General features: G+C 68.9%; 98 protein-coding genes (1 of these 98 running past the window's edge). 37 read left to right on the top strand and 61 right to left on the bottom strand.

The window, feature by feature from the left end:
• The 11 genes from M8859_RS14650 to M8859_RS14600 all read right to left on the bottom strand — a co-directional run.
• On the bottom strand, positions 1–72 hold the start of the coding sequence (locus M8859_RS14650; RefSeq protein WP_159928131.1) for a DegV family protein. Its footprint begins 771 nt before the window's first position; only the first 72 of its 843 coding nucleotides appear in the window; the start codon lies at positions 70–72; the stop codon falls past the left edge of the window.
• Between the two features lie 3 nt (positions 73–75).
• Positions 76–768, bottom strand: coding sequence for a diglucosylglycerate octanoyltransferase (octT, locus tag M8859_RS14645; protein WP_159928197.1), 693 nt, complete (start codon positions 766–768; stop codon positions 76–78).
• A 760-nt stretch (positions 769–1,528) separates the two neighbouring features.
• Complete coding sequence (locus M8859_RS14640; RefSeq protein ID WP_159928196.1) at positions 1,529–2,191, bottom strand: histidine phosphatase family protein; 663 nt, start codon at positions 2,189–2,191, stop codon at positions 1,529–1,531.
• The gene (gene rsfS, locus M8859_RS14635) at positions 2,185–2,598 is read right to left on the bottom strand and encodes a ribosome silencing factor (RefSeq protein ID WP_159928129.1); all 414 of its coding nucleotides are present in this window, start codon (positions 2,596–2,598) and stop codon (positions 2,185–2,187) included. Before rsfS ends, M8859_RS14640 begins: the two co-directional genes overlap by 7 nt.
• 28 nt (positions 2,599–2,626) lie before the next feature.
• Complete coding sequence (gene nadD, locus M8859_RS14630; protein WP_159928127.1) at positions 2,627–3,268, bottom strand: nicotinate-nucleotide adenylyltransferase; 642 nt, start codon at positions 3,266–3,268, stop codon at positions 2,627–2,629.
• A 111-nt stretch (positions 3,269–3,379) separates the two neighbouring features.
• Complete coding sequence (locus M8859_RS14625; RefSeq protein WP_195070034.1) at positions 3,380–5,341, bottom strand: tetratricopeptide repeat protein; 1,962 nt, start codon at positions 5,339–5,341, stop codon at positions 3,380–3,382.
• A gap of 2 nt (positions 5,342–5,343) precedes the next feature.
• Positions 5,344–7,194: an HSP90 family protein gene (locus tag M8859_RS14620; protein WP_159928123.1), complete on the bottom strand. Its 1,851-nt coding sequence runs from the start codon at positions 7,192–7,194 to the stop codon at positions 5,344–5,346.
• Positions 7,195–7,230: 36 nt separating this feature from the next.
• Positions 7,231–7,590, bottom strand: a complete 360-nt coding sequence (locus M8859_RS14615) for an MmcQ/YjbR family DNA-binding protein (protein WP_159928121.1) — start codon at positions 7,588–7,590, stop codon at positions 7,231–7,233.
• A gap of 9 nt (positions 7,591–7,599) precedes the next feature.
• Entirely contained in the window at positions 7,600–9,027 is a 1,428-nt protein-coding gene (locus M8859_RS14610; RefSeq protein ID WP_159928119.1) for a vWA domain-containing protein, read from the bottom strand.
• Positions 9,028–9,030: 3 nt separating this feature from the next.
• Entirely contained in the window at positions 9,031–9,912 is an 882-nt protein-coding gene (locus tag M8859_RS14605; RefSeq protein WP_159928117.1) for an AAA family ATPase, read from the bottom strand.
• A gap of 85 nt (positions 9,913–9,997) precedes the next feature.
• The gene (locus tag M8859_RS14600; protein ID WP_249644352.1) at positions 9,998–11,263 is read right to left on the bottom strand and encodes a glutamate-5-semialdehyde dehydrogenase; all 1,266 of its coding nucleotides are present in this window, start codon (positions 11,261–11,263) and stop codon (positions 9,998–10,000) included.
• Positions 11,264–11,374: 111 nt separating this feature from the next.
• On the opposite strand from M8859_RS14600, the gene M8859_RS14595 reads away from it, so the two are divergent.
• The 6 genes from M8859_RS14595 to M8859_RS14570 all read left to right on the top strand — a co-directional run bounded on the left by M8859_RS14595 (position 11,375) and on the right by M8859_RS14570 (position 19,558).
• On the top strand, positions 11,375–12,253 hold the full coding sequence (locus tag M8859_RS14595; RefSeq protein WP_195140994.1) for a ribokinase: 879 nt from the start codon (positions 11,375–11,377) through the stop codon (positions 12,251–12,253).
• A gap of 52 nt (positions 12,254–12,305) precedes the next feature.
• Positions 12,306–13,676, top strand: a complete 1,371-nt coding sequence (locus M8859_RS14590; protein WP_249644351.1) for a type I glutamate--ammonia ligase — start codon at positions 12,306–12,308, stop codon at positions 13,674–13,676.
• 1 nt (position 13,677) lies between these two features.
• Positions 13,678–14,757 (top strand): amidohydrolase family protein, encoded by a 1,080-nt coding sequence (locus M8859_RS14585; RefSeq protein WP_249644350.1) that lies wholly within the window; start codon positions 13,678–13,680, stop codon positions 14,755–14,757.
• Between the two features lie 92 nt (positions 14,758–14,849).
• The gene (locus tag M8859_RS14580) at positions 14,850–16,073 is read left to right on the top strand and encodes an RtcB family protein (RefSeq protein ID WP_195140992.1); all 1,224 of its coding nucleotides are present in this window, start codon (positions 14,850–14,852) and stop codon (positions 16,071–16,073) included.
• 235 nt (positions 16,074–16,308) lie between these two features.
• Positions 16,309–17,238 carry an alpha/beta fold hydrolase gene (locus tag M8859_RS14575; protein WP_249644349.1) on the top strand — a complete coding sequence of 310 codons (930 nt, stop codon included), beginning with the start codon at positions 16,309–16,311 and terminating at the stop codon, positions 17,236–17,238.
• A gap of 196 nt (positions 17,239–17,434) precedes the next feature.
• Entirely contained in the window at positions 17,435–19,558 is a 2,124-nt protein-coding gene (locus tag M8859_RS14570; protein WP_321210227.1) for a RecQ family ATP-dependent DNA helicase, read from the top strand.
• A gap of 42 nt (positions 19,559–19,600) precedes the next feature.
• On the opposite strand, the gene M8859_RS14565 is transcribed toward M8859_RS14570, so the two are convergent.
• Together M8859_RS14565 and M8859_RS14560 are read right to left on the bottom strand one after the other, a co-directional pair.
• Positions 19,601–19,909, bottom strand: coding sequence for a hypothetical protein (locus tag M8859_RS14565; protein WP_223517727.1), 309 nt, complete (start codon positions 19,907–19,909; stop codon positions 19,601–19,603).
• Complete coding sequence (locus tag M8859_RS14560) at positions 19,906–20,145, bottom strand: DUF6364 family protein (RefSeq protein ID WP_249644348.1); 240 nt, start codon at positions 20,143–20,145, stop codon at positions 19,906–19,908. The genes M8859_RS14565 and M8859_RS14560 overlap by 4 nt, the downstream gene beginning before the upstream one ends.
• 124 nt (positions 20,146–20,269) lie before the next feature.
• Between M8859_RS14560 and ligD the strand changes: the two genes are divergently transcribed.
• Both ligD and M8859_RS14550 read left to right on the top strand, forming a co-directional pair.
• Complete coding sequence (ligD, locus tag M8859_RS14555; protein ID WP_159928099.1) at positions 20,270–21,238, top strand: non-homologous end-joining DNA ligase; 969 nt, start codon at positions 20,270–20,272, stop codon at positions 21,236–21,238.
• Positions 21,239–21,350: 112 nt separating this feature from the next.
• Positions 21,351–22,301 (top strand): D-isomer specific 2-hydroxyacid dehydrogenase family protein, encoded by a 951-nt coding sequence (locus M8859_RS14550; RefSeq protein WP_195070028.1) that lies wholly within the window; start codon positions 21,351–21,353, stop codon positions 22,299–22,301.
• Positions 22,302–22,348: 47 nt separating this feature from the next.
• On the opposite strand, the gene M8859_RS14545 is transcribed toward M8859_RS14550, so the two are convergent.
• On the bottom strand, positions 22,349–22,921 hold the full coding sequence (locus M8859_RS14545) for a GrpB family protein (protein WP_249644450.1): 573 nt from the start codon (positions 22,919–22,921) through the stop codon (positions 22,349–22,351).
• Between the two features lie 99 nt (positions 22,922–23,020).
• On the opposite strand from M8859_RS14545, the gene M8859_RS14540 reads away from it, so the two are divergent.
• From M8859_RS14540 to M8859_RS14500, 9 genes are all read left to right on the top strand, one after another.
• Positions 23,021–24,007 carry an alpha/beta hydrolase gene (locus M8859_RS14540; protein WP_249644347.1) on the top strand — a complete coding sequence of 329 codons (987 nt, stop codon included), beginning with the start codon at positions 23,021–23,023 and terminating at the stop codon, positions 24,005–24,007.
• A 1-nt stretch (position 24,008) separates the two neighbouring features.
• Entirely contained in the window at positions 24,009–24,911 is a 903-nt protein-coding gene (locus tag M8859_RS14535; RefSeq protein ID WP_249644346.1) for an SDR family NAD(P)-dependent oxidoreductase, read from the top strand.
• 7 nt (positions 24,912–24,918) lie between these two features.
• Positions 24,919–25,839: a ferritin-like domain-containing protein gene (locus tag M8859_RS14530; RefSeq protein ID WP_159928193.1), complete on the top strand. Its 921-nt coding sequence runs from the start codon at positions 24,919–24,921 to the stop codon at positions 25,837–25,839.
• 11 nt (positions 25,840–25,850) lie between these two features.
• Positions 25,851–27,356 carry a flavin-containing monooxygenase gene (locus M8859_RS14525; RefSeq protein WP_159928091.1) on the top strand — a complete coding sequence of 502 codons (1,506 nt, stop codon included), beginning with the start codon at positions 25,851–25,853 and terminating at the stop codon, positions 27,354–27,356.
• Positions 27,357–27,449: 93 nt separating this feature from the next.
• Positions 27,450–28,232, top strand: coding sequence for a MerR family transcriptional regulator (locus tag M8859_RS14520; protein ID WP_159928089.1), 783 nt, complete (start codon positions 27,450–27,452; stop codon positions 28,230–28,232).
• 42 nt (positions 28,233–28,274) lie between these two features.
• Positions 28,275–29,369 (top strand): methyltransferase, encoded by a 1,095-nt coding sequence (locus M8859_RS14515; RefSeq protein WP_195070025.1) that lies wholly within the window; start codon positions 28,275–28,277, stop codon positions 29,367–29,369.
• A 99-nt stretch (positions 29,370–29,468) separates the two neighbouring features.
• Complete coding sequence (locus tag M8859_RS14510) at positions 29,469–30,173, top strand: ESX secretion-associated protein EspG (protein ID WP_249644345.1); 705 nt, start codon at positions 29,469–29,471, stop codon at positions 30,171–30,173.
• 93 nt (positions 30,174–30,266) lie between these two features.
• Positions 30,267–30,641, top strand: a complete 375-nt coding sequence (locus M8859_RS14505) for a hypothetical protein (protein ID WP_159928083.1) — start codon at positions 30,267–30,269, stop codon at positions 30,639–30,641.
• Positions 30,638–31,834, top strand: a complete 1,197-nt coding sequence (locus M8859_RS14500; RefSeq protein ID WP_249644344.1) for a hypothetical protein — start codon at positions 30,638–30,640, stop codon at positions 31,832–31,834. Before M8859_RS14505 ends, M8859_RS14500 begins: the two co-directional genes overlap by 4 nt.
• Before the next feature lie 449 nt (positions 31,835–32,283).
• On the opposite strand, the gene proB is transcribed toward M8859_RS14500, so the two are convergent.
• The 10 genes from proB to M8859_RS14450 form a co-directional block, all read right to left on the bottom strand.
• Complete coding sequence (proB, locus tag M8859_RS14495) at positions 32,284–33,426, bottom strand: glutamate 5-kinase (RefSeq protein ID WP_195141003.1); 1,143 nt, start codon at positions 33,424–33,426, stop codon at positions 32,284–32,286.
• A gap of 54 nt (positions 33,427–33,480) precedes the next feature.
• Entirely contained in the window at positions 33,481–34,935 is a 1,455-nt protein-coding gene (gene obgE / locus M8859_RS14490; protein ID WP_159928077.1) for a GTPase ObgE, read from the bottom strand.
• A gap of 121 nt (positions 34,936–35,056) precedes the next feature.
• A complete protein-coding gene (gene rpmA / locus M8859_RS14485; protein ID WP_159928075.1) occupies positions 35,057–35,323 on the bottom strand; it encodes a 50S ribosomal protein L27 in 267 nt (88 codons plus the stop codon).
• Between the two features lie 22 nt (positions 35,324–35,345).
• A complete protein-coding gene (gene rplU, locus M8859_RS14480; RefSeq protein WP_159928073.1) occupies positions 35,346–35,657 on the bottom strand; it encodes a 50S ribosomal protein L21 in 312 nt (103 codons plus the stop codon).
• A gap of 329 nt (positions 35,658–35,986) precedes the next feature.
• The gene (locus M8859_RS14475; protein ID WP_249644343.1) at positions 35,987–39,202 is read right to left on the bottom strand and encodes a translation initiation factor IF-2 N-terminal domain-containing protein; all 3,216 of its coding nucleotides are present in this window, start codon (positions 39,200–39,202) and stop codon (positions 35,987–35,989) included.
• A gap of 469 nt (positions 39,203–39,671) precedes the next feature.
• Entirely contained in the window at positions 39,672–40,088 is a 417-nt protein-coding gene (gene ndk, locus M8859_RS14470; RefSeq protein ID WP_043688631.1) for a nucleoside-diphosphate kinase, read from the bottom strand.
• Positions 40,089–40,221: 133 nt separating this feature from the next.
• Positions 40,222–40,638, bottom strand: coding sequence for a DUF4233 domain-containing protein (locus M8859_RS14465; RefSeq protein ID WP_159928071.1), 417 nt, complete (start codon positions 40,636–40,638; stop codon positions 40,222–40,224).
• A 117-nt stretch (positions 40,639–40,755) separates the two neighbouring features.
• The gene (folC, locus tag M8859_RS14460) at positions 40,756–42,141 is read right to left on the bottom strand and encodes a bifunctional tetrahydrofolate synthase/dihydrofolate synthase (RefSeq protein ID WP_439651538.1); all 1,386 of its coding nucleotides are present in this window, start codon (positions 42,139–42,141) and stop codon (positions 40,756–40,758) included.
• A gap of 77 nt (positions 42,142–42,218) precedes the next feature.
• Positions 42,219–44,897, bottom strand: a complete 2,679-nt coding sequence (locus M8859_RS14455; RefSeq protein WP_195070023.1) for a valine--tRNA ligase — start codon at positions 44,895–44,897, stop codon at positions 42,219–42,221.
• A gap of 337 nt (positions 44,898–45,234) precedes the next feature.
• A complete protein-coding gene (locus tag M8859_RS14450; protein ID WP_159928058.1) occupies positions 45,235–46,161 on the bottom strand; it encodes an NAD(P)/FAD-dependent oxidoreductase in 927 nt (308 codons plus the stop codon).
• 91 nt (positions 46,162–46,252) lie between these two features.
• Here M8859_RS14450 and M8859_RS14445 point away from each other — a divergent pair, with 91 nt between their 5' ends.
• Together M8859_RS14445 and M8859_RS14440 are read left to right on the top strand one after the other, a co-directional pair.
• Positions 46,253–46,846 (top strand): helix-turn-helix domain-containing protein, encoded by a 594-nt coding sequence (locus tag M8859_RS14445; protein ID WP_195070022.1) that lies wholly within the window; start codon positions 46,253–46,255, stop codon positions 46,844–46,846.
• Between the two features lie 156 nt (positions 46,847–47,002).
• Complete coding sequence (locus M8859_RS14440; RefSeq protein WP_236565621.1) at positions 47,003–47,671, top strand: AAA family ATPase; 669 nt, start codon at positions 47,003–47,005, stop codon at positions 47,669–47,671.
• 21 nt (positions 47,672–47,692) lie between these two features.
• On the opposite strand, the gene M8859_RS14435 is transcribed toward M8859_RS14440, so the two are convergent.
• Complete coding sequence (locus M8859_RS14435) at positions 47,693–48,643, bottom strand: YegS/Rv2252/BmrU family lipid kinase (protein ID WP_283779685.1); 951 nt, start codon at positions 48,641–48,643, stop codon at positions 47,693–47,695.
• Positions 48,640–50,217, bottom strand: coding sequence for an FAD-binding oxidoreductase (locus tag M8859_RS14430; RefSeq protein ID WP_195070199.1), 1,578 nt, complete (start codon positions 50,215–50,217; stop codon positions 48,640–48,642). Before M8859_RS14430 ends, M8859_RS14435 begins: the two co-directional genes overlap by 4 nt.
• A 175-nt stretch (positions 50,218–50,392) precedes the next feature.
• On the opposite strand from M8859_RS14430, the gene M8859_RS14425 reads away from it, so the two are divergent.
• Both M8859_RS14425 and M8859_RS14420 read left to right on the top strand, forming a co-directional pair.
• A complete protein-coding gene (locus M8859_RS14425) occupies positions 50,393–51,031 on the top strand; it encodes a TetR/AcrR family transcriptional regulator (RefSeq protein ID WP_195070021.1) in 639 nt (212 codons plus the stop codon).
• A 43-nt stretch (positions 51,032–51,074) separates the two neighbouring features.
• Entirely contained in the window at positions 51,075–52,616 is a 1,542-nt protein-coding gene (locus tag M8859_RS14420; RefSeq protein WP_195070020.1) for a glycerol-3-phosphate dehydrogenase/oxidase, read from the top strand.
• Here M8859_RS14420 and M8859_RS14415 read toward each other — a convergent pair.
• Both M8859_RS14415 and M8859_RS14410 read right to left on the bottom strand, forming a co-directional pair.
• Positions 52,609–53,157 carry a GNAT family N-acetyltransferase gene (locus M8859_RS14415; RefSeq protein ID WP_249644342.1) on the bottom strand — a complete coding sequence of 183 codons (549 nt, stop codon included), beginning with the start codon at positions 53,155–53,157 and terminating at the stop codon, positions 52,609–52,611. The genes M8859_RS14420 and M8859_RS14415 overlap by 8 nt on opposite strands.
• 43 nt (positions 53,158–53,200) lie before the next feature.
• Positions 53,201–53,872, bottom strand: a complete 672-nt coding sequence (locus M8859_RS14410) for a TetR/AcrR family transcriptional regulator (protein ID WP_159928048.1) — start codon at positions 53,870–53,872, stop codon at positions 53,201–53,203.
• A 446-nt stretch (positions 53,873–54,318) separates the two neighbouring features.
• Here M8859_RS14410 and M8859_RS37250 point away from each other — a divergent pair, with 446 nt between their 5' ends.
• The 4 genes from M8859_RS37250 (at position 54,319) to M8859_RS14390 (ending at position 59,571) form a co-directional block, all read left to right on the top strand.
• Positions 54,319–55,479, top strand: a complete 1,161-nt coding sequence (locus M8859_RS37250; RefSeq protein ID WP_159928046.1) for an FHA domain-containing protein — start codon at positions 54,319–54,321, stop codon at positions 55,477–55,479.
• Positions 55,480–55,541: 62 nt separating this feature from the next.
• Positions 55,542–57,893 carry an FdhF/YdeP family oxidoreductase gene (locus tag M8859_RS14400; protein WP_195141253.1) on the top strand — a complete coding sequence of 784 codons (2,352 nt, stop codon included), beginning with the start codon at positions 55,542–55,544 and terminating at the stop codon, positions 57,891–57,893.
• A 218-nt stretch (positions 57,894–58,111) separates the two neighbouring features.
• A complete protein-coding gene (fdhD, locus tag M8859_RS14395) occupies positions 58,112–58,951 on the top strand; it encodes a formate dehydrogenase accessory sulfurtransferase FdhD (protein WP_249644341.1) in 840 nt (279 codons plus the stop codon).
• Between the two features lie 80 nt (positions 58,952–59,031).
• Entirely contained in the window at positions 59,032–59,571 is a 540-nt protein-coding gene (locus M8859_RS14390; protein ID WP_159928040.1) for a hypothetical protein, read from the top strand.
• A 90-nt stretch (positions 59,572–59,661) separates the two neighbouring features.
• On the opposite strand, the gene mihF is transcribed toward M8859_RS14390, so the two are convergent.
• On the bottom strand, positions 59,662–59,976 hold the full coding sequence (gene mihF / locus M8859_RS14385) for an integration host factor, actinobacterial type (protein ID WP_040865486.1): 315 nt from the start codon (positions 59,974–59,976) through the stop codon (positions 59,662–59,664).
• Between the two features lie 195 nt (positions 59,977–60,171).
• On the opposite strand from mihF, the gene M8859_RS14380 reads away from it, so the two are divergent.
• From M8859_RS14380 to M8859_RS14360, 5 genes are all read left to right on the top strand, one after another.
• A complete protein-coding gene (locus tag M8859_RS14380; protein WP_159928038.1) occupies positions 60,172–60,801 on the top strand; it encodes a dihydrofolate reductase family protein in 630 nt (209 codons plus the stop codon).
• A gap of 200 nt (positions 60,802–61,001) precedes the next feature.
• A complete protein-coding gene (locus M8859_RS14375) occupies positions 61,002–61,796 on the top strand; it encodes an AraC family transcriptional regulator (protein WP_249644340.1) in 795 nt (264 codons plus the stop codon).
• A gap of 41 nt (positions 61,797–61,837) precedes the next feature.
• Positions 61,838–62,215 (top strand): nuclear transport factor 2 family protein, encoded by a 378-nt coding sequence (locus M8859_RS14370; RefSeq protein ID WP_195070016.1) that lies wholly within the window; start codon positions 61,838–61,840, stop codon positions 62,213–62,215.
• 106 nt (positions 62,216–62,321) lie between these two features.
• Positions 62,322–62,891, top strand: coding sequence for a carboxymuconolactone decarboxylase family protein (locus M8859_RS14365; RefSeq protein WP_159928034.1), 570 nt, complete (start codon positions 62,322–62,324; stop codon positions 62,889–62,891).
• A 224-nt stretch (positions 62,892–63,115) separates the two neighbouring features.
• Positions 63,116–63,994 carry a hypothetical protein gene (locus tag M8859_RS14360; protein ID WP_236565619.1) on the top strand — a complete coding sequence of 293 codons (879 nt, stop codon included), beginning with the start codon at positions 63,116–63,118 and terminating at the stop codon, positions 63,992–63,994.
• Positions 63,995–64,114: 120 nt separating this feature from the next.
• Here M8859_RS14360 and M8859_RS14355 read toward each other — a convergent pair whose 3' ends face one another.
• The 7 genes from M8859_RS14355 to M8859_RS14325 all read right to left on the bottom strand — a co-directional run bounded on the left by M8859_RS14355 (position 64,115) and on the right by M8859_RS14325 (position 70,494).
• Positions 64,115–64,375, bottom strand: coding sequence for a ribosomal protein bL12 (locus M8859_RS14355; RefSeq protein ID WP_159928032.1), 261 nt, complete (start codon positions 64,373–64,375; stop codon positions 64,115–64,117).
• Between the two features lie 28 nt (positions 64,376–64,403).
• Positions 64,404–64,814, bottom strand: coding sequence for an STAS domain-containing protein (locus tag M8859_RS14350; protein ID WP_159928030.1), 411 nt, complete (start codon positions 64,812–64,814; stop codon positions 64,404–64,406).
• 151 nt (positions 64,815–64,965) lie between these two features.
• Positions 64,966–66,246, bottom strand: a complete 1,281-nt coding sequence (gene clpX / locus M8859_RS14345; RefSeq protein ID WP_043721547.1) for an ATP-dependent Clp protease ATP-binding subunit ClpX — start codon at positions 66,244–66,246, stop codon at positions 64,966–64,968.
• Positions 66,247–66,711: 465 nt separating this feature from the next.
• Positions 66,712–67,380, bottom strand: coding sequence for an ATP-dependent Clp protease proteolytic subunit (locus M8859_RS14340; protein WP_159928028.1), 669 nt, complete (start codon positions 67,378–67,380; stop codon positions 66,712–66,714).
• Positions 67,381–67,450: 70 nt separating this feature from the next.
• Positions 67,451–68,038, bottom strand: a complete 588-nt coding sequence (locus M8859_RS14335) for an ATP-dependent Clp protease proteolytic subunit (RefSeq protein ID WP_159928019.1) — start codon at positions 68,036–68,038, stop codon at positions 67,451–67,453.
• 236 nt (positions 68,039–68,274) lie between these two features.
• Entirely contained in the window at positions 68,275–69,651 is a 1,377-nt protein-coding gene (gene tig / locus M8859_RS14330) for a trigger factor (RefSeq protein ID WP_159928008.1), read from the bottom strand.
• A 264-nt stretch (positions 69,652–69,915) separates the two neighbouring features.
• Positions 69,916–70,494 carry an FKBP-type peptidyl-prolyl cis-trans isomerase gene (locus tag M8859_RS14325; RefSeq protein ID WP_249644339.1) on the bottom strand — a complete coding sequence of 193 codons (579 nt, stop codon included), beginning with the start codon at positions 70,492–70,494 and terminating at the stop codon, positions 69,916–69,918.
• A 212-nt stretch (positions 70,495–70,706) separates the two neighbouring features.
• On the opposite strand from M8859_RS14325, the gene M8859_RS14320 reads away from it, so the two are divergent.
• From M8859_RS14320 to M8859_RS14300, 5 genes are all read left to right on the top strand, one after another.
• Entirely contained in the window at positions 70,707–73,178 is a 2,472-nt protein-coding gene (locus M8859_RS14320; RefSeq protein WP_195070014.1) for a phosphoketolase family protein, read from the top strand.
• Between the two features lie 136 nt (positions 73,179–73,314).
• On the top strand, positions 73,315–73,959 hold the full coding sequence (locus M8859_RS14315) for a TetR/AcrR family transcriptional regulator (RefSeq protein ID WP_159928004.1): 645 nt from the start codon (positions 73,315–73,317) through the stop codon (positions 73,957–73,959).
• 182 nt (positions 73,960–74,141) lie between these two features.
• On the top strand, positions 74,142–74,891 hold the full coding sequence (locus tag M8859_RS14310; RefSeq protein WP_201295314.1) for a DUF6008 family protein: 750 nt from the start codon (positions 74,142–74,144) through the stop codon (positions 74,889–74,891).
• An 808-nt stretch (positions 74,892–75,699) separates the two neighbouring features.
• The gene (locus tag M8859_RS14305; RefSeq protein ID WP_159928002.1) at positions 75,700–76,080 is read left to right on the top strand and encodes a hypothetical protein; all 381 of its coding nucleotides are present in this window, start codon (positions 75,700–75,702) and stop codon (positions 76,078–76,080) included.
• A 147-nt stretch (positions 76,081–76,227) separates the two neighbouring features.
• Positions 76,228–76,767, top strand: a complete 540-nt coding sequence (locus M8859_RS14300) for a hypothetical protein (protein WP_159928000.1) — start codon at positions 76,228–76,230, stop codon at positions 76,765–76,767.
• 41 nt (positions 76,768–76,808) lie between these two features.
• On the opposite strand, the gene M8859_RS14295 is transcribed toward M8859_RS14300, so the two are convergent.
• The 4 genes from M8859_RS14295 to M8859_RS14280 all read right to left on the bottom strand — a co-directional run bounded on the left by M8859_RS14295 (position 76,809) and on the right by M8859_RS14280 (position 83,679).
• Positions 76,809–79,358 carry an ATP-binding protein gene (locus M8859_RS14295; protein WP_159927998.1) on the bottom strand — a complete coding sequence of 850 codons (2,550 nt, stop codon included), beginning with the start codon at positions 79,356–79,358 and terminating at the stop codon, positions 76,809–76,811.
• Positions 79,359–79,469: 111 nt separating this feature from the next.
• The gene (locus tag M8859_RS14290) at positions 79,470–81,998 is read right to left on the bottom strand and encodes an ATP-binding protein (RefSeq protein ID WP_159927996.1); all 2,529 of its coding nucleotides are present in this window, start codon (positions 81,996–81,998) and stop codon (positions 79,470–79,472) included.
• Positions 81,999–82,115: 117 nt separating this feature from the next.
• A complete protein-coding gene (locus M8859_RS14285) occupies positions 82,116–82,691 on the bottom strand; it encodes a dihydrofolate reductase family protein (protein WP_236565618.1) in 576 nt (191 codons plus the stop codon).
• Between the two features lie 253 nt (positions 82,692–82,944).
• Positions 82,945–83,679, bottom strand: a complete 735-nt coding sequence (locus M8859_RS14280) for a MerR family transcriptional regulator (protein WP_159927994.1) — start codon at positions 83,677–83,679, stop codon at positions 82,945–82,947.
• 203 nt (positions 83,680–83,882) lie between these two features.
• Here M8859_RS14280 and M8859_RS14275 point away from each other — a divergent pair, with 203 nt between their 5' ends.
• Positions 83,883–84,239, top strand: a complete 357-nt coding sequence (locus tag M8859_RS14275) for a DUF1707 SHOCT-like domain-containing protein (protein ID WP_159927992.1) — start codon at positions 83,883–83,885, stop codon at positions 84,237–84,239.
• A gap of 6 nt (positions 84,240–84,245) precedes the next feature.
• Here the strand turns inward: M8859_RS14275 and M8859_RS14270 are convergent, their stop codons facing one another.
• The 12 genes from M8859_RS14270 to M8859_RS14215 form a co-directional block, all read right to left on the bottom strand.
• Positions 84,246–86,684, bottom strand: a complete 2,439-nt coding sequence (locus M8859_RS14270) for a serine/threonine-protein kinase (protein ID WP_159927990.1) — start codon at positions 86,682–86,684, stop codon at positions 84,246–84,248.
• Positions 86,685–86,813: 129 nt separating this feature from the next.
• Entirely contained in the window at positions 86,814–88,352 is a 1,539-nt protein-coding gene (locus tag M8859_RS14265; RefSeq protein WP_159927988.1) for an amino acid permease, read from the bottom strand.
• A gap of 179 nt (positions 88,353–88,531) precedes the next feature.
• Positions 88,532–88,867, bottom strand: coding sequence for a hypothetical protein (locus tag M8859_RS14260; protein ID WP_249644338.1), 336 nt, complete (start codon positions 88,865–88,867; stop codon positions 88,532–88,534).
• 33 nt (positions 88,868–88,900) lie between these two features.
• Positions 88,901–90,238 (bottom strand): PPE domain-containing protein, encoded by a 1,338-nt coding sequence (locus M8859_RS14255; protein WP_195069999.1) that lies wholly within the window; start codon positions 90,236–90,238, stop codon positions 88,901–88,903.
• A gap of 30 nt (positions 90,239–90,268) precedes the next feature.
• A complete protein-coding gene (locus tag M8859_RS14250) occupies positions 90,269–90,580 on the bottom strand; it encodes a PE domain-containing protein (RefSeq protein ID WP_195069998.1) in 312 nt (103 codons plus the stop codon).
• Between the two features lie 427 nt (positions 90,581–91,007).
• A complete protein-coding gene (locus M8859_RS14245; protein WP_249644337.1) occupies positions 91,008–91,304 on the bottom strand; it encodes a hypothetical protein in 297 nt (98 codons plus the stop codon).
• 43 nt (positions 91,305–91,347) lie between these two features.
• The gene (locus M8859_RS14240) at positions 91,348–91,656 is read right to left on the bottom strand and encodes a hypothetical protein (RefSeq protein WP_249644336.1); all 309 of its coding nucleotides are present in this window, start codon (positions 91,654–91,656) and stop codon (positions 91,348–91,350) included.
• A gap of 402 nt (positions 91,657–92,058) precedes the next feature.
• Positions 92,059–96,066, bottom strand: coding sequence for a type VII secretion protein EccCa (eccCa, locus tag M8859_RS14235; RefSeq protein WP_195069995.1), 4,008 nt, complete (start codon positions 96,064–96,066; stop codon positions 92,059–92,061).
• Positions 96,066–97,598, bottom strand: a complete 1,533-nt coding sequence (gene eccB / locus M8859_RS14230; RefSeq protein WP_249644335.1) for a type VII secretion protein EccB — start codon at positions 97,596–97,598, stop codon at positions 96,066–96,068. Before eccB ends, eccCa begins: the two co-directional genes overlap by 1 nt.
• Before the next feature lie 106 nt (positions 97,599–97,704).
• Positions 97,705–99,465: a type VII secretion AAA-ATPase EccA gene (gene eccA, locus M8859_RS14225; RefSeq protein ID WP_195141268.1), complete on the bottom strand. Its 1,761-nt coding sequence runs from the start codon at positions 99,463–99,465 to the stop codon at positions 97,705–97,707.
• Between the two features lie 538 nt (positions 99,466–100,003).
• Entirely contained in the window at positions 100,004–101,671 is a 1,668-nt protein-coding gene (locus M8859_RS14220) for a WXG100-like domain-containing protein (RefSeq protein ID WP_249644334.1), read from the bottom strand.
• A gap of 27 nt (positions 101,672–101,698) precedes the next feature.
• Positions 101,699–102,652: a C40 family peptidase gene (locus tag M8859_RS14215; RefSeq protein ID WP_195069991.1), complete on the bottom strand. Its 954-nt coding sequence runs from the start codon at positions 102,650–102,652 to the stop codon at positions 101,699–101,701.
• Positions 102,653–102,828: 176 nt separating this feature from the next.
• On the opposite strand from M8859_RS14215, the gene M8859_RS14210 reads away from it, so the two are divergent.
• A complete protein-coding gene (locus M8859_RS14210) occupies positions 102,829–103,929 on the top strand; it encodes a hypothetical protein (RefSeq protein ID WP_195069990.1) in 1,101 nt (366 codons plus the stop codon).
• Between the two features lie 488 nt (positions 103,930–104,417).
• Here M8859_RS14210 and M8859_RS14205 read toward each other — a convergent pair whose 3' ends face one another.
• From M8859_RS14205 to M8859_RS14165, 9 genes are all read right to left on the bottom strand, one after another.
• Positions 104,418–106,331, bottom strand: a complete 1,914-nt coding sequence (locus M8859_RS14205; RefSeq protein WP_195069989.1) for a type VII secretion target — start codon at positions 106,329–106,331, stop codon at positions 104,418–104,420.
• 148 nt (positions 106,332–106,479) lie between these two features.
• Positions 106,480–109,008, bottom strand: coding sequence for a hypothetical protein (locus tag M8859_RS14200; protein ID WP_249644333.1), 2,529 nt, complete (start codon positions 109,006–109,008; stop codon positions 106,480–106,482).
• Between the two features lie 7 nt (positions 109,009–109,015).
• Positions 109,016–109,336 carry a hypothetical protein gene (locus M8859_RS14195; protein WP_195069987.1) on the bottom strand — a complete coding sequence of 107 codons (321 nt, stop codon included), beginning with the start codon at positions 109,334–109,336 and terminating at the stop codon, positions 109,016–109,018.
• 37 nt (positions 109,337–109,373) lie between these two features.
• Positions 109,374–109,748: a hypothetical protein gene (locus M8859_RS14190; protein WP_249644332.1), complete on the bottom strand. Its 375-nt coding sequence runs from the start codon at positions 109,746–109,748 to the stop codon at positions 109,374–109,376.
• A complete protein-coding gene (locus tag M8859_RS14185) occupies positions 109,745–110,470 on the bottom strand; it encodes a hypothetical protein (protein ID WP_195141265.1) in 726 nt (241 codons plus the stop codon). The genes M8859_RS14190 and M8859_RS14185 overlap by 4 nt, the downstream gene beginning before the upstream one ends.
• On the bottom strand, positions 110,467–110,805 hold the full coding sequence (locus tag M8859_RS14180; protein WP_195069985.1) for a YbaB/EbfC family nucleoid-associated protein: 339 nt from the start codon (positions 110,803–110,805) through the stop codon (positions 110,467–110,469). Before M8859_RS14180 ends, M8859_RS14185 begins: the two co-directional genes overlap by 4 nt.
• A gap of 22 nt (positions 110,806–110,827) precedes the next feature.
• Entirely contained in the window at positions 110,828–112,303 is a 1,476-nt protein-coding gene (locus tag M8859_RS14175) for a PPE domain-containing protein (RefSeq protein ID WP_249644331.1), read from the bottom strand.
• Between the two features lie 46 nt (positions 112,304–112,349).
• Positions 112,350–113,960: a hypothetical protein gene (locus tag M8859_RS14170; protein ID WP_195069983.1), complete on the bottom strand. Its 1,611-nt coding sequence runs from the start codon at positions 113,958–113,960 to the stop codon at positions 112,350–112,352.
• 11 nt (positions 113,961–113,971) lie between these two features.
• The gene (locus M8859_RS14165) at positions 113,972–114,517 is read right to left on the bottom strand and encodes a hypothetical protein (RefSeq protein WP_195069982.1); all 546 of its coding nucleotides are present in this window, start codon (positions 114,515–114,517) and stop codon (positions 113,972–113,974) included.
• Positions 114,518–115,343: the final 826 nt, after the last annotated feature.

Below are 115,343 nucleotides of genomic sequence, written 5' to 3'. Positions count from 1 at the left end.
AGCGATATCCAGCTCGTCGAGATGTTCGGCAGGGAGGCTGGCGGACGAATCGGTGACGATCACGACTGCCACGGACTACCGAACCTCCTGCAAGGTCTTGACCATCGCGTTGGCCACCGCCGCGTGACCATCCCAGCCCCAGTGGATGCCGTCCGGGTTCGCCTCGCCGGAGAAGATGTTGTCGCGCACCGCTTCACCCAGGTCGACCAGCGGCACCGAGGTCCGCCCCGACCAGGCGCGCAGCGCCTCGACCGCACGCGGCCTGCCGGAGTGCACGCGACCGTAGGCCGCGCAGTCGTGCACCGACGGCAGCACCGCGACGACGGGCAGGTCGGGGCGCAGCTGGGCCAGTGCGGTGCGGGACTGCTCCAGGTAGTCGACGCTGACCTTCGGCGGAAGCGCCACGGGCCTGCCGAGTTTCGACAGCTTCGGTTGCAACCAGTTGTAGGTGGCGCGGACGACACGGCGCAGGGCGGGCGGGCGCACATACCGGATCAGTTCGCGCAGCGCGGTGGGCAGCGGCGAGGGCAGCGTGTCCATGCCGCCGACGGCGAAGACCACCGCGCCCGCGCGCGGCACCGCGGCCCACACGCGGGGATCGCCGATCAGCGCCCAGTAGGCGTCACGGCAGGTCCAGCCGATCCGGCCGACCAATTCGACGTCCCAATCCAGCTCGGCGGCAACCAGGTTGGGCCAGATGCGCGGATGGTCGGCGGGCAGTCCGCCCTTGGGTCCGAAGTAGGAGAGGGAGTCGGCGATCACCAGCAGTACCGGGCGTGCGGCTTCCCGGGCCTCGGCGGGCCCTTCGGCGGATTTCGCCGGCTCGGCGACCCGCTCGGAGGCGTCCTCCTGAGCGACAGCGTCCTCGATGGCGGTGTGCGCTCGCGGCCGCGACTCGATGGCGACTTCCGCGGCGGGAGAGACGGACTCGGCGGTTATGACCACAGCGGGGTGGAGTTCGGCTGCGCCGGAGTCGGCGGGTGCGTTTGTGACGGCGGGACCGCCGACCGCTCCGGTGGACACCGCCGATTCGGCGACTATGGCCGCGTTGGCGGTCTCGGCGGCTTCGGCCGCACCGGCGGCATCGACGGCATCGGCGGCATCGGCCGCACCGGCGGCATCGGCCGCACCGGCGGCATCGGCCGCACCGGCGGCATCGGCCGCACCGGCCGCACCGGCGGCATCGACCGCAGTGACCGATTCATCGAGCCCACCCACGAATTCGGCGGTCGGCTCCGAAGCGGAATCCTGACCGACGGCTGGCGCGATAACGCTGCCGGAGTGTGCTTGCGGCTCCGATTCGGTGACGAGATCGCCTACTGCGGCGACCGATCCGTCATCCTCCGCGTCGGATCCCTCGGCGGGCTCGGACGCGCCGCCCGATTCCGCGCCCGACGGCCGCTCGGACGTTGCCTCGGGTTCGCGAGACGCCGGTGGCGGGCCGCCGAACAAGGCGTCCGGCAACTGCCGCTCAGGTCTCGCCGACACCTTACGGAACAGTTCGTCCGGGACCGATCTGATCGGATCTTCAGAGGACATCCGGTGCTACCTTCGCCGCCGCGTTCCACACATCCAGACGCCAGCCGGGCTGTTCGATGCTCGGGCCGTGACTGCTGAGCTGCACCCAGCTGGTGTTGGCCAATCCGCCCAGGATCGGCCAGTTCTGCGGCGGCAGGTCCAGCAGCGCGGCCGTGAGGGCGGCGATCAGCCCGCCGTGCGCCACCAGGATGATAGTCCGGCCGGGCCAATCCTGCCGCCCGACCAGCAACTCCCGTACGACCGGCAGCGACCGCGCGCCGACCTCGAGTTTGCTCTCCCCGTTGGGCGGGGTGTAGCGCGCGTCCAGCCGCCATGCCATGCGCGCGCCCGGGTAGTCGGCGTCGACCTCCAGATGAGTCAGCCCCTCCCAATCACCGAGATTGGTCTCCCGCAGCCGCGCGTCGGGGACCACGGTGAGCCCGGTGTGCTCGGCCAGTGCCGTCGCGGTGTCGAAGGCCCGGCGCAGATCCGAGGAGTGGATCGCGATGGCGTTACGCGAAACCAGCTCCCGCGCAGCCTCTTTGGCCTGTCTGCGACCGAGTTCGGTGAGATCGGTATCGATCTGGCCTTGCATACGGTCGGCAGCGTTCCATTCGGTTTGCCCGTGGCGCAGGAGGATCAGGGTGCGCACGCCGGCATGTCTGCTCACGATCGCGCCTCGTCCTCCGTCGCAGCGGCGCGCTTGTCCGGCGCGGCCCCGGTGATGCCCGCGACCGGCACGACCGGGCAGTCCTTCCACAAACGTTCCAGCGCATAGAAATTGCGCTCGTCGTTGTGCTGGATGTGCACGACGACGTCGACGTAGTCCAGCAGCGCCCAGCGGCCTTCGCGGGTGCCCTCGCGCCGCACCGGCTTGTGCCCGGCCGCGCGGAGCTTCTCCTCCACGTTGTCGACGATGGCGTTCACCTGACGTTCGTTGGGTGCGGAGGCGATCACGAAGCAGTCGGTGATCACCAACTGCTCGGACACGTCGAGCACCACCACGTCGGACGCCAGTTTCTCGTCGGCGGCCCGCGCGGCGACCTGCGCGATCTCCACCGACTCCGCGGTCGCGGTCATGCCCGCACCTCGCTGCGCTCGCTCACGCTCAGCTACCTTCCGCTGCTCCGGGCACATACAGGTGCCGCTTCGATATGTACTGCACCACGCCGTCGGGGACGAGGTACCACACCGGCCGGTTCTCGGCGGCGCGGCGACGGCATTCGCTCGACGAGATCGCCAGCGCCGGGATCTCGATCATGGTCACCGCATCGGCCGGAAGATCCCGCAGATGCTCCTCGAGATGATCGGTGTTCAGCTCGTACCCCGGACGGCTCACCCCGACGAACTTCGCCAGTTCGAACAGTTCCGCCCAATCCTGCCATGTGAGGATGCTGGCCAACGCGTCCGCACCGGTGATGAAGTACAGCTCGGCGCCGGGATACTTCGATTGCATCTCCCGCAGCGTGTCCACGGTGTAGGTGACCTTGCCGCGGTCGATGTCCGCGCGGCTGACCGAGAATCGCGGGTTGGAGGCGGTGGCGATGACGGTCATCAGGTACCGGTCCTCGGCCGGGCTGACCTGCTCGTGTGCCTTCTGCCAGGGCTGTCCGGTGGGGACGAAGATCACTTCGTCCAGGTCGAACCGGTGAGCGACCTCGCTGGCGGCGACCAGGTGCCCGTGGTGGATGGGGTCGAACGTGCCGCCCATCACCCCGAGCTTGCGGCCGCGCCGACCTGTCTCGTGCATGACTGCCGAGCTTAACGGGTAGCGTGCGGCCCCCACGGGCCGGTCAGCGGGCGGACCCCCGACTGGGGACGCCCGCCCGCACTCCAGCCCTCCGCGTATCCGGTGGCGTCCTCAGGCGGTGGTTTCGGTGATGCCGCCGATCTGCAGCATTCGAGCCAGCTGAGCGCGGGTGTGCGCGAGTTCCCCGGCCGCCTCGGCCGACTGTTCGGCCGACTCGGCCAGTTCGCTGGTCAGCGCCCGCATCGATGTGAGCCACAGTTGGGGATCGGCTTCGCGGAACACTTGGAGCCAGGCCGCCGACCGCAGGCACCGCGCCCGCTGCGCCACCGCACCCAGCCCGGCCCACAGCTCGGCGGCGCGGTGATAGGCCGCCACGGCTTCCGCTTCCTGCCCGCAGTACTCGAGCGCGGTGGCGGCCGACGAGGCGAGGTCGGCGTGCAGACGCGTCCGTTCCGGATCGTGCTCGACGAGCCGTGCTCCTTCGAGAAATTGGCGCGCGGCGTCGCGGTGGCGGTCCAGCGCGTTCAGGGATCGGCCGAACTGCGCGCGCACCACCGCCAGCTCGCCGGACGGGTACGGGAGCGCGCCGCTGACCAGAGCCTGTTCGAACAAGGCGACGGCCTCGCCGTGGCGCTCGGCGCGGTGGAACGCGCGCGCGGCGACGAGGGTGTGATGCAGCACGTCCGGTTCGGACAGCCCCTCCCAGCGGGCGGCGGCGCGCACCGCGGCGTCGGCCAGATCGAGCTCACGGTCCGGTTGGCTCGCGATGGCGATGACCAGCTGCGCACCCAACCGGGCGGCCTCCTGCATGGTCAGTACCGGTGTCCCGAGCGCGAGCGCTTCCCGCAGATGCGCTTCCGCCTCCTCGGGCGTATCGGCGAGCCGGGCGGCGGCGAGTTCGGACAGCTTGCTCACCTCCGCGGCCCGGTCGCCGGAGAAGTCGTCGCCCGACGCAACGCTGCCGGGACCGCGGCCCGCGCGCGGCAGTGTGCTGCGCAAACCGAGTGGCAGCCGGTCCAGCAGCGGCTCGGCGGCGAGCCGGGCGGCCGTGCGCAAGCTGACCGCGCCGTTGCCGTTGCGAGCGTCGTAGCGGGCGCACAGCGCGCCGATCTCGACTTCCAGATCCGCGCGCACCGACTCCACCGTCGCGCCCGCCAGGGGAAGGTCGCCCAGCCGCAGCGTCACCAATCTGCGCAGCAGCACGCACACGCCGGTCGCGAACGCCAGCCGCGCGCCCGCGTCGGCGCCGGAATCGGTCAGCCAGCTCGCGTGTTCGGCGAGGATCTCCAGCCCGCGCGCTTCGTTACCGGTCAACGCGCAGAATTCGACGTGCAGCGCCACCGAGGGACGGAGGTCCTCGGTGTGCCGGACCAGCGGGTACCCGGTCAGATGGGCGCCGCGCGCGGCGGCGGCGCGACCGGTGCGCACCAGTGGAAGCAAGGCCTCGGCCAGCACGCGGTGCGGTTCTTCGGCGCAGGTCCGATCGCCGTCGAGCACGGGTTGCCAGTGCGCCAGGCCGCCCTCGTCGTCGCCGCAATGCACGCTCGTCACGCCCCACTCGCTGCGTTCGCAGGCGTCACAGTCGGACATGCTGTCGCGCGGAGCGGCCATCGCCGCTTCCAGCCACGCGGCGGCGGCCGCGCTGTCACCGATCTTGCGCGCGAGTTCGGAGCGCAGCGCCAGCACCGGGCGCGGACTGTAGCCGCGCTGCCGATATCTGCTGTCCAACTCGTCGAACCAGTGGTCGATCGTGGACAACGGTATCGACGGGTTGTCGACCATTCCCCAGGTCATCCATTTCAGGTACCAGTGCACCGAGTGCGTCATGGAGCCCAGCTCGGCGGGGTGATCGTCGTAGATGCGCAGCAACCTGCCGTATGCGACAGGCACCAGATCGCGCTCGCCCGCGTAGGTGTAGGACTGCGCCAGTTCCAGCAGCACCCTGCCTTCGAGCGCGCGATCGGCTCCCGATTTCGCGGCCGCGGCCAATGTTTCCAGCCGCTCCGTCCGAGTCCGGCCGTGCGGCAGCGCGTAGACCTGTCCCAGCGCCGCGTTGATCTCGGTGGCGTCCATGCTCACTCCGTCTCTTCGCCGCGGTCGGCGGCCCGCTGGGTGGCCCAACCGAGGAATTCGCCGAAGGCGCGGTTGAGCAATGCCGTATCCGCGGCGCTGAGCGGACGGTGGGTCATCAGCAAGGCTTGGCCGTACAGCGATTCCACCGCCGTCTTCAGGAAGCCCGAGTCACCGATACGGGCCAGCCTGCGCACGATCGGGCTGCGGTGGTTGAGCACGAGCTGTGCACGCGGCGCGGTGACCGCCAGTGCGCCGAGGATCTCGGTCCACAGTTCGTCGGCGTCCTCGGCCGTCTGCGCCCTGGCCCGTTCGTTGCGGGCGGCGCGCCCGTCGAGGTAGAGCGCGGGCACCGAGACCGGATGGAAGGCTCGCACGATCACGTCGCAGGAGAGCGGATCGAGCGTGGTGCGCGCCAGCGCGAGTACCCGGGCCAGCGCCAATTCGTCGTCCGGGTCGACCGGGTCGAGTGCCGCGGTGATCGCGTCGGCGTCCAGTTCGACCACCTCGACGCCCGCCAGCAACCGGGGCAGCTGCATGATCAGCTCGCGGTCGTAGGCGTAGCCGCCGTTGACGACGCCGATGCCCTGTGCCGCGGCGGTAGAGGCCACCTGGCGGAACTCCTCGACTGTGGAGGTCACTCGCACGGTGCGGTGATTGCGGGCGAACTCGGTGAGCGGCACGCGCCCGTCTGTGGTCTCGAAACTCAGATGGGGCAGCATGATGCGCAGCAGGTCGACCGAATGGCCCGCCATCGCCTTGACCCCGAGTGCGTGCACCGACAGGAACGCGGCCAGGCGCTGCGGTTGTTCGGCGGCGATCTCGGTGAGCCAGTCCCGGATCCGATCGCCGAGCACCTCGCGGACGACGGCCAGCCGCTCGTCCTCGTAGAGCGCCTCCCGCGACGCGGTGGGCCGCAGCGTGTCGGTGTCGATCACACAGCGCACGAAGAACGCCCAGTCCGGCAGCACGCCGCGCACCGCGTCGCCGAGCAACATTCCTTTCAGGTACACCCGATGCGCGCTGCTCTCCGACGGGTTCCCCGGCTGGGACAGCACATAGGCCACGCCGCTGACCCCGGCAGCCCCGGCATCGAGGTCGATCACATCGAGCGGCTGGAAGCCCAGCCTCCGGTGACCGTATTCGAGCAGAGCGGCCCTGCGCTCGCCCGCCGTCGGATACGCGCGCCGCCAGACCGGAACCCCGTCGGTGATCGTCGTCACGACGCCGTCCGACTCCACCGTCACCGCATAGGGCAGCAGCGAGCCGAATTCACGGGCCAGATCGATCACCCGTTGCGGCTGGAACCACGCCCGCGCTCCCCCGCGGGGAGTGAGCCACACCGTGGTGCCCGGCTCGGCGTGGTCGCCCGGATGGAGCGAGCGCACCGAGTACGTGCCGTCGGCGGAGGCCGACCACTCGACAGGCGGTGCGGTCGTGTCGGTGGCCGATCGGGTGACCACCCGGATGGTCTCGGCGACGGTGAAGCAAGCCAGCAGTCCGATGCCGAACTGTCCGAGGAACTCTCGTCGTGCGCCCTCGATCTCGTCGCGTTTGGACGAGCGGCCGATGGTGGCGAGGAACCGGTGGACGTCGGTCTCGGTCAAACCGATGCCGGGATCACTGACGCGCAGGCCGGACTCGTCCAGGGTGAGCCGTATCGCGGTGGGCGCGCCCGAATCCAGCCGGGCGCGCGCGGTGACCGCGTCGACGGCATTCTGCAGCAGCTCGCGCAGATAGACCCGCGGACTCGAGTAGAGGTGATGAGAGAGCAGATCGACGATCCCGCGCAGGTCGACCTGGAACGAATAGTTGTCGTGCACCGCCGCCGGACCGTTGGGCGTACTGTTCACCATGGCCGCCGATCTTGTCGGCGCGCGCCAAAGGTTCCCTTAACGAACGCTTTCCGGTCCGGCGCTGGGGCGCTTGCTCTTCGGCAGCTTGCTCACGACGGCCTCGTAGGAGAGGTCGACGAGTTCGTACAGTTCGTCGTCCGGAACGGCCCCGGCGAGCTGGACGACGTTCCAGCCGTACCGTCCGATGTAGGCCGACGCCGCCACGTCCTGCGGGTACACCCGGACCAGTTCGTCGGCCTCTTCGCGGGTCCGTCCACATTTCACGCCGACCGACGTCGCGCCGAGGAACGCGAAGATCTTGTCGCCGACCTTGGCGACGACGTCGCCCTCCCACGGCTCGTCCTGCCAGGCGCCCGGCTTGGCCAGGCAATAGCGCAGCAGCGCGGCGTCGTCCATGCTCGTCTCCTACACCGGCAGCAGCCGCGAGACGACCGCGGTGAGCTGTTTGGCCGAGCGGCATTCGTGCATCTCGATCACCTCGCGGTACTTGTCCGCGGCGGAATCGCCGGAGCCCCACTGATTGCGCGGTTCCGGATTGAGCCAGTGCGCGTGCTTGGCGACCCCGACCAGCGACCGCAAAGTGTTCAGCTCGGGATCACGGTAGTTCGTGCGTGCGTCGCCGAGGATCAGCAGCGAACTGCGGCTCGTGACGGCGTCCGGGAAATCCCTGGCGAACCCGGCCAGCGCATTGCCGTAGTCGGAGTGCCCGTCCAGGCCGACGACGCTCGCCTCACCGAAGATCCTGGCCATCGCCCGATCCAGTTGGGTGTGCGGATCGAAGAATCGGGTCACCTCATCGATCTGGTCGACGAAGGCGAAGATACGCACCCGGGAGAACTGTTCGCGCAGCGCGCTCACCAGCAACAGCGTGAAGCTGCTGAAGCCGGCCACCGAACCGGAGACGTCGCACAGCAGTACCAGTTCGGGGCGTCCCGGCCGCGGCTTACGGTGCACCAGATCAATGGGGACCCCGCCGGTCGACATGGACGCGCGCAGCGTACGGCGCAGATCGATGGCGCCGCGGTGAGCGTGCCTGCGCCGTGCGGCCAGGCGCGCGGCCAGAATGCGGGCCAACCGCTGGGTACTGCGCTTGAGCTCGGTGAGTTCGGCCTCCGAGGCGCGCAGGAAGTCGACGTCCTCGGCTTGGCGGGCGACTCCGTAGGTCGCCACCCGTTCGCGGCCGATCCGTTCGGCGACCCGCCGCCGCGTCTCGGCTTCGACGGTCGCGCGGAAACCGGTGATGCGCTGCCGAGCGGCGCGCCGGGCGATTTCGGCGTCGAACTCGCTCGCATCCGGTCCGAGGGCCATACCCGCGAGGATCTTCGCCAGCAACGTCTGCGGCTGCACCTCTTTCAGCGCCTGGTACGACGAGAACGAAGGACCGCGGGCGGATTGGTACTGGCCGAGTTGCTCGACCAGTTGCGCGGCCAGCGCCTCCAGCTGCGGGGTCGCCGACTCCTGTGCCAGCAGTTCGGCGAGCAGCTCACGCAGCGCGGGGATGTCCACCTGCCCGGCAGGCGTGTGCGGGATCTCGACCTCGTCCACCGTGCGAGCGCGTTCTCCGAGCGCGACCGGGAACCACAGGTCGAACAGCCCGTCGAAGGTTGCCCGGTGGGTGGTTCGCCGCAGCAGTGCGCAGGCCAGTCCTTCGCGCAGCACCTCGCGGTCCATCAGGTCGAGCACGGTCACCACCCGGCCCGCATCCACCGTCTCCGAAGGTCCGACCGGTATCCCCCGCACTCGCAGCGCCTCCACGAAGCCGACCAGATGCCCCGCCAGCCCGTGCGGCGCGCTCAGCGACGCGACATCCGGGGGGACCGATCCGGTCGCCATGGCTCAGGCCAGCTTCAGTTCGGCCAGCGCGCGCTGGTGGTCGCTCTGGTGTTTGAGCACCACGCCGAGGGTGGCGCGCACGGTCGTGTCGTCCAGATCCCGCAAGCCGAGCGCGAGCAGGGTCCGGCCCCAGTCGATCGACTCGGCCACCGAGGGCAGCTTCTTCAACTGCATCCCGCGCAGGACGTGCACGATCCGCACCAGCTGCGCGGCCACCGCCGCCGACAGCTCGGGTACCCGGCTGGCCAGGATGCGCCGCTCCAGCTCCTCGTCGGGAAAATCCAGGTGCAGGTACAGGCAGCGGCGCTTGAGCGCCTCGGACAGCTCGCGGGTGGCGTTCGAGGTCAACACCACGAACGGCTTGCGGCTGGCGGTGATGGTGCCCAGTTCCGGCACCGTCACCGCGAAATCGCTGAGCACCTCGAGCAGCAGGCCCTCGATCTCGACGTCGGCCTTGTCGGTCTCGTCGATCAGCAGCACCGTGGGGTCGGTGCGCCGGATCGCGGTGAGCAGCGGGCGCGAGAGCAGGAACTCCTCGGTGAAGACGTCGGCCTTCGTCTCCTCCCAGTCGTTCTCACTGGAAGCCTGGATGCGCAGAATCTGCTTGGCGTGGTTCCACTCGTACAGCGCGCGGGCCTCATCGACGCCCTCATAGCACTGCAACCGCACCAGCTCGGCGCCCGAAGTCTGCGCGACCGCGCGCGCCAGCTCGGTCTTGCCCACACCCGCCGGTCCCTCGATCAGCAGCGGCTTGCCCAAGCGGTCGGCGAGGAACACCGAGGTGGCGGTGGCCTTGTCCGCCAGGTAGCCCGTGCTCGCCAACCGTTCGACCACGTCTTCCACCGACGAGAAGACCGGTTCCTGTACTGCGCTCTCCGACACCACCCGGCACCTTTCTTCCGACCATCCCCACGCTACGGCAGCGCGGCGACGACGCCGACTCGGCATCGTTCACGCCCACGCTCGCGGCTCAGACGGGCCGGATCTGTCCTTCGCCCCAGACGATCCACTTGGTGGAGGTCAATTCCGGCAGGGCCATCGGGCCGCGCGCGTGCAGCTTCTGGGTGGAGATGCCGATCTCGGCGCCGAAGCCGAACTGCTCGCCGTCGGTGAACGCGGTGGAGGCGTTGACCATCACGGCGGCGGCGTCGACACGACCGGTGAACTCGCGCGCCGCGGCGAGATCACCGGTGACGATGGCCTCGGTGTGACCGGTGCCCCAGGTGTCGATGTGCTCCACCGCCGCGTCCAGGCCGTCGACCACTTTGAGCGCGATGTCCAGGGTGAGGTACTCCTCGCCCCAGTCGGCGTCGGAGGCCGGAACCTGGCCCGGCAGGTCACCGTGGATGGTGACGCCGTGCCGCTCCAAGGCCGCGGTGAGCCGCGGCAGCGCGGTATCCGCGATCGCGGCGTCGATCAGCACGGTCTCGGCCGCGTTGCACACGCTGGGACGGCGAGTCTTGGCGTTGATCAGGATCTGCTCGGCCATGTCGAGATCGGCGGCGGCGTGCACGTAGACGTGGCAGTTGCCGGTGCCGGTCTCGATGGTGGGCACCTGCGCGTCGCGCACGACCGCGTTGATCAACCCGGCGCCACCGCGCGGAATGACCACGTCGACCAAGCCGCGGGCCTGGATCAGATGGGTGACGCTGGAACGGTCCTCGCTCGGCAGCAACTGCACGGCGTCGGCCGGGATATCCTGCGCGGCGAGCGATTCGCGCAGCACGGCCACGAGGGCGGCATTCGACCGGGCCGCCGAGGACGAGCCGCGCAGCAGGGCGGCGTTGCCGGATTTGAGCGTGAGCCCGAACGCGTCGACGGTGACGTTCGGCCGGGCCTCGTACACCATTCCGACCACGCCGAGCGGCACGCGCACCTGCTTGATCTCCAGCCCGTTGGGCAGGGTCGAGCCGCGCACCACCACACCGACGGGGTCGGGCAGCCCGGCCACCTGCCGCAATCCCGAGGCGATGCCGTCGATACGGGGCTTGGTCAGCCGCAGCCGGTCCAGCAGCGAGTCCTCGGTGCCCGCGGCCTGCGCCGCGGCGATGTCCTCGGCATTGGCGGCGAGCACGCGGTCGGCGGCGGCCAGCAACGCGTCGGCGGCGGCATGCAGGGCGTCGTTCTTCTGCGCGGTCGTCAGCCGGGCCAGCGCCCGCGACGCGACCCGGGCCTTGCGCGCGGCCTCGTGCACCACCTCGCGAACATCCGGCTGGGTGGTCGTTCCTACCGTCATGGGTACAGCCTACGCATCAGCGGCGCCGCCGATCCCACCCGCTGTGCCGCGCGGTGGCGCGGGCGCGAGCCCGCGTGCGTGACACGGACCGGGCGACTACCTTCCGGCGATATGACGGTCGAATCGAACGCTCCGGCGATCGTGGTGCTGGGCAGCATCAACATGGACCTGGTGACCACGACCGACCACAGGCCCGCCCCCGGTGAGACGGTGCTCGGTAGCGGCTTCGCCATGGTGCCCGGCGGGAAAGGCGCGAATCAGGCCATAGCGGCGCGGCGCGGGGGTGGCGAGGTGCGCTTCCTCGGGGCGGTCGGCGACGACGTCTTCGCCGGCGCACTGAGCAGGACGCTCACCGACGCCGGGGTCTCGGCCGACCGGCTGCGCACCGTGGCCGGGCCGAGCGGCGTCGCCACGATCGTGGTCGACGGCGACGGCGAGAACAGCATCATCGTCGTCGGCGGCGCCAACACGCGGATGACCGAGCTGACCGAGGACGACCTGGCGGCGATCGCGGCCGCCGATATCCTGTTGTGCCAGTGGGAGATTCCGGTCGACACGGTGGCCGCCGCGGCGCGCCACGCCCGCGCACACGACACGACGGTGCTGTTGAACCCTTCGCCGGTGCGCACCGTACCCGCCGAGCTGTGGGCGAACATCGATGTGGCCGTGGTGAATTCGGGCGAGGCCGCGCACCTGGGCGCGGCGCTCGACACGGTCGCGCACGTGGTGGTCACCCGTGGGGCGGCGGGCGCGGACTATCGCGGCCCGGACGGCGCACGGCTGACCCGGCCCAGCCCGCGGGTGAACGTCGTCGACACCACCGGAGCTGGCGACGCCTTCACCGGTGCGCTGGCCGCGGCCTGGCATCGCGGTCCCGAATGGGCGCTGACCTGGGCTTGTGCCGCGGGAGCGCTGGCGACGACCCGGCTGGGGGCGAGCAGTTCGATTCCCACCGAAGAGGAGATCACCGCCGCACTGGCCGCCGAGTAGCGAGGCGCGCCGCGGCGGCTACCGGTGCGGCCGAGCCGATATCGTGTCGGGCATGGCCACCACGCCGGATCGCATCCCCGCCGACGGCGGCACCGCGCCGATCGGGGGGCTGGACGTATCCATGGTCGCGTTGAGCTTCGTGGACAACGCGGGCATCACGCGTGTGAAGGCCGTGCCCAGGCGGCGGCTGGACCTGGCGGCCCGGTACGGCGTCGGCGTGTCGCCGTGCTTCGAGACTTTTGCCTTCGACGATCTGATGGCGGTCGGGCGCTATCTCGGCGGGCCGGACGGCGATCTGCGGCTCATCCCCGATCCGGCCATGCTGACCGAGCTGGCCTGCCAGCCCGGCTGGGCGTGGGCGCCCACCGACAAGTACACCCAGGACGGCACCCGCTTCGTCGCCTGCCAGCGGCACTTCGCGGCGCGCCAGACGGCGGCGGCGCAGGCGGCCGGACTGCGGTTGTCCATGGCCTTCGAGACCGAATGGGCGGTGGGACGCGCCGACGGCACCGACGGCTTCACTCCCGCGATCCACGGCCCCGCCTACGGCATAGTGCGCCTCGGGCAGGTCGCCGAGTACGCCGACGACCTGGTCACGGCGCTGGAACGGCAAGGCGTCGCCGTCGCCCAGTTCCACCCGGAATACGCGCTCGCGCAACTGGAGTTGTCGGTCGAACCGACCGAGCCGGTCGCCGCCGCGGACCGGGCCGTGCTGGTCCGGCACACGATCCGTCAAGTGAGCCTGCGGCACGGCTGGCGAGCGCTGCTCGCGCCCTGCATCGAACCGGGCGGCTCCGGCTCCGGAGCGCACCTGCACCTGTCGGTGACCGACGACGACGGACCGCTGTTCGCCGGCGGCGACGGACCACACGGCATGCGGCGGACCGGCGAGGCGTTCCTGGCCGGAGTGCTGCGCGAACTGCCCGCGCTGGTCGCCGTCGGCGCGGGCAATCCGGCGAGCTTCCTGCGGTTGGAGCCGTCGCGCTGGGCGGGGGTCTGGCAGTGCTGGGGACACGAGACCAGAGAGGCCGCGCTGCGCTTCGTCACCGGGGTGCGCGGCACCGAGCCGTGGGCGGCCAACGCCGAGGTCAAATGCCTCGACGCGACCGGAAACCCGTACGTGATCGTCGGATCGGTGATCGCGGCCGGGCTCGCGGGCGTCGCCGAACAGCTGCGCCTGCCCGCCGAAATAACCGGGGACCCCGCGACTTTCGACGCCGAAGCACGCATGATGTCGGATGTGCGCCGACTTCCCACCACACCGGCAGACGCCGCCGACCGTCTCGCCGCGTCCGGAGTGCTCGCCGACGCGATGGGCGCCGAACTGCACGACGCGCTGCTCACCGTGCGCCGGGCCGAAGCCGAGCGGTACGCCGCCGCGAGCCCCGAAGAACTGGCCGCCCTGACGCGGTGGCGGTTCTGACATGCTCACCGACGGTGTCCAGCTCACCGACCACCACTGTCACGGCGTCCACACCCGCACCTTGAATCGACCGGGCTTCGAGAGCTTGCTCGGCGAAGGCGCGCACGGGAGCTTCGATTCCGCGATCGGGCTGGCGGTGCGCCGCTGGTGCGCCCCCGCGCTCGACCTGCCCGCGCATGTCAGCCCGGACGTCTACCTGCGTCATCGCGACCGGCTCGGCGCGCACGAGGTCGCCGCGCGGCTGCTGCGCGCGACCGGCGTGACCCGATGGTTCCTGGATACCGGGATCGGCGGAGGCACAGCGGACTTCGCCGCGCTGGCGGACGGCGAGGTGCGGGAGGTCGTCCGGCTGGAGGAGGTGGCCGAGCAAGTGATCGCACAGGTCGGCGCGGTCTCGGGGGTCTACGAGCGGATCGAGGCGCAGCTGCGTGCGCGAGCGGCCGACGCCGTCGGGCTGAAGACGATCGTCGCCTACCGATGCGGACTGGACTTCCCGCTGCGAGATCATCCACCGACCAGCTTCGCACCGCAACACCGGCTCACCGATCCACAGGTCCTCGGCTGGCTGGTCGGTCTCGGCGCGCGGATCGGCGCCGAACTCGGTCTCCCCTTGCAGTTCCATACCGGATTCGGCGACCCCGATCTGCGTCTGCGGCGCGGCGACCCCCTGCTGCTCACCGACTTCCTGCGCCGCAGCGCGGGCACCGGGTTGTCGGTGATGCTGCTGCACTGTTGGCCCTTCCATCGCCATGCGGCTTACCTCGCGCACGTCTTCGACCACGTCCATCTGGATCTGGGCCTCACCATCCCCTACGTGGGCCGACGGGCCGGGGCCGTGCTCGCCGAGACGCTGGAACTGGCTCCCTTCCGATCGCTGTGCTACTCCTCCGACGGCTACGGGCTCGCCGAGCTGCACTACCTGGGCGCCCTGCTCTGGCGGCGCGGGCTGGGCGAGCTCATCGACGAGTGGATCGCCGACGACGCGATCACGACCGCCGACGCCGAAGCCCTGGTCGGCGCCATCGCCCACGGGAATGCCGAGCGCGTCTATCGCGCGCGGTTCGAGCACACCGCCAGGTGATCTGCGACCCATTCCGGCCGGTCGGATAATCGGGTGCGCCGCGCGCCGTGGGTCCCTACCGTTGATATGGAAGACCAACGGAAGGATCGATCATGTTTCCCGTCGAGCTGCGCGGCACCAAGGCGCAGACGCTGATGTGGGCCCACGAGCACGAGGTCGAGCAGGCCGCGCTCCAGCAGCTGCGCAACATCGCCGCGCTGAAATGGGTCCACGGCGTCCGTGTCATGCCGGACGTGCACCTCGGCAAAGGGGCCACGGTCGGCTCGGTGATCGCGATGCGGGACGCGGTGTCGCCCGCCGCGGTCGGCGTGGACATCGGCTGCGGCATGGAGAGCGTGCGCACCGACCTCACCGCGGCGGACCTGCCCGACAACCTGCGTTCGCTGCGGTCGCGGATCGAGGCGGCGGTGCCGGTCGGCTTCCAAGCTCATCACGACGCCGTCGACGTCACCCGCCTCGGTTCCCAGGTCGCGGGGCTCGGCGCGAGCACAGCGACGCTGCGTGCCGGCTGGGACCGCTTCTGGGGTTCGTTCGGCGCGCTGGACGCCCGGGTGCAGTCACGAGAGTCCAAGGCGCACAAGCAGATGGGCACGCTCGGCGGCGGCAACCACTTCATCGAGGTCTGCCTGGACTCCGACGAGCGGGTGTGGATCCTGCTGCACTCCGGCAGCCGCAACATCGGCAAGGAACTCGCCGAGCGGCACATGGCGATCGCGCGGACGCTGCCGCACAACGTCGATCTGCCCGACCGCGACTTGGCGGTCTTCGTCTCCGGCACGCCGGAGATGGAGGCATACCGGCGCGACCTCACCTGGGCGCAGGAGTACGCGGCGCGCAACCGCGCGGTGATGCTGGCCCTGGTCTGCCGTGCGGTCGCCGCCGAATTCGCCGATCGCGGAGTCCGTTTCGAGCAGCCGATTTCGTGCCACCACAATTACGTGGCGGAAGAACTGATCGACGGCGTGCCGATGCTGGTCACCCGCAAGGGCGCCGTGCGGGCGGGCGCGGGTGATCTGGCGCTGATCCCCGGCTCGATGGGTACCCGCTCCTACGTCGTGCGCGGCAAGGGGAATCCGGCTTCGTTCCAGTCGGCTTCGCATGGCGCGGGACGGCGGATGAGCCGCAACGCGGCCAAGAAGCAGTTCACCGTGGCCGATCTCATCGCCCAGACCGAGGGCGTCGAGTCGCGCAAGGACGCGGGCGTGGTGGACGAGATCCCGGCCGCGTACAAGGACATCGACGAAGTCATCGACGCACAGCGGGATCTGGTCGACGTGGTCGCGACGCTGCGCCAGGTGCTCTGCGTCAAGGGCTGAACGTCGCGTTGCCGACTTCGCGCCGGGCGCATCGTGCTCGCCCGGCGTGAACTCACGGCCCGTGCCGCCTCGAGGTGGCGGCGAATTCGGCTCGTTCGGGCAGCCGAGCTGGTTCCGATCGCCGTCACCACCAGGCCGATGAGCGTCCCGACCACGGTGGCGAGGTGCTGCCGCCGCTGCGACACTCGGGGCCCGATAGGGCCCGCCCCGGGCGACTTCCTCGATACCATCGCTTATGCCCTGGCGGCCTTGGTTCTTCTCACCCGCTCCGGAGTCCGACCCGGCGGCCGGCCCGCCGGAGATCCCGGGCGTGCGGCGCTCAAACGTGAGCGCCCGCGGCGTGCGTTTCCACGTCACCGAGGCTGGTCCGGCGGACGGACGCCCGGTGCTCGCGCTGCACGGCTGGCCCGAGCATCACTACGCCTACCGTCACCTGCTGGCCGATCCGCCGGAAGGGCTGCGGATCATCGCGCCCGACCTGCCCGGCTACGGCTGGTCCGGTCCCGCGCCGCACCGGTGGGCCAAAGACGACGTCGCCTCCGACCTGCTCGCACTGCTGGACGCACTCGGGCTGGACCGCGTCCTGCTGGTCGGCCACGATTGGGGCGGCTATATCGCCCACCTGCTCGTGTTGCGGGAACCGGAACGATTCGACGCGCTGCTGGCGCTCAATATCGCCCACCCGTGGCAGACGCCACGCAGCTTTCTCCCGCATGCGTGGCGGTTGCTGGTGTACCAACCGCCCATCGCGGCCTTCGGCGCCTACCTGCACCGGCACACCCGCTTCTTGGAACTCGTCTTCGCCGGCGCGATACGCGACCGCGAGAAGTTCGGACCCCAGGCGATTCGCGTGTACACGGACCGTTTCCGCGACCCCGTCTGCGCCCGCGCCGCGACCGACACCTACCGCACTTTCCTGCTGCGCGAAGTCCCGCACTCGGCCGGACGTGGCGAACGACGCCGAGCGCGGATCCCGATTCGCACCCTGTTCGGAGTCGAGGACGCGGCGGTGCATCCTTCCCTCGCGTCCGAGGAGACCGCGCGCGCCGAGGACTACCGCCTGGAACTGGTCCAGGACTGCGGCCACTTCATCGTGGAAGAGCGTCCGGACCTGGTCCGGACCCGGCTGATCGAGTTGGCCGCGGCGACCGCGCGGCCCGCCTGAACACGGTCGCCGCCTCGTCGGCGCTCCGAGTCGCCGGAGATTTCCATGACGAGCCGGACAACGCCGCTCGCGTGGCCGAGGACCCCGTGCCGGTGGACAGCCGCGACAGACGGGGCCGTGTGGCGTCGGCCCGGTCGATCGCGGCGGCGGTCGGCCGGGCCGCCGCCTGTCGGAGTCGTGGGGCACGATGGAGCGCATGACCCAGGCGACCGATGCGTCTTCGATCGACCTCACCACCCCCGACCTGCGCGAGCACGCCGAACAGCTGTTGCGCGAGCTGGCCGGGACCGGCGCTCGGCTGCGGGAGGACCAGTGGACCGCCATCGAGGCGCTCGTCGTCAGGCGGCGCAGGGCGCTGGTCGTGCAGCGCACCGGCTGGGGAAAATCGGCGGTGTACTTCATCGCCGCCAAGCTGCTGCGCAGGGCCGGACGCGGGCCGACGGTGATCGTGTCGCCGCTGCTGGCGCTGATGCGCAACCAGGTCGCGGCGGCGCAGCGCGCCGGGGTGGTCGCCGCCACGATCAACTCCGGCAATGTCACCGAGTGGGACGAGATCCACGCTCAGGTCGCCGCCGGAGCGGTCGACGTGCTGCTGGTCAGCCCGGAGCGGTTGAACAACCCGGACTTCCGGGATCAGGTGCTGCCCCGGCTCGCGGCCGACGCCGGGCTGGTGGTGATCGACGAAGCGCACTGCGTCTCGGACTGGGGCCACGACTTCCGGCCGGACTACCGGCGCATCCGGACGCTGATCGCCGATCTCGGCTCGGATGTCCCGGTGCTCGCGACCACCGCGACCGCCAACGACCGGGTGGTCACCGACGTCGCCACCCAGATCGGCACCGACACCCTGGTGCTGCGCGGCACGCTGGATCGCGAGTCGCTGCACCTGTCGGTCGTGCGCTTCGACGACGCCGTGGAACGCACCGCTTGGCTCAGCGGTCACCTGCACCGGCTGTCCGGCTCCGGCATCGTCTACACGCTCACCGTCGCCGCCGCGCACGACCTGGCCGATGTGCTGAACTCCCACGGCCACACCGTCGCCGCCTACACCGGCCAGACCGACCCCGCAGAACGCGAGGCGCTGGAGGCGGCGCTGCTGAACAACGAGGTCAAGGCACTCATCGCCACCTCAGCGCTCGGCATGGGGTTCGACAAGCCCGACCTCGGGTTCGTGGTGCACGTCGGTGCGCCCTCCTCCCCCATCGCCTACTACCAGCAGGTGGGACGGGCCGGACGCGGCACCGACCGGGCCGAGGTGGTCTTGCTTCCCGGCCCCGAGGACGCGCGGATCTGGAGCTACTTCGCCTCCGTCGCCTTCCCGCGCGAGCACATCGTGCGCGCCGTCCTCGCGGCGCTCGATTCCGAACGAGCGATGTCCACCGCGGCGTTGGAGCCGCTGGTGGAGCTGAACCGCTCCCGGCTGGAGATGGTGTTGAAGGTGCTCGACGTCGACGGTGCGGTGCGCCGCGTGCGCGGCGGTTGGATCGCCACCGGCCGCCCCTGGACCTACGACACCGAGCGCTACGAGCGCTTGTCCATCGCCAGGGAGGCCGAGCAGCAGGCCATGATCGACTATCAGTCGACCGCCGGTTGCCGCATGGAGTTCCTGCGCCGCCAGCTCGACGACCCGGGACTGTCCGCGGAACCGGCGGATTCGCCCGGCTGCGGCCGCTGCGACAACTGCACCGGCAGCCGTCCCGACCGCACTGTGGCTGCCGACGCGGTCGCCGAGACCAAGGCTCGCCTCGACCGCCCCGGCCTGGATCTCGCGCCGCGCAAGCAGTGGCCCACCGGCATGGCCAAGCTGGGAATTCCCTTGTCCGGCAAGATCAGCGGCGGCGCCGAGACCGGCCGCGTACTGGGCAGGCTGACCGACCTCGGCTGGGGGCAGCGGCTGCGAGCGCTGCTCGACGGCCCGGACGACCCGGTCCCCGACGCGGTCTTCGACGCCTGCGTCGCCGTTCTACGCGAGTGGGATTGGGCAGCTCGCCCCACCTCGGTGCTCGCGATGGAGTCCCCGCGCTACCCGGTTCTCACCGCCACTCTCGCCGCCCGGCTCGCCGAAGTCGGCCGCCTGCGCGACCTCGGCACCCTGCGCACCCGGCCGGGCAGGCCGCCGGTCTCCGCGGCCAACTCCGCACATCGCGTGGCCGGACTGTTCGATTCCTGGGAGATCCCCGACCTGACCGACGTGCCGGGCCCGATCCTGCTCGTGGACGCCATCACCGACACCGGCTGGACTTTCACCGTCGCCGCCCACGCGCTCCGAGCCGCGGGAGCCGACGCCATCCTGCCCTTCGCCCTGGCCACCCCGACGTAACGGCGCCGTACAGCTGAGCATGCGCCGCCGCAGGCGCTGGATTCACAGACTCAGCGTCGCCCGCAGGCGCGCGTCGAGGGATTCCGTTTCGGACGCGGTGAGCACACCGAGGTATTCGGTGAGCCACGGGCGATAGGCGCGGTGCAGTTCGAGGGTGTCTGCCCAGCCGTGCTCGGTGTGGGTGGCCAGCACGTGGCCGGGGTCGGCGGCGCGCAGCGGGACCACGTGCAGCCAGCGATAGCGCGAGGTGATCACCGCCGAATCGGACACCAATACGACCGTCATGCGCCGGGGAAAAGGTGTGCCGTCACTGAGCGTCGGGGCGTAGCGCCAGACCTCACCGCGTTTCATGCGGAGCCGCTGGCGTCGTCCTCGGCGGCCTCGGTGAGCGCCACTTCGTCGTATGCGACGGCCAGTTCGGCTTCCTCGTCGATGACCAGCGCGGTCAGGCTGTCGTGCACGAGCGTGGTGCGCAGCGCGGCGTTGATCACCGACGACAGGCTGCGGTTCTGGCGATCGGCGGCTTCCCTGGCCCATTCGGCCACCTGGGGGTCCAGTGTGACGGTCACACGCGTCGCCTTGCTCATACCGGTATGCATACCAGAGCGGTGCGATGCCGGGAACCCAGCCCGAGCACGGTTTGTGCGGCCGCATCGCCTTCGCTCCGGGTTGTGGACGGACTTCCTACGGATCTCCCACTAAGGTCGACCCGTGGCCTCCAAATCCACCGGGTCGGCGATCGAGCTCGAAGTCGGCGACCACACAGTCCGTATTTCCAACCCCGACCGCGTGTACTTCCCGGAGACCGGCGCGACCAAACTCGATCTGGTGCAGTACTACCTGAGTGTCGGGGACGGCATCGTCAACGCGCTGCGTGACCGGCCCTGCATGCTGCACCGGTTCCCCAAGGGCCTGGCGGGCGACAAGGTTCATCAGAAACGGCTTCCCGCAGGCGCGCCGGACTGGATTCCGACTGTGCGGGTGTTCTTTCCGCGCTACGGCAGGCACGCCGACGAACTGTGCGTCGACAAACTCGCCGACGTCATCTGGGCGGTGCAGATGTCGACGGTCGAGTTCCATCCGTGGAATTCCCGCGCCGCCGACACCGAGCGTCCGGACGAGTGGCGCATCGACCTCGACCCGATGCCGGAATGCCCCTGGTCGCGGGTGCGGCGCGTCGCCGGGGTGGTGCACGAGGTGCTCGACGAGATCGGCGCCGTCGGGTGGCCGAAGACCTCCGGCGGCAGGGGCCTGCACGTGTACGTCCGGATCGCGCCGCACTGGGGATTCCAGGACGTGCGCCGGGCGGCGCTCGCGTTCGCCCGTGAGGTCGAGCGCCGCGCACCCGACGACGTGACCACCACCTGGTGGCGGCGCGACCGCGACCCGCAGACGCTGTTCGTCGACTACAACCAGAACGCTCGCGACCACACCATCGCCGCCGCCTACTCGGTGCGCGGCGTCCCCGCCGCGACGGTCTCCACCCCGGTACGCTGGGACGAAATTCCCGACATCGACCCGCGCGACTTCACCATGTCCTCCGTTCCCCCGCGTTTCGCCGAACTCGGCGATCTGCACGCGGGCATGGACGACGCGGTGTTCCACCTGGATCCTCTCCTGGACTGGGCCGAGCGGGACAAGGTGGACGTGGAGCTCGACGACGAGCAGAGCGGGGCCTAGAGCTGACCGGGCGCCTGGAACGAGCACACCGGCCGGTGCATGCCGGGCGGTGCTACGGTCGCAACGTTCACCCCCCGCGACCACGTCCTACTGCTCCGAAGGAGGTCCGTCCATGAACCGACCGGCAGTAACCATCGCGATCGGCCCCACCGACCCTCCTCCCACTCTGGTGGAGAAAGCCGTGGTGGAGGCGGGCGCCACCGTCTCCGACCTCGACGAGGCGCAGGGGCTGGTCTGGGTCGGTGAACCCGACGAGTTCCCGCAGGACCTGCCTGCCGGTGTGGAGTGGGTGCAGCTTCCGGCCGCGGGCATCGAGGACTGGTTCACCGCGGGCGTCATCGCCAGGCATCCCGGCGTCCGATTCACCTCGGCCGCAGGGGCTTTCGCGGCGAGCGTGGCCGAGCACGCGCTCATGCTGCTGCTCGCGGGCGTGCGGTACCTGCCCGAGCATCTGCGCGCCGCGGACTGGCGGCAACAGGACTTCTTTCCGCATGTAGGCACGCTGCGCGGCAAGACGGTGACGATCGTCGGCGCCGGCGGCATCGGCCGCGCGCTGATCCCGATGCTGATTCCGCTCGGCGCGCACGTCATCGCGGTGAACCGGAGTGGGCGGCCGGTCACCGGCCCCGGCATTCCGCCGTCGGTCGAGACGATTTCCGCCGGCCATCTGGGCCGGATCTGGCCGCACACCGATCACGTGGTGGTCGCCGCTCCCGCGACTCCCGCTACCCGGCATCTCATCGGCGCGGACGAACTCGCTCGGTTGAAGCCGTCCTCGTGGATCATCAACGTCGCGCGCGGCAGCCTCATCGACACCGACGCGCTGGTGGCGGCGCTGGCCTGCGGCGCGATCGGCGGCGCCGGGCTCGACGTCACCGATCCCGAGCCCCTGCCCGCGGGTCATCCGCTCTGGTCGCTGCCCAATGCCATCATCACGCCGCATGATTCGAACCCACCCCAGCTGCGGTTGGCGGCGTTCGCCGATCACGTCGAGGAGAACGTCGAGCGATTCGTCCAAGGCCGCCCGCTGCTGGCGCCGGTCGATCCGGCGCGCGGGTACTGACAAAAATCACTCGGGCATCAGCCCGATCACGTCCCGGCAGGCAATCGTCAACCGGACAGCGCACGTCCGAGAATCTCCTCGATGACCGCGCTCTTGGCGTTCGCGTAGTGCTGCACGAACTTCCACTCACGAAGGGCCAGTTGACGTTTGGTCCGCTCGTAGTAACTTCGGTCGTCGTCGTTCGCGCGTAACCGATCCCGGAAGGCGAGGATTCGCTCGATCTCCACCGCGCCCGACTCCGGCGAGAGCACGTGCAGGTTCACATTGCGCGGCGCACCGCTTTCCACCCGCCGGACGAGACAGCGATGCTGGTACCAGTCCACCTGCCGTATCCGCAATGAATACCCGGCGGCCTCGAGCGCCGGAATATAGGCGGCTTCGTCGGCGGTGTCGGGAACGACCAGCAGAATGTCGATCAACGGCTTCGCCGCGAGACCTGGCACCGACGTGGAGCCGGTGTGCTCGATTCGGAGGGCCACGCCGCCGAGCGCCGCGCCTATCGCGGCTTTCTCTTCGGCGTACCAACTCGGCCAGGCGGGGTTGTAATCCTCCAGCACGACCTCGACCGCGTAGGGCTCCAACTCGCCGATGGTCACCGCCGCGATGTCGTCGTCGTCCATTGTGGCCACATGTCACCTTAAGGCGGGCCGCGCACCACCAATCAGCCTTCTTGGAATGTGCCATTGACAACTGGCACATTCATCACTGATTCTGGACGCATGACAAGGTCAACGAGGACCTCGGTCCCCGGCGTTCCCGCCGTGCCCTCGCCCCGCGCCACCGTCGCCGCCGCGGCGACCCGGCTCGGATTGCGGCCGGTGAACTGCGCGGTTCCGATGAATGCCCCCGGTGTCTGGTTCGCACGCAAACTCATCGCCACACTGATGGCCGTCGGCGGTCCCGTTCCACCCGGTACTTCCGTCACCCAGGTCCGGTCGGGCGCGGTGCGCGGCGAGTGGGTCCGGGCGGCCGGCGTGCCGTTCGGTACACGGGCCGTCTACTACATCCACGGCAGCGGGTACGTGATCTGCTCGGCTCGCACACATCGTGGTCTCGCGGCCCGGCTTTCGAAGAAGACCGGGCTTCCGGTGTTCCTCACCGACTACCGGCTCGCGCCCGAGCACCGGTTCCCAGCCGCGGCCGACGACGTCGAGGCCGGCTACCGCTGGCTACTCGGCCGTGGCATCGCGCCGGAGGACATGGTGATTGCCTGCGATTCCGCGGGTGGGCACCTGGCGCTGGACCTGCTGGTCGAGAACGGGCGAAACGGCCGCTCCCAGCCCGCCGCCGTCGCGATGTTCTCCCCGCTGCTGGATCTGACCCTCGGCTTGGCGGCCGAGCGGGAACGTCTCCGGTCCGATCCGTTGATCTCCGCCGCGGCCGCGCGCAGGCTGCCCGCGGCCTATACCAGCGGCCATCCGGCCGACGCGGCGCGCCTGCAACTGACCATCCCGCACGGTCTCGCGCTGCCGCCGATCCTCGTGCAAGTCGGCGGCACCGAGATGCTCGGCGCCGACGCGCAGGCGCTGTGCGAGATGGTCCGGCGGGCGGGCGGCACCTGCGAGCTGGAGATCTGGCCGGGGCAACTGCACGTCTTCCAAGCGCTTCCCATGGTGGTGCCCGAGGCCGACCAGGCCCTCGCCCGCGCCGCCGACTTCCTGCGCGCGGCGCTGGTCGCTACCTCCGGCACGAAAAAGGTGAGCTGAGATGTTCGGACTCGAGAAACTGGTGGCCCTGGGCCGCACCCGGCGCACCCACGGCGCGCGAGCCGTGGTCACCGGCGCGGGCAGCGGTATCGGCCGAGCGTTCGCGATGGAGATCGCGGCCCGCGGCGGCCGCGTGATCTGCGCCGACATCGCTGAGGCGCGCGCCGACGAAACGGTCGCCCTGATCGAACGCGCCCATCCGGGCGCGGCGCACGCCTTCCGCTGCGACGTGGCGCAACGCGAGGACGTGGAGTTGCTCGCCCGCTTCGCCGAGACGCTGTTCGAGCGCCCGGTCAGTCTGGTGATCAACAACGCGGGCGTCGGCATCGGCGGAAAACCCGTCGGACGCATCGGCTTCCAGGACTGGCAGTGGGCGCTGGGCATCAACCTGTGGGGCGTGGTGCACGGCTGCGAGATCTTCGCCCCACGCCTGCGCGCCGCCGGGACCGGCGGCATCATCAACGTCGCCTCGGCTGCCGGATTCGCCGCCGCCCCCTCGATGGCCGCCTACAACGTGTCCAAGGCGGGCGTGCTGTCGCTGTCGGAGACCATGGCCGCCGAACTGAGCGGCACCGGCGTCGCGGTCACGGTCCTGTGCCCGACGTTCGTTCGTACGAACGTCGCCAGGGACGGCCGGATCACCAAGGAATCCGCGCAGCTGGCCGACTTCCTCATGCGCTGGACCGGATTCTCCCCCGAACGCGTCGCACGCACCGCCCTGGACGCGCACGACCGCGGGCAGCTCTACGTGCTGCCCCAGCTGGACGCGCACGTCGTATGGCTGCTCAAGCGGCACTTCCCCGCCCAATACACCTACGTCCTCGGACTCCTGGAGCGGCTGCTGCCACAGGACGACTCGACCACCACCGACCGCACCTCGGTCACCGACAAGACAGGAGTCTGACATGGCCATCGCGATGGACTTCGACGACATGCTCCGCAAGATCAAGGACCGCCAGTGGGCGCTGGCCGACATCGATTGGGACGCACCGGGCGCCGAGACGATCACGCCCGAACTGCACGCCAAGCTCAAGCCGTTCATGGCCGATCTGATGTGGATCGAGAACGTCGGCGCGCGCGGCTTCGCGGCAATGGCCAAGAAGGCGCCGACGGAGACGCTGCGCGAGATCTACCGCTACTTCCACGCCGAGGAACAGAAGCACGCCAACGCCGAGCTGGCGCTGATGCGCCGGTGGGGCATGCTCGACGGTGACGAGATCCCGCAGCCGAACGTCAACGTCAAGCTGGTGATCGACTTCCTGGACAAATACTCCGACGACATGTCGCTGTCGTTCCTCGGCACCGTGATCCCCATGCTGGAGGTCGCGCTGGACGGCGCCCTGATCAAGTTCATCATGGACGAGATCGAGGACCCGGTCTGCCAGGCGGCGTTCAAGAGGATCAACTCCGACGAATCCCGCCACCTGGCCGTCGATTTCGCCGTGATGGACCTGCTCGGGCACGCCGAGATGCGCAAGCTGCTCATCGACCTGGTCGGCGGCTGGGCCAAGCCCTCGCTGATCATCGGCGTGCTGAGCTACGTGCCGCTGCTGAACAAGATGCGCGACAACATCGTCGCGATGGGCGTCGACGAGGAGAAGCTCTACGGCGCGCTCAAGCGGTACGCGAACGTCGGCGAGCGCAGCGAATTCGCCCGCAGGCTTCCGATGTACCAGATCGTGAAGACGCACGGCGGTTGGGTGATCGACCGCGGGCATCCCTACCACCTGGTGGCCGACGCGCTGGTGAAGGTCACGGGGTTGCTGCCGAGGGCACTGCTGCGCAACAACCCGACGTGGTCGAAGGAACTGACCTACGAGCCCGCCGCATGACAGGGAATACGATGAGTACGCACACCCTCGACGTCGCCGTCATCGGCGGCGGGTTCGCCGGAATCGGCACCGCCATCCGCCTGAAACAGCGCGGAATCCACGACTTCGCGATCTTCGAGCGCGGCACCGCGATCGGCGGCACCTGGCGCGACAACACCTATCCGGGTGCGGCGTGCGACATTCCGTCGCGGTTGTACTCCTACAGTTTCGCGCCGAATCCGAACTGGTCACGCACCTACTCCGGAAGCAACGAGATCCTCGGCTACATCGAGGCGATGGCCGCGGAATTCCGGCTCGGTCCGCACCTGCGGTTCGGGCACAACGTCACCGGCATCGCGTTCGACGAGCAGGCCGGGACCTGGGAGATCGCCGTCGAGGGCCACGCGCACCCGATCCTCGCCCGCACCGTGGTGCTGGCCTCCGGGCCGCTGGCCAACGCCAGTCTTCCGGATATCCGGGGCATCGAGACCTATCGCGGCCACAAGATCCACAGCGCCCGGTGGGATCACGACTACGACTTCACCGGCAAACGGGTCGCGGTCGTCGGCACCGGGGCCAGCGCGGTCCAGATCATCCCGGAGCTGGTGGACAAAGCCGACTCGGTGAAGGTGTTCCAGCGCACGCCCGGCTGGGTGCTGCCCCGGGTCGACCGACGGACCAACGGCCTGACCAAGGAGCTCTACCGCCGGGTGCCCGCCGCCGAACAGCTGGCTCGGCGCGCCTGGTTCTACGGACACGAGTCGGTGGCACTGGGCGTGGTCTGGAACACGCCGCTGACCAGGGTGGTCGAGCTGGTCGGCAAGGCACAGCTGCGCAGACAGGTGAAGGACCCGTGGCTGCGCCGTCAGCTCACCCCGGACTTCCGCGCGGGCTGCAAGCGCCTGCTGATGACCGACGACTACTACCCCGCCCTGCAACGGGACAACTGCAAATTGATCACCTGGCCGATCGCCCGGATCTCCGAGCACGGCATCCGCACCGCGGAGGGTATCGAACACCAGGCGGACTGCATCGTCTTCGCGACCGGATTCGACGTCTCCAAGACCGGGACCCCCATTCCGGTGGTCGGGCGCGACGGCCGGGTTCTCGCCGACGAATGGTCGCGCGGGGCCTACGCCTACAAGAGCGTCGCGGTCTCCGGATATCCCAACCTGTATCTCACGTTCGGACCGAATTCGGGGCCGGGGCACAATTCCGCGCTGGTCTACATGGAAGCCCAGATCGACTACCTCGTCGGCGCGATCGGCCTCATCCTGGACCGGGATCTGCGCATGCTGGACGTACGGCGCGATCGGCAGGATCGCTACAACGCCGCCATCCAGCGCAAGCTCGCCGCCACCACCTGGAACTCGGGATGCCGCAGCTGGTATCTCACCGAGGACGGCTTCAACGCGACCATGTATCCGGGGTTCGCCACCCAGTATGTCCATCAGCTGCGCGCGGTCGATCTCGACGACTACCTCATGGTCGAACAGACCGCCGACCAGCGGCGACAGCGGGTGGCACCGGTTTCCTGAGTGCCGCGGGACCGGCGGCGCGGACGATAGACTCGGTCCGCAGCGAGTGCAAAGCGTGCCGCCGGTCCGTCGGCGCCGTGGTCAGCGAGGGAGGTGAGGTCGACGCCGGAGTACCGGATCGATGACCTCGCGCGCGCCGCGGGCACCACCACCCGCAACGTGCGCGCCTACCAGGAACGCGGGTTGCTGCCGCCGCCGGTCGGCAAGGACGGCCGGGCCAGCATCTACGACGACGCGCACCTGGAGCGGCTGCGCCTGATCGATGCGCTGCTGCAGCGCGGCTTCACCACCGCGCACATCGCCGACTTCATCACCAGCTGGGAGACCGGCAAGGACCTGACCGAGGTGCTCGGCCTGCAACACGCCGTGACGGCGTCCTGGGCCAAGGACGAGACGTTCGAGGTGCCCCGCGAGCTGATCGGCACCATCCTCGGCGCGGAGGCCGACGAGCTGGTCGACCGGCTGCGCGAGATGAAGCTGGTGCGGCTCGAAGGCGACACGGTGGTGTTCACCGAAACCCAGTTGCTCACCTCGTTCGCCGAGCTGCACGAGTACGGGCTCGAACTGCGCACGCTCATCGAGATCTACGCCAAGGTGGCCGATCGGATCGATGACATCACCCACATCATGATCACCGCCGCCAAGCAGCACATCATCGACGAGCACGGCCCCGGCTGGCTGCCGGACACCAGCAACGAAATCGCCGAGACCACAACGATGCTCAACAAGATGCGCGAGCTGGCGGTCGCCTCGGTGCACGCGACGCTCGCCCGGTCGATGGACGTCACGCTCCGGCGCGAACTCGGCGACTATCTCGCCACGGCGGCCGAGCGGGAGAAACAGCGCAGCGAACCCGGGCGCGACGTACCCTCCTAGACAAGCGCAGAGTGCTGCCGACCTTCGACGGATGGAGTCGCTGTGGGGTCCGACCGACCGAGAATCCCTCCGCTGCCGCTGATACGGGCCGTCGAATCGGTTCGCGGCGCGCTGGCCGTCGCGTTCCGCAAGCTGGTGCCGGGGCACGTCGCGCTGATGGAGCTGATCGCCGCCGGATGGATCACGCAGGCCATCCATGCCGCCGCGGCGCTCGGCGTGGCCGACGAACTCGCGGCGGGACCGCGGTCGGGCGCACAACTGGCGGCGGCGGTCGGCGCCGACGAGGACGCGCTGCGGCGGTTGCTGCGGCTGCTGATCAGTTACGGCATTTTCACCCAACGGCACGACGGACGGTACGCGCTGACGCCGATGGCGCGGGCGCTGCGCAAGGACGCGAACGTGTCGCTGCGCGACGCGGTGCTGTTCTTCGGGTCGCCCGCGCACCGCAACCACTGGTCGCACCTGGTCGACGCCGTGCGTACCGGCGAGCCGGTCGGCGAGAAACTGAACGGGATGCCGTTCTTCGACTACATCCAGCACGACCGCGAACTCGGCGAACTGTTCGATCGCGCGATGACCAGCATCGGCAGCCTCGCGCTGGAACCGCTGTTCGCGGCCTACGATTTCGGCCGCTACGAGACCCTGGTCGACGTCGGCGGCGGTGAAGGAACCCTGCTCACCGAGATCCTGCGCCGTGCCCCGCGGTCGCGCGGCGTCCTGTTCGACCTGCCCGAAGTGGTGGCGGCGGCGCCCACGCGGCTGGCCGAACTCGGTCTCGCCGATCGCTGCGCCGTGGAAAGCGGATCGTTCTTCGACAGCGTCCCCAAGGGTGGCGACGCCTACATCCTCAAGCACATCCTGCACGACTGGGCGGAACCGGAGGCGGGGCGCATTCTGCGAACGGTCCGTGCGGCTATGGACCCCGACGCCCGGCTGCTGATCGTCGAGCTGGTCGTACCCGAACACAGCGCGCCGCACCCGAGCAAGTTCATCGACCTGGAGATGCTGGTCAACGCAGGCGGCCGGGAACGGACCGAGGCCGAGTACCGCGCTTTCCTCGCCCGGCACGGATTCACGCTGACCAAGCGGGTGCCGACGGCCTCGCCGGACAACGTGCTGGAGGCCCGGCCGAGCTGACACCGGACGCACCCGTACCGTGAAGTCATCTGCGATCTCGGCGTCGGGACCGCTAGGCTACGAACAGTATTGGTGGTTCGGTAAGGATGTGAGTCGGCCGTGGAATGGACCTTCACTCCGGACGAGTTCGCCTATATCTGGCGGGAGACCGATCTGGATCGTCACCCGTACCCGCTGCGCATCCTGGAGACTCCCCGCACCGAGGACGAGGCCGAGAAGCTGCGCATCACCCTCGCCGAGCGGTTGCCGCTCGGCTCCGACCCCGATCTATCGGCCTGCCTGCGTATTCTGGCCGCGCCGCACACCAGGATCGTGGCCATCGGCGGCACCCACCAGCCGGGCGGTGAACTGCGGCTGCTGGCCGCCGCCATCTACGACCGCGCCGTGCTCGCGGTGCAGGAACCCGGCACGAGCCCGAATTTCGGTGGCCGCGTGCATATCTCGATCGGGCACAGCTCGAAACTGGGGCGGCGGATAGCGGCGCTGCTGCCGAAGACCCCCGCGGGCCGCGAACCCGCTCGGGTCGCCACCGGCGACGCGGTGCGCGACAAGGAAACAGCGCCCGCGCGACACCAGGCGGCGCCGCGCATCCGCAAGCTGCTGCTCGAGCCGCATACCGCCGAGGGCCACATCAGAATCGAACCGCGACTGGATCGTCCGACCCCGCCCCCGCCGGTCCACTACACCTGGATCGACGTGCGGAACGACGGAAGATACCTGATCAAGGCGGGTGTCGAAGTGCGCATCGCGCCTGCCTCCTCGGAACAGATCGCGACCCAATTGCAAAAGCGCATACCGGTATAGCCCGCTCCCGCGAGCGTGACCGCCGACTATTGCTGACCCGGCGCCGGGCTTCCGGTTAGTCTGAGGCGGACCGACCGATCTCAGGGGTGAGCGATGACGATCGAGACCAGCCGAGCCGATATCGCCCGATTCATGGACGCCGCGCAGGCCGGGACCGTCCAGTTCGATCCGGCAGCGGCTCGGCAGTGCGCCGAGATGTACGACCGGCAGGCCGATCGGCTGATCCATCTACAGCAACGCCTCGAATCCGCCGCGGAACTCGGCGGTTTCGGCGGATTCGTCTCCGCGCAGCAGTTGCAGGCCGGATTCGGCCGCAAGGCGCGGGACGCGGCGGCTCTGCTCGACCACTACATCGAAGCGGCCTACCGCATGAAGGAAGCATTCCTGATCAGCGGAGGGCTGTTCGAAGAAGCCGATGCCGCGGGCGCCGCCGCCCTGCGCGCGGTTGAGGCGAGGTTGCCCCGATGAGCGGCTCCGATCCCACCTACATCAGCTCGATGGAACATTTCGAGTCGCTGCGGCACGAAGAGATCTACGCGAAGGCGCAGCAGATCGACGCCGCGCAGGTGCTACGCGCGTCGACGATCTGGATCGAGGCCGCAGGGGCGCTCACCACGTCGTTTCCACTCACTCGCGGCGGTGTGGACCGCGTGATGGACTCGGCCGAATGGAAAGGCGCCGCCGCCGACGCCGCCCAGGCATGCGCACGCAGTTTCGCGGCGTCGGCGGATGAGCTTGCCGCGGTGCTGGGCCAAGTGGGAGCCCGGCTCGGCGGGGTCGCCGCGGCCGCCGAGGCGGTGAAACTCGCGGTGGTGCCGCCCGGCGCTTCGGGACCGGTCGGCGCGATCGCGCAACTGCTGGAGGCCGCGCACGTCATCGACGCGCAGATGGCGCAGGAGGCACTGCGTCAGGAAGCCGTGCTGGCGATGAACATGGTCTACAAGCCCGCCTATTCCGCGGCGGGAACCGGCGTCCCCGCGCTGCCCGCACCGCCCGCTGTGACGGCGCCGTCCGCGCCGCAGGCGGTCCCTCCTGGCACACCGAGATACTCGACGCCCGAGCAGGCGCTGCCCAATGAGCAATGGTCGCCGGGCACAGCGCAACCCGCACCTGCCGCGCCGGAATCGCCTGACGCTTCCCACAATCCGATGCCACCCGCCCCGCCGGAGCCGGATACGCAGCAGGCCCCGACCGCGCCGACGCCGCAACCCACGCCATCGCCACAGCCCGCGCCGTCGTCACCACAGCCCGCGCCGCCGTCACTCGCACCTGAACCGGCTCCGCCGACGCAGCAGGCGCCGACCACCACACCGGCGCCGCCGAGTGCTCCCCCCGTGCCACCGAGCCCGAGCCCTTCACCCGCACCACCGAGTCCTTCACCAGCGCCGCCGAGCCCGGAGCCCGCACCACCGCCGAGTTCGTCGGCACCGGCGCCGCTCCCCGCGCCCCCGCCCGCGCCGCCCATCCCGGAGCCGGCACAACCACCGAGCCCACCCCAAACACAGCCGAGCCCGCAGCCCGCACCACCCCCTGTGCCCGGCCCTGCCGATCCCGCGGTCCCGCTGCCCGACCCAGGCGGCCAACCCGGTGTCACCGGCCCGGTGGAAGGCAATCAGGAGCAGATTCCGACCACCAACCAGCCCGGCGTCGTCCCATCCTGACGGTCCGGCAGCCGATGGGTACGAGGCCAGGTCTGATCCTCGACCTCGGAAATCGTCACAACGCGCTCGCCGATCGGCCGGTACATCAACCGACCGATACGGCATCCAAGCCGTCCCGATCCACGTCCGGCTGGACGTCGCTCAGCCGATCACACGAACGGGCAAGCCAGACCGTCGGCGAACGGATGGATCCGGTGACGTAGCAGGTATCCACCTTCCGAGCCGCCACCGCAATACGCGCGCCGCGAACCACCGAACGGGAGCGTTGCCACGGGCATCCGGTTCGCGGCGGAGGCGGCCGAACGACCGGCATCATGCTACCGACGCACCGCTCGCGCGATCGGCCACAGCGCTTCGGCGTCCCGCACCAGCCCGCGCCGAGGCGAACCGCGACCGGAGCGTGCTCATGACTCGCTCGGTGTCCCCGCTGCCGATCGGCTGGTGTGCGATCAGACCTTGACCAGGTCGTCGGCGTGGATGACGGGGCGTTGCATGGTCTCGGGAAGCTCGGCGGTGGAGCGGCCGAGCATGCCCGCCAGTTCGGTGCTGTCGTATTCGACGACGCCCCTGGCGACGACACGGCTGTCGGGGGCCACCAGATCCACCACGTCCCCGCCGTAGAAGCGCCCACGCACGCCGATGATTCCCGCCGCGAGCAGCGACCGCCGCCGGTGCGCCACCGCTTGGACCGCGCCCTCGTCGATGAGCAGCGCGCCGCGGCTGTCGGCGGCGTGCCGGACCCAGAACTTGCGGGCGGACAACCGCACCGGGCGGGCGGCGAACGCGGTGCCGACCGTGCCGGTGGTCAGCGCGGTGGCGGCCGACGAGGCGGCGGCCAGCAGGACCGGCACACCCGCATCCGCGGCCAGGCGCGCCGCCGACAACTTCGACGCCATGCCTCCGGTGCCGAGCGCGCCGCCGCTGCCCGCGATGACGCCGTCGAGGTCGGCGCTGCTGCGTACCTCCGGAATCAGCGTGGCCGCGCCCTTACGGGGGTCGCCGTCGTAGAGGCCGTCCACGTCCGACAGCAGCACCAGCGCGTCGGCGCCGATCAGGTGGGCGACCAGCGCCGCGAGCCGGTCGTTGTCGCCGAATCGGATCTCTTCCGTCGCTACCGTGTCGTTTTCGTTCACCACGGCAACAGCGCCGAGCGAACGTAAACGATCGAGGGTGCGCTGCGCGTTGCGGTGGTGCTCGCGGCGGGCGAAGTCGTCGGCGCTCAGCAGCACCTGCCCGACCGTACGGCCGTAACGGGCGAACGAGGTGCCCCAGGCATGCGCGAGCGCCAGCTGTCCGACGCTCGCCGCGGCCTGCTTGGTCGCCAGATCACGCGGACGGCTGGTCAGGCCGAGTGGCGCGATGCCGGCGCCGATCGCGCCCGAAGACACGACCACCACATCGGATCCGGCGCGCATCCGCGCCTCCACCGCGTCGGCGAGCCGATCCAGTCGCGCGGTGTCCAGGCCGCCCTTCAAGCTGGTCAGCGCCGACGAACCGATCTTCACCACGACCCGTCGCGCCGACGCGATCGCCAGACGGGCCTCGCTGAGGCCCGGCGAATCCGCTTCGGCGGTCGCCGAATTCACCCGCATCGCCACCCAACTCCCTGCGCCACAATCGAATCCACGGTAGTCAGGGCGGTCGCCCTACTCCTGCTCTTCCTGCACCAGACCGCGTCGCACCCGGGACGCGTGCTTGCGCTCAGCCGCGCTGACCCGGTCGGAATGCTCGAGCCGGATGTCGGTGCCGCGCCCGGTGGGCACCATGTCGACGCCCGCGGAGATCTGGGGCTCCCACTCGAACGTCACGTCGCCGATGGTCACCGGCGCACCCGGTTCCGCGCCCAGCTTCACCAGCTCGTCCTCGACGCCGAGGCGGGCCAGACGGTCGGCCAGGTAGCCGACGGCCTCGTCGTTGTCGAACTGGGTCTGGCGCACCCAGCGCTCCGGCCGGGTGCCGCGCACGATGAAACCGCCCGGCTCCTCCGGGTCGGCGATCACACTGAATCCGGTTTCATCCACCGCGATCGGACGGATGACCGGCCGCTTGGGCGCGGCCTTCGGATGATCCTCGCGGTACTGGCGCACCAGGTCGGCGAGGGCGAAAGTCAAGGGACGCAGACCCGCCCGGCTCACCGCGGAGATCTCGAACACCGGCCAGCCGCGTTCGGTGAACTCCGGGGTCACCATTTCCGCGAGTTCGGCCGCGTCGGGCACGTCGATCTTGTTCAGGATCACCACGCGCGGCCGGTCGGCGAGGTCGCCGAGGCCGGCGTCCGCGCTCAGCGCGGGCTTGTACGCGGCCAGTTCGGCTTCGAGCGCGTCGACGTCGGACACCGGGTCGCGGCCCGGCTCCAGCGTCGCGCAGTCCACCACGTGGGCGAGCACCGCGCACCGCTCGAGATGCCGCAGGAAGTCCAGCCCCAGTCCCCGGCCCTCACTCGCGCCCGGGATCAAACCGGGCACGTCGGCGACGGTGAAGGTGGTGTCACCGCTGGCGACGACGCCGAGGTTGGGCACCAGCGTGGTGAACGGGTAGTCGGCGATCTTCGGCTTGGCCGCCGACAGCACCGAGACCAGTGAGGACTTGCCCGCCGACGGGAAGCCGACGAGCCCGACGTCGGCTACGGATTTCAGCTCCAGCACCAGGTCGAGCTCTTCGCCGTCCTCGCCGAGCAGCGCGAAACCCGGAGCCTTGCGGGCCTTCGAAGCCAGCGCGGCATTGCCGAGACCGCCGCGGCCGCCGCGGGCGACGATGAAGCGGTTGCCCGCACCGACCAGGTCGACGAGCACCTTGCCGTCGTCGTCGAGCACCACGGTGCCGTCCGGCACCTTCAGCATCAGATCGGCGCCCTGTTTGCCGTCGCGGTTGCCGCCCTCGCCCGGCTTGCCGTTGCCTGCCTTGGCGTGCGGGTGGAAGTGGAAGTCCAAGAGGGTGTGCACGTTGGGGTCGACCTCGAGGATGACGTCTCCGCCGTTGCCACCGTTGCCGCCGTCGGGCCCGCCGAGCGGCTTGAACTTCTCACGGTGCACCGAGGCGCAACCGTGGCCGCCTTTACCCGCACGCACATGTAGTACGACACGGTCGATGAACTTGGACATACGCCGAATCATCCTCCTTCGGGACTGGTCGTACTCGGGGCAGTTCGTTCTCGAACACGAAAAACGGGCCAGGGTTTCGAGACCCTGACCCGCTCGCTGTAGTCCGGAAGTGGTTCGGCGGTCAGGCCTGAACCGGCTCCGGGGCCACGATGTTGACGGTCTTGCGTCCACGCTTGGTGCCGAACGTCACCGCGCCCGCCGCCAGGGCGAACAGAGTGTCGTCACCGCCACGGCCGACGTTCACGCCGGGGTGGAAGTGGGTGCCACGCTGACGCACCAGGATCTCGCCGGCCTTGACCGTCTGGCCGCCGAAGCGCTTGACGCCGAGTCGCTGGGCGTTGGAATCGCGCCCGTTCCGGGAGCTGGACGCACCCTTCTTGTGTGCCATAGCTGGTTCTCCTCGGGATGTCTTACTTGATGCCGGTGACCTTCAGGACCGTCAGCGGCTGACGGTGACCCTGGCGCTTGTGGTAGCCGGTCTTGTTCTTGAACTTGTGGATGCGGATCTTCGGGCCCTTGGTCTGCTCGACCACCTCGGCGGCCACGGAGACCTCGGCCAGCTTCGCGGCGTCGGTGGTCAGCTCGGCGCCATCGACGACGAGGACCGGGGCCAGCGCCACGGCGGTGCCCGGCGCACCCTCGATCTTCTCCACCTTCACCAGGTCACCGACCGCGACCTTGTACTGCTTTCCGCCGGTCTTGACGATCGCGTACGTTGCCATCGGTCGGCTGCCCTTCTTCCTGTAGTGCTCGGCACTTGCTCACGCGGCGACTCCTCCGGTCTGATTCCACCGGAAACCGCCACACGACTGGTCTGGTAATCGCCACCGCCTCGGCGCCTGGTGGCTCTCGGTATCGAACTGTCGAGAACCGGGCCACGAAGACAAAACATGTTGTCACCGGGCAGCGACTGTCCAAGATTACAGGACGGCTACCGCGACGACCAAACCGGCGTCCACGCTGCCACCGCGCCATGCCGTCGGTTCGCTGCCGGGACGCACGTGGCCCCCACCGGATGGACCGGCGGGGGCCACGTGAGGTGAGCTACAACTCAGTTCGACGCGTCCGGCGCGCCTGCCGGGCGGCCGACCGCACGCCTGCGCGGCCGGTTGCGCTGCGGCAGTTCGGCCGGTGCCGGCTGGGAGTAGTCGACCGCGGGCGCGGGCGTCTGCTCCCCGGTGGGTAGCACGAACACCGCCCCCGAACTGTCCGCGGCAGGCGCGGCAGCCGAACGGGCCACCCGTCGGCGACGAGCCGGACGGACCGACGCTTCTGCGGCAGCACCGTTGGCGGCAGCACCGTTCTCGCCCCTCGGGACCGGCTCGGCAGCCGAGACGGGTCGAGCGACCGGCTCGGCCGCGGCGACCGGCTCCGGTTCGGCGATGGCGGCAGGCTCGGCGACCGGCGCGGACTCGACCTTCTCGACTTCCTCGATGACCTCGACCACTTCGGCGGGCTCGGTCTCCGGCTCCTCGGCGGGCACCGCCACCGCGGCCTCGACGACCTCCGTGACCACTTGCTCGTCGGCGACCGCGGTTCCGGTCGGCTCCGCGGCGGCCTCGGACTGTTCCGGCTCCTGCTCGCCCTCATCGGAGTGGTGCGCGGCCATGGCCAGCGCCACCGGATGCGCCCGTTTGACGGCCGCTTCCTCCTCGGGTTGCTCGGCTGCCGGACCCGAGCCGTTCGCCGGCTGGGGAGCCTGCGCGGCCGCGCCCTTGTCCCGGCCACGGCGCCTGCGCGAACCGCTCTCCCGGGTGCGCGCCGCGGCCTCCTCACCGGAGCCGGGCTCCACCGGGTAGGCGTGCACAAGGATGCCGCGACCGTGGCAGTGCTCGCAGGTGGTCGAGAACGCCTCGACCAGTCCGGTGCCCAGCTTCTTGCGGGTCATCTGGACCAAGCCCAGCGAGGTGACCTCGGACACCTGGTGGCGGGTGCGGTCCCGGCCCAGCGCCTCGGTCAGGCGGCGCAGCACCAGGTCGCGGTTGGACTCGAGCACCATGTCGATGAAGTCGACGACGATCATGCCGCCGATGTCGCGCAGCCGCATCTGGCGCACGATCTCCTCGGCCGCCTCCAGATTGTTCCTGGTGACCGTCTCCTCCAAGTTGCTGCCGCCGGAGCCGGTGAACTTTCCGGTGTTGACGTCGATCACCGTCATGGCCTCGGTGCGGTCGATCACCAGGGTGCCGCCCGAGGGCAGCCACACCTTGCGATCCAGCGCCTTGGCCAGCTGCTCGTCGATCCGATAGGTCTCGAACACGTCGACACCGTTGTTCTCGTGTCGGGAGACCCGGGCGAGCAGGTCCGGCGCGACCGTGCCGATGTACTTCTCGACCGTGCTCCAGGCGCGGTCACCCTCGATGACCAGCTTGGAGAAGTCCTCGTTGAACAAGTCTCGGATGACCTTGACCAGGAGATCGGGCTCCTCGTACAGCGTCTTGGGCCCGTTGTTGTCCTTGCCCGTCTGCTGCTGGATCGTGCGCCAGGTCTTCTGCAGCCGCTCCACGTCGCGGGCCAGTTCCGTCTCGCTGACGCCTTCGGAGGCGGTGCGGATGATCACACCGGCGTCGGCGGGCACGATGTCGCGCAGGATCTCCTTCAGACGCTTGCGCTCGGTGTCCGGCAGCTTGCGGCTGATCCCGGTGGAGGTACCGCCCGGCACGTACACCAGGAAGCGCCCGGCCAGGCTGATCTGGGTGGTCAGGCGGGCGCCCTTGTGACCGACCGGGTCCTTGCTCACCTGGACCAGCACCTGGTCGCCCGGCTTGAGCGCCTGCTCGATCTTGCGCTCCCTGCCGCCGAGCCCGGCGGCCTCCCAGTTGACCTCGCCCGCGTAGAGCACACCGTTGCGGCCGCGGCCGATATCGACGAACGCCGCCTCCATGCTGGGCAGCACGTTCTGCACCTTGCCCAGGTAGACGTTGCCGACCATGGACGCGGAGCCGGTGCTCGTGACGAAGTGCTCGACCAGGATGTTGTCTTCGAGCACGGCCACCTGCGTGGCGGTGGGGTGATCCGGGAAAGACTTCTCGCGCACGACCATCACGCGGTCGACGGCTTCGCGGCGGGCCAGGAACTCCGACTCGGTCAGAATCGGCGGGCGGCGGCGGCCGGCCTCGCGTCCGTCGCGACGGCGCTGCCGCTTGGCCTCCAGCCGGGTGGAGCCGGTGATGCCCTGGACCTCGTCGACCGCGACACGGCTGCGGCTCTTGTTGCGCGGCTCGCGCTCGTGCACGACCGTGTTCGGCGGGTCGTCGTCGGAGGACTCGCTCTCCCCGGCCTCGCCCGCGACCTTGCGGCGGCGACGACGACGGCGGCGACGGCTGGAGCCTTCCGGCGCCTCGTCCTCGTCCTCGCCCTCGGCGGACTCGGAAGACTCGGAAGACTCCGCCGACTCCGAAGCCTCCGCGGACTCCACCGTCTCGGCGGTCTCGGGAGCCGACTCGTCGTCGTTCTCGTCGTCGGCTTCGTTTTCCTCGTCGCCGTCGGTTTCGGACTGCTGCTCGCCCCGGCCACGGCCACGCCCGCGGCGCCCACGACGCCTGCGACGCGGCTGACCTTCGGCGTCACCCTGCTGGTCGGCGGCCTCGCGCTCGTCCTCGGCGACCTCGGTCTCGTCCTCGGCGGGCTCGGGCGCCGGTTCTTCGGTGCGCCGGGTATCGCGCTCGGCGCGACGCTGTCTGCGCGCTGCCTCGGCGGCCGTGGCGTCCGGGGGCAGGAACAGCGGCGCCTGCACGACGGCGGCGGACTCGAACACCGCCGGGGCCACCGGCTCCGGCTCGGGCCGCACCGGGTGGGTGAACAGCTGCGTGGGCTGAGCTGCCGCGTCACCGGTCGGCGCCTGCGTGGCGCTCGGCACGTCCGGCGCGGAGAAGAGGACGCCCGCCCCGGTGAAGGGCGTGTCGGTCCGCGTTTCTCGCGCTGGTTGCGGCTGTTCGGCCGCCGATGGGGCGGCCGTCGCCCGCGTGGCGGCGTCTTCCCCTGGTTCGGCGGTCCGCGCCGGTGCGGGGGCATCCGCCTGCCCGGGGCTCGGCTGTTCGGCCGCGGCATCCGCCTCGACCGTCACCAAGGCGTCGCGCACCGATTCCGCGACGGCTCGGTCGACGTTGGACTGGGCGCTGCGCGCGTCGGCCCCCATCTCGGTGAGCTTGGCCAGGATGCGCTTGCTCGTTACTCCCAGCAGCTTGGCGAGTGCGTGAACTCGGATTCGCTCCGGCAATTGTTCGGCATCCTGTGATGTTGTTTCCAGCGGCTCTTGATCGGCCACGAAGTCTCCTCGGACCCCCGGGCGCGTCCCTCCCTGCGGGAGTGACGCGGCCGACGCGGGGGCACTGTCCGTTCGACTCACACCCGGTGGGCGCGAGGTCAAGTGGTCTCGCCCCGCGTGCCCGGTTATTTCCTCGGTTGTTCGTCGTTCGGGCTAACTGGTCACGCGGCGCCTGGCTGTATGGCTGAACTCCGCGGATCGAGCGCTCATCCAGCGTGCCTAGCGGACAGGCGACCCTGTGACCAGGCCGTTTGTCCACAGCAGCGATGATCGGCATCGAACCGTGGTGTCATCCGGCTGCGCTCGTCACGTCTCGTTCGCGCACCTGCACGAACAGTCTGCGTCGATAGCAGCCGATGCCAGTATCCCACACCGCGCGCCGGGCGTTCGCCATCGGCGCTCCACTCGGTCCGGCCCGCGGCGCGAACGCGCACGTCGCAGCAGCGCGGGCACGACCATCGAGGCTCGGTCAGGCGGGCCGCTCGGGGAACCAGAGCGCGATCTCACGCTTGGCCGATTCGGGCGAATCGGACCCGTGGACCAGGTTCTCCTGCGTCTCGAGAGCGAAGTCTCCGCGAATGCTGCCAGGCACGGCTTTCTCGACCGGATCGGTGCCGCCCGCGATCTGGCGGAACGCGGCGATCGCGCGCGGGCCCTCCAGGATGGCCGCGACAACCGGGCCCGAGGTGATGAATTCGATCAAGGACCCGAAGAACGGCTTCTCGGCGTGCTCGGCGTAGTGGCCCTCGGCCAGTTCCTCGGACACGTGCTTCAGCTCGAGGGCGACGATCTTCAGGCCCTTACGCTCGATGCGTGCCAGCACCTCGCCGACAAGGCCACGGGCCACACCGTCCGGCTTGATGAGTACCAACGTCTGCTCAGTCACGGCGCACAGCCTATCCGGCACGCTTCCGGGCGCGACAGCAGCGGTAGGGCTGCTCGGCGGCGGTGTCCGTTCCGTGGCCCGGACTGGCCGCCGACGACAGCCCCGTCGGCCGGTCGCCACCGCATCGAGCGGGCTACCGACGCTGGATGCGCTGGCTGGGCAGCAGGCCTTTCTCCATCCGGCTGCGCACATCGGCACGCAGCACCAGGATGAAGCCCCAGACCACCCCGAAGATCACGCCGATGACGCCGATGGACAGGTGGATGAACGCACCCAGCAGGACGAACACCTGTAACCCGAGGTTGAACGGCAGCGCCCAGGACCGCCGCTGCACCCCGGCTCCGAGGACCATCACCACCGCCAGCGCCACGAGGTAGGTGCCCGAGACCCAGGTCACCCCGCCGCCGACGTCGGCGACCACCGGCAGCGCGAGCAGCACCACGATCGCCTCGAGCACCAAGGTCCCCGCCATCACGCCGCGGAAACCTCTCCACGGGTCCGTCGCGGGGGCGGGTACCGACTGCTCGCCCTGGTCGGCCGGATCGCTCATGCTGTGCCCTCCTCGGCGTTCGCCGGGCCGCTGTGGCGCCTGACGCTCATGCTGTGACGTTCGGGACGGACGCGGGCCCGCCGTGGGTGGGCGGACTGCCGGCCGAGGGCTGGACGCTCATGCCGGGTCCTTCCCGAACAGCGCGCGAGCCGCGCCTGCCGTGACCACCGACCCGGTGATCACCACGCCCGCGCCCGACACCGTCTCCCCCGGTTCGCCCACCTCTTCGGCGATCGCGATCGCGGTCTCCAGCGCGTCGGGCAGCGTGGCGGCGGTGACCACCCGCTCGTCGCCGAATCGCTGTACCGCGAGGTCGGTCAAGGTCTCCACGTCCAGCGCGCGCGGCGAGCCGTTGCTGGTGACGACGATCTCGTCGAACACCGGCTCCAGCGCGGTCAGGATGCCGGCGGCGTCCTTGTCGCCGAGCACCGCGACCACGCCGACCAGCTTGCGGAAGTCGAACTCCTCGGTCAGCGTCGCGGCCAGCGCCCGCGCGCCCGCGGGGTTGTGCGCGGCGTCGATGAAGATGGTCGGCGCGCTGCGCATACGCTCGAGCCGTCCGGGACTGGTCACGCTCGCGAAACCGGCGCGCACGGCGTCGATGTCGAGCCTGCGCTGCGCGCCCGCGCCGAAGAACGCCTCCACCGCCGCCAGCGCGAGCACCGCGTTGCGCGCTTGGTGCTCGCCGTGCAGCGGCAGGAAGATCTCGTCGTACACCCCGCCGAGACCCTGCAACTCGAGTTGCTGCCCGCCGACCGCGATCTGCCGGGCGAGCACGCGGAACTCGGAGCCCTCGCGCGCCACCGCGGCGTCCACTTCGACGGCGCGGCGCAGCAGCACCTCCATCGCCTCCGGTTCCTGCTGCGCGATCACGGCGACGTTGTCGCGCGGCACCAGGCTTTCCGGGGCGCGCTTGATGATCCCGGCCTTCTCGCCCGCGATCGAGGCCAGGTCCGGACCGAGGTAGTCGGTGTGGTCCAGGCCGATCGGCGTGATCACCGCGACCTGCCCGTCGACGACGTTGGTGGCGTCCCAGGTGCCGCCCAAACCCGTCTCGACGACCGCGACATCGATCGGCGCCTCGGCGAAGGCGGCGAAGGCCATGCCGGTGAGCACCTCGAATTTGCTCATGGCGGGCCCGCCCGCGGACTGCGACTGCTTGTCGATCATTTCGACGTAGGGCAGCAGTTCGCGGTAGATCTCCACGTACCGGCCGGGGGTGATCGGCGCGTTGTCGATGCTGATCCGCTCGGAGGCCAGTTGCAGGTGGGGACTGGTGATCCGGCCGGTGCGCCGGTGCAGCGCGGTGAGCAGCGCGTCGATCATCCTGGTCACCGAGGTCTTGCCGTTGGTGCCCGCGATGTGGATGGCCGGGTAGTTCTGCTGCGGCGAGCCGAGCAGGTCCATCAACGTCGCGATCCTGGCGAGCGAGGGCTCGATCTTGGTTTCCGGCCAGCGCCGGTCGAGTTCCGCCTCGACCAGCGCCATCTCGGCCAGCTCCACCGGGGAGGGCCCGGAACCGAGCCGCGCCCCGCCGCCACGGCGCTCGTCGTCGCCGTATTGCGGTTCCGGCTCGTGGTTCACTTGCCGCTCAACTCCGCCAGTCGCGTGCCGATGCGCGCCACCTCGTCGGAGGCGACCTGCTGCCTGCCGCGGATCTTGTCGACCACGTGCTCGGGTGCCTTGGCCAGGAACGCCTCGTTGCCGAGCTTGGCGGTGGTGTTCTGGAGCTCCTTCTCCGCGGCGGCCAGATCCTTCTCCAGCCTGCGGCGTTCGGCGTCCAAGTCGACCGCGCCGGAGGTGTCCAGCTCCACGGTGACCGTCCCGGTGCTCAGGCGGACCTCCACCGACGCGGTCGCGGCGAAATCGGCGCCGGGCTCGGTGAGCCGCGCCAGATTCGCGACCGAGGCGGCCTGCTCGCCGAGCCCCGCCTCGTCCACACCGATGAGCTTGGCCGCCACCTTCTGCTTGTCCGCCAAGCCCTGGTCGCTGCGGAACCGACGGATCTCCGTGATCAACCGCTGGGTGTCCGAGATGCGTTGCGCCGCCCCCTGGTCCGCGGGCACACCGGAGGGCTGCGGCCACGGCGCGATCACCACCGATTCGCCGCCGGTCAGCGCCTGCCACAACGCCTCGGTGACGAACGGGATGACCGGATGCAGCAGGCGCAGCACCGCGTCGAGCACGGAACCGAGCACCAGCTCGGTCGCCTCGGCGCGCGTACCGTCGGCGGCGAACTGCACCTTGGTCAGCTCCAGGTACCAATCGCACAGCTCGTCCCAGGCGAAGTGATAGAGCGACTCGCACGCCTTGCCGAACTCGTAGGCGTCGAACGCGGCGTCGGCCTCGGCGCGCACCGCGTCCAGCCGGTCCAGGATCCAGCGGTCGGCGTCGGTGAGCTGGGCGCGGTCGGGCAGATCGCCGACTCGCACACCGTTCATCAGCGCGAACTTGACCGCGTTGAACAGCTTCGTCACGAAGCTGCGCGAGGCGAGCACGTGCGGCTCGCCGACCGAGAGGTCACCGCCGGGCTGCGCGCCGCGCGCGAGGGTGAACCGCGTGGCGTCGGCTCCGAAGCCGTTGATCCAGTCCAGCGGGTCGATGCCGTTGCCGCGCGACTTGGACATCTTCTTGCCGTACTGGTCGCGGATCAGGCCGTGCAGGAAGACGTCCTTGAACGGCACCTGCCGCTCGCCGCCCTTGCCGACGGTCAGCGCGGCGTCCTCGGCGACGTAGGTGCCGAACATCATCATCCGCGCCACCCAGAAGAACAGGATGTCGTAGCCGGTGACGAGAACGCTTGTCGGATAGAACTTCTCCAGCTCGGCGGTGGCGTGCGGCCAGCCCATCGTGGAGAACGGCCACAGGCCGGAGGAGAACCAGGTGTCGAGCACGTCCGGGTCCTGGACCCAGCCCTCGGGCGCCTGTTCGTCGGGCCCGACGCACACCACTTCGCCCTCGGGGCCGTACCAGATCGGGATGCGGTGGCCCCACCACAGCTGACGCGAGATGCACCAGTCGTGCATGTCGTCGACCCAGCCGAACCAGCGCGGCTCCTGGCTCTTCGGGTGGATCACGGTATCACCGGACCGCACGGCGTCACCGGCGGCCTTGGCCAGTGACTCGACCTTCACCCACCACTGCATGGACAGGCGCGGCTCGATCGGCTCGCCGGTGCGCTCGGAGTGCCCCACGCTGTGCAGGTACGGCCGCTTCTCGGCGACCACCCGGCCCTCCCTGACGAGCCGCTCGCGCACCTTGACGCGCGCCTCGAAGCGGTCCATGCCGTCGAACTCGGTTCCGGTGCCGGTGATCCGGCCGCGCTCGTCCATGATGGTCGGCATCGGCAGGCCGTGCCGCAGACCCATCTCGAAGTCGTTGGGATCATGCGCCGGTGTGATCTTCACCGCGCCGGAGCCGAATTCGGGATCGACGTAGTCGTCGGCGATGATCGGGATCTGCCGTCCGGTGATCGGATGCTCCAGGGTGGTGCCGATCAACGCCCGGTAGCGCGGATCCTCCGGATGCACGGCCACCGCGGTGTCGCCGAGCATGGTCTCCACCCGGGTGGTGGCCACGACGACGTGCGGCTCGTCGTCGTTCAGGGCGCCGTAGCGCAGCGAGACCAGCTCGCCTTCGACGTCCTCGTATTTGACCTCGATGTCGGAGATCGCGGTACGCAGCTCCGGCGACCAGTTCACCAGCCGCTCCGCGCGGTAGATCAGTCCCGCGTCGTAGAGCCGCTTGAACATGGTCTGCACGGCGCGCGAGAGGCCCTCGTCCATGGTGAAGCGGTCCCGGCTCCAGTCCACGCCGTCGCCGAGCGCGCGCATCTGCCACTGGATGGCGCCGCCGGACTCGCGCTTCCAGTCCCAAACCTTCTGCACGAACAGTTCGCGGCCGAAGTCTTCCTTCGTCTTGCCGTCCACCGCGAGCTGCTTTTCCACCACGGTCTGGGTGGCGATGCCCGCGTGGTCCATGCCGGGCAGCCAGAGCACCTCGTAGCCCTGCATGCGCTTGCGGCGCGACAGCGTGTCCATCAAGGTGTGGTCGAGCGCGTGGCCCATGTGCAGGGTGCCGGTGACGTTCGGCGGCGGCAGCACGATCGAGTACGGCGGCTTCCCGCTGGCGGGATCGGCGGTGAAATAGCCGGCGGCTACCCAGCGCTCGTACATCTCGGCCTCCACCTCGCCGGGGGTCCAGCTTTTGGGGAGGGCATCGGCACGATTACGCGTGTTGTCAGGGGCTGCGCTGGTCACCCCGCGATTCTAGAGCGCGTCCATCCGCCGACTTCGGGTCGGTCGACCCCCGGTCACCTTGCCCGCGGATCCGCCGGTCGACGCCGCGCCGGAAATGAAGAGGCGGCAGGGCGGCGGCCACGGCGCTCGGCACAAACCGTGCGATAGCGAATTCCGCGCTGGAGACGACCCGCACCGGAGACAATCCGTGCTGCGGACAAAGAGAGGCGGAGTCTTCGGTGGATGAGGGACACCGAACACTCCGCCCACGTCAGAAGCTTACCGGCGATCCGAGGCGCGGCGCGAAATCCATAAGTAATTCTCAGCTTCCGGCATTTTCACACCTCGGGAATTCCCCTTATCGGGCGGGTACGGTGGCGTCGGCCAGCACCAGGTCACCGTTGATCGCCATCGCGGCGGTCGAGCCCGCACCCGCCGCGGAGATCACCTGGGCAGCCGGATCGGCGACATTGCCCGCGGCCCAGACTCCCGCCGCGCTGGTACGCCCGGTCGCGTCGGTGACCACCCAGCCGTTGTCGTCGAACGCGCAGCCCAACGCGACCAGCACGTCGTCGTTGGCGCGGAAGGTCGGCGCGACGAACATCGCCGTTCTCGGCACCGCCCGTCCATCGGCCAGTTCCACGCCGCGCAGCCGGTCGTCCACGATCAACCGGGCCACCGGGCCTTCGAGCACCCGCACCCGGCGCGCGTCCAGGTGGGCGCGGTCACCGTCGGACAGGGGCATCGTGTTCGGGAAGAAGATGACGTCCCGCGACCACTGCGGCAGCAGCAGGGCCAAGTGCACCGCGCGGGCCAGGGCTCCTGGTTCCAGCCCGCCGAGCACACCGATCGGCTGGTCACGGACCTCGTAGCCGTGGCAGTACGGGCAGTGCAGCACATCGCGACCCCATCGCTCCCGCACTCCCGGCAGGTCCGGCAGTTCGTCGCGCAGCCCGGTGGCGACGAGCACGCGGCGCGCCCGCAGAGTCGCGCCGCCGCCCAAGCGCAGCATGTACGCCGAGCCCCCGGTCCCCTCCGCGTCGACGACGACGTCATCGATCAGTTCCGCACCGTAGCTCGCGACCTCGGCGGCTCCGCCGGCCAGCAGGTCCGCCGGTGGCATCCCGTCCCGGGACAGGAACCCGTGCATGTGCTCGGCGGGCGCGTTGCGCGGCGCACCGCCTCTGATCACCGCCACCCGTCGCCGCGCCCGGGCCAGGACCAACGCCCCGGACAGTCCCGCCGCGCCGCCACCTACGACCACCACGTCGTATATCTCGCTCATTCGCGATCACCTCCACCGACACAGTGCCGTCGACCTCGCCCATGCAGCAACTAATGTTGCCGAATCCGGGAAAATGCGGTGCACTGGTGACATGTCCACACCACCGGCTGTCACCGCGGCCCTGGCCGACATCGGCCCGCGGCTCAAAGCGCTGCGCACCCGCCGCAACGTCACACTTACCGCGCTGGCGGAAAGCACCGGGATCTCCAAGAGCACGCTCTCACGCCTGGAGTCCGGACAGCGAAAAGCCAGCCTGGAGCTACTGCTGCCGATCGCGATGGCCCACCAGGTGCCGCTGGACGAACTGGTGGCCGCGCCCCGGATCGCCGATCCCCGGGTCCACTCGACGGCGCGGAAGATGAACGGGCTCACCATTGTTCCACTCACCCGGCAACCGGGCCCGTTGCAGGCGTTCAAGATCGTCATTCCGCCTGATCGCGGCGAGCCCGACCCCAAGGTGCACGAGGGTTTCGAGTGGCTCTACGTGCTGTCCGGCCGGCTCCGACTGGTGCTCGGCGAGCACGATCTGGTGCTCGGCCCCGGCGAGGCGGCCGAATTCGACACCCGCCAGCCGCATTGGTTCGGCAGCGCGGGCCGAGGCCCGGTGGAAATCCTCAGCCTTTTCGGGTCCCAGGGCGAACGTATGCATCTTCGCGCCAGGTCGGCGGGCCGGAAACGCGAATAATCCGAAATGTTCGAAATGTCCCATATTGCCAAAACGCGAAAACTCGGGACTCTGGAGAGCGTGAACACTCCGAGCGTCCCTCCTGCGGTGAATCTTCCCGAAAAACCAGGGTTTTCCCGGTTGCCGAACACGTGGCGTTTGCGGACGCTGGGAGAGGTGAACCCTCCGCTGGACGCCGTGCCGGCCTACGCCCCGGAACCCCGGCTTCCGATCCTGCTCCCGGATACGCTGCACGACCTACGCGGTGGCGCGATCGAGGAGATCCGGTACCCGGCCGCGGCGGCGCTGATCGTCGCGGGCGTCCCCGGTGCGGGCAAGAGCACCGCGCTGCGGAAGTTCTTCGGCGCCGATTCGGCCGCCACCGCGCCGTCGCGCAGCTCCACCGGAGTGCTGGTGCTCGACTCGATGCAGGCCCGCAATCGCTGGCGGCCCAGGTTGTGGTGGCTGCCCTACCTGCTGTGGCGGCCGCTGGTGCACGCGGCGCATTTCCTGGCGATCCGCACCGCCTTGCGTTCTGCCACCGGTCCGGTCGTCATCCACGATTGCGCCACGTTCCACTGGGCCCGCGCCCTCATCGCGCGCTGGGCGGCGGATCGTGAACTGCACCTGCTCATGCTCGACGTGCCCGCGGCGGTCGCGCGCGCGGGCCAGCACAGCCGTGGCAGGCGGATCAACCACATGAGCTTCCGGCTGCACGTGCGGCGCTGGCGGCAACTGATGCGAGCGGTGGCGACCGAGCAGCGGTCGCCGACCGGCGCGTCGAGGTCGGTCGTCATCGTCGACCGGGCGGCCGTGGACCGGTTGCGGTGCGTGAGTTTCGACTGATTCGCGCTGCCGCCGGGGTGGTCAGGGCACCAGGACGGTCAACGCGCCGGGGACCGCCCGAATGGTGATCGGCAAGGTGCCCGCCGGTTCACCGTCGGCGGTGGCGGGCGCGCCCGCGGCGGTGAGCGTGACGGCCGCGGCGCGGAACTGCTTGACCTCCGGGTGGTCGCGGCGTTTACCCGCCGACAGCGCGGGCAGCAGGCGCAACATCTCCACGCGCGACAACGCGCCGACCACGGTCAGGTCGAGCAGTCCGTCGTCCATGATCGCGTCCGGGCAGATCAGCATGCCGCCGCCATAGGTGCGGGTGTTACCGACCGCGACCATGACCGCCTCGGTCTCCAACAGGGCGCCCTTCCCCGGGTTGGTCAACCCGTCGATCACCGCACCCTCCAACTCGACCCGATAGGGCACGGTGAAGCGCCCGGAGATCTCGGCCAGCGCGGCGACGGTGTAGCGAAGTCTCCCTTTCGGCCAGCGCATCTCGTTGGCGCGCAGGGTGACTCGCGCATCGAATCCGGTGCCGATCACCGTGGCGAACCACATCGGCTGCCCCGGCGCATCGATCCGGCCGAGATCGATCGTCCTGGTCCGGCCGCGCAACACCAGAGCGGCGGCGGCGAGCGGATCGTCGGTCGGCACCCCGAGTTCCCTGGCCAGGTCGTTGCCGGTGCCCGCGGGAATCATGCCGAGCGCGACCCCGGTCTCCGCGACGGCCGGAAGGGTCACATTGATCAGGCCGTCGCCGCCGACGCAGACCACAGCGTCCGGCGGCGCGCCGCCCACGCCCGCGATGGAATCCCGCACCTGCCGGACCGTTTCGGCGACGGAAGGGGCGCACACCTCGGTGACCTCGGCCCCGCCCGCGCGGAAACGGGCGATCGCGGCGCTCGCCGCGTCGCCGCCTCTACCGTGCCCGGACCGCGGGTTGGTCACCACGGTGATTCTGCGCACCGGCGAATACTCGGTCATGGCAGCAGCTTTCCGGGGTTCAGGATGCCGGCCGGGTCGAGTTCTGCCTTCACCGCGCGCAGGACGCGCACGCCGAGGTCACCCACCTCGTCCGGCACCCAGGGACGGTGATCGGTTCCCACCGCGTGGTGATGGGTGATGGTGCTGCCCGCCGCGACGATCGCGTCGCCCGCCGCGCGCTTGGCGGCCTGCCACTGGGCCAGCGGGTCGTCCAACTGCTTGGCGACGACCGTGAAATACAGCGACGCGCCGGTCGGGTAGGTATGCGAGATGTGGCACATGACCAGGGGCGGCGTCCCCTGCCCGCCGAGCGAATCGGTCAGCGCCGCGGTCACCTCGGCCTTCAGCGCACTCAGGTTCGACCAGGTGGTGGCCGTTTCCAGCGTTTCGCAGAGCACGCCGACATCCAGGAGCGCGTCACGCAGGTACGGCGCGACGAAACGGCCGTGCTCCCATTCCCGCGCCGGTGTCTCGCCCAGGGCCGTGCCGCCCGCCGCGGCCAGCAGCGCACTCGCTTCGGCACTGCGGGCGGCGACGTGCGCCGCGCTGCCCTCGAAGGTGGTGACGGCCAGGCACCCGGTTACCGGGTTGCCGCCGATATCGCCGGAGCGGGCGAGGTTGATCCCGGTCTCCGCCTCGTCGGAGAGCCGGAGCACGGTCGGCGCCGCGCCCGCCTGCACTACCGAACGCAATGCGGCGGCGCCGGTCCGGAAGTCGGGAAACGACCACGCCTGGTAAGCGACGGTTTCCGGAACCGGGTGCACTCGCAGGGTGACCTCGGTGATCACACCGAGCGTCCCCTCCGAGCCGACGAACAACTCGCGTAGATCCGGCCCGGCGGCGGAGGCGGGTGCGCGACCGAGTTCGAGCGTGCCGGTGGGCGTGGCGATCTTCAGCCGCTGCACCATGTCGTCGAAGCGGCCGTAACCCGCCGACGCCTGGCCGGACGAGCGCGTCGCCGCGAAGCCGCCGATCGTGGCGAACTCGAAACTCTGCGGGAAGTGACCGAGCGAGAGCCCGTGCGCACCGAGCAGTTCCTCCGCCCGCGGACCGGTCAGGCCCGCGCCCAGCGTGGCGGTGCCACTGATCGGATCGATCTCGGTGACGCCGTCGAGCCTGCGCAGGTCCAGCGCGATCACGGCGCCGAAGCGACCGCGCACGGGGTCGACCCCGCCGACCACGCTGGTGCCGCCGCCGAAGGGCACCACCGCGACGGCGTGCGCCGCGCAGTAGGCGAGCACGGCGAGGACCTGCTCGTGATCGGCGGGGAAGACGACGGCATCCGGCGCGTCCTGCGGGCCCTCGGCCCGCCTGCGCAGCAGATCGGGTGTGCTCTTTCCCCCGGCGTGCCGCAGCCGATCGCGGTGGTCGGCCGACACGTTCGCGGAGCCGACCACCTCGATCAACCCGGCTCGCAGCGCGGGCGTCAACGCCGATTCGCGCAGTGGCACGTCGCCCTCATCGCGGCGCGCCACCGGGTTGCCCGACACCCCGAACACCTGCGACAGCAGACCACGGATCCGCTCCGAAAGGGGCTGGTGTCCAGCCGGGACACCCCAAGCATCCCAGACCATACTCGGCGACCCGCCCGAGCCGGCCTTTGCCGCGAGAGCCGGATCACCGCCGGTGTGCTGCTGCGTTCTCACCATACGTTACAGTTTGACATAGACTGTCAAGCAGTAACGAAAATTCGGCTCGTTCTTCCAGGTCGGCGACCCGTCGACCGCTCGACCCACCGGTGGTGAACCGTTGACCGCTCCCGACACCTCCGCCGAGAACCCGCTCTCGGCGACCGACCTGGCGATCCTCGACGCGGCCCGTGCCTGCGTTCAGGAATTCGGCGTGCGCCGCACCACGCTCACCGAGGTGGCACGGCGTGCGGGCGTCAGCAGGCCGACCGTCTACCGGCGCTGGCCGGATACCGGCGCGCTGGTGGCCGAGCTGCTGGTCCGCGAGCTGCGCGGCATCGTGGCGGCGGCCATGCCGTCCGCGGGCAGCGCGCGCACCAGGCTGGTCGAGGGCATGGTCACGGGCGCGGCGACCGTTCGGGCGAATCCTCTGTTCGGCAAGATTTTTCGCACCGACACCGATCTGATGCTCACCTACGTCTTCGGCAGGCTCGGGCGCAACCAGCGCGCTCTGATCGAGCTGTTCGCGGCCGGTATACGGGAAGGCCAGCAGGACGGCTCCATACGCGGCGGCGACCCGGAGCGGATGGCCACGATGCTGCTGCTGATCGCGCAGTCCGCGGTGCAGTCGGCGGGCACCGTCGCGCCGCTGCTGGCGGGCGAGCACCTCGACACCGAACTCCGTCACGCCATCGACGGGTACCTCGACGACCACACCCGCGAAGCGGCCGCGGACTCCGATCGAAGGAACCCGCGATGACCACGGGCTCGTACGCCTCCCGCCCGACTCGAAAGGCATAGCGATGACCGAGAACTCGATGCCCGCGGGCGACTCCGCGTTGAACGCCGCGCGCCGCGCCGCGGATCTGTCCCGGCTCGGCGACGGCGCCGAGATCGATGTCCTGGTGATCGGCGGCGGCGTCACCGGCGCGGGCGCAGCGCTGGACGCCGCCGCCCGTGGACTGCGCACCGTGCTGGTGGAACGCCACGATCTGGCCTTCGGCACCAGCCGCTGGAGTTCCAAGCTGGTGCACGGCGGCCTGCGCTATCTGGCCGGCGGACGGATCGGCATCGCGCATGAGAGCGCGGTGGAACGCGGCATCCTGATGCGCACCACCGCGCCGCATCTGGTGCGCCCGCTGCCCCAGCTGGTGCCGCTGCTGCCCGGAATAGGCACAACCCAAGCGGCGCTCGTGCGCGCCGGTTTCCTGGCCGGTGACCTGCTGCGGCGCGGCGCGGGCACACCGGCGGCGATCCTGCCCCGGTCCCGGCACGTCGCCGCCGCGGAAGCCGTGCGCCTCGCACCGACCGTGCGGCGCGCGGACCTGCGCGGCGGCCTGCAGGCATGGGACGGACAGCTGGTCGACGACGCGCGCCTGGTCGTCGCGCTGGCGCGCACCGCGGCGGCCCACGGTGCTCGGGTGCTGACCCGCGTCGAAGCACTCGAGGCGAGCGGGAATTCGGCGATCCTGCGCGACACGCGCACCGGCGAGACACTCACGGTGCGGCCGCGCACCGTGGTGAACGCCACCGGCGTCTGGGCCGACCAGCTGGATCCGAGTATCCAGCTGCGCCCGAGCCGCGGCACCCACCTGGTGTTCTCCGCGGCGTCCTTCGGCGGCCTCACCGCCGCACTGACCGTGCCGGTGCCCGGCAGCATCGGTCGCTTCGTCTTCGCCTTCCCCGCCGCACACGGCCGGGTGTACCTGGGATTGACCGACGAAGACGCGCCGGGCCCGGTTCCCGACGAGCCGAAGCCCACCGACGGCGAGATCGACTTCCTGCTCGACACCCTCAACCCGGCTCTGCGTGAGCCGTTGACCCGCGACGATGTCCGTGGCTCCTACGCCGGACTGCGCCCGCTGCTGCAGACCGCCGACGACAGCACGGCCGACATCTCCCGCAAGCACGCGGTGCTGCGTTCACCGAACGGGATCATCACGATCGTGGGAGGCAAGCTCACCACCTACCGGCGGATGGCCGAGGACGTGATCGACGCCGCGGTCGCGCAGGGCGGTCTCGGGGCGGGACCGTGCCGGACCCGGCGGCTCCCCTTGGTGGGTGCGGTCTCCGGCGCGGCGCGCGACCGCATCGACGCCCCGCCCGTGCTGGTCGAGCGTTACGGCAGCGAAGCGGCGACGGTGCTGGCCGCGGCGCGCCGCGATCCGGCGCTCGCCGAACCGGTGGCGCCCGGAATCGACGTGTCGCGGGCGGAATTCGTGTTCGCGGTGTCCCACGAGTGCGCGCTCGACGCCGATGATCTACTGGACCGGCGCACGCGCATCGGCCTGGTCGCCGAAGACCGGGCCGCCGCGTCTGCGGCCGCCGAACTGGCCCTCACCTAGCGGCGCACCGCCTTTCGCGGCTGGAGTCCATCGACCATTCGGACAGCTCGGCGCGCATGCACGCGCGCGGCCAGCGGTCGAGGCCGTGCGCGTGTTCGGCCGCACGCAGCGCGGTCAGTCCCGGCGTCTGCTCCTCCGCCGACAGGTACCGGAAGCCGAGCCGCTCGTAGTACGGACCGTTCCAGGCGACCTCGGTGAAGGTGGTCAATGTCATCGCGGGCAACCCCGCGGCAGCGGCCCAGCGCGCGCCTCGGTCGAGCAAGCGCTTGCCGATCCGGCGTCCGGCGTAGTCGGGGTGCACGGAGACCTGCTCGATATGGGCGTTCCCGTCGACGATCCCCACGATCAGGTAGCCGATCGGCACGTCGTCGTCAATCCATACCCAGGCGCGCCCGGACTGCTGGAACTCTCGCAGAGTGGCCACCGAAGGAGGTTCGTCGTCGGCCACCGCCGTCATCCCGATCTCCGCGAACGGCTTGCCCGCCGCGCGTTCGATATCTTGGAGCGCGGGTAGGTCGTGTGTCGTCGCGGGGCGGATCACCCGCCCATTGTGAATCGGCGTGGGTGGCGTGAGCCAGTGAATATCACTTCGCCCGCGTGGCGAGAATGCCGTTCAGCAGCACCTGAACAGCCCAGGCCGCGCGCGCGTCGCCGTCGCCTGCCAGCAGAGCGTCCCGCATGGCCACGACGGTCGGATAGCGGTCGGCGGGCAACTCGGCGAAGCGCCGCTCGATCGCGGCGAGGTACTCCTGCTCGGTCCCGCCACCGGTATCGTGCACGCTCTGTTCGGCCGCCGATGCGGTGATGTGCAGGAAGAGCAGGTCCACCGCCCACGACGCGGTCCGGGCGTCCAGCCCCGCCTCGGTGAGCGATCCGAGCATCAGTTCCACCAGCCGCAGCGCGTTCGGGCTGCTCGGGATCACCCCCAGCGCGACGAGCGCCAGTCCTTCGTGCCTGCTCATCGCCGTGACCATGCCATCGACGAGCGCGGTCAGACGCTCGCGCCAATCCGCCCCGGCGGGCGCGGGGACAGCGCCGAGGACATGATCGAGCATGGCGGCCATCAGATCGTCGCGATTGGCGACGTACACGTAAAGCGAAGCGGCGCCGGTATCCAACTCCTGCGCCACGCGGCGCATGGTCAGCGCCGCCGCTCCATCCCGGTCCAACACGCGCAGGCCGGTCTCGACGATCACCTCACGACTCAGCGGAACTTTGGCGGGGCGGGACCGGCGGCTGACGGCTGCTGCGCTCATGCGCCGAGCATAACCAGGTACGAACGCTGTTCGGACGAACGGCGCAGGTCCGCGCCCGCGGACTTCGTCCGCACACTCGGCGATGAGCTCAGGAGGGGCATCGGACCCGGCATGCGGCGGGAGGACGGGCGCAACGGCCTGTCGCGGTCGCGCATCCGCCACACGGGTCACGTCGACACTTCATGTGATCCACAGCACAGACATAAATTTCACACATGGCCACCGTCTGCTGCGGAAAAGGCCACAACGCGCAGCTCACAGCCATTGCGAAGACAGGCGGGCACGCTCGCGAGAACCCGCGCCGCAGCGCGAGATTCGGCGGCCGAGGGGCACAACGGAGCGTTCGGCGCATTTCACTCGCGATGTCTCGACACCCCGGTTCGGTTCCCGCCGACGCTCTATGCTGGCTTCGGTATGCCGGTAGTGCGCCGGGAAGGAGGGCGCGGGTGCGCAGAAAACCGTCCACCGTGGGTGTCGCACCGGGCGACGGACTGGTCGCCCGCTTCGGGGCGGTCGTCGCCTACCTCGGTGCCGAAACCGCCTCCACCGACCGCGTACTCGGCACCATCGAAGCCGTCGCCGAAGGGGACCACCCCGGCGCCGCGCTCGCTCAGCGCTTGGCCGCGGTGATCTTCGGCAGCACGGTCCAACCGCCGCCGTTCGGCGTGGTCGCGCCGACCGACGACGGCATGCTGATCCTGTTGCGCGGACCGGTGACCGCGGAGATCCAAGGCGCGGAGGGCACCCGCCGCCTCGACGGCGGACGTGCGTTCACCTGGGTGGACGAAATCGTGCGCGAACCGGTGCGCCGCATCACGATCGGGGCGGGCACCGGTGCGCCGCCGACCGCGCTGCCACGCACGGACCTGCGCGCGGGCGTGGTGCCCGGTGGCGGCTTCGTCTTGCACGCGGCGGTGCGGCGCGCCGGGAAAACGGTCGAGCCGCGCACCGCCGAGCCCGCTTCGCGGCCCGAGCCCGAGCCGACGGCCGCGGCGGGTTTCACCGCGATGCCCGAACCGACCGGCGCGTCCGAAGCCGTCGCGCCCGCCCCGCAGCCGACCGAATCGGTGCGTCCCCTTGCCAAACCGCGTCCGCCACGGCCAGTCGCGGATCGTCCGCTCGCTTGGTCCCAAGTGCATCCCGCGCATGAAGCGGTAGCCCTGCGGAAAACGCCCGAGACCAGCGGAACAGGTGTTCCTCGCCCGGCGGCCCCCGCAGGAGACAGCATCGGCGCACTGGTGACCGAAGACGGCGCGGCTTACCCGTTGAATCGCGCCTACGTCATCGGTCGCGGTCCCCAGGTGGACGAATCGGTGCGCGCCGCCACCGCCGCACCGCTCGTCATCCAGCGCGATCGCCACGTCTCCCGCGTTCACGCCTACGTGTCGGTCGACGGCGGCAAGGTGTACGTCCGGGACGCCGCCGCCACGTCCGGCACCTTCATCGCGGCTCCCGGCGCCGACCAGTGGACCCGGATCAACACGTCCCCGACCGAACTCCTTCCGGGCTGGCGCGTCCGCGTCAGCGAGCGCGTCCTCACCTACCGCGGCCAGGATCAGCGCACCGGCGGCGCGGCCGACACCGCGGGCGCTCGCCGCCGTTCCTGAACAGCGGCGTGAGCCTGCCGGTCCGCGCCCGGTCCGGACGACGGGAAGGGGACAATGGCGGCATGCACCGAAACGGACCGAGCCGCGACATCGATGAGTCCGAGCTGAGTGTGACCCCGCCGAAGGAGCAGGCCGCGGGTGTCACCGCCGTGGCGGTGGCGCTGAAACGCTCGGTCGAGGAGATGGGTGTCGTGCGCACCGCCCGCACCCTGGCGCGGGTCAATCAGGTGCACGGCTTCGACTGCCCCGGCTGCGCCTGGCCGGAGCCGACCGGTCATCGCAGGCCCGCGGAGTTCTGCGAGAACGGCGCGAAGGCCGTCGCCGAGGAAGCCACGCTGCGCACGGTCACGCCGGAGTTCTTCGCCGCGCACTCGATCGCCGAGCTGAGCGAGAAGTCCGGCTACTGGCTCGGGCAGCAGGGCAGGCTGACTCACCCGATGGTGCTGCGGCCCGGCGACACCCGTTACTCCCCCATCACCTGGGAGGAGGCCTACCGGTTGATCGCAGATACACTGCGCGGCTTGGACTCGCCCGACGAGGCGGTGTTCTACACCTCCGGCCGCACCAGCAACGAGACCGCGTTTCTCTATCAGCTGCTGGTACGCAGTTACGGCACCAACAATCTGCCGGACTGCTCCAACATGTGCCACGAGTCCTCCGGCACGGCGCTGTCGAGCTCGATCGGGATAGGCAAGGGCTCGATCTCCATCGATGACTTCGAAAAGGCCGACTTGATCGTCGTCGCGGGACAGAACCCGGGCACCAACCATCCGCGGATGCTCAGCGCGCTCGCCGCGGCCAAAGCGAAGGGCGCCCGGATCGTCGCGGTGAACCCGCTGCCGGAGACCGGGCTGCTCGGCTTCCGCGATCCGCAGACGGTGAAAGGGATCACCACCGGTGTGCCGATCGCCGACGACTTCCTGCAGATCCGCCTCGGCGGTGACCTGGCCCTGTTCCAGGCGCTGGGCCGCCTGCTACTGGAAGCCGAGGACCGCGCGCCCGGCACGGTGGTCGACCGCGCGTTCGTCGACGCCCACTGCGCGGGGTATGCCGACTACGAAAAGCACGCGCGTGCCGTCGATCTCGCCACTGTGGAAGAAGCGACCGGCCTGAGCGCGGCCGAACTCGAGCACACCGCCGAGCTGTTCGCACGCTCGCGCAACATCATCCTGTGCTGGGCGATGGGCCTGACCCAGCAGGCCCATGCCGTGGCCACCATCGAGGAGGCCACCAACCTGCTGCTGTTGCGCGGCATGATCGGGAAACCGGGCGCGGGTGTGTGCCCGGTGCGGGGCCACTCCAACGTCCAGGGTGACCGCACCATGGGCATCTGGGAGAAGATGCCCGAGACCTTCCTCGGCGCTCTCGATCGCGAGTTCGGCATCACCAGCCCGCGCGAGCACGGCCTCGACACCGTCGCGGCCATCCGCGCCATGCGTGACGGGCACGCGAAAGTCTTCTTCGGCATGGGCGGCAACTTCGTCTCCGCCACCCCCGACACCGCCGTGACCGAGGCAGCGCTGCGCGGCTGCGCGCTCACCGTGCAGGTCTCCACCAAACTCAACCGCAGCCACGTCGTGCACGGCCGCACCGCGCTCATCCTGCCCACCCTCGGGCGCACCGACGTCGACCTCGCCCCGGACGGCACCAAACATCAAGTCTCGGTGGAGGACTCGATGTCGATGGTGCACCTGTCCACCGGTCGGCTGAAGCCCGTCAGCGAACACCTGCGCAGCGAAGTCGCCATCGTCTGCGAACTCGCCGCGGAACTCTTCGGCGCCGATCACGCGGTGGGGTGGGCGCGTTTCGCCCGCGACTACGACGCCATCCGCGACGCCATCTCCCGCGTCGTACCCGGCTGCACCGACTACAACCGTAAAGTTCGGCAGCGCAACGGCTTCCAGTTACCCCACCCGCCGCGCGACGCCCGCGAATTCCGTACCGCCACCGGCAAGGCCAACTTCGCGGTCAACGAACTGACCTGGCTGCCGGTCCCCGAGGGCAGGCTGATCCTGCAAACGCTGCGCAGCCACGATCAGTACAACACCACCATCTACGGCCTCGACGACCGCTACCGCGGCATCCACCACGGCCGCAAAGTCGTCCTGGTCCACCCCGACGACATCACCGCGTTCGGCTTCACCGACGGCGACCTGGTCGACATCGTCTCCGAGTGGACCGACGGCACCGAACGCCGCGTCGAAGGCTTCCGCCTGGTCTCCTATCCCACCCCACGCGGCAACGCCGCCGCCTACTACCCCGAAACGAATCCTCTGGTACCACTGGACCACGTCGCGAAACGGTCCAACACACCCGTCTCCAAAGCGGTCACCATCCGATTCGAAGCGAGCACCGGCGTGAGCAGTCAGGGCGGGAGTCAGGGCCCCGCTCATGCAGACAAGGACACAGCATGAGCGGTCAGGCCCGGAGGAGGCAGCGCAGCGTAACCACGCAGGGCCCCGCTCATGCAGACAAGGACACAGCATGAGCGGTCAGGCCCGGAGGAGGCAGCGCAGCGTAACCACGCAGGGCCCCGCTCATGCAGACAAGGACACAGCATGAGCGGTCAGGCCCGGAGGAGGCAGCGCAGCGTAACCACGCAGGGCCCCGCTCATGCAGACAAGGAGACAGCATGAGTCGCGTCACCGCCCGCCGCCGGATGCTGCGGATCTCGCCCACCGGGGAGATCCGTCGTCCGGACACCCTCGCCGTCGAGGAACCGCTGGAAATCCGCATCGGCGGGCAATCTCTGACGGTCACCATGCGCACCCCCGGCCACGACGTCGACCTCGTGCACGGATTCCTGTTGAGCGAAGGCATGCTCGGCTCCGCCGAGGACATCGTGGCGGCCCGCTACTGCGCGGGCACCGACGACCAGGGTCGCAACACCTACAACGTCCTCGACGTCACCCTGCGCGCACCCGTCCCGGTGACGAAGCGGAATTTCCTCACCACCGGCGCCTGCGGCCTGTGCGGCAAGAGTGCCCTCGAGGAGGTACGCACCCGCACGCGATTCCCCCTGCCCGCCGGCGGCCTCGTGGTGGATTCCCGTGTGCTGGCCGCCATGCCCGGCATGCTGCGCGACCGCCAATCGGTGTTCGACGCCACCGGCGGCTTGCATGCCGCGGGGTTGTTCACCGCCGAAGGCTCAGCGCTGGCGGTGCGCGAGGACATCGGCAGGCACAACGCGGTGGACAAGGTGATCGGCTGGGCGCTGCGCGAAACCCGGGTCCCCGCTCACGATCTGGTGCTCATCGTCAGTGGGCGCGCCTCGTTCGAACTGGTGCAGAAAGCCGTCATGGCCGGCATCCCGATGCTCGGCGCGGTCTCCGCGCCCAGCTCCCTCGCGGTCGACCTCGCCGCCGAGGCCGGACTCAGCCTGGTCGGCTTCCTCCGCGGCGACACCATGAACGTCTACAGCGCCCCCGAGCGGATCGGCACCGATCCGGGCACGGACTCGTTGTTGGCCTGACTCACTATTGCTCCGGCCGGACACCCGTCTTACCGTGGCTGCACAGAGCCGAAACGGATTCGGTGAGAACGGAGCGGCCGATGCGGATCTCGGTGGAGGGAAACTCCGGGGGCCTGCGGGTGCGGATGCGGTTCGAGCAGTACCGCCGCCTGCTGCTCACCCGGATCGTACTGGCCGTTTTGGCGGTGCAAGGCGCCGTCGTCGGTCTGTGGGCCACGCTGGCGCCGCACTCCTGGTACACCAGCTTCCCGGGATTCGGCGCACGCTGGGTGGCGGCCGACGGCCCGTACAATCACCATCTCGCGGCCGACGTCGGGTCCTTCTTCCTCGCGCTGACCGCGGTGACGATCGCCGCGCTGGTCGTCGACGGCACCACGGCGGCCCGGATCGCGGGCATCGGCTGGCTGACCTTCGGTATCCCTCATTTCCTGTACCACGTCTCCCACAAGCCCGCCGAGCTGGGCGCGGCCAGTTTCACGGCCAGCCTCGTCGCGGCGTTCCTGCTCGTGGTCGGCGGAGTCGTCTGTGTCTTCGTTCCGCCGCGTGGCGAGCTGCCCCTGTCGGAACCGCAGCCGATCACGCTGCGTTTCCCGCGCCGCCGTCCACGCACGTCTCGATGATCGAGGCCCGGTCGGCGAGTCCGGGACGCCCGTGGGCGATCACCACGGGCGTGATCCGGTGCGTCCGCGGATAACGCCGAGTTCCCCGGGTCAGTCCTTCAGCGCTTCGAGCAGCGCCGCGCGCTGACGTGCGCCGAGACCGCCGATGCGGCGGTCCTCGGGGATCTCCGCCTGGTCCATCAGCTTCGCGGCCTTCACCGGGCCGACACCGGGCAGGGCCTTGATCACCGCGGCCACCTTGGTCTTCTTGACCAGCTCGTCGGAGTCGGCCTTCTTCAGCAGGTCCGCGACCGAGACCTTGCCTTCCTTCACCTTGCCGATCAGTTCGGAGCGTGCCTTGCGGACCGCAGCCGCCTTGGCCAATGCCTCGGTGCGCTGCTCTGCGGTCATGGTAGGCAGTGCCATGTCTCCTCCGCTTTCCACTCGTCACTCGAACCTCTGGTTGACCGGACCGAGTAAACAGCACGGCACCGGCAGCGCAAGCTCGACACACCGGGGCACGAGCAGCGGAAATAGCGATGAATTTCCCCGGTCCACGCCGTCGGAATCGGTGAACGGCCGACGCCCGACGGGCGAAAAGGACGAAAGGAACACCACGTCATGGAGCTGTCCCTCACCCAGTTCGTCACCCTGGACGGCGTGTGCCAAGCACCCGGCGGCCCGCAGGAGGACACCAGCGGCGGATTCACCCATGGAGGCTGGTCGGTGCCGTTCGGCGACGCGGATTTCGGCGCGTTCATCGACGCGGTTTTCGATCGCGCGGACGCGTTCTTGCTCGGACGGCGTACCTACGAGATCTTCGCCGGTTACTGGCCGAAGATCACCGATCCGGACAACCCGGTGGCCACCAAGCTCAACGCCCTGCCCAAGCACGTCGCCAGCCGAACCCTGGAGCGCGCCGCATGGCCGGGCACCGAGCTACTGCGTGGCGAACTCGTCGCCGAAGTGACCGCGCTGAAGCAGCGGCCCGGCCGCGAACTCCAGACGCACGGCAGCGGCAACCTGGCCCGCACCCTGTTGGCCCACGGCCTGATCGACACCCTTCACCTGCTCACCTTCCCGGTACTTCTCGGCACCGGTAAGCGCCTGTTCAGCACCGATGTGCAGCCGACCGGGCTCGAGCTCACGGAATCGCGGGTGACCGGCAGCGGCATCGTCATCGGCACCTACCGCAACGCCGGTGCGCCGCGTTACGGCGACTATTCCGAGGAGGCCATCGCTGCGCAGTAACACGGGGTGCCCCGTTCCCGACAAATTCAGCGAACACTCAGCGCGGTTCATGGTTCAACGGCGAACCAGGGGGATCAACGACGATCCCCCACATCCGGCGCGATCGGCCCACACCGAGCGGCGCCGTCACCGCGCCGACCACAACATCACACAGTCGGATCCACGGCCCGTGGCAGCGTGGCCCGTGACAGCATGACGGCATGGGGCCGAGCATTCCGCCGGGGACGCCCTCGCCCGCAGCATTGTGGCTGTGGCCCGGGCAGGCGATCTATCGCGGACCGTCGCTGCACTTGGCGGCGCATTCCACCGCGGTCGACTGCCTTGCCGTCGGGGTGGACGCCACGCTTACGCTGGAGGCCGACGGCATAGCGCGTACCGCACGCAGCGCGCTGATCCCGCCACGCCGGGTACATCGCGTGGTCGCGGGCGGCGATCACATGATGTTCTGCTATCTGGATCCGGGCTCGCGCAGCGCCCGGGCATGTCGCGACCGAATGCTCCTATGGGACAGCGGTTTCGGACTCGGTCACCGAGCGGAGAGCGCGCTGACGACCGCCGCGAGCGACCCGTGTCCCGATCCGCACGAACTGGCCGACCTCGTCGGCGCCGCGCCGGTCCCGGTGTTGGACGGTCGCGTGACGGAGGCGATGGCGGCGCTGCTCGCCAATCCCGCGCGCGAATTCACCGCAGGGCGGTTCGCCGCGGCGGCGCACCTGTCCGAGTCACGCTTCCTGCGCTTGTTCGCGGCGCAGGCAGGAACCTCGTTCCGGCGGTATCGGCTCTGGGCCAGGATGCTCGGCGTCGGCCGCGCGATCGCCGAAGGCGCGAATCTCACGGTCGCGTCGGCCGAGGCAGGATTCGCCAGTCCGTCCCATTTCAGCGACGCCTTCCGCACACTGTTCGGGTTGTCGGCCACCGCGCTGCTGGCCACCGGGGTGCGGATCGTCGTGCTGGACCCGGCGGAGGGGATCGAATCAGGCCCGCGAACTTGCTAGGCTACAAAACTAGAACACGTTTCACTTCAAGAGGAGGCTCGATGGCCAAGCAGATCCGCGATGTGGTCGAGCAGTACGTCAAGCTGGTCGGCTCGGGCCCGACCGAGGACATCGTCGATCTGTACGCGCCCGACGCGGTCGTGGAGGACCCGGTCGGCACCCCGCCCAAGCGCGGACACGACGCCATCCGCGAGTTCTACGAGGTGATCGCCGCCCTGGACCGGGAGACCGAGCTGCGGCCCGAGGATGTCAGGGTCGCGGGCAACCAGGCCGCGTTCGCGTTCACCATCGTCACCAAGGTCGGTGGGCAGCGCTTCGTCCTGTCGCCGATCGACGTGATGGAGTTCGATGAGGAAGGCCGGATCACCGGAATGCGCGCCTACTGGAGCCAGGAGGACATGCGGGTCGACCCCGAGTGACCCGCCCGGCGGCCGTGTGCCGGCTCACACCGTCGCCCCATCACATTCCGGCCCGGTCTCTCGTCCGAGAAGTAGGAACCACATCCGCTGATCGAAGGAGATCGACATGGGCGCCACTCGGATCGCCGCCGTCACCCCGCAGCAGGCGGGGCCGGTGACCAAACTGCTGTACCGGCTGGCCAAGCGCCGCTTCCGCGAAGTGCCGGAGCCCTTCGCCGTCACCGCCAACCATCCGAAGCTGCTTACCGCCAACGCGGTGCACGAGACCATGGTGGACCGGGCCAGCACCGTCCTGCCCGCCGTTATCCGCGAGATCGCCGTCTATCGCACGGCGTGGACGATCGGCTGTTCGTGGTGCGTCGACTTCGGCGCCATGCTCATGCGCCTGGGCGAGCTGGACATCGCCCGGCTCGAACACATCGCCGACTACGCGACCTCGCCGCTGTACTCCGACGACGAGCGCGCCGCCATCGCCTACGCCGACGCGATGACCGCCACGCCAACCGCGGTCACCGACGAGCAGGTCGCCGACCTCGAGCGGCGCTTCGGCCGGGCCGGTGTGGTGGAGCTCGGCTATCACATCGCGCTGGAAAACTCGCGCGCCCGGTTCAATTCCGCGCTCGGGATCACCGCACAGGGTTTCAGCACCGATTCCTGCCGTGTGCCCTGGGCGTGAAAGGGGCTGCGGCGCTGGGAAAAGGTCTCCGCCGACCTGGCACTTCGGCGCCGCATCCACTCCGGACTGTCGCTGCGGCCTGGAATGCACTAAGAATAAGGGGTGTCGACGTCGCCTGGCCGTGCCCCGGTCAGCGAGCTACCGCTGCGAATTTCCCCGCACGGTAGCCGTGCCGGCGTCTTCGATTTCTCGAGTTCCCCTCCGCCCGACCGTTTTGGAGCCGCATGCTCGACGAACAGACCCCGGACGACGACATCGAACGGCTGGCGAGGCGGGTCGAGAAGGCCCGCGGCCGTCTCGCCTACCAGTTCGACCCGGCGCTGACCGGCGCACTGTCGGAAGAGGAACTGCTCGCCGAACGCGAACTGGCCGAACGGATCCGGACCCAGAACCGCGACCAGCGCTGGAAGCATGCCGAAGCGTCCTCCGCGGCATCCGACCGGGCGCGGCACACCTCGGAGGCCATCGAGAAAGCCGAGATCAGGGACCTGTTGCTGGCGCGCAAAGCCATTGCGGCGCAGCGCCGAGCCTCCAGCCCGCACGCCCGGCTGGCGTCGCTGTACCGGCACCGTTCCTGGTCGCTCGGCGCGCTGGCGGGCGTCGTCGCGGCGGGGATGCTGTGGTCGGCGGTCAACGTCCAGCACAACATCGCGCCGGGCGGGCCGACCGACCCGCTGTACTGGTTCAGCTACCTGCTCGAGGCGATGATCAGCGTGTCGCTGATCATCATCATGATCGGCACGAACAAGGTCACCGAGTGGGGCGTGCTGGACAACCGCAGCCAGGTGGCCGCGGCCGAGATCGCCTTGCTGGCCCTCACTGTCGCCTTGAACACCTACCCGTACGTGAGCGAGGGGCGGTGGTTCGACGCCGCCGTGCACGGGGTTGCTCCGGTGATGATCGGCGTCGCGCTGCTCATCCACGACGCCGCGAGCGCGCGCTACGGTCGCGCGATCAGCTACGCCACCGAACAGGTGCGTAACCTGCCCGACCCGATCGGGCACGAGCCCTTGCCGGAACGTGCCCTTGCGGACATGAGCGGCACGGACGCCGACCCCCGGACGGGTCTGCACGCCCCGCTGGTGCACAGCGCGCACGGCTAGTCCTACTGCGCGGCGGCGCAACGGAAGTCAGCACGGAGCCGTACGCCGACCCCCTGCCCGAACCGGCGCGGATGCGGTCAGCGAGCCGAACCCCGCCCCTGGCCTGCCACTCCGGCGTCCTCAGTACGGGTACCGCCGTTCGACCGCGTCTTTGGCCTCTTTCAACCCGCAGCCGGTGAGCTCGCGGTACCGCTTGATCGCGTGAATCTTCTTGCCCTGCGCCAGTAATGCGTCGATCTCCGCCATGCCCTCGCCCCGCGGGACCGACCGCACCGCAGGCCGCGGCGCGACCGGCGCCTCGATGCCCAGATGGGCCATGATCAGATCGAGCTTGACGTGCAACGCGTCGACCTTGCGCTCCAGGCGCCGGTTGGCAAACATGAACCGATCGTAACGACGGACACCCGCTTCAGGCGGCGACGAGCACGGCGTCGGCCAGACTCGCCATGACCTCGAACCGCGCACGGTCACCAGCCAGCTGCAGCAGCCGGTCCACGCACGGCTGGCCGGTGACCAGACGCAACCTGCGGCCGGTCTCCTCCAGCATGGACCGCGCGTCGATCAGGACTTGTAGTCCGGCGACGCCGAAGAACCTGACTTTGGACAGATCGACGACCACCAGGGGCGCCGCTGTGCCCAGCGAGCCGATCAGCCTGCGGCGGAAAACTTCGACGGTGTAATGGTCGACCTCGCCCGCGAGCGCGCAGAGGGTGACCAGCTCGCTCGGGGCGGTGACGGAAATCTTGAGCCGCTCGGCGGGGTGATCGGCATTGCGAGCAGCGTTGAGGACGTACGTGGGGTTGGCCAAGCCTGCCGACATGAGGACCTCGGTCCAGTCGCGCCCGCAGCGTTCTCGCGAGAGGGAGTGCTCGCGGGTGATGTAGCGCTCCAGAAGACGCAGCCGCCGGAACTAGGCTGTTTGCTCAACCCTCACGAAGGTGTACCCCCGCGGGTAAGCCGCCACACCCGGATTACGCCGACTTCTCCCGGCGCTCCGGCCGCTGCGGCTTGCGCGGCACGATGGTGGGCAGCACGTTGTCGTTGACGGTGTCCGCGTTGACGACCACCTTCGCGACGTCGTCGCGGCTGGGGATGTCGTACATCGCGGGCTGGAGGACTTCCTCCATGATCGCCCGCAGGCCACGCGCGCCGGTGCCGCGCAGGATCGCCTGGTCGGCGACGGCCTCCAGCGCGTCGTCGGTGAACTCGAGGTCGACCCCGTCCATCTCGAACAACCGGACGTACTGCTTGACCAGCGCGTTCTTCGGCTCGGACAGGATCTTGACCAGCGATTCCTTGTCCAGGTTGGTCACCGAGGCGACCACGGGCAGACGACCGATGAACTCGGGGATCAAGCCGAACTTGATCAGATCCTCCGGCATGACGTCCGCGAAGTGGTCGGTGGTGTCGATCTCGGCCTTGGAACGCACCTCGGCGCCGAAACCGATGCCGCGATGGCCGGTGCGGTCGGAGATGATCTTTTCCAGGCCGGCGAAGGCGCCCGCCACGATGAACAGCACGTTGGTGGTGTCGATCTGGATGAACTCCTGGTGCGGGTGCTTGCGCCCGCCCTGCGGCGGCACGCTCGCCTGGGTGCCCTCCAGGATCTTCAGCAGCGCCTGCTGCACGCCCTCACCGGACACGTCGCGGGTGATCGAGGGGTTCTCGCTCTTGCGAGCGATCTTGTCGACCTCATCGATGTAGATGATGCCGGTCTCGGCGCGCTTGACGTCGTAGTCCGCGGCCTGGATCAGCTTCAGCAGGATGTTCTCGACGTCCTCGCCGACATATCCGGCCTCGGTGAGCGCGGTAGCGTCGGCGATGGCGAACGGCACGTTCAGCATCTTCGCCAACGTCTGGGCCAGATACGTCTTGCCGCAGCCGGTGGGACCCAGCATCAGGATGTTGGACTTGGCCAGCTCGACGGTCTCGCCGCGGCTGTCCCGGCCCTTGTCACCGGCCTGGATGCGCTTGTAATGGTTGTAGACGGCCACCGCGAGAGTGCGCTTGGCGGTGTCCTGTCCGATGACGTAGTTCTCCAGGAAGTCGCGGATCTCGGCCGGCTTCGGCAGCTCATCGAGCTTGACCTCGCTGGACTCGGCGAGTTCCTCCTCGATGATCTCGTTGCAGAGATCGATGCACTCGTCGCAGATGTACACCCCTGGTCCCGCAATGAGCTTCTTGACCTGCTTCTGGCTCTTTCCGCAGAAAGAGCACTTCAGCAGATCGCCGCCATCTCCGATGCGCGCCATCTCGTGGGTCCCTACTTCCTTGTCCGCGTGCAACCGTCCGTCCAGGTTGCCAGCTGTCCACCACTTTCGCAGCCGCAAACGCATCGGCTGATCCGTGGCCGGTGGGGCAGTGCTGTCAACCGGGAGCAAAGGTCCCTAGGTTGACCGTACCCGGTGTTCGGGATGGAGGTCGACAACTCGCGCATGTTTCTCGCGCGGGTTGTGCGAGTTGTCACGACACCGACAGGCGATCCGCCCGTCGGATCGGCAACCGAGACCTCCGGCCACCTATCGCGCCGCGCCGGGATTCGAACAGATTCTCATCCGCGGCGGCGCGTATGCGGTCCCGGCCGGGCGGCACGCCGATTGGCATACTTCCCGGCCGGAAATTCCCTTTTGTAGAGCGATTTCCGAGCGAACCGCCACCGGGATCGGCGATTCACCCCCGTCGTCCCGGCTCCGCCGGAAGCGACGATCGGCGCCTGATTACTTCTGCGCGCTCAGCTTGCGGTAGTCGAACACCGTGTCGATGATCCCGTACTCCCTGGCCTCCTCGGCCGTCAGGATCTTGTCACGGTCGGTGTCCTTGCGGATGGTATCGGCGTCCTTGCCGGTGTGCCGCGCGAGCGTGGTCTCCATCAGGCGGCGCATGCGCTCGATCTCGGCGGCCTGGATCTCCAGGTCCGACACCTGCCCCTGGATGCCACCCTCCAGCGAGGGCTGGTGGATCAGCACGCGGGCGTTGGGCAGGCAGGCGCGCTTGCCCGGGGTGCCCGCGGCCAGCAGCACGGCGGCGGCCGAGGCGGCCTGGCCCAGGCAGACCGTGGCGACGTCGGCGCGCACGTACTGCATGGTGTCGTAGATGGCCATCAACGAGGTGAACGAGCCGCCCGGCGAGTTGATGTACATGGTGATGTCGCGGTCGGGGTCCAGCGACTCCAGCACCAGCAGCTGCGCCATGATGTCGTTCGCCGAGGCGTCGTCCACCTGCACGCCGAGGAAGATGATGCGCTCCTCGAACAGCTTGTTGTAGGGGTTGGACTCCTTGACGCCGAAGCTCGAGTGCTCGATGAACGACGGCAGGATATAGCGCGCCTGCGGGCTCTGCGGTGCGATGCCGGACAGGCCGGCGCGCGGGTCGATCGAATTGGCCATCTGAGTCTCCAAAGTCGGTGCGGCGGCCGGACGTTCGAGGTGTCCGGGGGCCTGTGGGTGATCCGGTGCGTTACTTCTTGGCGCCGTTGGCCTGATTCGCGTGGCTGATCACGTGGTCGATGAAGCCGTATTCCAGGGCTTCGGTCGCGGTGAACCAGCGGTCGCGGTCGGCGTCGGCGGTGACCTGCTCGACCGACTTGCCGGTGTGCATCGCCTGCAGCTCGTTCAGCTCGCGCTTGGTGTGCGCGAACTGCTCGGCCATGATCGCGATGTCGGCCGCCGAGCCGCCGATGCCCGCGGACGGCTGGTGCATCATGATGCGCGCGTGCGGCAGCGCGTAGCGCTTGCCCTTGGTGCCCGCGGTGAGCAGGAACTGCCCCATGGACGCGGCCAGGCCCATTCCGTAGGTGGCGATGTCGCACTCGGCGAACTGCATCGTGTCGTAGATGGCCATGCCCGCGGTCACCGAGCCGCCCGGCGAGTTGATGTAGAGCGAGATGTCCCTGGTGGGGTCCTCCGCCGACAGCAACAGGATCTGCGCGCACAGCTTGTTGGCGATGTCGTCGTCGACCTGCGTGCCGAGGAAGATGATGCGCTCACGCAGCAGGCGCTCGTACACCGAATCACTGAGGTTGAGACCAGCAGTCGCGGTTGTCATGACCCCTGCCTGGTTGATTGTCACGGATACCTGCCTTCTCTCGCCGGCTCGTTGTGGGTTGCCCCATAGCCATCACTGGTTGGACCCGCCGCGCCCGATCGGACAGGGCGTATCCAACTTGCCGTCACAAACATTAACGAAGCAGGGCGGCACCGAACTCCCGGTACCGCCCTTTCTTCGCTCACAGCGCAATCAGCGCACCTCTCGGGCGTCGACCGCACCGACATTCCATGAAATTATTCGGCGTCCGCCGCAGCCGTCTCCTCGGCCTTGTCCTCGTCCGCGGAATCGGCGGGAGTGCCGAACATTTCGGTGGTGTCCACCGGGTTGCCCGCGGAATCGGTGACGGTCACCTTGCCGACCACGCCCGCCAGCGCCTTGCCGCGGCGCACGTCGGCGAACACCGCGCCGAGCTGGCCCGCCTGCTGCACCTGCTGGATGAACTGCTCCGGCGCCATGCCGTAGCGCTGCGCCTGGAACAGGATCCGCTCGGTGAGCTCCTCCTGACCGACCTGGGTGCCCTCCGCCTCGGCGATGGCGTCCAGCAGCAGCTGGGTCTTCACCGACTTCTCAGCGGCCTCCTTGGTGTCGGCGTCGAACTCCTCGCGGGTGCTGCCCTGCGCCGCGAGCGCCTCGGCGAACTTGGCCTCGTCGTGGTCGAAGCCGTGCACCGCGTCGTGGGTGACGGCGTCGATCTCGGCCTTCACCACGGCCTCGGGCAGCGGCACCTCGACCTGCTCGAGCAGGGTCTCCAGCACCTTGTCCCGGATCTCCCCGGCCTGCTGCACCTTCTTGACCCGCTCGACGCGGCTGCGCAGATCGGCCTTCAGCTCCTCCAGCGTGTCGAATTCGCTGGCCAACTGGGCGAACTCGTCGTCGGCCTCGGGCAGCTCACGCTCCTTGACCGACTGCACCGTCACGGTGATGACCGCGTCCTTGCCCGCGTGCTCGCCCGCGACCAGCTTGGAGGTGAACTCCTTCGACTCACCGGCGGACAACCCGGCCAGCGCCTCGTCCAGGCCCTCGATGAGCTGACCGGAGCCGACCTCGTGGGACAGGCCGGTGGTGGCGGCCTCGGCCACCTCCTCGCCGTCCACGGTCGCGGAGAGATCGATGGAGACGAAGTCGCCGTCGCGCACGGGACGCTCGACGCCCGTCAGGGTGCCGAAGCGCTGGCGCAGCGACTGCAGCTGCTCCTCGATGTCCTCGTCGCCGACGGTGAACGCGTCGACGGTGACCGCGATGCTCTCGTAGTCCGGCAGCGTGATCTCCGGCCGCACGTCGACCTCGGCGGTGAAGGCGAGTTCCTGGCCGTCCTCGATCTTGGTGATCTCGATGTCGGGCTGGCCGATGACCTTCACCTCGGAGGTGGTGACGGCCTCGCTGTAGCGGCCCGGCAGCGCGTCGTTGACGACCTGCTCCAGGATCGCGCCACGGCCGAGGCGAGCCTCGAGCAGCTTCGCGGGCGCCTTACCGGGACGGAAGCCGGGGATACGGACCTGCTTGGCCAGCGCCTTGTACGCGCGGTCGAAATCCGGCTTCAACTCCTCGAAGGGCACCTCGACATTGATCCGGACCCGGGTCGGGCTCAGCTGCTCGACGGTGCTCTTCACGGACATGCTCCTTGTTCGTTGTTCGTACTGGTTGACGTTCGGTTTGCGGTGCCAGAGCCCGCCCTCCGAAAGCCGGAACGGCAGGCGAGGCGGCCCTACGCTGGCAGCCGCACTCCCCCACCGGCGCTGGTCGGCGATCCGGAGTCCCGGCCTCGGCCGGGACGACGAGGGGTGCGGCGTACGCCACGCATCCCGACCAGGTTAGTTGACCGGCCGAGCGGGCCTGCACCCGGCGGTGCCTGCCGCGGGCCATGAGCGGCCTGGCTACTTCCCCACCGACAACGCGTCGGTGACGAAGACCAGCGTCTCGTACGGCGCGATGCCACGCCCGCCCGCGCCGTAGCCCAGCTCCGGCGGCACGATCAACAGTCGGCGCGAGCCCTCCCGGACGCCGACGAGTCCCTGGTCCCAGCCGTCGATGACATCGCCGGCGCCGAGGGAGAGCTGGAACGGCTTGCCGCGGTTGAAGGAGCTGTCCAGCGTCTTCTTGTCCGACCAGGTCACCAGCGCGTAGTTCATGGTCAGCGGCTGCCCCGGTTCGGCGCCGGGCCCGCTGCCCTCGATCAGATCCTTGACGATCAACTGCCGCGGCGGGTCGCAGTCGTCCGGAATGGCGATGTCCGGCGCCGCACCGAAGTCGCCGGTGACGCGGATGTCCTCGGCGGTGCACTCCCGGCCTTTGCTCTGCGTGGCCGGGCGCTGCGCGACGGAAGGCCCCGCCGCCGTGGTGTTCGGCGCGGAGACGGTCGTGGCGGACGGCTCGTCGTCCGAGCCGCAAGCCGCCAGCGCGATGGTCGTCGCGGCGAGGGCGCCGATCCCGATGATCCTTCCGAGAATGTGCATGCCGCGGACCCTAGACCACGAGCGGCCGCGGGGTGGGACAGGCTTCCCGCGACACGCTCCGGCCGCCGCGGGGCATCGCGCCCGGCTAGGCTGGCGGTGAATTCTCCATCCGGCGTTGCCGATTCCGGTCGGCAACAGTGCACGACCCGGAGCGGTGGTCCCTTGTGGCGCCACTGTCCCCCCGATGCCCCGAGCGTGAGGAGAGTCGGCGCATGACACACATGGCAAGTGCAGGTGGCGATACCTCGGCCGACAACGTCGGCAGCACCGGCGGGCGAACCGTCGCCCCGCGTCCCTACCGGCTCGCGGACGTACCGGGCCCGTTGGAACGCGACGAGCTGACGTCGATCGATGCGTGGTGGCGGGCCGCCAACTATCTCGCGGTGGGCCAGATCTATCTGATGGCCAACCCGCTGCTGCGTGCGCCCCTGCGATCCGAGCACATCAAGCCCCGGCTGCTCGGGCACTTCGGCACGGTGCCGGGCCTGAATCTGGTCTGGGCGCATGCCAATCGCGCGATCCGCGCCCGCGGCCTGAACGCCGTCTTCGTCGCGGGTCCCGGGCACGGCGGTCCCGGCCCGAACGCGTGCGCCTGGCTGGAGGGCACGTACTCCGAGTTCTACAGCCACATCCCCCGGGACGCCACCGGTATGGGCGCGCTGTTCCGCCAGTTCTCCTTTCCCGGCGGGGTGCCGAGTCACTGCGCACCGGAGACACCCGGCTCCTTCCACGAGGGCGGCGAACTCGGGTACTCGCTGCTGCACGCCTTCGGCGCCGCCCTGGACAACCCCGATCTCACCGTGTTCTGCGTGGTCGGCGACGGCGAGGCGGAGACGGGGCCGCTGGCCACGAGCTGGCATGCGAACAAGTTCCTCAACCCGGCACGCGACGGCGCCGTGCTGCCGATTCTGGCGCTGAACGAGTACAAGATCGCCAATCCGACCATCCTGGCCCGCATCCCCGAACCGGAACTGCTCACCCTGCTGCGCGGATACGGTTACGAGCCGATCGTCGTCGCGGGCGACGACCCCGCGGCGGTCCATCAGGCGATGGCCGCGGCGGTGGACACGAGCATGGAACGCATCGATCGGGTCCAGCGCGCCGCACGAGGCGGCGGCGGCGATGGGGCGCGGCCCGCATGGCCGATGATCGTGCTGCGCACCCCCAAGGGCTGGACTTGTCCGCCGGTGGTGGACGGCGACCAGGTCGAGGGCACCTTCCGCGCGCACCAGGTCCCGTTGCCCGGCGCCCGCACCGACGCCGAACACCGCGCGGTCCTGGAGCAGTGGCTGCGCTCCTACCGCCCGGAGGACCTGTTCGACGACAGCGGCGCACCGGTGCAGGCACTGACCGATCAGGTACCCGGCGGCGATCGGCGGATGAGCGCCAATCCGGTCGCCAACGGCGGCGCGCTGCTGCGCGACCTGCGCCTGCCGGACTGGCGTGACTTCGGTGTCGAGGTGTCCGCGCCCGGCGCGACCCAGCACTCGGCCACCAGGGTGCTCGGCGCCTGGCTGCGGGAGGTCACCAGGAACAATCCGGACAATTTCCTCACCTTCGCGCCGGACGAACTGGCCAGCAACCGGCTGCAGGACATCCTCGAGGTCACCGGCCGGGACTGGCAGGCCGAGATCGATGCCCGCGACGAGAAGCTCGACCGGACGGGCCGGGTGGTCGAGGTGCTGTCCGAACACATGTGCCAGGGGCTGCTGGAGGGGTACCTGCTGACCGGCAGGCACGGCGTGTTCACCTGCTACGAGGCGTTCATCCACATCGTGGACGCCATGTTCAACCAGCACGCCAAATGGCTCGACGCCAGTGCCGCGGTGCCGTGGCGGCGTCCGATTCCCAGCCTGAACTACCTGCTGTCCTCGCATGTCTGGCGGCAGGACCACAACGGCTTCACCCACCAGGACCCTGGCTTCCTCGACGTGGTGTTGAACAAGAAAGCTTCCATCGTGCGGGTGTATCTGCCGCCGGACGCCAACACGCTGCTGTCCACCTACGACCACTGCCTGCGCTCCCGGCACTACGTGAACGTGGTGGTCGCGGGCAAGCAGCCCCAGGCCGACTGGCTGCCGGTGACCGAGGCCGCCGAGCACTGCGCCCGCGGAATCGGCATCTGGCCGTGGGCCGGGCACCGTGACGAAGTCGGCACCACACCGGATGTGGTACTCGCCTGCGCGGGCGACGTACCGACGCTGGAGACGCTCGCCGCCGCCGCGATCCTGCGCGAACGACTGCCCGACCTGCGCGTCCGGGTGGTCAACGTGGTCGACCTGATGCGGTTGCAGCCGCAGGGCGAGCATCCGCACGGGCTGACCGACAGCGAGTTCGACACGCTGTTCACCCGCGACCGACCGGTGATCTTCGCCTTCCACGGCTACCCGTGGCTGGTCCACCGGCTGACCTATCGGCGCGCCAACCACGACGGGCTCCATGTGCGCGGTTACAAGGAACGCGGCACGACGACCACGCCGTTCGACATGGTGATGCTCAACGATCTGGACCGCTACCACCTGGTGATGGACGTGATCGATCGCGTGCCGAGCCTGCGGGAGCGTGCCGCGGGGCTGCGGCAGGAGATGGTCGACGCGCGCTGGACGGCACGCGCTTGGACCAGAGAACACGGTGAGGACATCCCTGAGGTCGCGGACTGGAGCTGGCCCTACCAGCGCGCCTGAACCTGCGCGGGGTCACAGGTCATCGCAGCAGCTTGTCGGTGCCGCGCACCGGAGAACAGGCCCTCCCGGTTCCGCTCCGAAATCCGCGGTCCCCACGAGCGGGCCGAAGTCCGCACCTGAAAGTACGATCGACCGCATGGAAGGCGGCCAGGACTCCGTGCTGCTCCCGGCACGGCACAGCGACGACATCACCGACAAGCGTCTGCTGCGCGGCGCGCGCACTCGGGCCACGGTGCTGCGGCAAGCGGTCGACATCGCCTCGCTGGAGGGATTGGACGGCCTCAGCTTCGGCAGGCTGGCCGAGGGCACCGGGTTGAGCAAGGCCGGGATCCAGACCCTCTTCCGCACCAAGGAAGCACTGCAAGTGGCCACCGTGGACTACGCGCGCGAACGGTTCGTTGCGGCGGTCGTCGAACCGGCCCGGTCCGCGCCGCGCGGCGTCGCTCGCCTGCGCGCCTTGGTCGAGCACTGGATGGTCTACGCCGAGACGCCGCTGTTCGCGGGCGGATGCTTCCGTGCCGCCAATATGGCGGGGCACGACAGCAAGCCGGGTCCGGTCCGCGATGCGCTGTTCCGCGATCAGCGGGACTGGGTGCGACTGTTGGCGCGGGAGTTGAGTTCGGCGGCGTCCGCCGGTGAGATCGCCGAGCTGGACGTCGATCTGGTCGCCTTCCAGATCGATGCGGTGCTCTGCGCGACCAATACCGCATTGCGGATCGGCGACCCGGCGGCCGCGGCCCGCGCCCGCCGCATCATCGAGGGATTCCTCGAACCGGCCTGAACAAGCGCAATACGTCCCCGGGTATAACACCAGCCGAATTGTGCGGCCCCCAGGACATTCGGAAACTTCGGACAATACCCCCAGCCGCCTTGTATCTTGCGGACAGCGCGTTCCCACGCGCTTCCGTAAGCAACTCCCCATCCGTCGCCGTTGCCGGAGGGCGCGCAGAAGGGCGGTTCCCCATGAACCACACAGCCGAAGCGACCGGGTTGGAAATCCTAGGTGCGATATTGATGGTGGCCTGGATGGTCGTCATGTGGGCGGCCGTCGCCGTACTGGTCGTCGCGTTGCGTAAACCATTGCGACCATGGATGTTCCGCACCGCACTCGCCGTGATCGCGCTGGGCGTCCTCGCCCAGATCGGTCACTTCCAAGAACACGTCGCTCAGGTCGGGTACTGGATCCAGCACCCGAACGCACCAGCGTGGATGACGCCGTGGGGCACCGGCCTGGCCAACGGATTCGGTCAGGTGAACCACATGAAACCCGCGCTGGGCATGGAGCTGCTGCACTTGGTCGGCAACTTCCACTTCCTCGCCGGACTGGTCGGCGTCGCCCTGGTCACCCACCACGCACTGGAGAGCAAGGCACGCAAGTGGGGCCGAATGGGCGTGCTGATGCAAGGCATCCACGGACTCGAGCATCTCGCACTGACTCTGACGGTCGCGTTCGGCGCCAAGGCGATCGGCTTGTCGACCATCTTCGGCTTGCTCGACCCAGGCGCCGGCGCGTCGACCTACCGCATCTGGTGGCACTTCCTGGCCAACGTGATCGGCACGACCATCTTCGCCATGGCGTTGTACCACCTGTGGCGGGAGCGCGCTGTGATCGAAGCACCGTTCCGCGACGCCGCGGCCGCCGAGCCGAAGCGTGCGCCCGCGGTGGCCAAGGAGCCGGTGGCTCCCGCGTACGCGGCCGTCACCGAAGCCTGATCGAGACCGTTCCCCGCACGCTGATCGTGGCGTGCGCACGCCGAAAGGCTTGCAGGCGTTTCGACGCCGCCATCCAGCCGTGACGGCCAGATCGTCACGGCGATCCGACAGAAGAGGGCGCCCGCCATACGGCGGGCGCCCTTTCGCGTACCCGCCTGTCCCGGGACCCATCGAAATGCGGCCCGAGGTGGTGCGTGCCCACAGGAGCCGTCTGTACGGACGAGCACGGCCGCCGCGCCTCACTCAGCTCAAAGGTGCCGTGCCGTCATGGAGCTCTCCGACAGCCACCATTCCCACCTGTGAGAAAAGCGCTCGACAACAATCGACCCGTCGATTAATGTGACGTTATCCAACGGCACGATAGATAGGGACTCGCAGATCGGACCATACCGGTCCGATCCCCGATCCCGAGGTGGCGAGATGAACGGACGCGAACGATGACCGGCATCACGCCGCACCAGCGACGGACACAGACCTGGCTCGTCCGCCCGCTGATCGTGAGCGCGATAGCGGCCACGCCGGAAATCCCGGCGCCGGCCGAGGCGCTGGCCGGGCCCGACACCGTCGAGGCACCGCGCCCCGCAGACCCGGGCCGCCACGGATACGACAGGCCGGGCTCTTCCCATCCCGACGACCGGGACCGAGCCGACCGGCACCGCCCCGCGGACGACACCTCCGCGACGGATGCCGCCCCGATCCCTATCCCGCCCACACCTTGCGCGGCAACTCGGACCACCGATGTTCGCCGCACCGCCGCATCCCCAACCGCGCCGCCGCGCACAGCTCCAATCTCGAACGGAGACTTACGATGACCGCCAATTCCACCCGCCACACCGCCGCCCGGCGACTGCTCACCTGCGCCGCGATCGTCGGCGCCCTCACCGCGGGCGCGGCGGGGATCGCCGGCGCCGAGTCGCACTCCGGTCCGTCGAACCCGCGCAACGGCACGGGCGACACCACCGGCTGGCACCACATCGACCCCATGGGCCAGCACCACCGGAACACCGACCGGCTGGACGCCGAGGAGGCCGACCAGGCCGTCCGCGACTACCACCGGCGGCAGAATCAGCCCGCGCCGAGCGGCACCGTCACCGCGGGCACATCCGACAGTGCGAGCTGGTCGCGGGTGGCCCGCCCGGACGGCAGCGGCTACACCGTCTGCCGCCCGCAGGCCAGCTGGTGCCGGTAACCGCGGAGCCGGCCCACACCCCCGCACTCGAAATCTCCGTTACGTCCGCCTGGACTGACCATACCGCTATATAGCGGCGCATTACTTGATGTATCACCATCCCGGAAATCCACTCCGGCCGGGATAGCTCACGAAAGAGAAACACACATGATCAACTTCAGCGGGCTTCGCCGGGCGCGCAGCGACAAGCGCGGCGCCACGGCACAGACGCTCACCCTGCTGGCGGCGGCAGCGGTGGCGGCGGGCGGCCTGAGTCTCGGCGCGGGCACCGCCGAGGCTCAGGGCGCTGCCTGCCTGTGGGCCGGGGGAGCCTACGGCCAAGGCACGACGGTCGTCGCCGGCGGCTGGACCTTCGCCTGCGGGACCGACGGACACGGCACACCGTACTGGCATCGCGGACACGCGGTGCGGCAGGCGAGCACCGTGCCCAACCCCGGCGCATACGCCCACCCCGCGGGGCTGTTCAGCCCGGGCGCACGCCAGTACGGCACCGAATACAACGACTACTGCGTCGGCAGCCAGCTCATCGAAGGCTCCGAGGACGTCTACCAGGTGGTGTCGGACGGACGCGGCGCGGTGTGGTGGAAAGCCGCCGGGCCGATCGACCAGTGGTCCTTCGATCCGGGTACCGCACCGCAGCCGTCCTGGCGCTCGGCGAGCCTGTGCTATGACGGCTCCCTGACCTGATCGCATCACCGCTTTCCGCACGCCCGTGACCGCCGCGATGGTCACGGGCGTGTTCGCGTTCGCGCGGGCCGCCGCTCGGACTCCAGCCGGATCCGCTCCTCGAGGTGGTCGGGGACGTGCCAGCTGATGTCGGCCCTGGTGGCCGCCATCAGCTTCCTGCGCACGGACGCCACCTGCGCGTCGACAGTCCGGATCGAACTGCCCCGGCGCGCGGCGATGGCGCTGTTGGCCCAGCCTGCCGCGGCCAGCACGGCGACCTCCCGTTCCGCGCGGGTCAACTCCTCCCAGCGCGAAGCCGTCGGCCTGGCTTGCGGACGCGCGTCCGGCAGCTGATCCATCGGCAATCTGCCGAGCAGAAACAGTTGCAGTTCGTCGCGTTCGGGACGCAGCCGGGCCCCGCGCTGGACCGCCGCCGCGTGGGCTTCGGCGCCGATGACGGCGGTGACCGCCGCCACCGCCTGGGCGGTGCCGCGGGCCACCAGTGTCACCCGGTCGGCGACGATGCCCATCGAACGGTGCAGCGTGGCGATTCCGCCCTGCAAATGGGCGATCTCGGTGGCAGCGGCTTTTGCCGCGGCGCTGTCGGTGTCCCCCGCGTCGATCCGGGCGGACAGCAGGTAGGTCAGCGCCATCATGCTGAAATGCGCCACCCAGCCCGCCGTCCAGGTGTCCCCCGTGATCAGCAGGCGCTCCAACGTGGACTGACCGAGTTTCACCGCTTCGCGGGGATCGCCGTGCCGGGACACCGCGATCATCCACGCCAGCTCCGCCCAGGAGATCGCCCAGCCCGCGTCGGAGGCGAGGGCCCGGTCCAGATGCCTGCGCGCGGCCGCCAGCGCGACGTCCGCGTCACCGAGGTTGGCGTAGGTGAGCGCCTCGAACAGTTCGCTGCGCTGTTCCCCGGCTCGGTCGCCCAAGGCGGCGAATTTCTCACGCGCTCTGGCCAGAACGTCCACCGCTCGTATGTCGAGGTGGATCAACAGCAGTTCCAGACCCCAGGTGAACTCGACCGCGGCGGGCAGGCCGACGTCGTCCGACGTCGTGTCACGCCAGCGACGCCGCAGATCCGGGTCGGACAGGCACTCCGCGGCGCATTCGTCGAGCAATTGCGCGGTGTAGGCGTGCCTGCCCTGCCAGATCGCGATCCAGCCCACCAGCGCGGTCGCATTGATCCGCAGCCTGGTCGGCGGCGGGTCCACCTGCGCGGTGACTTCCAGGGCCTGTTCGGTCAGGCTGGTGATGGGGCGGTTGGATCCGGTGATGAACGGCACGCGCAACGCCATCAGTGTCGCGGCGGTCTCCAATCCGACCACGGCCTCCTCCGGATCGGAGAGGCTGGTTTCTACGGCGATGAGGATGTTGTCCCATGCCGCCCGTGCCCAGGCGATCCACTCCTGTTCACCCGGGCCGTACCAGGTCGCCGGGCCCGCGGCGACGCGATCCCGGTAGTGCCGCCGATGGCGGGCGAGCAGGCGCGCCTCGTCCAGGTGATCACCGCGCACGGACAGGCGGTCCCGCACGAACACCCGGACGCTTTCCAACAGGTAGTAGCGCACGGTCGTCGCGGTGAAATGGGCCGACAGCAGCGAGCGTTCCACCAGGCGCTCGAGCAGCCCGCCGATCTCCTCCACGGGCAGCGCGGCGTCCGCGCACACCGCCACGATCGCGTCGAGTTCGGCTCCGCCCGAAGGCGTCTCGTCGTTCTCGGCGTCGCAACCGGTGGCGAACACCGACAACCGGTCCAGCAGCAACTGTTCACGTGCGGTGCACAGCCCGTAGGACCAGGCGATCACGTCGCGCACGCTGCGGTGCCGTTCGCCGACGCCGCCCCTGGCGCCGTGCGTCCACTGGAGGCGGCGATCGTCGGTGTCACCGGACAACTCGCGCAACACTATGGCCGGTGGCCGGTGCAGCAGCCGCGCCGCGGCCAGGCGGATGAACAGCGGGTTGTTGTCGACGTGGCCGCAGATCCGGGTGGCGATGGCGAGCTGTCCGGGGTCTTCGGAGATCGGCCGTCCGGTGCGCTCGGCTCGCCGCCGGAACAGTTCGAGAGCGTGCGGGCTGGACAGTGGTGGCACGGTCACCAGGTATTCATCGATCCAGCCGATCGGCTCGCGGCTGGTCGCGACGATGGTCAAGCCGGGGACTGCCTGCAGCAGGCTGATGATGAGCGGGCCGACCCCGCCGAGCACATGTTCGCAGTTGTCCAGGACCAGAATGGTCCGATGAGCCTCCTCCTCGGCGCCGCCCTCGGTGAAGGTCGCCACCAAGCCGTCCCAGGCGGAGCGGCCTGCGATGCCGTTCTTCGCGACCGATAGCAGCACTTCCTCGGCAACCGCGCCGGTCTCAGCGCCTGCCGCGAGCCGGGCCAGGCGGGTCCAGTAGACCGCGCGCCTCGCCGCACCGCGATACCGTCGCACGGCTTCGACCGCCAACGTCGTCTTGCCGATGCCGCCGGGCCCGACCAGGGTGATCAGCCGGGCGCTCGGCGAGTTCAGCAGGGCGTCGATCTGCCGCAGTTCGGCGTGCCTGCCCACGAACTCAACGGGCGCGGTGGGGCCGTTGCCGCCACCGCTGTTCACCTCCGACATGCCGACACACCTACCGATCCCGAGAAACACCGCTCGAGCAGCCTAGTGGGCGCGGCCGGACAGCAGGGTTCCGCCGTCGCGCCCACGCCCGGGCGCTGAGGAGGCAGCCGTCTACCGATGCCTGCTCCCCCCTTTGCGGCCGCGGCTGGGCCGCCGCTCGGACTCGTACCGGACCCGTTCGGCGAGCTCGTCGGGAATGTGGCCCGCGATCTCGGCGCGCGAGGCGATCATGAGCTTCTGCCGGATCGCGGCGACCTGCGCGTCGACGGTCCGGACGGAGCTGCGCCGACGACCGGCGATGGCGCTGTTGGGCCAGCCCGCCGCCGCGAAGACGGCGACATCCTGCTCGGCTTCCGACAGGTCGCTCCAGCGCGGGACCGGCCGCCGGGACGCGGGCCGGGACGCGGCCGAGCGGTCCGGACGGCGGGAGGCCCGCTCCGGCTCGGTGGCCGGACACCACAGCGCGTCGAGTTCGGGACGCAGCCGCGTGCGGCGTTCGGCGGAGGCGTAGGCCCGGTCGCCGAGCACCGCGCGGGCGATCTCCGCGGCTCTGCGGATCTCGGCGGCGATCAGGGGCACCTGGTCGACGGCGATGCCCATCGAACGCTGACGCGTCTTGAAGCTGCCGAGCAGATAGGCGATCTCCGTCGCGGCCTCGACGGTCGCGGTGCGATCGGCTCCCTCGGCCTGTTCGGCGACGAGGACCTGGGCCCGCGCGACGATGTGCGCCCCCACCGCCCAGCTCGCCGTCCAGGTGTCCTGCTCACCGCGGTAGCGGGTGAGGACAGCGTGGGTCGACGCCACGGCCTCGGCTGCGGATCCGTGCTTGGCCAGCGCCACCGCGCGCGCGATCTCCGCCCATGCTCTCGACAACGTCGAGCCGGAGGACATCGACCGCTCCAGGAACCGCGCGGTGTTCTCCAGCGCCTGTCGCCGGTCGCCGACGAGGGCGGAGCAGAATGCCACGAACACGTCACTGCGCTCGGCGCCGATGCGGTCGCCCTGCTCGGTGAACTTGCGCCGGGCGCGGGTGAGGACCGCGATCGCCCGCGGATCGCCGCGCACCAGCATCAGCTCGAGTCCCAACATCCATTCCACCGGTGCGGGCAGGCCGAAATCCGTGTCGGTGTAGCGCGGGCCCGCTCCAGGGGGGAGGCCGGCGCAGTCCGCGAGCAATCGGGGAATGTGATCGGTGTGCCCCCGCCACAACGAGATCCAGCCGAGCAGCGCGGTGGCCAGGTCGGCGAGGCCGGAGGGACCGAGGCCGCAGGACCGGGTCGCTTCGAGTGCGCGTTCGGTCAACCGGGTGAGCGCGCCCGCGCCCGACTTGACGTACGGCACCTTCATCGAGAGCAGGACGGTGGCGGTCTCCAACGCGACCACGGCCTCCGCCGGGTCGGCCAAGCCCGATTCGATGCCGAGCACGATGTCGTTCCAGGCCGATCGCGCCCACGCCAGCCAGGCCTGATCCTGCGGGCCGAGCCAGATGGCCTGTCCGGCGACCACCTTGTCCCGGAAGTACCGGCGGTGCCGCGCGGCGAGGCGATCGAATTCACCGCGGTCACGGCGGCGCAGCCGGTCGCGGGCGAACACGCGGACACTCTCGACCAGGTACCAGCTGACCGTGGTCGCGGTGAGATGCGCCGACAGCAGCGACTGTTCGGTCAGGCGCTCCAGCAGGTGTTCGATCGAACGCACGGGCAGGGTGTCGTCGGCGCACACCGCGATCGCGGCGTCGAGCTCGATGCCGCCGCGCAGCGACTCGTCGTCGGTCTCGTACCCGGCGGCGAAGACCGACAGCCGCTCCAGCAGCAACTGCTCGGACGGGCTGCACAATGCGAAGGACCAGGCGACCACGTCGTAGACGCCGCGGTGACGCTCCTCGGCGCCCGCCTTCGCCCCGTGGGTCCAGCGCAGGCGTTTGTCGTCCGCGTCCCCGGTGAGTTCGCGCAGCACCCGGACCGGCGGCTGGTGCCGCAGGCGCGCCGCGGCCAGCCGGATGAACAGCGGGTTGTGGTCGACTCGGCGGCAGATCCGCGCGGCGACGGCCATCTGCTCGCGCTCGTCCGGGATCGCCCGTCCGATGAGTTCGGCGCGCTGCCGGAACAATTCGAGCGACTGCCGCGGCGAGAGCGGGGGCACGGCCACGATGTACTCGTCGGCCCAGCCGATCGGTTCCCGGCTGGTGGCCAGGATCGTCAGCCCGGGTGCGGCCTCCAGCAACTCGGCGATCATCGCCGCGACCGCACCGAGCAGATGTTCACAGTTGTCCAGCACCAGGACCGCGCCCTCGGCGGAACGGTCACCGCTGGCGAGGGTGCGCACCAGGGCGGCGCGTGTCGGTGGCGAACTCGGGTCGGTGCGCACCGCCGACTGCATCACGTCCTGCGCGGTGGCGGAGCTGTCGGCCTCCAGCCCGGCCAGCCGCGCCCAGTACACCGGCCTGTGCCTGCCGCGCGCGCTGCGGCGCAGTACTTCCGCGGCTAATCGCGTCTTTCCGATCCCGCCGGGGCCGACCAGGGTGATCAGCCGGGCGTCGCCGTCCAGCATCGCGCCCAGCCGGTCCAATTCCGTTTCGCGGCCGACGAATTCACTGGTGGATGCAGGCAGCACGTCGCCACGTGCCTGAACCAGGGGCATAAAACGAAAGTTAGCCGACGACGCGGCAACGCGCTCGACAATCAGAGGTTACGTCTGGACGACACCGGCGGCTTTCGCGCGCGGTGAGACCCATTTCGCACTTCCCGCGCCGGATTGCTACCCGGTGGGGGCCATCTGCTGGTAATGCATCTGGACCACCGCGCTGTCGAAGGTCATCACGTCGACCAGTTGCAGCCCCGACACCACCGCGGGCGTCGGGAACAGCGGGATCCCGCCGCCGAGCAGGATGGGGTGCACGAACAACCGGTACTCATCGATCAGGTCGTGCTTCATGAAGGCCGATGCCGTCTCCGCGCCGCCGAACAGGATCATGTCGTATCCCGGCTGCGCGCGTAACGCGGTGATCTCCTCGACGAGGTCGTCCCGGACCACCCGGGTGTTCCAGCCCGCGGTGGCCATGGTGCGGGAGAAGACCAGTTTGGGCGTCTGCTTCCAGCAGCGCGCGAAATCCACGTAGAACTCCGAGATCGCGGGATCCACATCGGCGGTCGGCCAGAACGACGCCATGATCTCGTAGGTCTTGCGGCCGTAGAGGAACAGGTCGGCCGAGCGCAATTCGTCCAGAAACGACTCGCACAGTTCCTCGTCCACCACCGGCCAGTGGATTTCCTGATCCGGCCCCTCCGCGAAGCCGTCGAGCGACATCTGCATCCACAGTGTCACGCTTCCCATGTGCCCACACCCATCCTGCTGCCCTTGTGCGACTTTCAGATTGTCGGGGAGTGCGACACTTCGGCGCATCGGTAGATCAGCCGGAGACATACTTAAGTAGTCGGCCGTAGGTGGTCGGCGCACACTGGGAACGCGCGCAGACGACACCAATATACCGCTGAGCAACGGCACGTTACTGCCCCGTATTGCCAACAATGGGAATCTGAAACAGAAATACTTCTGGCCCGACGGGTGAAGCGTGCCGGGTGACCGATCACCCCTCCGGCAGCGCCTCCGAAAGCTCGGTGTCCTGGTCGAGATACCTTGCGACGAGCTGGTTCACGAGTTCGGCGACGATTTCCGCAGGAACGGACCTGGTCGCTTCCAGCCGCTGCGCCAGCTCGGCGACCTCCGCCGGGCCGCGAGCGGAATCCTGGAACGACGCCAACGCGGTCCGGCGGAAGAAATCCATGTAGCGGTGGGCGATCCGATCCGCGTCGGCGCGCAGCTTCTCCAGCTCGCCGAGCACCTCCGCGGCCGGGATGCCCGCGGAGGCCATGCGGTCGACACTGTGGGCCAGACGGCGATCCGCGATCCGGTAGGTCGCCGCGTCGACGGGCTCGTACAGACCCGCCGCGACGACGCGCGCCAGGCCGTTGGGCACGTCGCGATAGCGCTCGGCGAGTTCGGTCGCCGCGATGGTGTCCCCGGCCTCGACGACGGCCGGCTCGGCCGCGCCGGGCTCGCCGACCCCGAGAATGTCCCCCAGGTCGTCACCGCGGTCCCAGGCGTTGAGCAATTCCTTGATGCCGTTGATTTTGATCCCACGGTCGAGCAGTCTGCTGATGGTCCGCACGCGATTGAGGTGGTCGGCGCCGTAGAACCCGGTACGCCCCTTCACCTGCGGGGGCGGCAGCACACCGCGTTCGTGGTAAACGCGCAGGCTGCGCACGGTCGTACCGGCCTCCCGCGCCAGCTCGTCGATCGTGTACTCCACACCCGCAGTCATACTTCAAGGAAACCACATCGCAACACGGAGCGACCGCCGGTGGCGGCCGTTGTCCGGGCGACCGACCGGTCTCTAGCGACAAACCAGCAAACATCGTCGGCGTGGTGTCGAGCCGCCCTCGGCACACACGTCCGGCGAGGGTCCTTCCCGCCCCTGGAAATCCGCTCCGTGCCCGCTTTTTCCGCTGCGCCTATCCTTCCGGCATGGGTGAATCCGCGGGTCCCCCGGCCAGTCTCGCCGACCGCGAGCGCGCGATGCGTGAGCTGACCCAGCATCTGGGCGCGGGCAGATTGAGCCTGACCGAGTTCGACGACCTCAGCGCGGCCGTCGCGGCCGCGACCAGCCGGAGTCAGCTGGCCGAACTGTTCGCCGAGCTGCCGGGCAGCACACCGCCCGCGCCCGAGCCCACGCCGGTCAACCCCCTGCCCCGCCTGGTCGTTCTCGCCGGGGCGGCCGTGATCTTCTCGGTGGTGCTCGCGGTGACCACGGGCAACTGGCTGTGGCTGCTGGTGATCCTGGCCGCGCCCGCGCTTTTCATGCTCACCGCGCACACGACCTGAGGCCGGTCACCACCTCGACTTCGGCCGCACGAAATTGGCCAGATCGACCAGCCGATAGCGGTGCAGGCGATGCGGGGAGATCCGCGCGAGCGCCCGCAGGCTCGACTCGAGCCCCCGTTGCAGCCCGAGCGAGGTGAACGGGAAGCTGAGCAGCGTCGCCTCCGGATCGGCCGACCGGCCGCCCGCGCGCACCCACTCCAGCGCCGCCCCCACCACGATGACCTGTAATTGCAGCGCCCGTGGTTCGTCCGGCGCGGCATCCAGCCGCGCCGCCGCCTCCAGCAGGTCGGCCTCGGTCGTCTCGGCGATCGGTTGCGAGACCAGCAGCAGGCACCCGGTCATGCGGGCCACGCTCTGATACCGCGACGCCTCCGGCACCTGATCGAGGACCTCCACGGCCTCCAGCAACCCGCCGTCGGCGGCGAGCCTGCGTGCCAGGCCGAAGGCCGCGCTCACGACGCCGTGGTTGGTCCGCCACACCGTGCGGTAGTACTCCTCGGCGAGCCGATGCCAGTGGTCGCCGGCGGAGTCGCCGAGATGCTGGAGGGTGAGTTCCGCGGTGGCCGCCAGCGCCAGCGCGGGAGCGATCTCGCCGGGCAGCATGTCGTGCACCAGGTCGAAGTATTCGTAGGCGCGCTCGTACTGTCCGTCCAGCAGGGCGGCGACGGCGGAGTACCACTCGAGGCGCCAGTCCGTGCCGTAGTCGGGCCGCAGATCGGCGAGCCGATCGCAGGCCTGCACCACCTCACCCAGATCCAGGTGCGCGCGCACCGCGGTCAGCGTGCCCTCCAGTTCGAACGTCTCCGGCTCGGGGATCGTCCCGGAGACGATCCGGTCGGCGGTGCGGCGCAGCGCGTCCAGTGCGTGCCTGGGGTCGCCGTGCAGCAGCGTGGACAGCAGGTCCGCGCTGGGGTCCTCGCTGTCGATCAGCGGAACCGGCAGGGCCGCGACGACGCTCGGCGCGTCCAGGGCGGGCAGGCGATGCCGTCCGTCGGTCATGCCGTCGGTCTGCCCGATCAACGTCTCGATGCCGAAATCGCCGCGCATGGCGCCGAATTCCAGCGACGCCTGCGGATGTTCCTTACCGGTGTCGTAGGCCAGCACCATGCGCAGGACCCCGGCGAGCTGGCCGTACATCGAGTAGGCGGTCGGGAAGCGGCGGCGCGGATCCCGATCGGTCGCGCGGCGCAGCAGCCGGTACAAAGCCGGGTAGTCGCGCAGCAGTGGCTCCTCGTCCGGCGAAGGGATGCCGGGCAGCTGGTGGCCCTCGGTATTCTTGGGCATGTCCAGCACCAGGGCGGCCAGCGTCCGTCCGACGGTGTAGATGTCCGAGGCCACCGTCGGACCGGTCTCGGTGATCTCGGGCGCTTGGTAGCCCGGGGTGCCGTAGATGCTGCCGTAGGACTCCATCGCGGCGACCGCGCCGAGGTCGATCAGCTTGACCTCGTCCTCGCTGACCATGATGTTGTCCGGCTTGAGATCGTTGTAGGCCAACCCGAACGAGTGCAGGTAGTCCAGCGCGGGCAGGATCTCCATCATGAAGGCGATCGCCTCGGACACCGGAATGCGCTCCGGCGCACGCAGATCCAGCATCTTCTTCAGCGATCGCCCGCCGACGTACTCCATGACGATGTAGCCGTCGGCCACATCGCGCCCGGAACGATGCTTGACGAAGTTGTGGATCTTGACGATGCCGGGGTAGGCCACTTCGGAGAGGAATTGGCGTTCGGCGAGGGCGACCACGTGCGCCTCGAAGTCGAGCGGGTTCTGCAGCCCCTTCAGCACCACCCAGCGGTCGCTCACATTGCGATCGACCGCCAGGTAGATCCATCCCAACCCGCCGTGGGCCAGACAGCCCTGGACCTCGTACTGGTCGGCGACCATCTCCCCCGGCTGCAGCGAGGGCCGGAAGTTGAACGGTGAGGCGCATCGGCCGCACTCACCCTCCACGGGGCCCGGCCCGGCTTCGGTAGTACGGCCGACGGGATGCTGACATTTCCAGCAGAACCGTTTGTGCTCGGGCACTTCCGGGTCCTGCATGACCGCGGTGCGCGGATCGAGCGGGCTCACCTTGGGCATGGACACCAGACCGCCGCCCAATCTGCGCACGCTCGGCCGCGAGCGCGCGCTGCGCCCGGAACCGGGTTCGGACTCGAGTGCGCCGAGCAACAGCTCGGCGGTGCCGATGGTGTGTTCCCCGCCGACATCCGGGCTGGTCGCCGGCGCGACGGTGCCGGGAACCGAGTCGACGGCCACGGCACGTGGCTCGACATACCGCGGTGTCGACCACGGATTGGGTGGTAGTCGTGGAGGCACCTCGGTTTTGAGCAGATGCCGAGTTGCCCAGGGGTGCGAGGTTCGCCGGGGCACTTCGGTGCCGCGCATTCGCCGATTCGCCCACGGATGCGCAAGTGGACGGTCGGATGCGCTGGGGTGCTCCGGCATACGAACCTCTCAGACCCGCCGTGGAATCGCGGTTTCATTCTGGTCCGCCGCCTGTCGTCGCGCGCGAGTAGTGTTCCCGACATTGGGAATAGATCCGCCCCGGGCGAACAGCCCGGGGCGGATACTGCTTCACTCTTCGTCGGGCTTGTCGAGAATCACCACCGGGTCACCGCCGCCCTGCGCCTGCAGCGGCCGCTCGGCCAGGACCGGGAACTGACCGGTGATGCCTTGACGGATCTGCGCGATCTGCAGCACCCGCTTGCGGGCGAGGAACCAGCCGCCCACGAGCGCGGGAACCATGATGACGACCATCGCGATCACCGCGCCGCGCTGGACGTGGTCGTCACTGAAGGCCATCAGCACCACCACGGCCGCCAGGAACACCAGCGTCGCGAAGCTCGTGTACGGCGCGCCGATCAGGCGGAAGGACGGCCGCTCCGCACGCCCGGTCTTGGACCAGCGCCACAGCTGCAGCTGACAGATCACGATGGCGGCCCACGCGAAAATGGTGCCCAGCGCCGACATGTTCAGCACGATCTCGAACGCCTGCTCCGGCACCACCGCGTTCAGGCCGACGCCGATGAGCGCAACCGCACCGGTGGCGAGGATGCCGACGTAGGGCACGCCGCCGCCGGACATCCGCGCCGCGATGGTGGGCGCGCTGCCGTTCATCGACATCGAGCGCAGGATGCGGCCGGTCGAGTAGAGGCCGGCGTTCAGGCTGGAGAACGCCGCGGTCAGCACCACGAGGTTCATCACAGACCCCGCGCCGTCCACGCCGAGCCGCGAGAAGAAGGTGACGAAGGGACTCTCCCCGTTCTTGAAAGCGGTGTACGGCAGCAGCAACGCGAGCAGGACCAGCGAACCCACGTAGAACAGCGCGATCCGGGCGATCACCGAGTTGATCGCGCGCGGCATGATCTTCTCGGGGTTCTCCGCCTCACCGGCCGCGGTGCCGACCAGTTCGACCGCCGCGTAAGCGAAGACCACACCGGTGGTGACCAGGACGAGCGGAAGCAACCCGCTGGGGAACAGCCCGCCGCTGTCGGCGATGACACTCGGGCCGGTGACCTGGCCGTCGACCTTGAAGCGTCCCGCGAGGAACACCGTTCCTACGATCAGGAAGGTGACCAGCGCGATCACCTTGATCAGCGCGGCCCAGAACTCGAGCTCGCCGAACCACTTCACCGACACGAGGTTGATGCTCACCACGAGGGCGAGGGAGACCAGGGCGATCGCCCACTGCGGTATCGCCTCGAACGCTCCCCAGTAATGGACATAGGTCGCGATGGCGGTGATATCTACGATCCCGGTCATGCACCAGTGGAAGAAGTACATCCACCCGACAGCGAATGCCAGTTTCTCGCCGTAGAACTCGCGGGCGTAGGAGACGAACGATCCCGAGGAGGGGCGATGCAGCACCAGCTCACCGAGCGCCCGCAGGATGAAGAACACGAACACGCCACAGATGGCGTACACGATGAACAGACCCGGGCCCGCACTGGCCAGTCGGCCACCCGCACCGAGGAACAACCCGGTACCGATCGCACCACCGATCGCGATCATCTGCAGTTGGCGCGGGCGCAGCGATTTGTGATAGCCCGAGTCCTCGTCTTCGAGCGCGGCAGCCTGCGCGGGCGCCTCCGCGGGTGGTCGAACTGTGGTCATGGCGATGGCCTTTCAGGTGACGGCGATCATAACTTCGCTCAATGTACCGTTATATAGCGGCACGTTCAATAGCGATTCGCGGCTTGTAACACGCTGGACATCAAAGACTTCGAAAAAGGGCATCCGATCAGCGTCGATCCGTGACTCGATCGTTGATCGTGCCAACGGATATCGGTACGCTAGATGCGAGAACGGATGAGGGAGCGCAGATGGCTTGGTTCGAGCGGGAGTTCATCGCGGTCCCCGAGGACCGCAAGAACCAGCTGGTCTACAAGTGGCCGGATGTCAACATCCGCCGCTACACCCGTGCGATGGTCAATGCCGACGAGCTCGCGCTCTTCGTCAAAGCCGGGCGCGTGGTCGCCGCGATGGGCCCGGGGCGCCACCGCATCGATGCCGACGAACTGCCCGTGCTCGGCGCGCTCGTCGACACCGTCACCGGCGGCAACTTCTACCGCGCCGAACTGTTGCGACTGGATCGTCTTCCACACCTTCCCCGAATGCATTGTGGTCATTTGTCTCGACTGGATATTCGACCTCGACGCGCGTCACCGGGGACGTTCCGCGGACGCGAGCACCGCTTCGTCTTCGTCTCGCTCGATGACGCCGACCGCGTGTGCCTCTTCGGGCGTCGGGTCGTCCCGGCCGTCACTGTCCACGTACTCGATGACCCCGATGACGGGGGGTTGCTCGAGTACCGGAACATCCTGAGGTTCGCCCGGTACGAAGACCTTCGAGGGCTTCGTCTCATCATCGCGACGTCGTCGCATTCGCGCCTTGGGCGCGACCGCACCGCGTGACGGCCCCGTCCGGCCCATCGGTCCGGACGCCGATTGTTGCGGCAAGGCGCCGAATGCCCTTCCGCTTCCTGGATTCCAGTTGGTGGGCATCCGGAATCCGGTCGAAGCGCCCGGCATAGCTCCCAGGCCGCCACGGGCCATATTGAGCGCGACGAGACTCCCGGCTCCACCACTCAAGGCGGCCAACGTCGGCGAATTCTGCGACGTGCCATAGAGCCAGGACTCGCCGGCTCCATCGCCCGTTCCCGAATCGCCGGACAACGCATTGGGATCCAACTGCTCGGAATTGGTGGCGGGGTTCGTCGTGTCCGCGGGTTGTGTCGTATCGGTTGGTTGTGTCGTATCGGTTGGTTGTGTCGTATCCGATGGTTGTGTCGTATCCGATGGCTGTGTCGAATCGGTGGGTGTCTTATCACCGCCCGATTCGGAGCCCTTATCGAGTCCAGTCGACCCTTCGTCCGTGGAGGTTTTAGTAAGACCGGAATCGGTGTGATCGGGCGGGTTGTCGAAAGACGCGTAATCCGTCTGCGGGCCCGGCCCTGGGCCGCCAGTCACAATGGGCGGCGCCTCGATCGGTGGCGGTATTGCGGCTAGCGTGGGCACCAACGCCCCAGCGTAAGCAGCCATTATCCCGAGGGCGGCCCCTCTGAGCGCGAGCAACTCGGCCTCGGCTTCCAGGAGCGCCGCGCCGCTCAGCGGACCGAAGCCGCCGCCGAGCGCGATGCCCTCCTGCAACCGGACCTGAGCGGTCTTGGCGGCGACCGCCGCCATTGCGGCCTTCGCCGCGGTGGCGATATCAGCCGCTCGGTCCAGCAACTCGCCTGTGGCCTCGGCCACCGCGGCTTGCTCACGCAACCATACCGAATGTTTACGGAACGCCGCCTGCGCCTGGTCGGAGGTAAGCGCTTGGAACGTCCCGCCCATCTGCAGCATTGAGCTGTCGGTGCTGGCCGCGGCAGTGTTCAAGTGCGCGGCCATAGCCTGATAAGCCTTCGCGGTCAACCGCGTCGTGGTGACCCCATCGCCGGCGAGCAGCGGGGCGATAATCGCCTCCGGCCCCAACGCGCCGAGTACGACAGCAAGCATGTCATCAGCTTTCGCTCGGGCTGTCCGCGCCTAGAATGCCGCTGCTCTGCTGAGCACCTGGCCACCGCCGGCCGCGTCACCGGCAGCGAAGGCGACCCCGACCTCCGGTAGGGCGACCGCACCTTCGCTCCTCACAAAGACCCCCTTTGCCGTGGCAGGGAAGAACAACCCCGCTTGCTTAGCGCACGCGGCGGGAATGAGTGCGCTCACGTCATCGAGACCCGGCGGGGCCGGGACAGCGACGGGAGCGGCAGCACCGAGCATCAACAGCAAGTCCTCCGCGCTGACGCCGAGTTGGGAAGCGATAACCGGGAGATGATCCGGATCAACTGCGAGATGCATGGAAGTCTCCTAACAACTGGTACCCACTCTTGACGAGTAGTACGTCGACATCGAGCGGTGCAATCAGAACGTTAAGCTATTCCCAGCAGTGGTGGTATGGGACGAAACCCGCAGTCATTACATCGGCCGTGTTGCCGCCGCCTGCAGAGATCCACTGGAGGCGTTGCGGATGAGGCGAACGTCACGTGACACGAGCTCTCGGCGTAGGCCGCAAACGCGTACCGGAGGACATCCCGGACATCCGATCGCCCTCGACGAAGTCGATGTGAGCGAACTCGTCGAGGGCGACAGCGGATATTGATCAGTCTCGGCTGGACCACTCGGCAGCAACCGAGCACCGTGACCACGTTCGATCGACCGTCACCGGACCGGCTCGCTCGGCCGGGATCACGGGCCTGGACCGGCGGGACGACGAACCACGGAGCGGCTAGATGATCTGAGAGAACCGCATGGCCTGGCCCTGATCCACAACGCGGAACATGCCGTCGATACCCGACACTTCTTTGGTTGCCGCCTTGAGCTGCACCAGCGCGGCGTTGTACTCGTCGATCAACTTGTGGATGGCACGCTGCAATTCGCCGTTCGAGCTACCTGCGTCACCTTGAAAGTTCTGCTCCAGCAACTTGGCCAGCGTGTTTCGCTCACCCGCGTCGACCGACATGTCGGTGAGCACTTTGTCGGTGCGGACCACCAGACCCTCGACGGCATCGTAATCATTCTTCATTATCCGAGACCTTTCCCGATTGTTTTCTGGTGCAGATCAGGCATCAGAAATTGAGGTTGTATTTGTTGACCTGCGCCGCGTTCTCTTGGTCCTGGTTGTCGAAGGTCGCGCCGGCGATATTCAGAGCGTCGACGATATCCATGAACTTCTTGTGCAGCTGCCCCCCCTTGTCGAGGGCATTCTGCATCGCCTGCTGGATCGAAGATCCGGTCGCGCCTTGGACAGCGGGCGCGTATTCCATCTTGATGCCCTCGAGAATACCCATGTGGTTCTTGAAGGTGTCGGCGTGCATGAAGAACTTCTTGGCGACGTTGTCGATGTCCGCTCGGTCGCCGGTGAAGCCAATGGCCATATCTGTTCCTATCCTAGACGGCGTTTACCTTGCCTCGGACGGAGTCGCCGAGGACGTTGACGGGCGTGCGTGTCTCGCGATCGTCGATACCCGGCTCGGGCCCTCGACGTCCTCGACCACACCGATTGCAGCGAGTTTCTCCAGTACCGGCACCTCCTGGGTTACTCCGGGAACGTACAGCGCCGCCGGACACAGGATTTCCAGTTGTTCCGGTAGCGTCTCGCGTGCGTGGCGACGGCGCCATCCGCCTGGGCTCGGTCACGGCCCCGCACATCCGGCGGCGCGATGCCTTGATCCGGGAGTGCCATGGTGAGACTCCAATCGAGCGTGACTACCAGCTCGGATCGAGCGGCTGCTAAGAAAAACGGTAATTCATTCCCAACCTTGGGATGAATGCTGAGGTCAGATCTGCTGGGGCACCCAGGCCACCTGGACAAGATCCCGGCGAGAACTCATCGGCTCCACGTAGATTCCCCGGCCCGGCGGCTGCTTGGTGGGTCGCACGTCGCCGACGAGGATCCCGTCGAGTTTCGAGCCGTCCATGATGAGACCCGAGGAATTGAGGTTCTTCATCTGGCCGATCACGTTGTCGTACAACGCCGTGTCCGCTTGCGCGATGTTGCGCGCCGCGATGACGTGCAAGCCGGTATCCCGACCGTCGACAATGATTTCCTTCAACGGTTCCAGCGGATTCAGCGCGCCGCGCTGCGCCACCATGTGGTAATCGTCGATCACGACGAAGACCTCGGGTCCGGTCCACCAGGACCGCTCCGCGAGCTGCCGGGTGGTCACGTTCTCCGGTGGTCGCCGCGAGCGCATCTTCTCCACCAGGGCCGGCAGCGCATCGCGTACATCGCGCTCGTTGGTCACATGTCCGATAAGCATCTCCGGCGGCACCGTCTCCAGATGCCTGCGCCGGTAGTCGATCAGCAGTACGCGCGCCTGTGAGGGGTCGTACTGATGCTGGATGGACGCCAGCAGGGCAGCCAACATGGTGGACTTCCCGGATCCGGTCGAGCCGAGCACGATGAAATGCGTCGACACACTGAAATCGATTGTCGCGGGCCGCAAATCGGATTCCCGGAGACCGAACGGCACGACGAGACGCTGCGCGAGCGTCTGCGGCACCGGCCATCCCGCGCGCACCTCGTCGATGCCCACTTGCGGCGGCAGCAGTTTCACCTGCGGCGCGCGACGGCCAGGGTAGCGCTGTGCGACCTCGGCGGACGCCGCGGCGAGACCCTCCGCGGCCGATTCCGCCTCGCCCACGCCGTCGATGCGCGGCAACGCCGTGAGCATGTGCAGGCCATCGGTCGAGATGCATCGGCCCGGCCGATTGGCGGGGATCGCCGCGACCACATTGCGGTGGGCGTTGAAAGTCGTATCGGCCAAATCTCCCAGACGCATCTCGAGGCGTGTCTGCATCAGGTCCTTGATCGCGGGGCGGATGGCGATCCAGCGTGAACTGCTCACCACCAAGTGAATGCCGTAGTTCAGGCCCTGCAGCGCGATCGATTCCATGATCGGGGTGTACTCGTCGTAGTACGGGCCGTTCATACCGAACCCGACGTCCCACCCGTCGATCACCAAGAAGACATCGCCGTAGGGATCGCGGTCCAGCCACGGTGGGGTGCCGCCCCCATCGCGCATCGTACGGAACTTCCGGATGCTATCGATGCCGAACTCGGTGAACATCGACTGCCTGCTCTCGAGCAGGCTGGTCACCAACGCGATCGTGCGCCGGATTCGGTCGCCGTCGCGGGCCGCGGCGACCGATCCCACGTGCGGCAGGTTCGCCAATATCGACAACCCGCCACCGGAGAAGTCCAGACAGTAGAACTGCACCTGTTCCGGCGTGTGGGTCAGCGCCGCGGACAGGATGAACGACTGCAGCGCCGTGGATTTGCCGGACTGCGTGCCGCCGACGATGGCCATATGTCCACCGCCGCCGGACATGTCCACCGACCAGACGTCCTGACGCTGTTGGCGCGGCTTGTCCACCAGAGCCAACGGCATCTGCAACGCGCCCTGGGGAACCGCGCGGATCATCCGCTCCAGGGTGGGCGGCGCGGTCAGCGGTGGGAGCCACATCTTATGAGCGGGGTTCCCGTGCCGGGCCAGTTGCTGCAACACCGCTTCCATCACGGTGATCGACTCACCGTCGGCGACCTCGGCCGCCTCTTGGACGACCACCGGCTCGACCACCGCGGGCCGGGTGTCGACGATGTGGCCCGCGGTGAAACGCTGCGGCGGCCGGTAACCGCCACCGGGCCGGCGCGCACGCTGCGCGGAGGCCGCGGACACCTGCGCAGGCGGCGAGTACTTCTCGCCCACATACGCGGCCTGGAACCGCTGGAGGTCACCGGAACCGACCCGCAGGTAACCCGAACCCGGCTTCTTCGGCAGGTGGTAGGCGTCCGCGGTGCCGATCGCATCGCGTGAGTCACTGGTCTGGTTGGTGCGCAACGCGATTCGATAGGAGAGGTGCGCTTCCAGCTCGCCCATTCGGTTGGCGGGCACCTTCTGCGACGACAGCAGCAGGTGAATTCGCAGTGATCGACCCAGTCGGCCGATGGCCACGAAGAGTTTCGAGAAGTTCGGGTATTGCTCGAGCAGTTCGGCGAACTCGTCCAGGATGATCAGCAGGGTGGGCAGCGGTCGCAGATCCGCGCCCTGTTCCCTGGCGCGCTCGTAATCGGCGACGCTGGCGAAATTGCCCGCGTCGCGCAGGATTCGTTGCCGCCGCGCCATTTCACCGTTGATGACGTCTTCCATACGGGTGACGAGGTCGGCTTCTTCCTCCATATTCGTCACGACGGCCGTCACGTGTGACAGCCGGTCGAAGCCGAGGAAGGTCGCGCCACCCTTGAAGTCGACGAGCAGCAGGTTCAGCACATCCGGTGAATGCGTCGCGACCGCCGAAAGCACCAGGGTTCGCAAGAATTCCGACTTGCCGGATCCGGTGGCGCCGATGCACATTCCGTGCGGACCCATGCCTTCTTCGGCCGATTCCTTGATATCGAGATAGACGACACTGCCGGCCGGATCATGACCGAACGGGATGTTCAGGCGCGCCCGATCCTCGTCGCGGCGGCGGATCCACGCTTGCTCGACGCGGATCGCGCCGGGATCGGCGATGCCGACCATTTCCTCCCACGATGTGCCACCGCTGGCTTGCTCGGCGGCCACCGCCTCCACCACCGTGGACAAGCGATACGGTGAAAGGCTACGTGCCATCGCCGTCATCGCTGCCGCGGACAGCGAGTCGGCGACACCGACGCGCCGCAACCCGCGCGGACTCACCTCGTTCAGCGACCGGTCCTCGCTCACCGTGAAACGCAGCGCACGCGGAAGATTCTGCTCGGTGGCGCCCAGCCTCAACCATGTGCAGCCGTCGATGCCGGAGATGTCGCGGTCGGTCGCAGGCCCGCCGACGTCGACGATCAGCAGATAATGCGTGCGATCCAGGGTGGGCTGCGAATTCGCCGAGAACGGACCGCGATTGAGCCCGGCGAGCACTTTGGTGCGCAACTCGGCGACGGTGCGGTAGACCATCCGGCTCGGGCCTATCGCATCGGTGTCGCTCGGATGCTGGGCGTGTGGCAGCCATTTCAGCCAGGACCATTCCGGCGCGTCCGGGTCGGACAGCACCGCCGCGACCGCCACCTGGTCCGGGCCGTGCAGCACCGCGACCTCGGCGATCATCGCGCGAATCAGCCCGGCCACCAACTGCTCGTCACCATCGATACCGACCTGCGGCGCCGACAGCAGATTTATCGCGACCGGCATACCGCCGACCGTCGAATATGCCTTGGCGAACCTGGTCAGTTCGACGACACCGACCGGGTCGAGATCGGCCGTGGGCGCCGCTTCCGGGACGATGACGCGCACTTGATTGGCGATGCGTCCACGGCCGATTCGCACGCGCAGGAACTGCGGACTCGCGACCTGCACCTCCCACATCCGCTTGCCGCCGATGAGTCTGGCGATCTCATCGGGGCCGGGATGGGTGTAGCGCAGGAACGCGTACAGCTCGGCTTCTGCCCCGTGCACCGTCTTGCGGTTGTCGGTGATGCTACGCAAGTAGTCTTTGCGTTCCTCGTTGAGGCTGGCGGCGCCGCCGGAGCCGTTGCCAGCGAAGGCGCCGCCCATCATGCCGAACATCGACACCATCATCATGGCGGGGAACATCAGCATCATCGGATTCATTGCTCCGCCGCCGCGGAACATCATGACCATCATTCCGGCCATGGCCGCCACCATGACCACGGGCATGATCATTCGCAGCCGCGATGGTGGAACCGGTTTGGGCAGTTCGGTGGGTGGCTGCAACCGCAACTCGGTCACGGCGGGAGCTTTGGGACCGCGCACCATCCGCGCGGGTCGCACGAAGCGACGAGTGCTGGTCACTACGAACCACCGAGCCCGGCGACGATCTTGTTGTTCGGGATACCGTCGTGCTGGATGCGAGCGTCCTTCTGGGAAAGAGGGGGGCCGACCGCGAACAGGGCGATGATGCTCCACGGCGCGGGGACCGGCGCCCGCAGCCCCAGCGCGGTCAAGGTGGGATCGCCGGTGCCACCGCTCGGATCGGTGACCACGCCGTAGCGGACGCCGCTGTCGGAAACCCAGTAGAGCGATTCCCGCAGCGGCGAGCCCGGTTCGCTGCCGGTGACCTGTACGAAACGGCCGGTGTCCCGGGGCAGATAGGCCGCATCGGCGGTCGTGCCGCGCGAGGCGGCCGAGGTCACCAGATCCACCGCACGGTTCTGCTCCTCCTGCTTGAGCGGCAACTGCCTGCCCACCAGCAGTTCGGTGGTCGCGTTCGGATCATTCCCGGACCGCGACCAATGCAAGCAGGTCACGCCGGATCGTTCGGGTTCGACCAGCCGAATAGGCCGGGTCGGGTAACTCGCGGTGCCCGGCCACTGTCCTGGGCGGAGATTCGCAGCGATCACGTCGGGTCCGACAGTCCGGGTGGATACCGCGCCTTGGGAGTCCGCATTGCGAACCATCGCCGCCAACACGGCGCTGATCCGCACCAGCCCCGACTGTGAGACGAGATAGTACGAAACCCCTTGGTCCGGCGTCGACACGGTGAGTACCGACCCGACCGGCGTGGTGAATCCGTTGTTGAGGGTGATCGACTCGCCCTTACCGGGTACGTCGGGTACTCGCAGGGGCGGTGCCTCGGGGATCGCGTTGACCAATCCCTTCGACGCCGCCATCACCGGGGCGGTCGAGTCGATGCCGAGCGCCATGGCCACCGCGGTGCTGGCGAGGTCGATGGAGGCGCGCACCACGCCCTTCTCGGCGTCGCCGTAGACCAGCCAGGTCGTGGTGTCGTCGCGCAGCAGTCGGGCCTCGTTATCGACCAATAGGCGGATGGCCTCACCGTCGACGGTGAGTGGGCCGCCGATCGCGGTCGTCCGCACAGCGGAGCGGCTCACGGTCGGCAGACCGGTCGCCGGGTTGACCGGCGCCGCCGCACCGGTCCTCGCCGTGTCGCACACCGTCCACGACGAATCCCTCTCGTCGGTGTCGGCTATATTGCCGGGCGCTCCGGGAATGCCGACCCACGGTCCGCGCGGATACTTCGACAGCTCGTCCCGGGAAACCTGCACCGGCTTGTCGGGAGACCCGACGATGAGCCGAGCCGAGGTCAAATTCAGCGCGGGGAACAGCCGGTTGTTCAGACGCACGAACAACGCACTGGTGTCCTTCTCCGCCACGATCTTCGAGTCCCCGACCTTCTTGGCTGGTTTGAAGAATGCCAGCACGGCGGCGCCCGCGATGATCACGCATGCCAGCGCGATGCCGATCGCGAGCGCGGTGGAACGACCGCGCTGCGGGTCATCGATCATCGACGCGTCTCGACGGACGAGCGCGTGCTCGATCCGCCGCAGCAGAAACCGCCAACCAGAGATCTGGTGCTTGGTCACAACCCGGAAGCGTGCCACCGGTTCTCGTTCCTTCCGCCGCCCTGCTGCCACACCGTGACCACCGGTCACCCCGTGGATACGACCTTCATTCCCAGCAGCGGACGCCTCACACCCGCGTGCTCGGCGCCAGACCCTCCAGTGCCGCGGTGACGTCGAACGCGTCGATTGTCATGAGTTCCTCGTCGGTCATCGCGGCGATGTCGGCGTTGTCCCTGGTGAAGCGGTAATCACGCTCGGCTTCGGCGGCCTCGACCACGTTGCGCACGAAACGGCCGTTGCCTGCCAGGTCGATCAGCCGCCGACCGTTCTTGGTCTGTCCCGCCAATTCCTCACACCGCAGCCGCAGCACCTCGCGCGCCTGCTCGGACAGTATCGAATCCTTCTTCTGCGCGATGTGCTCGGCGATCTGCACCAGTTCATCGGCGTCGTAGCTGGCGAAACGGATGCGCTTGGTGAAACGGGAGGCCAGACCGTCGTTGGACGCGAGGAACCGGTCGATCTGGTCCTCGTATCCGGCGATGATCACGACGAGCTTGTCGCGGTCGTTCTCCATCCGGGCCAGCAGCGTGTCGACCGCTTCCTTGCCGAACGCGTCCCCGCCGGAAAGGCCTTCCTGGATCAGCGTGTACGCCTCGTCGATGAACAGCACACCGCCGAGCGCCGAGTCGATCAGCGCGTTGGTCTTGGGCGCCGTGTGACCCAGATGGGTGCCGACCATGTCATTGCGGGATACCTCGATGACGTCGGCGTTCTCGACGACGCCCAGGCCGGCGAAGATCTTGGCGATCACGCGAGCGATGGTCGTCTTACCCGTGCCGGGAGGACCGGAGAAAATCAGGTGCTGCGATTTCGAATCCACGGCGAGGCCGCGCTTGGCGCGAACCTGGTCCATCAGCACACCGGACTTGAGCCGGTCGACCTGCTCTTTGACCGAATCCATGCCGATCTGCGCCTGCAGCAGATCCGAAGCCTCCGTAAGGAGACTCTCACGTTCGGCGCGGGCCGCGTTGGCGGCCGCTTCGCGGGGGTCGTCACCCGTCTTCGGGTCCCACTTGTTCGTCCGGGAGGCGATGAGTTCGGCGGTGGCGACCTCGAACCGGTAGGACTTGTCCCGGACGGCGCGCTGCCATTCCTCGCGCTCGGGCCACAGCGCCGATCCTTGCAGTCCGTTGAGGATCTTGTCGGCGGCGTCGTGATCGCCGTTGTGCCGCATCAGCATGCCGAGCAGGAAGTGGGCATCGGCCCAGATGTAGGACAGATTGCCCGACGAGCTGTCTTCCACGATCCGCTGCGCGCGTGGCATGGCCTCACCGAAGCGCCCGAGGTGCGCCAGCGACTGGGCGGCCATCAGCTCGGCGGCGATATCCAGCAAGCCGTCTTCCAGCACCGGCCGCGCCGTGCGCGCGGCGAGCACCTCCGGCCACTGCTTCGTCCGGAAGAACAGCGACATGCGCACGAAATCCGCGACATCGTCGCTGGGGACCTCATCGAGAATCGCCGCCGCTTCCTGCCATTCACCGCCTTCGGCATACGAGCAAGCCTGCGCAATCGCGATCTGGTCGCGATCGGCCATCGCGACACGCAGCCCGTACATGCCGATTTCGACCTGGCACCACAGGGCGCGGTCTACCAGACCCGCTCGCTGCTGGTCGCGATAGAGGTTGTGCACCGACCGATAGGCACCGTAGATCACCTCAGAGGTGACCTCCCCCGCCATAGCGCGCCCGAGCCAGGCATCGCACATGTCCGGGTCGAGGTCGGTGGCGGCCCGAAACGCCGCCGCCGCGTGCTGTTCGTTGCGCACGCCACCGGCGACCAACCCAAGATTCTGAACACCCGTGTAGAACGCGTCCTCGGCCGCTGACACTCGGACTTCCCTTCCGCCGAACTAGCCTGCTCGAACGATAGATTCCGGTGGTCACGCTCAGGACTCGACGCCTTCCCAACTATGGGAAGTAGCCCCGGCGGCGGCGCACCCCAGTTCCGGCCCATCGACATGCCAATTTTGAACGTGCCGTCAGTTAACGGTATGTTTACTTCGGGGTCGGCGATCATCCCCCTGCAGACGACCCTTCGGCGGCGGCTGGCCAGCCGCGATCCGGTTCCTCCAGCCGCCGCACAAGCAGGTCACCGAACCTTCCGAAAATTTCTTGCCGCTATTTAGGTGCACACTATTGAACGTTCCGACAGAAGAGGGTACTGTCTGAACACAGATCGCCGGTCCCTCATCCCGACGATCTGAACCCAAAGCAACGGCCGGTGGCACCGGCAGGTCACCGGCCGTTGTGGGGGTAGGAGACCCGAGGTGTACAGAAACCTCCGGGTTGTCGACTACGTTTACCACTCTCACGGACTTCGACTTCGAGACCCGTTCCCGCCGCTGGGAACGGGTTTTTTCGCGTGCCCTACCGGGCGGTGGATCGCGCCTCGCCAGCCTGGGCATCGAGTGAGTTCATGCGATCGGAAGGCGGGGCCGTGACCGTCGAAAGCGCAGGCTTCGCGTGACTCGGACCGGTGTTCTCTGCGCTGCCCGTTTCGGTGTCCTTCTCCCGTATCGCGGGCAGCGGGGGCCGATCGACGGCGGGAGCGTGCACCACGGCGAGAACCTCGCGGGCGCGGCGCGCTGCGGCCCATGGCGTGACCGCGGGCCGACGCCCTTTCCTAGCGACCTTCCCCGGACGTTCGGCTCTGAGCGGCAGGGCATTCGAGGTAGCCGACTGCTCCCCGGTGCGCCTCCAAGGGGTGGTCGCAGCCCCTGTGCTCTGCTGCGGGATGGGCGCGGCGCCCAGTGGTCCGCCCTGAATCGAGCCCTCGACCGCCGGGTACCCCGCGAGCGAGGCGGATTCGGCTGCCGAGCCGGGCCGGTGGATCCCCGTCTCATGCGCCGACCTCACCGAATCGTCGACTCCCGCACGAGGGGCCGCCACTGTTCCATTGTCGGAAGCGGCGACCGCGGACACCGAATGCGGAGTCCCGGTTCCCGGCGGTCGTCCCGCCGCATCCGCAGCCGGGCTGTTCGGAATCCCACCCGACACCGGCGAGTTTCGCGCGGCGTCCGTGATCGAGTTGCGGTGCTCCGCCGCCGCCTGCGGAGCCGACGAGTCCATGGCGCTGTTCCGTGCACCCGGATCGCCCGCGACGCCAGCAGCCTTCTCCCCCGCGCCGACCGCGTTCGCGGCAACCGGGACGCGCGCGTCGTGGGGGTTGTCGGCGGAGTCGCTCGGCCGGACCGGAGGGTCCGGATCGACCCGTGACTCGGAGTGATCACGCGGGCGCAACGCGGCTTCGCCGACGGGTGCGGTGGGACCGACAGGCGGCTTCGCGTCCGGCACAGCCGAGTACTCGGTAGGGTCGATTCGCGATCGCGTGGTGAAGTCGAGTGTCGACACGTTTTCGGCGAACGTCGCCGCGTGCTGCAAGATGTCGTCGGCGTGGTCGTCGAGCACCTTGGCGAAGTGCTGCACCGCGTCGGGCTCCATGTGCAACGGCGGGGTCCGGCCCGAGGACGGGACATCGAGCGCATCGCGAGTGGCGTCGTAGACGACGCCTTTGACCATGTCTTCGATGGCCTGCTCGAGCGGTTCGATCGCCTTGCCGATGACCTCGGCGATGATGTAGCCGATCAGGTACTGCGACATCTCCTCGCACAGCCTGCGCGCCGCGGCGGCCACCAAGGGCGCGGAAGGCGCGAGCGGTGGCGTCAACAGGATCGAGGTATAGGCCGCGGCCAGCGCGGCGAGTTCGGCCAGCACGACGACCTTCACCACGGTGATGACCGTCGCCGCCGCGTCGAGTGCCTGCCCGACGATCTCGCACGCGCTGTCGAGTTGCCGCATGTGGGTGGCGCTCATGCCCGCCCAGGTAGCGAGCAGCTGCTGATACGACTCGCCCGAATAGAAGTCGCCCATCTGATTGATCACGCCGGTAGCCGAGGCGTGTGTTTCCTGCACCTGTTCGGCGAAGGATCGGACGTACTCGGCAAGGGCGCGCACATCGTCTTCGTTGATGTCCGGGTAGGGGACGCCGCATAGGTTCAGGAAGAACGCGACCTCGCTGGGAAGGTCTATGGCCACGCCGTGTTCCTCCCCATGGTCACCCTGTCACAGCACTCGCACGACGACGGAGTTGCTGTCCATGCGTGACCACTTCACCACCGAGCCGGTGTACGGCGCCTCTATGACCATGCCGTTGCCTGCGGCGAGCTGCACGTGCTCCGGTCCTCTGGTGCTGAAGGATGAGCCAGGAAACACCAGGTCTCCAGCACGTACGTCGTCCGGGTGCACCCGAACCCCGCTGTAGATCTGCTCGTATGTAGTGCGGGGCAGCACCACTTCACCGTTACTGGCCTGGGCGATCGCGTACTGTGTCAGGCCCGAGCAGTCGAAGCCGCCGCCACTCGGGCCACCAGCGCCGCCGCCGCCCCAGACATAGTCCGTGCCTAGCCATTTGCTGGCGGCCAGCACCGCGTTCCCGCCCTTCGTCCCGTCCGAGCGCACCATGCCGTCGCGGCGCAGCCGAGAAGCGGACCTGGACCTAGCCCTGGACCTGGTACGCCGCCGCCTGCGCGGCACGCCGCCGTGCCTGGCCTGCCGGGTCGGCGGCGTCGCGGGCGGCATGATCTGCGAGGCTTGCTGCCGCGCGGCTGCGACGTCGGCATCGACCTGCTTCGTGGCATTGGAGATGGTGGTCTGCGCGGCAGCGAGCAGTGCGGGACCGCTGAATCGGGTATCGCCCACCGAGGCGATCGCCTGCATGCGGGCCTGGAAGTCCGCGATGTGGTTGGTCAGGCGGCCACGGCCGTTGACCGTTCCGTCGCCGGACTCGCCCACGGCTTTGCTGACAATGCTGTCCTTGCCCGCATGCGATTCCGCGATCGACAGCTGCATCCCCTGCGCCTCGCCGTATCGTAACGCCACCGCCCCGGAATGAGCACGCATGTCAGCGGCGATCGCCTGGGTCACGCTCGCCGCCTGGCCGGCGGGCTGACCGTCGCCATATAGGGCGACCAGCGATCGAAGTACTCCGTCCAGGTCGTCAGTCAGTGCAGGTGCCATTCGACCGACTCGCCATCGCTCATCACCGACCGCCTCTCACACTTTTCAGCTATTGTGTCGTCTCCACCGGATCGGTCGTATTCCCATTCATGGGTGGGTAATCGAACTATGGACTACTTCCCAAGTTTGAGAAGCCGGGACAATGGGTGTGACTTCTGAGAGGCGGTGGCGACGGTATGGCACCAATTGCGGCGGATACCACAGCGAAGAAGGCGTCGGTGCTGGCGTCCACCCCCCTGGCCAGTGCGGCTGCCGAAGCCAAGCATTTCTGGTTGGTCGACTTGCATTGCCCACCCGGTGCCTCGGAAGGGTTGCGTGCCTTCATCGCATTGGCGGACACCGCCATTCAGACCGCGGTAGATCTGCTCGGCCGCGGCATGACGACTCCCCCGCCGAAAGTCGACGACCTGCTCAAGCCCGCGATCTACGAAACTCTCGGTAAAGGCGAGGCGGACGACGAATACCGCAAGACCATCGACAAAGTCGAGGCCAGGCAGCTGAAGCTGTTGCAGATGGACGATCAGGTCGTCAAGACCTCCGTCACGGTAGCCGCCGAACAAGTTCAGGCCCTGCGCTCCATCAAAACCATCGTGACCGAACTCAACGCCAAGCTGAAGGCGGCGGGCACCGCCAAACTCAAGCCCGCGCAGGAGCTTCCCCTGCTCAAGGCGGTCGCCGCCGCCGTGGAAGCGGTCTACGACAAGGTCACCGCGATCGCCGACCTCAACGAGGACATGGCTAACGGCGGTGGAAAGAACAACTCCGGTGGCGGCCAGGCCGGCGGGGGTGGCGGCGCGACCGGCGGTGGCGGTGGAGGCGGCGATATAGCGAGTAGCTTGGCCTCCCTGCTTCCGATGCTCGCGATGCTGCCGATGGCGGCGATGCCGCTGGTCCAGCAGATACCGGAAATGATGCAGAAAGCCGAAGAGGACAAGGCCAAGAAGGCCGAGGAGAACCGGAACAACGGCGCTCCCGGACAACCTGGCCAGACTCCGCCGGCCAACCAGAACGCAGCCACCGTGCCGCCCCCGGGGAATCCGAATGCTCAACCGGCCGCCCCGCAGCCCGGCGACCCCAATGCGGCTCCGGCTGCGAATACCGCGCCGCCCGGCGAGCAAAACGCGGCTCCCGCAGTTGCCTCGGTGCCCGGTGTGATCCCGGCTCGGCGGACCAGAGACGGCTCGCCGACCGATCGGCCGGGTCGAGGAGATGCCCCGCAGGATGCGGCCGTCGATGACGAAGTGGACCAAGAGGCAGGTCAAGTCATCGAGGCGTAGCCGTATCGAACGGCTGAGCGGACGGCCCGCAGGGGCGTTAGCACGTTACGCGAAGTCTGCGCCGAGTCAGTGCGCTCCGGAAGGTGTACTCCTGACGTTGCCTCGGGCGCGCAGCCCGAGATGGACTGAACCTGAACGGTCGGGCAGATCGTGCGGGTCGCCCCGGGCGACTCGATGTCGGCCTCGCAGCGATCACCAGCGCAGACCGTTCCGGTCCGCTGTGCCTGGCCGATGCTGTTGACCAGTTGTCATAGCTCATGCCGTACCGTCGGATTCCGCTATCCGGCGGCGGCTACCGTAACCGGATCGGCTATCTTCCCCCAAGCCTCTCGTGCGAACACCGGCCACGATTCCGGTTGAAGCTGCGAACACACGGAATCGCGCCGCTAGGGCCGTCCTACCGGAATCGCGTGCGATCCAGGTCGCGGCACCGAAGGAACCACCGTGCCGTGACCCGGATCGCCGGATCTCTTACCTTCGAGTCACCTTCACGACCGCTCCGGCGGCGCCACCGAGGGAGGTGATGTCGTCGGCGCGACCACGATACCGGGCGGCGGCCCGCCTGCGACGTCGGGCGCGGTGACCGAGGGAACCGTCGGCCGCGTGACGCGCTCGGGCTGCACGGCGGTGGACACGGGTGCCGGTGTCGAGACGAACTGCGGATGCTGCGTGATCTGTTCGTGCGCGTAGACGGCGTCACGCAGCGTCTGCCTGCTCGGTTCGTTCGCCAGCAGCAGCAACAGCTCGTTGCAACGGCGCTCGAAGACCATGCTGCGCAACGGGGAAACGCCGGCGTCGAGCCGCAGCTGCCCGATCTCCACCCGGCCCACGTCGACCCGCTGCCCGAGCATCGAAGCCGCCAGCAGATCGTCGGCGTCGCGCAGTTCGTCCCACAGTTCGCGTGGCACTGTCTTCCCGGATTGCAGTTCGGCGAGAATCCGTTCGCGAACCCGGCGCGACGTGGCCGCTTCCGCGGGTACCGATCCGGAGCGTCCGACTTGCCCGTGGGCATCCGCGGCGAGTTCCACACAGCGGGAGACCACCTGCGCGTCGGGTACCGACGAGACATGTTCCAGTCCCGCGATAGAACCGGTCAGACCGAGGCGGTCGGCGGTGTCCGGGGTGAACTCGCGCAGGTCGACGTCGTAGGAGGGGCCGACGAGCCCTTCCATCGCCGCCTCACCGAAGCGGGAACGCAGGCCGGGATCGATCGGTCCGGACGACACGAGGGCCGACAATTGCGCGTTCGCCTTCGCACCCCATGCCAAGCCGAATTCCGCCAATACCCGAGCCGGGTCCGTGACGCCCTCCCACGGCGATCCGCTGCCGTCGTCGGCTGTGAGCAATTCGTCCCAGTTCCACGGGGTAGAGACCTCACGAGGCAGGAACAATCCGGCGGGCAGCCAGCCACGGCCTTCGTTCGAGGTGATGAATATGCCAGTGCCCCCCGGACCACGCATCACCGATACCGCCCAGGCCATGCCCACCGGAGAATCCACTGCGGCGAGCACGCTGCCGAGCAGCGTCCTGGCGAGTACCAGATCGTCGTTCACCTGGTTGCCCACCATGTACGACGGCTCGGCCTCCTTGTCCTTCGCCGAGGCGACAGCGGCGGCGAAGGGACTCGAGACCGGTACGGGCATGGGGGGCAGGTCCGACCGGCCCGTGGCACCGCTGGGCGGCTGTGTCGAACCACGGTCCTCCGCGCCGGAATTGAGCGGCCCCACCCCAGCGGGCGGCATGCCTCCTGTCGTCGGCGCCGTCACGCTGGTGCTGGACGGTCCACCCGGTGTCGTCCCGGTCGCGTTCGGTGTGCCGTTGGTGCTGACAGATTCCGTCGGCATGGCAGTCGCGCCGGGCACACCCGTACCCGACGGTGACGCCCCATTCGGCCCGCCGGGCGAGGTACCGGCCGGGGTGTTCTGGGTGCCATCGGGCCCGACGGAAGTGGGCCCGGCCGAGGTGGGACCGGCCGAGATGGGCACATCGGATGGCCCACCGGGCACAGGAGTCGACGGCATCGTCGGCCCGCTCGAACCCAGCGGATCGGTCGAGCTTCCGACCGGCGCCGTCAGGGAAGGTTGATCGGTGACGCCGCCCACCTGTCGGATGTGCGAGGCGAAATCCTCGTCGGACTGCTCATAAGCGTCCGCGGACGCACGCAACGAGTCACGAGTGCGCTCGTGCTCGCTGGCCAGCGCCTCGCCCGCACGCTGCCGGGCGTCGTAGTACCGCTCCAGCGCTTCGTAGACCGGATAGGCGATCTTGCCGTAGGTGGGCAGGAAGTTGGCGAGCCAGTCCGCGGGCGGTTTGGCCCATTCCCGCGTGTCACGCGCGACCCGGTCGTGTTGGTCGGCCAGCTGACGCAAAACCGCAGGGTCGATTTCCATGCTGTTCGGCATGCTCGATCAGATCCTTTCCCACCACACGTTCCCCTATTGTCGATCCTTCCCAGACATGGGGAGCCGATTGTCGTGACCGACGCGCCGAGGGGCACCACGTCTTTCCCCTCATTGGTTTCGACGTATCGAGGCGATGGCTCAGACCTGCTCAGCGGCTCGGCCCCGCCGTGATGGTCGGGCGGCGAGCCGGACCGCCGGTGGGAGCGGGAGCCGGAGCGATGAACGACGGGTGGCCCACGACCTGGGCGTGCGCATACATCGCGTCGCGCAAACTCTGGCGTGTCGCGGCCTCCTCCAGCAGCAACACCAGTTCGTCGCACCGCCGCTCGAACACCATGGCGCGCAGTGCGCTCATCTCCGATGCGAAGCGTCCGTCGGATTGTTCGGCGCGCAACTCCCCCAGCGCGACTCTGGACACATCGGCGCGCCGCGACAGCATCGTCGCCGTGAGCAGGTCGTCGGCGTCCCGGAGTTCTTCCCACCACTCCTGCGGCACCTCGCGTCGCTGCCGCAGCGCGGTGAGGATCCGCTCGCGGACAGCGGGCGCACCCAGCGCGGCCGGAGAGCCGAGACCGGCCTTGTGCACGCGAACGTGCGCATCCGACGCCAAGTCCCAGCGGCGCCCGGCGATTTCCGCTTCCGGTGTCGTCACGGCCCGCTGCACCAGCGCCGGGGCCCCCACCAGTTCGAGACGGTCGACCAGACTCGGCCTCGGAGCGCTGAAGTCCATCGCCGACGAGGCGGTCACTTCACCCTCGATCGGCACTTCGCCCAACTGCCGCCGCAACTCGGCGTCGATTTCTCCCGACGCGACGACGGCGGTCAACCGAGCGCCGGACTTACGTCCCCACGCGATCGCGAACTCCGCCAGCACGCGTGCGGGGTCGGCCACACCCTCCCATGCCTGTCCTTCGGAAACCTCCCATACCCAGGGAGTCGAAAGCTCGCGCGGCAGGTACAGCCCGGCGGGCAGCCAGCCGCGGCCCTCGTTCGAGGTGACGAACGCGCTGATACCGCTTTGATGGCGCATCACCGAAACCGCCCAGCCGAGGCCGAGCACTGCGTCGCCCCCTGCCGCCAGGACGCCGCTCAGCAGCGTGCGTGCCAGCACCAGGTCGCCGTCCACCCGCTCACCCAGTACGAATGCCGGGGCCGCTGCCGACGTCATGGCGGCGCCGACCACAGCGCGGATCGAATCGTCGCTGCCGTCGGTCTCATCCCGGTCGGCATTCGCGCGCTGCTCGGTCCGTTCCGGCGGAGGCGCCTTGACAGCGCCGCCCGAACCTGGGGGCGGACCGGCGGTGCCCACCGTGATCTTGGGCGCGACGGCCGGTCCGCGTGCTTCGCTCGGGGGCGTCGCCTGCTTGGCCTGCACCTGCGGCGCACCTGGACCCGCCTGTGCCGCCGGAGCGGAGACCGCCGGCCCCGGCGGATTGACCGATGCCGCCGGTGCCGATGGCGCGAGGTGCGGAGGCGCTACGACGGGTGGCGGAAGGACGTATGGCATCGGCGGTGACGCACTTTGGTCGGACACGGTCACCGAGGAAGCGGCGTACCGCTCCGGCCCGGCTGCCTCGGGCGCTTCCGTTGCCGACGCGGTCGTGGATCGGTCGTCGGAGCCGGGTTCCGAGCCATCGATCGAGGCATCCGGATCCCTTCGATCCGGGTCGCTGCCCTCCGAAGCCGACTCATCCTGCTGGTCGCCGTCGGTCTGGACATCCCGATCGGCGGCTACGGGCTCGGTGTCCGTGACCTGCGTACGAGGCGTTCCGGCCGCGGACGGCAGGCCCGTGCCGTCGTCGGACACCGCGCCGGGCACGGGGCTCACGGGGACAGGCGTTGTCCCACCAGGCGGGTATTGCGTGGGCTCGGAACTTGTCGGTGAAGGCGGACCGGCCGAAGGTTCATCGGCAGGAAGGGAATTCGGCTGCTCCCTGAGTTCGTCACCGGGCAGGAGCGGGTCGACCGGATCGGCGGCAGGCTCGTCGGCGACGACCTTCGGCAACAGCGGGACCGGAGAAACGTCCTTCGGTCGATTCGTCCCTTGCGGTCCGTCACCACGCGGAGCACCGGAGTGGTCTCCGGCCTGCCGGTGCTCTGGATAGTCGTCGGTGTCTCCTTCGTTGCCGGGCGCCCAAGGTCCCGGCTGTCCCAGCGCGTCGGCGATCAAGCCGAGACTGGGCAGGCCCTGCGGGTTGATCGAGTCGAGCGCTGCCCGGACGACGTCCTCCACGTCGTCCCTGGCGGCGGCGATCATGCCGGGAATTCGGCTGCGAATGGCCTGGGCGTCGGATTCGTCGTCCTCCGCGGCGGCCGCGCGTTTGGTCTGGTTGATCCTCGACGTGGTTTCGTCCACGATGTCCAGGATCTTGTTGCGGGTCCGGTACACCAGGTCCGAGAAATCCCGGAAGGTGTCCGCGGCGGCCTCCAAGGCGTCCGCGAACGACTGCGGGTTCATTCTCTGCCGCAGCATGTCGTCCTTGACCGGTTGCAGACCGGCACTGGAGCGGACCCGCTCGTCGAACTCGCGGCGTTTGCTGTCGGCGTCGAGCAAGTCCAACGCCCCCGCACCGTCCCGCGCGAGACGTTCCAGCGCATTCCAGTCCCCCGGCGAGATCACCGGCCAGTTGTCGCCGACGATCGCGTCCCAGTACGGACTGCTGCGCTCCGGTTCCATCAGCGAATCAGATGGATCGGGTCCGACGACGCACCTCGGCCGCACCTGCGCGATCGGCGTCGCCATGGGTGTAGGACACTTGGGCGGTGACCTGAGTCGCCGCGTCCACGCGGCGTCCGTTTGCCCGTTCCGCGCGCTTGAACATGGCCCGCATCCGGTGCGTGAGCGCCACGAGTTGCCGATCGATCTCCGATTCGGGCCGTCGGGGCGCGACGAAGCCATCGCTGATCGTCGCGACTTGGCCGCCCACCGTGGTGATCGCGGTTCGGAACTTGCGCGCGGCGGCGACCACCTCGTCCGGGTCGTCGGTATCGAATTTGTCGGTCATGTCGCTGTCCTATCTCGCCGGCTACGGCGGTCTGCGCTCAGGTATCGCGCCGGAACTCGGCCTCCTCCATGGCGCGGTACGACGCCTCGGTCGGAAGGTCGAACGAGTCGATCGTGTAGGAACGGGTGCCCTTGTACTCCATCTCGGCCCGCAGACCGACGCGCGACTTAGCATGCGCCAGGCGCGCGAGCTTGACGATCTGGGACGCCAACCAGTCGTCGCCGTTGTCCCGAGCATCGTCGGTGATGTACAGGCCGATGATCTCCCCGTCCCGGTCGCATCCGACGCCGACGGTGTGGTCGGGGTTGAACACCTCGTAGGTCAGGTTCCGCCAGTCCGGTGCGGTGGCTTCCCGCTCATCGTCATCCTCGATGTCGAAGTCGTCCATCTGGAGTGGGTGCATGTCGGTCATCGGCTGTTCTCCGAGAATCGTTCGCCGGGCTGGGAATCGAGGGAGTGGTCGGCATCGTCGGCCGCGTCATCCAGGCGCGCTGCGAGCACGGACCATGCGGCGTCCTCGATGCGCATGATCTGGCGCATCTGCCAGAACCTGGCACCGAGATACATCTCGCCGGTGCCGTCCGCGGCGACGTCGAGATGATCGGGACCGTCTGTGGTCGCGTTCAAGGTCACCGCCGTGACCGGCGGGCGCGTGTCGTCTACGTTGACCAGGGTCGCACCGCCGCCCGGAATGAAACTCTGCCGCAGCCGGGCGCTGGTTCCTATCGCGACGTCGGCGCTGTTGGTAGTGATCGTGACCTCGGGATTCAACAGCAGTTGCAACACCCAGGACCGGGCCACCTGCGCGGGATGGTCGGCATTGATCGCGATCGTGAGGGCGGCCGCCAGATCGATCACGAGCACGGAATCCGTGGACGTGACACCGACGACCACCAGCCGCCTGGCGGTGCCGACCGGGTAGGGCAGATCGTCGGCGGCCAGCGATACCACGTCCGCGCCGACCCCGCCTCCGGTCGCCGGGTGGGCGGAGACGGTTCCGGTGGCGACGTCGATGGTGTAGGCGACGATGGTCTCCGAGATGCCGTCCGTTACCCCGGCCAGACGTACCAGTCCTTCGTCGTGCAGCCACCGCACCGTGTCCGCGACCGTGACCTCCGGGGCCGGCTCGGTCATCCGGCCTGCCCCGAAGCAGTGGCGACCGGCTCGATTTCATCGACGGGAGTTTCCATGACGCTCTGGTACTGCCGCGCCGCATCGGCGGTGCTCTCCCGGATGGCGGCCATGATCTCGGCGACCAGTTCCGGGCTGGTGAGCCGCGCGGCGGTGCCCGGCGCGAGGTAGAGATCGGTCAGCCTGCTCATGGCGTCGACCTCCGGGATGACCGCGCCGCTCGGCGAGGGCCTGCGGGCGCGAATGTTGTCGATCTTCTCCCGCATCTCGGCGATCCGGTGCCGCAGATCGCGGGCGGCGTCCAACGCCGCCTGCACGTCCGGGTGGATGGAACTCACGACTCCACCTCGCTGCGCTCACTCATGCGTTACCTCCGGGTTGAGAAGGGGTCTGGTTGCTCGGCGCGGGCGTCGGCGGAGTCACGGTCGGGGCTATGGTCGGCCGTTCACCGATCACCGCTTCGGTGTGCGGTGTGTCGTCCACGTACATCAAGCGGTCGGGATGCCACGCCACGACACGATTGCGGTCGTTGTTGCCACCGGCTCCGTTGCCCATGCCCGGCGCCATCGGCATGTACGGCATCATCGGTGCACCGCCGCGGGCGGCGGCGGCATTGGCGCCCGACGACGCGGCGAGGGGTTCGATCACCGAGGTGCGCGGCATGCCCGAACCCAGGCTGGCCGCCGCGGCCACCGGCAAGGCGCTGGCCTGGATGGTCGCGGCCTCGACATCCGGGATGCCGGCGCCGGGGCTGCCTGCGGGCATCCCACTCGGGCTGCCCGCGCCGAGTCCGCTCGGGATGCCCAGGTTGTCGTAGCCGTATTCGTCGAGGCCGTAGTCGTCGTAGGCTTCCGACGCATCCTGCTGTCCGAGCTGGCTCAACGGCATTCCGGCCGAGGCCATCGCACTCATCAGGGCCGGCAGCATCTGGGTCAGCGCACTGCTATCACCGCTGCCGTTGCCCTTGCCGGTACCAGCGGCTTCACCGGTGCCCTCGCCGGCGCCGACCTTCGAGCCGACCTCGGTCGAATAGCCGGTGATCGTCTCCGCCGAGCGAGCGTTCTGTTCGTTGAATTTCGCCAGAGCGGCCTGGATGCCGAGTTCGTTCTTGGAGCGCATCGCCTTGATGAGCTCCTTGCGCGCGGCGATGATCTCCTCCGGTGTCGGGTGTTTCGCCTTGGCCGTCCGGAATGCGTTGCTGTAGGTGTCGATTCCGTCGGCCAGCAGCCCGATACCGGTGCCGAGCTGGTCCAGCCACCCGCGGCGCTGGCCCAGTTCGGTCGCCGCCGCGGCGCCGACCGGTTCCCAGTGCTGCATCGTCTTGGCCGCGGAGTCCACGCCATCGACGGCCGCGAGGTGGGGGCCGACGGCGAACTTGCGCAGCGCATCCGCGAAACCCTTCGCCGCACCGGGCCCAGGTCCCGAGTGCAGCTGCTGGGCGAAGGTCAACGGGTCGACGGCGCCGCCCGCGACGGGAAACCGCAGCGCAGGCGGCCGCCGCTGCCCGAGTTCCTGTACTTCGCCGACCGGATTGGCGACGAGTTCGCCACCGCTGCCGTTGATCTCCCGGGCTCCACGGTCGTCGGCGGCGGTGTAATCGGCGGCCGCCGCGCCGATATTGAACGCGGTGCGCTGGACATCGGTGAGCACACCGGCCAATCCGTTGAGCAACGAAGCGGCCTGCGCGTTGAGCTGGGGCACCGCGGCGGCCGAAATCGGATCAGCCCCCGCGGGCACGACCCATCCGCCGGGCAGCGCCATCCCGGTATCGCGCGCCACCGCGGCGAGTTTCGACGCCGCAGCGACGAGTTCCTGCGGATCCACATTCAGCGCCATCGCGACCTCCTCTCCTCATCTGCCGCCTCTCGCACTTCTCGCGCGATCAGCCCGCCGCGACAACCGGCATTGCCGCGTTCGCGGGCTGATCGGCCGCGCCCGGCGTCGCGGGGGGCGCGCCCTTGTCCGCCGGCGCGGTCAGCTCGATGCCCTTCGGGTGTACGAACCCGGAGAACTGACCGAATTCCCCGCCACTGTCGGACATTTCCGGTGTGAACGGTTTCAGCTCGCCGTTGATGACGGCCTCCAGCGTGCCACCCTCCTCGGAACCGAACACCACGAGGATCGCGGTGCCCTTGTCCCACGTGGCGACGTCGCCGGTCATCAGCTGGTAGGGATCGACGCGATCGCCGATCTGCTTCTTGTCCGACCACTTCGCCGGTGTCTTCTCGTAGGCCTTCTGGGCGTCGGTGCCGCTGGCGTTGCCGAACGCCGCGTCGAGCGCTTGCGCGACCATAGCGGACACCTTTTGCGTGCGACCGTCGGGGAAGGTGTAGATCACGCTGCCGTCCGCCTCCGGTGTCCGGCCGGGCGCCACCGCGGGTTGTGTGGAAGGCGCTGTGCCGGCGGGTGCTCCGCTGTGCTGGGTCGCCGGAGCCGTTGTGGCGGGCTGCACGCTGGCGGGCTGTGCCGTAACCGGCGCGGTGACCGGCGGCGGAGGCACCGGAGCGAGTTCGTCGTCGAAGCGGTGCGGATCCAGTTCGGCCCGCCGATTGTTCAAGTCCTGGTCGGCCATGTTCCGCATCATCGCCTGCTGCATCATCATCGGCAGCATCGAACTCATCATGTCCATGCCCGAGCCCATCGGCGACGTGGCCGGGGTCGACGGCGGGATAGGCGTCGTGGGTGTCGCGCCAGGGATGTTACCGATGCCGTCGACCCCACCGGGCGTGTTCACGCCGGGAAGGTCCGTACCGGGGTCACCCAAGTCGGGTGGCGTCAAACCGGAGTTGTCCGGATTATCCAAACCGTCCAAGCCATCCAGGCCGGGCGGGAGGAGACTGTCCGTGCTCGGGGGATTCGGAGGCTGCTGTATGCCGGGCGTCCACGTGTCGATAGGCGGCGGATTCAACGCCGGATTCTTCTGCGCTGCCTCCAGATCCTTGATCTGCTTCTTCAGGTCTTCGATCATTTTGGTCTGGTCGTCGATTGTTCCCGCAACCCCGCGCTGACCTTCACTTACCTTGTCTACCTCGGTAGCCGCGCTGCTGCCCGCGTCGGCAACCCAGTTCCAGATGTAGTCATCGATACGTATTCCCTGAGGTGGGACGGTCGGCGCCAACGCAACGATTTTTGTATCGATCACCGAATTGATTGCTACCTGCCCGCGATTGGACCACTTCTTGGACTCTCGCACCGAGGTCACCAGATTACTGCTGGAAGTGTGGAGCGTGGTCCACGCATTCCGGAGTTTCACCGCGACTATTGCATAGTCCTGAAAACTCCCGATTGCGCCACTCGGGGCGACCTGCGGCACCTGCGGTGCGGCAGGGGGATCTTCCGTGGCATTCTTGCCGAAACTCTTGTAAATATCATCGAAGTTGTTCCACAGATCTTTGAAGATGGACTCGGTGAATTTCGAATAGACAAGTTCACGAGGATAGTTGCCGTTCGCGATCGCCTGCCGATCGGGCATCAGCATTGGGTGCATCTCCACAGAACTGCTCCTCAGCGGGTGAACTGCGTCAATTCATTCAAAACCTTGGTTGGAAGCGTGCCCACCGCCCCACCGATTGCCGGCATCGTCGCAGGAGGCGCAGCCTTATGCTGCCCGCCCGCAATGCCGGCGCCCACGCTCGCCCCGCCCAACCAACCGCGGGCCGCATTCAGCGACGCACCTCTCGCATTCCATGCATCTCCAAAGGCCATGCGATTTGCCGGGTTACGAATACTCGGATTCACCGCTCCCGAAAGCGCCCGCCGCGCCAGATTCTGCCCACCCATCGTCGCGAATCCGCCTCGGATGGCGCCACCGATACCGCCTCCCAGCAAGGCAAAGGCGCCGGTTTGAGCGCCATTGGTCATCGCTTCACCGAAGCTGCCGCCCTCGGCCCCGGTTATGGCCGCTTCTGTCAGTCCTGCTGCCAGAGCAGCGCCCGCCGCAGTCCCGACGCCAGGAAGGAGCACCGACCCGACCGCGCCACCAACAAAGGTGGCGCCGGTGGTCAACGCGAACTTTCCGACATCTCCCCATGAGATACCGAAGAAGCTCATGAGATCACCTCCTGGTTGCTAGAGCGAGCGCTGGTCCCCGGCCGACCGGCCGGCCAGACGCCTGGTCGTCGGTTACCCCCATTGCGGCCGGCACCAACCGGTGGGCCGAAGGCGCGCAAGGTTCGAGCCTCACCACGGCCGAGTCCGCCTCTCGATCGAACTCATCGCCGAACGGGAGCGACGCATGCCAACGACCGACCATGAGTGAGACCTACTTTCGACGTCTTCATTGTCGAGGCTTCCCAACTACGGGAAGCACGGCGTTGGCAGAACCGGGGAGGCTGGTCCCAATCCCTTTACACTGACAGGCGCGAATTGACCAGGCTGCCTATCAGTTGACAGCAACCAAGAGGATGGGTCGGATGCACCTCTGCCACCTGTGGGTGGAACCTCCGGTTCGGGCGTGGTTCCACCTGCCGATGGCACCGACGACCGGGGGAAGGTCATGACCTCTGCTGAAATCTGGCCTCCCGAGGTCGAGGTAGAAGCGAAAGAGCCGGGCACGGCTGAAGCTCAGCGGCCCGCGCCGGTGACGCCGTGGTCGAGCCGACCGGATCAGCGACGGCCACAGCCGGCTACCGCCATACCGGGACAACCAGGCGGTCCGCCTGTGCCGGGCCAATCGGGTGCTCCGGCGCCCGGTTCCTCCAATGGCGCCGGGCAGCCGGGCCAATCCGGATCGCCAGGTCCTTCTCAGTCGGTTCCGGTTCAGGCTGGTGTGGCTCCTCCGGTTGCTGGTCAGCCTCAATCTGCTCCTGCTCCTGCTCCTGGTCCGGGTGTTCCGGGTCAGTCGCTGCCGGGTCCGGGTGATGTGGTGCCGGGTGGT

The sequence above is a fragment of the Nocardia sputi genome (assembly GCF_023501985.1).
The sequence above is the reverse complement of the archived record's forward strand: the minus strand, read 5'-3'. Positions and strand labels throughout refer to the sequence as shown.

Excerpts from the sequence above, each read along its gene's own strand:
- rsfS (WP_159928129.1), bottom strand. The coding sequence starts at position 2,598 with ATGACCGCGACCGCGGAGTCGGTGGAGATCGCGCAGGTCGCCGCGCGG.
- nadD (WP_159928127.1), bottom strand. The coding sequence starts at position 3,268 with ATGCACGAGACAGGTCGGCGCGGCCGCAAGCTCGGGGTGATGGGCGGC.
- M8859_RS14625 (WP_195070034.1), bottom strand. The coding sequence starts at position 5,341 with ATGGACGCCACCGAGATCAACGCGGCGCTGGGACAGGTCTACGCGCTG.
- M8859_RS14620 (WP_159928123.1), bottom strand. The coding sequence starts at position 7,194 with ATGGTGAACAGTACGCCCAACGGTCCGGCGGCGGTGCACGACAACTAT.
- M8859_RS14615 (WP_159928121.1), bottom strand. The coding sequence starts at position 7,590 with ATGGACGACGCCGCGCTGCTGCGCTATTGCCTGGCCAAGCCGGGCGCC.
- M8859_RS14610 (WP_159928119.1), bottom strand. The coding sequence starts at position 9,027 with ATGGCGACCGGATCGGTCCCCCCGGATGTCGCGTCGCTGAGCGCGCCG.
- M8859_RS14600 (WP_249644352.1), bottom strand. The coding sequence starts at position 11,263 with ATGACGGTAGGAACGACCACCCAGCCGGATGTTCGCGAGGTGGTGCAC.
- M8859_RS14595 (WP_195140994.1), top strand. The coding sequence starts at position 11,375 with ATGACGGTCGAATCGAACGCTCCGGCGATCGTGGTGCTGGGCAGCATC.
- M8859_RS14590 (WP_249644351.1), top strand. The coding sequence starts at position 12,306 with ATGGCCACCACGCCGGATCGCATCCCCGCCGACGGCGGCACCGCGCCG.
- M8859_RS14585 (WP_249644350.1), top strand. The coding sequence starts at position 13,678 with ATGCTCACCGACGGTGTCCAGCTCACCGACCACCACTGTCACGGCGTC.
- M8859_RS14580 (WP_195140992.1), top strand. The coding sequence starts at position 14,850 with ATGTTTCCCGTCGAGCTGCGCGGCACCAAGGCGCAGACGCTGATGTGG.
- M8859_RS14575 (WP_249644349.1), top strand. The coding sequence starts at position 16,309 with ATGCCCTGGCGGCCTTGGTTCTTCTCACCCGCTCCGGAGTCCGACCCG.
- M8859_RS14570 (WP_321210227.1), top strand. The coding sequence starts at position 17,435 with ATGACCCAGGCGACCGATGCGTCTTCGATCGACCTCACCACCCCCGAC.
- M8859_RS14565 (WP_223517727.1), bottom strand. The coding sequence starts at position 19,909 with ATGAAACGCGGTGAGGTCTGGCGCTACGCCCCGACGCTCAGTGACGGC.
- M8859_RS14560 (WP_249644348.1), bottom strand. The coding sequence starts at position 20,145 with ATGAGCAAGGCGACGCGTGTGACCGTCACACTGGACCCCCAGGTGGCC.
- M8859_RS14550 (WP_195070028.1), top strand. The coding sequence starts at position 21,351 with ATGAACCGACCGGCAGTAACCATCGCGATCGGCCCCACCGACCCTCCT.
- M8859_RS14545 (WP_249644450.1), bottom strand. The coding sequence starts at position 22,921 with ATGGACGACGACGACATCGCGGCGGTGACCATCGGCGAGTTGGAGCCC.
- M8859_RS14540 (WP_249644347.1), top strand. The coding sequence starts at position 23,021 with ATGACAAGGTCAACGAGGACCTCGGTCCCCGGCGTTCCCGCCGTGCCC.
- M8859_RS14535 (WP_249644346.1), top strand. The coding sequence starts at position 24,009 with ATGTTCGGACTCGAGAAACTGGTGGCCCTGGGCCGCACCCGGCGCACC.
- M8859_RS14525 (WP_159928091.1), top strand. The coding sequence starts at position 25,851 with ATGAGTACGCACACCCTCGACGTCGCCGTCATCGGCGGCGGGTTCGCC.
- M8859_RS14505 (WP_159928083.1), top strand. The coding sequence starts at position 30,267 with ATGACGATCGAGACCAGCCGAGCCGATATCGCCCGATTCATGGACGCC.
- M8859_RS14500 (WP_249644344.1), top strand. The coding sequence starts at position 30,638 with ATGAGCGGCTCCGATCCCACCTACATCAGCTCGATGGAACATTTCGAG.
- proB (WP_195141003.1), bottom strand. The coding sequence starts at position 33,426 with ATGCGGGTGAATTCGGCGACCGCCGAAGCGGATTCGCCGGGCCTCAGC.
- obgE (WP_159928077.1), bottom strand. The coding sequence starts at position 34,935 with ATGTCCAAGTTCATCGACCGTGTCGTACTACATGTGCGTGCGGGTAAA.
- rpmA (WP_159928075.1), bottom strand. The coding sequence starts at position 35,323 with ATGGCACACAAGAAGGGTGCGTCCAGCTCCCGGAACGGGCGCGATTCC.
- rplU (WP_159928073.1), bottom strand. The coding sequence starts at position 35,657 with ATGGCAACGTACGCGATCGTCAAGACCGGCGGAAAGCAGTACAAGGTC.
- M8859_RS14465 (WP_159928071.1), bottom strand. The coding sequence starts at position 40,638 with ATGAGCGATCCGGCCGACCAGGGCGAGCAGTCGGTACCCGCCCCCGCG.
- M8859_RS14450 (WP_159928058.1), bottom strand. The coding sequence starts at position 46,161 with ATGAGCGAGATATACGACGTGGTGGTCGTAGGTGGCGGCGCGGCGGGA.
- M8859_RS14445 (WP_195070022.1), top strand. The coding sequence starts at position 46,253 with ATGTCCACACCACCGGCTGTCACCGCGGCCCTGGCCGACATCGGCCCG.
- M8859_RS14435 (WP_283779685.1), bottom strand. The coding sequence starts at position 48,643 with ATGACCGAGTATTCGCCGGTGCGCAGAATCACCGTGGTGACCAACCCG.
- M8859_RS14430 (WP_195070199.1), bottom strand. The coding sequence starts at position 50,217 with ATGGTCTGGGATGCTTGGGGTGTCCCGGCTGGACACCAGCCCCTTTCG.
- M8859_RS14420 (WP_195070020.1), top strand. The coding sequence starts at position 51,075 with ATGACCGAGAACTCGATGCCCGCGGGCGACTCCGCGTTGAACGCCGCG.
- M8859_RS14410 (WP_159928048.1), bottom strand. The coding sequence starts at position 53,872 with ATGAGCGCAGCAGCCGTCAGCCGCCGGTCCCGCCCCGCCAAAGTTCCG.
- M8859_RS14400 (WP_195141253.1), top strand. The coding sequence starts at position 55,542 with ATGCACCGAAACGGACCGAGCCGCGACATCGATGAGTCCGAGCTGAGT.
- fdhD (WP_249644341.1), top strand. The coding sequence starts at position 58,112 with ATGAGTCGCGTCACCGCCCGCCGCCGGATGCTGCGGATCTCGCCCACC.
- M8859_RS14390 (WP_159928040.1), top strand. The coding sequence starts at position 59,032 with ATGCGGATCTCGGTGGAGGGAAACTCCGGGGGCCTGCGGGTGCGGATG.
- mihF (WP_040865486.1), bottom strand. The coding sequence starts at position 59,976 with ATGGCACTGCCTACCATGACCGCAGAGCAGCGCACCGAGGCATTGGCC.
- M8859_RS14380 (WP_159928038.1), top strand. The coding sequence starts at position 60,172 with ATGGAGCTGTCCCTCACCCAGTTCGTCACCCTGGACGGCGTGTGCCAA.
- M8859_RS14375 (WP_249644340.1), top strand. The coding sequence starts at position 61,002 with ATGGGGCCGAGCATTCCGCCGGGGACGCCCTCGCCCGCAGCATTGTGG.
- M8859_RS14370 (WP_195070016.1), top strand. The coding sequence starts at position 61,838 with ATGGCCAAGCAGATCCGCGATGTGGTCGAGCAGTACGTCAAGCTGGTC.
- M8859_RS14365 (WP_159928034.1), top strand. The coding sequence starts at position 62,322 with ATGGGCGCCACTCGGATCGCCGCCGTCACCCCGCAGCAGGCGGGGCCG.
- M8859_RS14360 (WP_236565619.1), top strand. The coding sequence starts at position 63,116 with ATGCTCGACGAACAGACCCCGGACGACGACATCGAACGGCTGGCGAGG.
- M8859_RS14355 (WP_159928032.1), bottom strand. The coding sequence starts at position 64,375 with ATGTTTGCCAACCGGCGCCTGGAGCGCAAGGTCGACGCGTTGCACGTC.
- M8859_RS14350 (WP_159928030.1), bottom strand. The coding sequence starts at position 64,814 with ATGTCGGCAGGCTTGGCCAACCCCACGTACGTCCTCAACGCTGCTCGC.
- clpX (WP_043721547.1), bottom strand. The coding sequence starts at position 66,246 with ATGGCGCGCATCGGAGATGGCGGCGATCTGCTGAAGTGCTCTTTCTGC.
- M8859_RS14340 (WP_159928028.1), bottom strand. The coding sequence starts at position 67,380 with ATGGCCAATTCGATCGACCCGCGCGCCGGCCTGTCCGGCATCGCACCG.
- M8859_RS14335 (WP_159928019.1), bottom strand. The coding sequence starts at position 68,038 with ATGACAACCGCGACTGCTGGTCTCAACCTCAGTGATTCGGTGTACGAG.
- M8859_RS14325 (WP_249644339.1), bottom strand. The coding sequence starts at position 70,494 with ATGCACATTCTCGGAAGGATCATCGGGATCGGCGCCCTCGCCGCGACG.
- M8859_RS14320 (WP_195070014.1), top strand. The coding sequence starts at position 70,707 with ATGACACACATGGCAAGTGCAGGTGGCGATACCTCGGCCGACAACGTC.
- M8859_RS14315 (WP_159928004.1), top strand. The coding sequence starts at position 73,315 with ATGGAAGGCGGCCAGGACTCCGTGCTGCTCCCGGCACGGCACAGCGAC.
- M8859_RS14310 (WP_201295314.1), top strand. The coding sequence starts at position 74,142 with ATGAACCACACAGCCGAAGCGACCGGGTTGGAAATCCTAGGTGCGATA.
- M8859_RS14305 (WP_159928002.1), top strand. The coding sequence starts at position 75,700 with ATGACCGCCAATTCCACCCGCCACACCGCCGCCCGGCGACTGCTCACC.
- M8859_RS14300 (WP_159928000.1), top strand. The coding sequence starts at position 76,228 with ATGATCAACTTCAGCGGGCTTCGCCGGGCGCGCAGCGACAAGCGCGGC.
- M8859_RS14295 (WP_159927998.1), bottom strand. The coding sequence starts at position 79,358 with ATGTCGGAGGTGAACAGCGGTGGCGGCAACGGCCCCACCGCGCCCGTT.
- M8859_RS14290 (WP_159927996.1), bottom strand. The coding sequence starts at position 81,998 with ATGCCCCTGGTTCAGGCACGTGGCGACGTGCTGCCTGCATCCACCAGT.
- M8859_RS14285 (WP_236565618.1), bottom strand. The coding sequence starts at position 82,691 with ATGGGAAGCGTGACACTGTGGATGCAGATGTCGCTCGACGGCTTCGCG.
- M8859_RS14280 (WP_159927994.1), bottom strand. The coding sequence starts at position 83,679 with ATGACTGCGGGTGTGGAGTACACGATCGACGAGCTGGCGCGGGAGGCC.
- M8859_RS14275 (WP_159927992.1), top strand. The coding sequence starts at position 83,883 with ATGGGTGAATCCGCGGGTCCCCCGGCCAGTCTCGCCGACCGCGAGCGC.
- M8859_RS14270 (WP_159927990.1), bottom strand. The coding sequence starts at position 86,684 with ATGCCGGAGCACCCCAGCGCATCCGACCGTCCACTTGCGCATCCGTGG.
- M8859_RS14265 (WP_159927988.1), bottom strand. The coding sequence starts at position 88,352 with ATGACCACAGTTCGACCACCCGCGGAGGCGCCCGCGCAGGCTGCCGCG.
- M8859_RS14260 (WP_249644338.1), bottom strand. The coding sequence starts at position 88,867 with ATGACCACAATGCATTCGGGGAAGGTGTGGAAGACGATCCAGTCGCAA.
- M8859_RS14255 (WP_195069999.1), bottom strand. The coding sequence starts at position 90,238 with ATGCTTGCTGTCGTACTCGGCGCGTTGGGGCCGGAGGCGATTATCGCC.
- M8859_RS14250 (WP_195069998.1), bottom strand. The coding sequence starts at position 90,580 with ATGCATCTCGCAGTTGATCCGGATCATCTCCCGGTTATCGCTTCCCAA.
- M8859_RS14245 (WP_249644337.1), bottom strand. The coding sequence starts at position 91,304 with ATGAAGAATGATTACGATGCCGTCGAGGGTCTGGTGGTCCGCACCGAC.
- M8859_RS14240 (WP_249644336.1), bottom strand. The coding sequence starts at position 91,656 with ATGGCCATTGGCTTCACCGGCGACCGAGCGGACATCGACAACGTCGCC.
- M8859_RS14215 (WP_195069991.1), bottom strand. The coding sequence starts at position 102,652 with ATGGCACCTGCACTGACTGACGACCTGGACGGAGTACTTCGATCGCTG.
- M8859_RS14210 (WP_195069990.1), top strand. The coding sequence starts at position 102,829 with ATGGCACCAATTGCGGCGGATACCACAGCGAAGAAGGCGTCGGTGCTG.
- M8859_RS14205 (WP_195069989.1), bottom strand. The coding sequence starts at position 106,331 with ATGCCGAACAGCATGGAAATCGACCCTGCGGTTTTGCGTCAGCTGGCC.
- M8859_RS14200 (WP_249644333.1), bottom strand. The coding sequence starts at position 109,008 with ATGGAACCGGAGCGCAGCAGTCCGTACTGGGACGCGATCGTCGGCGAC.
- M8859_RS14195 (WP_195069987.1), bottom strand. The coding sequence starts at position 109,336 with ATGACCGACAAATTCGATACCGACGACCCGGACGAGGTGGTCGCCGCC.
- M8859_RS14190 (WP_249644332.1), bottom strand. The coding sequence starts at position 109,748 with ATGACCGACATGCACCCACTCCAGATGGACGACTTCGACATCGAGGAT.
- M8859_RS14185 (WP_195141265.1), bottom strand. The coding sequence starts at position 110,470 with ATGACCGAGCCGGCCCCGGAGGTCACGGTCGCGGACACGGTGCGGTGG.
- M8859_RS14175 (WP_249644331.1), bottom strand. The coding sequence starts at position 112,303 with ATGGCGCTGAATGTGGATCCGCAGGAACTCGTCGCTGCGGCGTCGAAA.
- M8859_RS14165 (WP_195069982.1), bottom strand. The coding sequence starts at position 114,517 with ATGAGCTTCTTCGGTATCTCATGGGGAGATGTCGGAAAGTTCGCGTTG.